87 protein-coding genes (1 of these 87 only partly in view) are annotated in these 92,049 nt (G+C 68.4%); 28 read left to right on the top strand and 59 right to left on the bottom strand.

All coding sequences use genetic code 11. The features are described 5' to 3' along the window. Positions 1-201 precede the first annotated feature (201 nt). From groL to AB0P21_RS36605, 6 genes are all read right to left on the bottom strand, one after another. Complete coding sequence (groL, locus tag AB0P21_RS36630; protein WP_363703184.1) at positions 202-1,851, bottom strand: chaperonin GroEL; 1,650 nt, start codon at positions 1,849-1,851, stop codon at positions 202-204. Between the two features lie 16 nt (positions 1,852-1,867). After that, positions 1,868-2,905 carry an amidohydrolase family protein gene (locus tag AB0P21_RS36625; RefSeq protein ID WP_363703182.1) on the bottom strand — a complete coding sequence of 346 codons (1,038 nt, stop codon included), beginning with the start codon at positions 2,903-2,905 and terminating at the stop codon, positions 1,868-1,870. 56 nt (positions 2,906-2,961) lie between these two features. After that, positions 2,962-3,318 (bottom strand): propane 2-monooxygenase effector subunit MimD, encoded by a 357-nt coding sequence (mimD, locus tag AB0P21_RS36620; protein WP_363703180.1) that lies wholly within the window; start codon positions 3,316-3,318, stop codon positions 2,962-2,964. Continuing rightward, positions 3,315-4,412, bottom strand: a complete 1,098-nt coding sequence (locus AB0P21_RS36615) for an aromatic/alkene monooxygenase hydroxylase subunit beta (protein WP_363703178.1) — start codon at positions 4,410-4,412, stop codon at positions 3,315-3,317. The genes mimD and AB0P21_RS36615 overlap by 4 nt, the downstream gene beginning before the upstream one ends. A gap of 9 nt (positions 4,413-4,421) precedes the next feature. Beyond that, entirely contained in the window at positions 4,422-5,444 is a 1,023-nt protein-coding gene (locus AB0P21_RS36610; RefSeq protein WP_363703177.1) for a 2Fe-2S iron-sulfur cluster-binding protein, read from the bottom strand. 96 nt (positions 5,445-5,540) lie between these two features. Beyond that, entirely contained in the window at positions 5,541-7,193 is a 1,653-nt protein-coding gene (locus AB0P21_RS36605; protein WP_363703175.1) for an aromatic/alkene/methane monooxygenase hydroxylase/oxygenase subunit alpha, read from the bottom strand. Between the two features lie 121 nt (positions 7,194-7,314). Between AB0P21_RS36605 and AB0P21_RS36600 the strand changes: the two genes are divergently transcribed. Together AB0P21_RS36600 and AB0P21_RS36595 are read left to right on the top strand one after the other, a co-directional pair. Continuing rightward, entirely contained in the window at positions 7,315-9,102 is a 1,788-nt protein-coding gene (locus AB0P21_RS36600) for a helix-turn-helix domain-containing protein (protein WP_363703173.1), read from the top strand. A 42-nt stretch (positions 9,103-9,144) separates the two neighbouring features. Continuing rightward, complete coding sequence (locus tag AB0P21_RS36595) at positions 9,145-10,011, top strand: aminoglycoside phosphotransferase family protein (RefSeq protein WP_363703171.1); 867 nt, start codon at positions 9,145-9,147, stop codon at positions 10,009-10,011. On the opposite strand, the gene AB0P21_RS36590 is transcribed toward AB0P21_RS36595, so the two are convergent. Further along, entirely contained in the window at positions 9,998-12,853 is a 2,856-nt protein-coding gene (locus AB0P21_RS36590; protein WP_363703169.1) for an AAA family ATPase, read from the bottom strand. The two genes, AB0P21_RS36595 and AB0P21_RS36590, sit on opposite strands and share 14 nt — an antisense overlap. A gap of 289 nt (positions 12,854-13,142) precedes the next feature. Here AB0P21_RS36590 and AB0P21_RS36585 point away from each other — a divergent pair, with 289 nt between their 5' ends. Then, the gene (locus AB0P21_RS36585; RefSeq protein WP_363703167.1) at positions 13,143-15,992 is read left to right on the top strand and encodes a S8 family serine peptidase; all 2,850 of its coding nucleotides are present in this window, start codon (positions 13,143-13,145) and stop codon (positions 15,990-15,992) included. A 49-nt stretch (positions 15,993-16,041) separates the two neighbouring features. On the opposite strand, the gene AB0P21_RS36580 is transcribed toward AB0P21_RS36585, so the two are convergent. Further along, positions 16,042-17,331: an aspartate aminotransferase family protein gene (locus AB0P21_RS36580; RefSeq protein ID WP_363703166.1), complete on the bottom strand. Its 1,290-nt coding sequence runs from the start codon at positions 17,329-17,331 to the stop codon at positions 16,042-16,044. Positions 17,332-17,407: 76 nt separating this feature from the next. On the opposite strand from AB0P21_RS36580, the gene AB0P21_RS36575 reads away from it, so the two are divergent. Beyond that, on the top strand, positions 17,408-18,496 hold the full coding sequence (locus tag AB0P21_RS36575; protein ID WP_363703313.1) for an LOG family protein: 1,089 nt from the start codon (positions 17,408-17,410) through the stop codon (positions 18,494-18,496). On the opposite strand, the gene pdxY is transcribed toward AB0P21_RS36575, so the two are convergent. From pdxY to AB0P21_RS36545, 6 genes are all read right to left on the bottom strand, one after another. Beyond that, on the bottom strand, positions 18,489-19,340 hold the full coding sequence (gene pdxY, locus AB0P21_RS36570; RefSeq protein WP_363703164.1) for a pyridoxal kinase PdxY: 852 nt from the start codon (positions 19,338-19,340) through the stop codon (positions 18,489-18,491). The two genes, AB0P21_RS36575 and pdxY, sit on opposite strands and share 8 nt — an antisense overlap. After that, positions 19,337-19,951 (bottom strand): TetR/AcrR family transcriptional regulator, encoded by a 615-nt coding sequence (locus AB0P21_RS36565; RefSeq protein ID WP_363703163.1) that lies wholly within the window; start codon positions 19,949-19,951, stop codon positions 19,337-19,339. The genes pdxY and AB0P21_RS36565 overlap by 4 nt, the downstream gene beginning before the upstream one ends. 22 nt (positions 19,952-19,973) lie before the next feature. Further along, on the bottom strand, positions 19,974-21,140 hold the full coding sequence (locus AB0P21_RS36560) for an acyltransferase (protein ID WP_363703162.1): 1,167 nt from the start codon (positions 21,138-21,140) through the stop codon (positions 19,974-19,976). Between the two features lie 76 nt (positions 21,141-21,216). Then, a complete protein-coding gene (locus AB0P21_RS36555) occupies positions 21,217-21,768 on the bottom strand; it encodes a DivIVA domain-containing protein (RefSeq protein ID WP_363703160.1) in 552 nt (183 codons plus the stop codon). Then, positions 21,768-22,889: a 23S rRNA (adenine(2503)-C(2))-methyltransferase RlmN gene (gene rlmN / locus AB0P21_RS36550; protein ID WP_363703158.1), complete on the bottom strand. Its 1,122-nt coding sequence runs from the start codon at positions 22,887-22,889 to the stop codon at positions 21,768-21,770. The genes AB0P21_RS36555 and rlmN overlap by 1 nt, the downstream gene beginning before the upstream one ends. A 114-nt stretch (positions 22,890-23,003) precedes the next feature. Then, the gene (locus tag AB0P21_RS36545; protein WP_363703156.1) at positions 23,004-23,780 is read right to left on the bottom strand and encodes a C39 family peptidase; all 777 of its coding nucleotides are present in this window, start codon (positions 23,778-23,780) and stop codon (positions 23,004-23,006) included. 261 nt (positions 23,781-24,041) lie between these two features. On the opposite strand from AB0P21_RS36545, the gene AB0P21_RS36540 reads away from it, so the two are divergent. Then, the gene (locus AB0P21_RS36540; RefSeq protein WP_363703154.1) at positions 24,042-25,076 is read left to right on the top strand and encodes an LLM class flavin-dependent oxidoreductase; all 1,035 of its coding nucleotides are present in this window, start codon (positions 24,042-24,044) and stop codon (positions 25,074-25,076) included. Here AB0P21_RS36540 and AB0P21_RS36535 read toward each other — a convergent pair. The 6 genes from AB0P21_RS36535 to rpsB all read right to left on the bottom strand — a co-directional run bounded on the left by AB0P21_RS36535 (position 25,066) and on the right by rpsB (position 29,989). After that, positions 25,066-25,674, bottom strand: coding sequence for a GNAT family protein (locus tag AB0P21_RS36535; protein WP_363703152.1), 609 nt, complete (start codon positions 25,672-25,674; stop codon positions 25,066-25,068). The genes AB0P21_RS36540 and AB0P21_RS36535 overlap by 11 nt on opposite strands. A 31-nt stretch (positions 25,675-25,705) precedes the next feature. Then, positions 25,706-26,539: a phosphatidate cytidylyltransferase gene (locus AB0P21_RS36530; RefSeq protein ID WP_363703150.1), complete on the bottom strand. Its 834-nt coding sequence runs from the start codon at positions 26,537-26,539 to the stop codon at positions 25,706-25,708. Then, positions 26,539-27,096 carry a ribosome recycling factor gene (gene frr, locus AB0P21_RS36525; protein WP_363703148.1) on the bottom strand — a complete coding sequence of 186 codons (558 nt, stop codon included), beginning with the start codon at positions 27,094-27,096 and terminating at the stop codon, positions 26,539-26,541. Before frr ends, AB0P21_RS36530 begins: the two co-directional genes overlap by 1 nt. A 132-nt stretch (positions 27,097-27,228) precedes the next feature. Further along, positions 27,229-27,978, bottom strand: a complete 750-nt coding sequence (gene pyrH / locus AB0P21_RS36520) for a UMP kinase (RefSeq protein WP_363703311.1) — start codon at positions 27,976-27,978, stop codon at positions 27,229-27,231. A gap of 64 nt (positions 27,979-28,042) precedes the next feature. Beyond that, positions 28,043-28,861 carry a translation elongation factor Ts gene (gene tsf, locus AB0P21_RS36515; protein ID WP_363703146.1) on the bottom strand — a complete coding sequence of 273 codons (819 nt, stop codon included), beginning with the start codon at positions 28,859-28,861 and terminating at the stop codon, positions 28,043-28,045. Between the two features lie 141 nt (positions 28,862-29,002). After that, on the bottom strand, positions 29,003-29,989 hold the full coding sequence (gene rpsB / locus AB0P21_RS36510) for a 30S ribosomal protein S2 (RefSeq protein ID WP_363703144.1): 987 nt from the start codon (positions 29,987-29,989) through the stop codon (positions 29,003-29,005). A gap of 316 nt (positions 29,990-30,305) precedes the next feature. Here rpsB and AB0P21_RS36505 point away from each other — a divergent pair, with 316 nt between their 5' ends. Beyond that, complete coding sequence (locus AB0P21_RS36505; RefSeq protein ID WP_363703142.1) at positions 30,306-31,040, top strand: M23 family metallopeptidase; 735 nt, start codon at positions 30,306-30,308, stop codon at positions 31,038-31,040. A gap of 116 nt (positions 31,041-31,156) precedes the next feature. Here AB0P21_RS36505 and AB0P21_RS36500 read toward each other — a convergent pair whose 3' ends face one another. Next, complete coding sequence (locus tag AB0P21_RS36500; protein ID WP_363703140.1) at positions 31,157-31,636, bottom strand: Rrf2 family transcriptional regulator; 480 nt, start codon at positions 31,634-31,636, stop codon at positions 31,157-31,159. A gap of 31 nt (positions 31,637-31,667) precedes the next feature. Beyond that, positions 31,668-32,609, bottom strand: coding sequence for a tyrosine recombinase XerC (locus tag AB0P21_RS36495; RefSeq protein ID WP_363703138.1), 942 nt, complete (start codon positions 32,607-32,609; stop codon positions 31,668-31,670). A gap of 136 nt (positions 32,610-32,745) precedes the next feature. Here AB0P21_RS36495 and AB0P21_RS36490 point away from each other — a divergent pair, with 136 nt between their 5' ends. The 4 genes from AB0P21_RS36490 to dprA all read left to right on the top strand — a co-directional run bounded on the left by AB0P21_RS36490 (position 32,746) and on the right by dprA (position 37,646). Continuing rightward, positions 32,746-34,365: an amino acid permease gene (locus tag AB0P21_RS36490; RefSeq protein WP_363703136.1), complete on the top strand. Its 1,620-nt coding sequence runs from the start codon at positions 32,746-32,748 to the stop codon at positions 34,363-34,365. 136 nt (positions 34,366-34,501) lie between these two features. After that, positions 34,502-34,858, top strand: coding sequence for a YraN family protein (locus tag AB0P21_RS36485; RefSeq protein WP_363703134.1), 357 nt, complete (start codon positions 34,502-34,504; stop codon positions 34,856-34,858). Beyond that, a complete protein-coding gene (locus AB0P21_RS36480) occupies positions 34,858-36,441 on the top strand; it encodes a YifB family Mg chelatase-like AAA ATPase (protein WP_363703132.1) in 1,584 nt (527 codons plus the stop codon). Before AB0P21_RS36485 ends, AB0P21_RS36480 begins: the two co-directional genes overlap by 1 nt. Next, complete coding sequence (dprA, locus tag AB0P21_RS36475; protein WP_363703130.1) at positions 36,438-37,646, top strand: DNA-processing protein DprA; 1,209 nt, start codon at positions 36,438-36,440, stop codon at positions 37,644-37,646. Before AB0P21_RS36480 ends, dprA begins: the two co-directional genes overlap by 4 nt. Before the next feature lie 776 nt (positions 37,647-38,422). Here dprA and AB0P21_RS36470 read toward each other — a convergent pair. From AB0P21_RS36470 to AB0P21_RS36415, 12 genes are all read right to left on the bottom strand, one after another. Continuing rightward, a complete protein-coding gene (locus AB0P21_RS36470; protein ID WP_363703128.1) occupies positions 38,423-39,361 on the bottom strand; it encodes a hypothetical protein in 939 nt (312 codons plus the stop codon). 214 nt (positions 39,362-39,575) lie between these two features. Continuing rightward, on the bottom strand, positions 39,576-39,899 hold the full coding sequence (locus AB0P21_RS36465) for a DUF2469 domain-containing protein (RefSeq protein WP_012922325.1): 324 nt from the start codon (positions 39,897-39,899) through the stop codon (positions 39,576-39,578). Then, a complete protein-coding gene (locus AB0P21_RS36460) occupies positions 39,896-40,594 on the bottom strand; it encodes a ribonuclease HII (protein ID WP_363703126.1) in 699 nt (232 codons plus the stop codon). Before AB0P21_RS36460 ends, AB0P21_RS36465 begins: the two co-directional genes overlap by 4 nt. Positions 40,595-40,619: 25 nt before the next feature. After that, positions 40,620-41,384 carry a signal peptidase I gene (gene lepB, locus AB0P21_RS36455; RefSeq protein ID WP_363703124.1) on the bottom strand — a complete coding sequence of 255 codons (765 nt, stop codon included), beginning with the start codon at positions 41,382-41,384 and terminating at the stop codon, positions 40,620-40,622. Beyond that, positions 41,381-42,010, bottom strand: a complete 630-nt coding sequence (gene lepB, locus AB0P21_RS36450) for a signal peptidase I (protein ID WP_363703122.1) — start codon at positions 42,008-42,010, stop codon at positions 41,381-41,383. Before lepB (AB0P21_RS36450) ends, lepB (AB0P21_RS36455) begins: the two co-directional genes overlap by 4 nt. 137 nt (positions 42,011-42,147) lie before the next feature. Beyond that, on the bottom strand, positions 42,148-42,510 hold the full coding sequence (gene rplS / locus AB0P21_RS36445; protein WP_363703120.1) for a 50S ribosomal protein L19: 363 nt from the start codon (positions 42,508-42,510) through the stop codon (positions 42,148-42,150). Positions 42,511-42,730: 220 nt separating this feature from the next. Next, positions 42,731-43,930, bottom strand: a complete 1,200-nt coding sequence (gene trmD / locus AB0P21_RS36440; protein WP_363703118.1) for a tRNA (guanosine(37)-N1)-methyltransferase TrmD — start codon at positions 43,928-43,930, stop codon at positions 42,731-42,733. After that, positions 43,927-44,481, bottom strand: coding sequence for a ribosome maturation factor RimM (rimM, locus tag AB0P21_RS36435; protein WP_363703116.1), 555 nt, complete (start codon positions 44,479-44,481; stop codon positions 43,927-43,929). The genes trmD and rimM overlap by 4 nt, the downstream gene beginning before the upstream one ends. An 84-nt stretch (positions 44,482-44,565) precedes the next feature. Next, complete coding sequence (locus AB0P21_RS36430) at positions 44,566-44,817, bottom strand: RNA-binding protein (RefSeq protein WP_363703309.1); 252 nt, start codon at positions 44,815-44,817, stop codon at positions 44,566-44,568. A gap of 5 nt (positions 44,818-44,822) precedes the next feature. Further along, entirely contained in the window at positions 44,823-45,341 is a 519-nt protein-coding gene (rpsP, locus tag AB0P21_RS36425; RefSeq protein ID WP_363703114.1) for a 30S ribosomal protein S16, read from the bottom strand. Between the two features lie 451 nt (positions 45,342-45,792). Next, the gene (locus AB0P21_RS36420) at positions 45,793-47,136 is read right to left on the bottom strand and encodes a 6-phospho-beta-glucosidase (RefSeq protein WP_363703112.1); all 1,344 of its coding nucleotides are present in this window, start codon (positions 47,134-47,136) and stop codon (positions 45,793-45,795) included. Next, a complete protein-coding gene (locus AB0P21_RS36415; RefSeq protein WP_363703110.1) occupies positions 47,133-47,885 on the bottom strand; it encodes a DeoR/GlpR family DNA-binding transcription regulator in 753 nt (250 codons plus the stop codon). Before AB0P21_RS36415 ends, AB0P21_RS36420 begins: the two co-directional genes overlap by 4 nt. 125 nt (positions 47,886-48,010) lie before the next feature. Between AB0P21_RS36415 and AB0P21_RS36410 the strand changes: the two genes are divergently transcribed. The 4 genes from AB0P21_RS36410 to AB0P21_RS36395 are packed head-to-tail and all read left to right on the top strand — an operon-like array spanning position 48,011 to position 52,053. Then, positions 48,011-48,991, top strand: coding sequence for a PfkB family carbohydrate kinase (locus AB0P21_RS36410; RefSeq protein WP_363703108.1), 981 nt, complete (start codon positions 48,011-48,013; stop codon positions 48,989-48,991). A gap of 4 nt (positions 48,992-48,995) precedes the next feature. Further along, a complete protein-coding gene (locus tag AB0P21_RS36405) occupies positions 48,996-50,282 on the top strand; it encodes an extracellular solute-binding protein (protein ID WP_363703106.1) in 1,287 nt (428 codons plus the stop codon). Then, a complete protein-coding gene (locus tag AB0P21_RS36400) occupies positions 50,279-51,211 on the top strand; it encodes a sugar ABC transporter permease (RefSeq protein WP_363703104.1) in 933 nt (310 codons plus the stop codon). Before AB0P21_RS36405 ends, AB0P21_RS36400 begins: the two co-directional genes overlap by 4 nt. Positions 51,212-51,255: 44 nt before the next feature. Then, on the top strand, positions 51,256-52,053 hold the full coding sequence (locus AB0P21_RS36395) for a carbohydrate ABC transporter permease (protein WP_363703307.1): 798 nt from the start codon (positions 51,256-51,258) through the stop codon (positions 52,051-52,053). Here the strand turns inward: AB0P21_RS36395 and AB0P21_RS36390 are convergent. Together AB0P21_RS36390 and AB0P21_RS36385 are read right to left on the bottom strand one after the other, a co-directional pair. After that, the gene (locus tag AB0P21_RS36390; RefSeq protein WP_363703102.1) at positions 52,040-54,073 is read right to left on the bottom strand and encodes a caspase family protein; all 2,034 of its coding nucleotides are present in this window, start codon (positions 54,071-54,073) and stop codon (positions 52,040-52,042) included. The two genes, AB0P21_RS36395 and AB0P21_RS36390, sit on opposite strands and share 14 nt — an antisense overlap. 1 nt (position 54,074) lies before the next feature. After that, positions 54,075-54,458 carry a hypothetical protein gene (locus AB0P21_RS36385; protein ID WP_363703100.1) on the bottom strand — a complete coding sequence of 128 codons (384 nt, stop codon included), beginning with the start codon at positions 54,456-54,458 and terminating at the stop codon, positions 54,075-54,077. A gap of 128 nt (positions 54,459-54,586) precedes the next feature. Between AB0P21_RS36385 and AB0P21_RS36380 the strand changes: the two genes are divergently transcribed. From AB0P21_RS36380 to AB0P21_RS36370, 3 genes are all read left to right on the top strand, one after another. Next, a complete protein-coding gene (locus AB0P21_RS36380; RefSeq protein ID WP_363703099.1) occupies positions 54,587-54,781 on the top strand; it encodes a hypothetical protein in 195 nt (64 codons plus the stop codon). 24 nt (positions 54,782-54,805) lie between these two features. Then, positions 54,806-56,170, top strand: a complete 1,365-nt coding sequence (locus AB0P21_RS36375) for an SPFH domain-containing protein (RefSeq protein ID WP_363703097.1) — start codon at positions 54,806-54,808, stop codon at positions 56,168-56,170. Between the two features lie 144 nt (positions 56,171-56,314). Continuing rightward, positions 56,315-57,100: a M23 family metallopeptidase gene (locus AB0P21_RS36370; RefSeq protein ID WP_363703095.1), complete on the top strand. Its 786-nt coding sequence runs from the start codon at positions 56,315-56,317 to the stop codon at positions 57,098-57,100. A gap of 54 nt (positions 57,101-57,154) precedes the next feature. Here the strand turns inward: AB0P21_RS36370 and AB0P21_RS36365 are convergent, their stop codons facing one another. From AB0P21_RS36365 to ffh, 8 genes are all read right to left on the bottom strand, one after another. Continuing rightward, on the bottom strand, positions 57,155-58,291 hold the full coding sequence (locus tag AB0P21_RS36365; RefSeq protein WP_363703093.1) for a S1 family peptidase: 1,137 nt from the start codon (positions 58,289-58,291) through the stop codon (positions 57,155-57,157). Between the two features lie 156 nt (positions 58,292-58,447). Then, positions 58,448-59,086: a response regulator transcription factor gene (locus AB0P21_RS36360; protein ID WP_363703091.1), complete on the bottom strand. Its 639-nt coding sequence runs from the start codon at positions 59,084-59,086 to the stop codon at positions 58,448-58,450. Beyond that, entirely contained in the window at positions 59,077-60,309 is a 1,233-nt protein-coding gene (locus AB0P21_RS36355) for a histidine kinase (protein WP_363703089.1), read from the bottom strand. The genes AB0P21_RS36360 and AB0P21_RS36355 overlap by 10 nt, the downstream gene beginning before the upstream one ends. A 128-nt stretch (positions 60,310-60,437) precedes the next feature. Then, positions 60,438-61,826 (bottom strand): N-acetylmuramoyl-L-alanine amidase, encoded by a 1,389-nt coding sequence (locus AB0P21_RS36350; protein WP_363703087.1) that lies wholly within the window; start codon positions 61,824-61,826, stop codon positions 60,438-60,440. A 184-nt stretch (positions 61,827-62,010) separates the two neighbouring features. Continuing rightward, positions 62,011-63,105, bottom strand: a complete 1,095-nt coding sequence (locus tag AB0P21_RS36345; RefSeq protein WP_363703085.1) for an amidohydrolase family protein — start codon at positions 63,103-63,105, stop codon at positions 62,011-62,013. Positions 63,106-63,129: 24 nt separating this feature from the next. Next, complete coding sequence (locus tag AB0P21_RS36340) at positions 63,130-64,290, bottom strand: lytic transglycosylase domain-containing protein (protein WP_363703083.1); 1,161 nt, start codon at positions 64,288-64,290, stop codon at positions 63,130-63,132. A gap of 314 nt (positions 64,291-64,604) precedes the next feature. Beyond that, on the bottom strand, positions 64,605-65,972 hold the full coding sequence (locus AB0P21_RS36335) for a lytic transglycosylase domain-containing protein (protein ID WP_363703081.1): 1,368 nt from the start codon (positions 65,970-65,972) through the stop codon (positions 64,605-64,607). 131 nt (positions 65,973-66,103) lie between these two features. Continuing rightward, positions 66,104-67,663: a signal recognition particle protein gene (gene ffh / locus AB0P21_RS36330; protein WP_363703079.1), complete on the bottom strand. Its 1,560-nt coding sequence runs from the start codon at positions 67,661-67,663 to the stop codon at positions 66,104-66,106. Between the two features lie 168 nt (positions 67,664-67,831). Here ffh and AB0P21_RS36325 point away from each other — a divergent pair, with 168 nt between their 5' ends. From AB0P21_RS36325 to AB0P21_RS36310, 4 genes are read left to right on the top strand one after another with little or no spacing between them, the layout of a single operon-like run. Next, positions 67,832-68,305 (top strand): hypothetical protein, encoded by a 474-nt coding sequence (locus AB0P21_RS36325; protein WP_363703077.1) that lies wholly within the window; start codon positions 67,832-67,834, stop codon positions 68,303-68,305. 31 nt (positions 68,306-68,336) lie between these two features. Beyond that, a complete protein-coding gene (locus AB0P21_RS36320; RefSeq protein WP_363703075.1) occupies positions 68,337-68,774 on the top strand; it encodes a hypothetical protein in 438 nt (145 codons plus the stop codon). Positions 68,775-68,777: 3 nt separating this feature from the next. Continuing rightward, positions 68,778-69,878 (top strand): hypothetical protein, encoded by a 1,101-nt coding sequence (locus tag AB0P21_RS36315; protein WP_363703073.1) that lies wholly within the window; start codon positions 68,778-68,780, stop codon positions 69,876-69,878. 45 nt (positions 69,879-69,923) lie between these two features. Then, the gene (locus tag AB0P21_RS36310) at positions 69,924-70,814 is read left to right on the top strand and encodes an arginase family protein (protein WP_363703071.1); all 891 of its coding nucleotides are present in this window, start codon (positions 69,924-69,926) and stop codon (positions 70,812-70,814) included. A gap of 59 nt (positions 70,815-70,873) precedes the next feature. Here AB0P21_RS36310 and AB0P21_RS36305 read toward each other — a convergent pair whose 3' ends face one another. Together AB0P21_RS36305 and AB0P21_RS36300 are read right to left on the bottom strand one after the other, a co-directional pair. Continuing rightward, on the bottom strand, positions 70,874-71,386 hold the full coding sequence (locus AB0P21_RS36305; RefSeq protein ID WP_363703069.1) for a hypothetical protein: 513 nt from the start codon (positions 71,384-71,386) through the stop codon (positions 70,874-70,876). Between the two features lie 110 nt (positions 71,387-71,496). Next, positions 71,497-72,078 (bottom strand): TetR/AcrR family transcriptional regulator, encoded by a 582-nt coding sequence (locus AB0P21_RS36300; RefSeq protein WP_363703068.1) that lies wholly within the window; start codon positions 72,076-72,078, stop codon positions 71,497-71,499. 104 nt (positions 72,079-72,182) lie between these two features. On the opposite strand from AB0P21_RS36300, the gene AB0P21_RS36295 reads away from it, so the two are divergent. After that, a complete protein-coding gene (locus tag AB0P21_RS36295; RefSeq protein ID WP_363703066.1) occupies positions 72,183-72,755 on the top strand; it encodes a hypothetical protein in 573 nt (190 codons plus the stop codon). On the opposite strand, the gene AB0P21_RS36290 is transcribed toward AB0P21_RS36295, so the two are convergent. The 4 genes from AB0P21_RS36290 to AB0P21_RS36275 are packed head-to-tail and all read right to left on the bottom strand — an operon-like array spanning position 72,670 to position 77,679. Beyond that, a complete protein-coding gene (locus AB0P21_RS36290) occupies positions 72,670-73,710 on the bottom strand; it encodes a DUF2332 domain-containing protein (RefSeq protein WP_363703064.1) in 1,041 nt (346 codons plus the stop codon). The genes AB0P21_RS36295 and AB0P21_RS36290 overlap by 86 nt on opposite strands. A 10-nt stretch (positions 73,711-73,720) precedes the next feature. After that, positions 73,721-75,988 carry a [protein-PII] uridylyltransferase gene (locus tag AB0P21_RS36285; protein WP_363703062.1) on the bottom strand — a complete coding sequence of 756 codons (2,268 nt, stop codon included), beginning with the start codon at positions 75,986-75,988 and terminating at the stop codon, positions 73,721-73,723. Then, positions 75,989-76,327 carry a P-II family nitrogen regulator gene (locus tag AB0P21_RS36280; protein ID WP_270137562.1) on the bottom strand — a complete coding sequence of 113 codons (339 nt, stop codon included), beginning with the start codon at positions 76,325-76,327 and terminating at the stop codon, positions 75,989-75,991. Further along, positions 76,324-77,679, bottom strand: a complete 1,356-nt coding sequence (locus AB0P21_RS36275; protein ID WP_363703059.1) for an ammonium transporter — start codon at positions 77,677-77,679, stop codon at positions 76,324-76,326. The genes AB0P21_RS36280 and AB0P21_RS36275 overlap by 4 nt, the downstream gene beginning before the upstream one ends. A 251-nt stretch (positions 77,680-77,930) precedes the next feature. Between AB0P21_RS36275 and AB0P21_RS36270 the strand changes: the two genes are divergently transcribed. Next, on the top strand, positions 77,931-78,527 hold the full coding sequence (locus AB0P21_RS36270) for a TetR/AcrR family transcriptional regulator (RefSeq protein ID WP_363703058.1): 597 nt from the start codon (positions 77,931-77,933) through the stop codon (positions 78,525-78,527). Between the two features lie 9 nt (positions 78,528-78,536). Here AB0P21_RS36270 and AB0P21_RS36265 read toward each other — a convergent pair whose 3' ends face one another. The 3 genes from AB0P21_RS36265 to AB0P21_RS36255 are packed head-to-tail and all read right to left on the bottom strand — an operon-like array spanning position 78,537 to position 81,446. Further along, positions 78,537-79,784, bottom strand: a complete 1,248-nt coding sequence (locus AB0P21_RS36265; protein ID WP_363703056.1) for a hypothetical protein — start codon at positions 79,782-79,784, stop codon at positions 78,537-78,539. Beyond that, complete coding sequence (locus AB0P21_RS36260; RefSeq protein WP_363703054.1) at positions 79,781-80,239, bottom strand: sigma factor-like helix-turn-helix DNA-binding protein; 459 nt, start codon at positions 80,237-80,239, stop codon at positions 79,781-79,783. Before AB0P21_RS36260 ends, AB0P21_RS36265 begins: the two co-directional genes overlap by 4 nt. A 31-nt stretch (positions 80,240-80,270) precedes the next feature. Next, positions 80,271-81,446 carry an MFS transporter gene (locus tag AB0P21_RS36255; RefSeq protein ID WP_363703052.1) on the bottom strand — a complete coding sequence of 392 codons (1,176 nt, stop codon included), beginning with the start codon at positions 81,444-81,446 and terminating at the stop codon, positions 80,271-80,273. 38 nt (positions 81,447-81,484) lie between these two features. Here AB0P21_RS36255 and AB0P21_RS36250 point away from each other — a divergent pair, with 38 nt between their 5' ends. Next, complete coding sequence (locus AB0P21_RS36250) at positions 81,485-82,054, top strand: CGNR zinc finger domain-containing protein (RefSeq protein WP_363703050.1); 570 nt, start codon at positions 81,485-81,487, stop codon at positions 82,052-82,054. On the opposite strand, the gene AB0P21_RS36245 is transcribed toward AB0P21_RS36250, so the two are convergent. Continuing rightward, the gene (locus tag AB0P21_RS36245) at positions 82,035-83,003 is read right to left on the bottom strand and encodes an NAD(P)/FAD-dependent oxidoreductase (RefSeq protein WP_363703048.1); all 969 of its coding nucleotides are present in this window, start codon (positions 83,001-83,003) and stop codon (positions 82,035-82,037) included. The genes AB0P21_RS36250 and AB0P21_RS36245 overlap by 20 nt on opposite strands. A gap of 85 nt (positions 83,004-83,088) precedes the next feature. Here AB0P21_RS36245 and AB0P21_RS36240 point away from each other — a divergent pair, with 85 nt between their 5' ends. Together AB0P21_RS36240 and AB0P21_RS36235 are read left to right on the top strand one after the other, a co-directional pair. Beyond that, positions 83,089-83,667, top strand: coding sequence for an XRE family transcriptional regulator (locus tag AB0P21_RS36240; RefSeq protein ID WP_363703046.1), 579 nt, complete (start codon positions 83,089-83,091; stop codon positions 83,665-83,667). A gap of 40 nt (positions 83,668-83,707) precedes the next feature. Beyond that, complete coding sequence (locus AB0P21_RS36235; protein ID WP_363703044.1) at positions 83,708-84,676, top strand: asparaginase; 969 nt, start codon at positions 83,708-83,710, stop codon at positions 84,674-84,676. Here the strand turns inward: AB0P21_RS36235 and AB0P21_RS36230 are convergent. Continuing rightward, positions 84,648-85,868, bottom strand: coding sequence for a sigma-70 family RNA polymerase sigma factor (locus AB0P21_RS36230; protein WP_363703043.1), 1,221 nt, complete (start codon positions 85,866-85,868; stop codon positions 84,648-84,650). The two genes, AB0P21_RS36235 and AB0P21_RS36230, sit on opposite strands and share 29 nt — an antisense overlap. Before the next feature lie 24 nt (positions 85,869-85,892). Here AB0P21_RS36230 and AB0P21_RS36225 point away from each other — a divergent pair, with 24 nt between their 5' ends. Continuing rightward, positions 85,893-86,642, top strand: coding sequence for a class I SAM-dependent methyltransferase (locus tag AB0P21_RS36225; RefSeq protein ID WP_363703041.1), 750 nt, complete (start codon positions 85,893-85,895; stop codon positions 86,640-86,642). 10 nt (positions 86,643-86,652) lie between these two features. Here AB0P21_RS36225 and ftsY read toward each other — a convergent pair whose 3' ends face one another. Beyond that, a complete protein-coding gene (gene ftsY / locus AB0P21_RS36220) occupies positions 86,653-87,849 on the bottom strand; it encodes a signal recognition particle-docking protein FtsY (RefSeq protein WP_363703039.1) in 1,197 nt (398 codons plus the stop codon). Between the two features lie 140 nt (positions 87,850-87,989). Between ftsY and AB0P21_RS36215 the strand changes: the two genes are divergently transcribed. Continuing rightward, entirely contained in the window at positions 87,990-88,637 is a 648-nt protein-coding gene (locus AB0P21_RS36215) for a hypothetical protein (protein ID WP_363703037.1), read from the top strand. A gap of 7 nt (positions 88,638-88,644) precedes the next feature. On the opposite strand, the gene cydC is transcribed toward AB0P21_RS36215, so the two are convergent. The 3 genes in view from cydC to cydB are tightly spaced (each overlapping or abutting the next) and all read right to left on the bottom strand, a layout consistent with a single transcriptional unit that may run on beyond the window. Continuing rightward, positions 88,645-90,270, bottom strand: coding sequence for a thiol reductant ABC exporter subunit CydC (cydC, locus tag AB0P21_RS36210; protein WP_363703036.1), 1,626 nt, complete (start codon positions 90,268-90,270; stop codon positions 88,645-88,647). Next, positions 90,267-91,892 (bottom strand): thiol reductant ABC exporter subunit CydD, encoded by a 1,626-nt coding sequence (cydD, locus tag AB0P21_RS36205; RefSeq protein WP_363703034.1) that lies wholly within the window; start codon positions 91,890-91,892, stop codon positions 90,267-90,269. Before cydD ends, cydC begins: the two co-directional genes overlap by 4 nt. After that, positions 91,889-92,049, bottom strand: partial view of a cytochrome d ubiquinol oxidase subunit II gene (gene cydB, locus AB0P21_RS36200; RefSeq protein WP_363703032.1) — the 3' end only. 823 nt of this gene lie beyond the right edge of the window; 161 of the gene's 984 nt are visible here — the last part of the coding sequence; its start codon lies off the right edge, out of view — the gene reads right to left on this strand; its stop codon occupies positions 91,889-91,891. Before cydB ends, cydD begins: the two co-directional genes overlap by 4 nt.

The following is a 92,049-nucleotide window of genomic DNA, read 5'->3' as shown; positions in this document are numbered from 1 at the left end:
ACTGTCTGTTGCTCTTGTCTGTTGCTCTTGTCTGTTGCTCTTGTCTGTTGCTCTTGTCTGTTGCTCTTGTCTGTTGCTCTTGTCTGTTGCTCTTGTCTGTTGCTCTTGTCCTTTCCCCTGGGTGGCAGGCACCACGCCGCGACACGGGTGCCCGCCCCCGGGGAGGGCGGGGGCGGGCGGGCCAGTTGGGTCACCGGCCGGCTAGTAGATGTTGGAAGGACGGACCATGCCTTCAGCCAGGTCGCCGAAGCCGGGGGCCATGATGGCGCCGGGGTTGCCGAGTACCTCCTCGACGATGGCAGTTTCGGTGGTGATCAGCAGCGCGGCGATCGACGCGGCGCTCTCCAGGGCCGAGCGGGTGATCTTGACCGGGTCCATCACGCCGAAGTCGAACATGTCGCCGTACTCGCCGGTCAGGGCGTTGAAGCCCTGGCCCACCGGGAGTTCCGACACCCGCTTGACGACCTCGTCGCCGTCGTAGCCGGCGTTGATGGCGATCCACCGCAGCGGTTCTGCGAGCGACTGGCGGACGATCTCCCGACCGATCAAGGCGTCACCGGTCAGTTCGAGGCGGTCCAACGAGTCGCGGGCTTGGGTGAGGGCTGAGCTGCCACCTGCGATCACGCCCTCTTCCAGCGCAGCACGGGTGGCCGACAAAGAGTCCTCGACCCTGTGCTGCTTCTCCTTGAGCTCGACACCCGTCGCCGCACCCACGTGGATGACGGCAACCCGCCCGGCCAAGCGTGCGATCCGGAGTTTGAGGTTGTCCTCGTCGTGGTCGTTCGTGGCCCGGTCCAGCTCCTTCTCGAGCTGCCGCAACCGCGCCTCGACCGACGTGGCGTCGCCCGCGCCGCCGACCATCGTCGTACCGTTCTCGGTGATCGTGATCCGGTGACACGACCCCAGGTCGGCAGCAGTCAGCGAGTGCAGGTTGACGCCTGAGTCCTCGCTCACCACCCGTCCACCCAGTACTGCGGCCAGGTCCTCCAGCTCGGCGATCCGGCGATGCCCGAACCCAGGAGCCCGTACGACGACCGAGCGGAACGTGTCGTGCACGTTGTTGCTGACCAGCATCTGCAGCGCCGGGCCGTCGACGTTCTCGGCCAGGATCACCAGGGGCCGGCCCGATCGCGTCACCAGTTCCAGGGTCGGCATCAGCTCCTGCAGCTGGCTGATCTTCTTGTTGGTCAGCAGGATGTACGGATCGTCGAAGACGGTCTCCATCCGGTCCTTGTCGGTCACCATGTACGGCGAGATGAAGCCGTGGTCGAACTCGATGCCGTCGACAACATTCAGCGACAGCCCGTACGCCGGTGACTCCTCGACCGTGACCACGCCGGTCTTCCCGACCCGCGCCATCGCCTCCGAGATCACCGAGCCGATCTCCGGGTCGTCGTTGGCCGACAGCGTCGCGACGTACAGCAGATCGGTCTGCCCGCCCACTTCGGCGGTGCGGTCGAGCAGCGTCTGCACGATCACCGCGACGGCTTCCTCGATCCCCCGGCGCAGCTGCATCGGGTTCGCGCCGCCGTCCACCGCACGCAATCCCTCCCGCACCAGCGCCTGGGCGAGCACGGTCGCGGTGGTGGTGCCGTCGCCGGCCACCCCGTTGGTCTTCATCGCGACTTCCTTGACCAGTTGCGCGCCCATGTTGGCGAACGGGTTGCGCAGCTGGATCTCGCGCGCGATCGTGACGCCGTCGTTGGTGATGGTCGGCGGTCCGGTCAGCTTCTCCAGTACCGCGTTGCGCCCCTTCGGCCCGAGCGTCACCTTGACCGCGTCTGCCAGGGCGTTCACACCTTGTTCGAGGAGTTGCCGGGCGTCGTTGCTGAAGCGAAGATCTTTGGCCATTGTCTTTCCCTTCGGATCAGGAGACCTGGACCGGCGCGGCGCCGATCGGCTTGTCGGCAACGTCGTCGTCGGCGATCCGCAGCTCGGCCGGTACGTCGAGGTTGTAGAGCTTGGCCGCGTTCAGGCCAAGGATCTTGCGCTTGATGTCCGGCGTCAGTACGCCGTACTCCGACTGCATGTCCTCGGGGATCTGGAAGTCGGCGAACTTCTCGACCAGCCACTTCGGCTGCCAGATCGCGTAGTCGCTGGCGAACGTGATCCGGTCCTCGCCGATCCAGTACAGCAACTCGCCGATGATCTGGGCGAAGTACTTGGGCCGGCTGTGGATGAACGGCATCGCCACCGCCAGACCGCCGTACACGTTGGGCTCCTGGGTGGCGATCCAGCAGAAGTCCTCCAGCCGCGGCAGGCCGACGTGCTCGACGATGAAGTTCAGCTCCGGGAACATCGAGGCGGCGTAGTCGATGTCCTGGACGTCGAAGGCGTCCCGGTTCAGCGGGTAGATCGTGGGGCCCTTGTGCACGTGGACGTTCTTGATGCCGAGCTCCACGCACTTGCGCAGGTACGGCTCGGCCTCCGGGTCGGACAGCTTCCAGCCGCGCGACTCGCCTTTCCACTCGGCCGTGTAGAGCTTGACGCCCTGCAGGTTCCAGCGGGCATGGAGCGCCTCCAGCTTTTCCAGACCCTCCGCGCCGTCGCGCGGATCCCAGGCGCCGTTGGTGATGAACTTGCCCGGGTTGTTCTCCATCACGGCGCCGTCGCGCTCGGTGGTGTTGAACCCGTCGACGTAGAAGTCGGTCAGGTACGTCGGCTGGAAGATCGCCTTGTCGACGTAGCCGATCTCGAACAGGTCGTGCAGCAGGTCGTCCTCGGAGTACGCGCCGAACTTCTCCGTCGTCCAGACGTACTCCTCCGGCGACAGGTTGCGGTGGTAGTCGTAGAAGCAGTTGGTGAAACCCTCGCCGTACCGGTTCTTGTTGTTCTCCGGCCGGCCGTTCCAGAAGTGCACGTGACTGTCGACGATGAAGTACTTCTCGCCGTTGCTCTCATACATGGTTGCCTCCCTGGCAGGCAGTGCCCGGGGCCGATGGAAGGCCCCGGGCAGCAAAATCAGCTCTGGACCTCGACGAGGTCGAAGTCGATGTACTCCGCGGCTTCCTCCGGGCTGGAGAAGAGCATCGTCTTGTCGTCGAAATGGACCATTCGCCCGTAGTGGGTGGACATGATCTCCTCGAAGTCGGACTGGTCGAAGTCCGCGCCGAGCGCGTCGGAGATCTCGGCGAAGTCGAAGGTGAGCTTGCCGACCCCGTCGACCCGGATCATCGACGGGTACTCGGTGATCTCCACGTTGTCCTTGGCGCCCATGATCTGGGCCACCACGTGGCCGTTCTGGTTGTTCATCAGCGTCACGCCGCACATGTTGGAGAAACTCCGGTCGGCGGCGCCGAACTCCTTGGTCTCGGTCACTGGTCCAGCTCCTTCGGTACGTCGAGGCCGAGGTCGGCCAGCACAGCGCGCAGCCCGTCCTTGGCCGAGGCCAGCGAGTCGGCGAAGGTGACGACCTTCTCGTTCGGCTGCGACCAGATCGGCTGCAGCTCGTGGGCGGCCCGCAGGCTCTGCGGCACCCAGGTGGCCAGCCACTCGCCCAGTACGGCCTTGTTCTCGGCGCCGTGCTGCTCGTCGCGGGTGAGCTGGGTGAACAGCGCCCGGGTGTAGCCGAGGTCGCGGCTGAAGTCGTTCTCGCCGGCCCCGACGATGGTCGGCGTGATGTAGTCGCCGTTGCGGGCCGAGACCTGCATCAGCAGGTCGGACCGGAACAGCACCCCGACCAGGGACTCGAAGACGATGTTCGTCGCGAACAGCGCCTCGGCCCAGTCGCCGATCGCGGTCAGTCGCTCGACGTTCTCCCGGACGCCCTGCCAGACCGGGTCGGACTGCCAGACCTCCTTGTGCACCTGCCCGTCGAAGTCGATCTCCGACTCGGCCAGGTCCAGGTTGAACAACGCCAGGTCCTGGGCGAAGCGCAGCTTGTGGGCCGCGTTGACGCACATCGCGTTGTTGATCATGTTGGTCGGCGCGGACCGCTGGGCGGCGGTGAAGACGTGCATGCCCAGCCCGTTCTCCGCGTGCATCCAGGCGCCGAGGTTGCGGGAGACGAACTTGGTCCAGGCCGGGTTCCAGTGCGAGTAGGCCTTGGCCCGCTTGGCGTTCTCCAGGCTGAGCCCGATCTGCCGGACGATCGCCGCGTTGTTGCGGTAGATCGTCTTCTCCCACTCCTCGTTCGGGTCGCGGAACTGGTGCCAGTCCGACGAGACCAGCCGGGTCCAGTCCTTCGGGTAGCCGCCGGGCGAGTTCGCGAAGCCGTAGATCCAGCCCTGGGACAGGTGCCGGTCCGGATCGGGCTGGACGTCGAAGGTGACGTCCTCGTACGTCGTCGCGCGGGCCTTGGCCGGCTTGTAGTAGTTGTAGCTGCGACTGGTGGAGCTCGGGAACGTGAGCGCGCCGGCCTCGGAGTCGGTGAACTCCGGGTGCGGGAAACTCCGTTCTTTGGTATCTGCCATCTCGATCTCCTACTCCGCCACCGAAGTGGTGAACTTGTCGTAGTGGATGTGCTCGCGCGGTAGACCGACCATCTCCAGCAGGTCGATGGCCGCATCGACCATCGGCGGTGGGCCGCACAGGTAGGCGTCGCTGCCGGCCAGCCCTGGCTCCAGCCGTTGCACCACCTCCGTCACGAACCCGGTGTGCTCCCAGTCGTCCGGCCAGCTCTCCGACAGGACCCCGACGAACTTGAAGTCCGGCAGCGAGGCGCCGAGCTCCTCGATCTGGTCCAGGTAGAACAGGTCGTCGCGGGTCCGGGCGCCGTAGTAGAACCGCACCGGCCGGTCGATGCCGTCAGCAACAAGATGTCTCAGCAGGGAAAGGATCGGAGCCAGTCCGGCTCCGCCGCCGATACACAGGATCGGCCGGTCGGACGACTTCTTCAGCGTGAAGGTGCCGTACGGCCCGTCCAGCTCGAGTTCGTCGCCGACCTTCAGGCCGCCGTCGAGCAGGCCGGAGAAGTGCCCGCCGGGGTACTTCTTGATCAGGAACTCCAGCGGGTCCCCCGGCAGCGTCGCCATCGAGAACGACCGGTGCGCGTCGTGCCCCGGGATCGCGATGTCGGCGTACTGGCCGGGTTTGAAGGCGAACTTGTCCGGCTCGATCAGGTCCAGCCGCAGCGACACGATGTCGCGGGTGACCGGCTCGATCGCGACGATCCTGGTCCGCAGGTGCTGCAGCGGTACGGCGTTGCGCAGCTCCTCCTCGTCGTAGTTGATCAGCTCGACGGTGAGGTCGGAGTACGCGTGCGACTTGCAGAGCAGGATGTAGCCCTCGTCGCTCTCGTACTCGGCCAGCGCGAACGTCGAGTAGCGGTCCATCTGCACGTCGCCGTCGATCAGAAACGACTTGCAGGCGGCGCACTGGCCCTCCTTGCAGCCGTGCATCAAGGAGATGCCCTGCCGGAAGGCGGCGTCCAGAACGGTCTCGTTCTCGTCGACCTCCATCTCGAGGTCGACGGGTTCGAACTTGACGATGTGTTTGTCACCCATCGACTGCTCCTCATCGGGCTCTGCTGAACGGGTCAAGCGATCGGTGGCGGCGAGTGGTGCCAGGGTTCGCCGCCACCGACCGGCTCGGGGGTGGGGTCAGACCTTCGCCGCGGCCGGCCTGCCGGCCGGGCCGCCGGCGGTGTAGGCCGCGAGGTGGGCCTCCCGGTCGGCGTCGGACATCTCGTTCAGCAGGATGTTCGGGCTGGCGAAGTTGATCCCGCGGACGTCGTCCAGCGTCCACAGCTTCTTCTGGTCGTCGAGATCCAGGTGCGGCTGCGGGATCAGCGTCTTGCCGTCGTCGCGGACGTAGCCGAGGTCCTTGATGATGTCGGCCAGGTCCCGGTTGTGGTGCAGCGTCTCCCACTCGCGGTGCCCGGTGAGCCGGCCCATGTTCGGCGTCGGGCGACCCTCGTACTCCGGCCGGAACGCCTTGATGTCGGTCCAGGCGCAGGTCTCGGAGCAGTACGTGCGCCACTGCCCGTCGACCTTCTCGGTCACCATGTCCTCGCGGATCAGGGCCGGAACCATGCAGGTCCAGCAGCGGTGCGGGTACTGGTAGTCGACGTCCTCGAACGCGATCGGCTTGTTCTTGCCGGGGTACCGCAGCCGGTTGTAGTTCTCCCACCACTTGCCGTACTTGTTGTACCAACCCGGGTACTTGAACTCGAACCAGTCGAAGTCCTCGTCGGTCATCGGGTCGATCCGCCAGTAGTTGACCGGCCAGCCGGTGGCGAAGAACTGCGCCACCTCGTGCACGTAGCCCTTGTTGTAGATCCGGTTCCAGGCCTCTTCGACCAGGTCGTGCGGGATCTTCAGGCCGTACTTCTCCAGCGGGATCAGGTAGCTGCGGTAGTAGTCGTCGTAGATCCAGCGCCGCCACATCTCCGCGTACGAGTCGCGGTCCTTGCGGCGGTCCTTGGTGCCGTACTCGATGAAGGTGCCGATCGCGGCGTCGACGACGCAGTGGTTGTTCCACCAGGCGTAGCGCAGATCGCGCTCGAGCAGCAACCGGTTGTCCTCGTCGGCCAGCGCCATCAACAGGATCGAGTACCCGTTGCTGATGTGGCGTGACTCGTCGGACTGGACCGAGTGGAACACCGTCGGCAGCAGGTAGTCGCCGTTGGCGGCCGCCTCGTCCGGCATCGCGACGAACAGCGTGTTGGTGAACGCGGTCTCGGCCACCACCGTGAGGTAGATGTTGGCCGCGGTGATCGCGTCACCGGTGATGAAGCCCTCACCGAACTGCCGGCCGATGGTGCCCGCGTAGTTGTTCGCGAACGCCTTCTCGGTGATGTCGAACCCGGCCGGGTCGATGTAGTGGTTCATGTAGAGCTTCTTGAGGTTCATCTGGATCGTCGAGTGCCGGACCTCGTCGATCATCTGCACCGCCAGCCCGTTGTGGATCTCCGGGTTCGGCACCGCGTCGATCGCCATCGGCATCGCCCGGGCCGCCGAGATCTCGGGGAACGGGATGATGGACAGGAACAGCTTCTGCCACTCCATCCAGCGTTGCTGGACCTGGCGGAACATGTTGCCGCGGATGGCGCCGTCCATCGCGCCGAAGACGCGGTTGTCCTTCTCCTCCTCCATCGGGAAGTAGGACCGCATGATCTGCTTCAGCGGGTCCTTCTTCGGGGCCTTGTCGAAGCTGTAGTCGGTGCCGAAGCGCGTCGCGGGGGTCGCGAAGGTCGGCTCCCAGGACAGTTCGGTGATCTTGGCGTGCGCCTTGCTCAGACTCTGCCTGCTCACGGTTCGCCTCCTCGGGGTTTCAAGTGCACCGAGTTCACCCCGGGTGAGCCCTTGCGCTTGTCTCAATCTGAGACACAGTGGGAGGACGGCGGGACTTAGAGTGATTGCCAGGGAGGCCTCTGTGGAACGAGCTCACTGGATCGACGCACCTCGAACGGGTCTGCTGCTGCAACAGGCCCGGGACACCTTCTTGTCGTCCGGCGATCTCGATCCCGGACTGGTGCGCGAGTCGATCCAGGCGTCGTGGGTGCGCTCGTCGCGGCTGCAGGTCGACACCGACAGCGTCGATCCCAGTTTTCTGGGGCTGGAGGGCCCGACTCCGCTCGCGCTGAGCGCGGCGCCGGTGCTGAGCGCGTTGGCCAGCGAGCTCGCCAACGAATCGGTGAGCATCATCCTGACCGACCAGCACGGACTGGTGCTGCAGCGGACCTGTCCCGATCCTTCGTTGGTCCGGCAGCTCGACAAGGCCTACCTGGCACCCGGGTTCAGTTACGCAGAGGAGCAGGTCGGCACCAACGGCATCGGTACCACCCTGGAGGCCGGAGTGCCGACGATGGTGACCGGGAGTGAGCACTTCACCGGTCCGCTCGGCGGCTTCGCCTGTGCCGGTGCGCCGATCCACCATCCGGTGACGGGGTCCCTGCTCGGTGTCCTCGACCTGACCTCGTCGGTGGCTCATTCGAACGCTTTGCTGATGTACTGCGCCCGCTCGACTGCGCAGAAGATCGAGCAGCAACTGCTGGCCCGGTCGGGCGCCAAGGAGCTCGCGCTCTTCCGCGACTACCTGTCGGCCTGCCAGCACTCCAGTAGCGGCGTGATCGCGCTCAGCGGTGACCTGGTGATGATGAACAGCCAGGCCCAGCAGCGTTTCGACCCTGCCGACCAGGCGGCGCTGCTGGCCCGTTCGGCAGATGCTGTCGGCGCCTCCGAGCAGTTGACCCTGGTGGCCGACCTCCCGAGCGGCCTGGTGGCCCGGATGGATTACCGGCCGGCCTTCGCGGGCACGCAGCTCGCAGGCGGCGTACTGCGTATTCAGGTGCAGTCGGGTCTCGACGCGACGACCGGGCCGGTGCAGAGCGCAGTACAGGTGATGCCTGGGCTGGCCGGAACCAGTGCGACTTGGCAGCGGGTCTGCCAGGCAGTGGACACGAGTCGGCGCAACGGGTCGTGGATGGTGTTGGAGGGCGAGGCAGGCGTCGGCAAGATCGCGCTGCTGCGCTCGGTGAACCAACTGCGGAACGGCAGTGGCCACTTCCGGGTCATGGACGCCTCTGAGTGCAGCCCTGCTTGGCTGGACACGATTGCGGACGAGTTGTCGGCCGGGGCTGGCTCCCTGGTGATCCGGCGCGCTCACCTGCTCGACAGCGACTCCGTGAGTGGCCTGTCGGAGTTACTGCTCGAGCATGCCGACCAGAAGAGCGGGGTGTGGGTCGCCCTGACGATGCGGAGCGAGCCGCGCAACCCAGAGGTGGACGCGCAACTGCTGCCGCACTTCTCGCACACGGTGGAGGTGCCGCCGCTGCGGCATCACCTCGAAGACATGCACAAGCTGGTCCCGCATCTGCTCGGCCGGCTGAACCGGGGGAACAACCTCTCCATCTCCCCCAGCGCTCTGGCCCAGCTGATGCGGCTCCCCTGGCTCGGCAACGTCGAGCAGCTGCGCCGCGTCCTGCTGCAGATCGCCCAGCAACGCCGCTCCGGCACCATCGAGCTGGACGACCTCCCCGGCGAGTGCCGGGCCACCACTCGCCGCCGGCTGACCCAGCTCGAGTCCCTGGAACGCGACGCGGTCGTCAAGGCGCTGGTCATCCACCGCGGCAACAAGGACAAGGCCGCGAGTGATCTGGGGATGTCCCGCGCCACCATCTACCGCAAGATCCGCGACTACGGGATCAACCTGACGATCTAAATCTGCTTGCTTCGGTGCCGAGTGGCCCCGGAGACTTCCGGGATGACTTCGGATGGGCGTGCCGGGATCGATGCCGGGCTGGTCAAGCGGTTGGTGAAGGCGCAGTTCCCGCAGTGGAGCGAGCTGCCGGTCACGCCGGTGAAGATCGACGGCTGGGACAACCGGACCTACCGGCTCGGCGACTCGATGACTGCGCGGCTGCCCACCGCAGCGGGGTACGCGCCTGCTGTGGACAAGGAGAACGAGTGGCTGCCTCGGCTGGCGCCTGGGCTGCCGGTGGCGGTGCCGGAGGTGCTGGGCAAGGGAGTGCCCGGTGAGGGCTACGACTTCAACTGGTCAGTGCGGGGTTGGCTGCCCGGCGAGACCGCGTCGGTGGATCGCATTGACGACCTGCCTGGGTTTGCGGTCTCGGTGGCCGAGTTCATCCGCGCGCTGCAGCGGTGTGACGCGACTGGTGGGCCGATGGCCGGCGCGCACAGCTTCTACCGGGGTGCTCCGCCTGGGCATTACGACGAGGAGACCCGGCGTGCATTGATCGCCTTGGCTGGGCGAGTTGATGTTGCGGCCTGTACCTCGGTGTGGGAGGAAGCCTTGGCTGCTTCGTGGGACGCGCCGCCGATGTGGTTCCACGGGGACATCGCGCACGGCAATCTGCTGGTCGTCGACGGGCAACTCTCGGCGGTGATCGACTTCGGTACTTCGGGCGTGGGTGACCCCGCCTGCGATCTGGTGATCGCGTGGACGATGTTCTCCGGCGAGAGCCGGGAGGCGTTTCGGCGTACGGTCGATCAGGATGCGGGGACCTGGGCCCGCGCCCGCGGCTGGGCGCTGTGGAAGGCGCTGATCGTGCTCGCTGACGGAGACGCCGAGCAGCGCCACGTGATCGAGGAAGTCCTCAGCTCGACTTGAGCAGGTCCGCACGGGAGGTCGCGTTGAGTTTGCGGAGGACTTTGGCGACGTGTTGCTCGACTGTGCGGGGCGAGAGGAAGAGGACGTCCGCGATCTCGCGGTTGGTGTGTCCGCGACCCAGCAGGCGGGCTACTTCCTGCTCCCGGGGCGACAGCTCTGTGCCGTAGCCGCGACGGCCTCTGCGGGAAGGCGCGGCGACACCGTGGTTGCGGAGCTCGTGGCGACAGCGGGCTGCGTCCCTGGAGGCGCCTAGCTGATCGAAGGTCTCTGCCAGGGTCGCGAAGGCTTCTGCCGCGTTCGGCTCGTCGAGTTCGAGCCGGCAGTGCACAGCGCGCTCAGCGGCCAGTGCAGCGAAGTACGGCGCAGGCAGTACTGCGTACTCCTGCTCTGTCTCCTTGTAGAGCGCAGCAGCGGCCTCGTAGTCGCCATCGCTCGCCGCCAGTTGCGCCCGGCCACAGTGCAGCGCCGCTCGTGCCAGTGGTGCGTCCAGGCCGCTGGTGCAGTCGTCCAACTCCCCCAGCAACTTCCGTACTTCGTCGTCGCGCCCATCCGCGAGCAGTACGGCGACGGCAGCCGGTGTCAGCTCCCCTGCCCACGCCCACACCTGCTTGCGGCGCAGGAGGTCAAGGCCGCGATTCACCGTCTTGAGCGCCGCGGCAGTCTCGCCGCGCGTCAGCTGCATCCAGCCGAGAAGCCCGAAGCCGGCCAGGGCGATCTGCGCGATCGCCTCTGCCGGTTGGTCGATCCCCGTCGCAGCCAGGTACTCCTCGGCCTCGGCCCACTCCCCACGGGCCACCGCCAGAGAGGCCCGCACCAGCGACAGTTCGCTGATCAGCGGGAACAGGTCGCGGTACTCGTCGAGGAGCAGCACCGCCCGGTCGTCCAGCCCGGCCCAATCGCCCATGAACCAGTCCACTCGCGCCTGGGTCGAACGCGCAGTGCTGACGACGAAAGGCGCTCCACAATCGGTGGCGAACTGCAGTCCGCTGCGCAGGAGCTCCGTGGCCTTGCGGTAGTGGCCGATCGACATGCAGGCGTCCGCGAGATTGCAGTGGGCTCGGGCGACGTGACGCTGCTCGTCCCCGGTTCCACCACCGAGCGGAAGTCTGGCGATCTCCGGCAGGACGTCGGGGCTGCCGGTATGCAGCCAGGTGCCGAGCAGGTTGGCCCGCAGGCTCGCGACCACCACCGGGTCGGTCGAGGTCCGCAGGAACTCCTCGGCGCGGTCGGCCCAACGCCGGTTCTCGTCCAGCGAGGCGGTCCCGAGCCAGCACTGAGCCAGTACGGAGACTGCCTTGGACTCCAGGTCCGGCCGATCCAGGAGATCGGGTATCGCCCGCTCGATCTCCCTGCGACCGGCGGAGATCCCGCCCGTGGCCCGGACCATCATCAGCCCGGCAGAGAGCCGAACCTCGCCCCGCACGGCAGGCGACAACCTTTGGTCGGTCAGCAGGCGTCGGAGCGTGTCCAGCGGATCCTGCTGATCCAAACCGGTGTAGGCGACGTTGCCGAGCTTGGAAGCGAGTCTGTCCACGGTCCCTGTCGACTGCTCTGGCTCGGCCAGCAGACGCTGGAGCAGCCGGCTCGCGGTCGAGGCATCACCCAACTCGGTGGCCCTGTCGGCTGCGGCCTCGCCGTAGCGTCGCCAGTCCTCCGTGCGCCCGGCCAGCCGGCTGTGCTCGGCCAACTGGAGTAGCGGCAGCGGAGTCGTCTCAGCGAGAGTCTCGGCGATGCGCCGGTGCAGCGCTTGGCGGTGTGGTCCGGGCAGGCTGTCGTAGACCGCCTGGCGTCCCAGCGCGTGGCGGAAGTCGTAGCGGCCGTCACCCGAGTCACGCAGTACTCCGGCAGCCAGTGCAGACGTCAGCGCGGCACCGACCGCCCGCTCCGACAGCTCAGTCACTCTCGCGATCAGCTCACTGGCAGCCGGGATCCCCAACGCAGCCGTCGCGTAGCTGACCTCGCGAGCCTCGTCTTGCAAACTGGAGAGCCGCTCAGCCATCGCATCCCGCAACAGCGCCGGTACTTCGACATGCTCGAGCGCCCGGCGAGCAGTGCTCCCGTCGACTGGATGCGGCAGCGTGCGGACCGCCTCCTCGATCACGGCAGGGATCCCCGCGGTCCGCTCGTACAGCAGCGCCGCCAGCTCGGTCCCGATCGCATCCACACCCAGAATCCCCGCCGACAGCGACCGAACCCCAGCCAGATCCAGCGGCTGCAGTGAGAGCACAGCACTCGGCAACCCCACCGGTGGCCGGTACGCCGCTCCGAGAGGTGGTCCCGCCGGCAGGTCCTCGCGGCGATAGGTCACCAGGATCGCCAGGTTCTCCGGCGGATCCGTCATCAGGAAGCGCAGCAGTTGGCGAGACCCGTCATCGGCCCAGTGCAGGTCCTCCACCACCAGCAGCGCAGGCCCCGCGGCCGCGAGCAGTTCACGGATGGCGCGGAAGACCTGGTATCGCTCAGTAGCGGGGTCGGCCCCCGGCCAGTGCTCGTCGGGAAGCCGATCGGCAAGCTCCGGAAGGAGCGGACGCAGTACCGACGTGAGTGGGCCGAGCGGAGTGTCGGAGTGGCGCGGGTAGCTGCGGAGCGCCTCGATGACCGCGCCGTACGGGAAGGGCTCGCGCAAGGGCTGGCAGTAGCCAACCATCAGGTGCTTGCCGGTCAACTCCGGCTGGTCCAGCAGTTCGCGGACCAAGCGGCTCTTGCCGATCCCGGCTTCACCCTCGACCAGCGCGACGCCCTGCCCGCCGACCGCGGTAGCAAGCAGGCGCAGCTCATCGGCGCGGCCGACCAGCACCGGTGAACTGGTCCGGGCGAGCCGAGCGATCGGTTCTCCAGTCATCTGCGCTCCCGTGGATGTGGGGCGAGCCTACGTGCGGACAAGCGGCGGGGAAACCGTTTCCGTGTGTCTACGCGCCTGGAGAGCCACTGATTAGACACGTACCCCTACCTACCTGTGCCCGGATTGTTCACCGGCCACCCCGCACCGACAGTGATCCAACCGGCCGTCCACCCCCTTCCGCCCCGGACGGCCGGGACCGAATGGAGAGCTGATGAAACTCCTGCGGATACCGGCCCTGGGGGCCGTCGCATGTCTGGCACTCGCAGTACCAGGTCCAGCGGCTGACGCTGTGACTCCACCAGCACCGAAACCGACCATCCGGAGTGCAGGTGCCCCCGGCACCATCCCGGGCAGCTACATCGTCGTGCTGAAGGACGGCGCCCGGGCCACTGCGTCCAACCTCGCCGCCAAGTACGGCGGCCGGGTCAAGCTGACCTACACGACAGCGCTGCGCGGCTTCTCGGCCTCCCTGACCGAGGCAGAGGCGCTGAAGCTCGCTGCCGACCCAGAGGTCAAGTACGTCGAGCAGGACGGCATCGCCAAGGCAACCGACCGGCAGGCGAACCCGACCTGGGGACTCGACCGGATCGACCAGTTGAAGCTGCCCCTCGACCAGGGGTACACCTACGCGACCAAGGCAGCAGGCGTCACGGCGTACGTCGTCGACACGGGCATCTACAAGACGCACTCCGACTTCGGCGGCCGGGCGACCGACGGCTACGACTTCATCGACAACGACGCGGTCGCCAACGACTGCAACGGCCACGGCACCCATGTGGCCGGCACGATCGGCAGTACGACGTACGGCGTGGCCAAGGGCGTCTCGCTGGTCGGCGTACGGGTGCTGAACTGCCAGGGCCAGGGTGAGTGGTCGCAGGTGATCGGCGGCATCGACTGGGTCGCCCAGAACGCCAAGAAGCCGGCTGTCGCCAACATGAGCCTCGGCGGCGAAGCGAACACCTCCGTGGACGACGCGGTGAAGCGCGCGGTCGCGGCGGGCGTCACCTTCTCGCTTGCGGCCGGCAACGACAACGGCGCCAACGCGTGCAACACCACCCCGGCGCGCGTGCCGGAGGCCATCACTGTGGGGTCCACCGACAACCAGGACAACAGGTCGAGCTTCTCCAACATCGGCTCGTGCCTGGACTTGTTCGCCCCCGGGTCCAACGTCACGTCCACCTGGAACAACGGCGGCACGAACAGCATCAGCGGTACGTCGATGGCGACGCCACACGTCACCGGAGCAGCAGCGCTCTACCTGGCGGGCAACCCGACCGCAGCGCCTTCCGCTGTCGCCTCTGCGCTGACCAGCAACGCCAGCACCGGCCAGGTGAAGAACCCTGGCACCGGCTCGCCGAACAAGCTGCTCTACACCGGCTTCATCGGCGGCGGCACCCCCGAACCGCCCACCTGTGCGGGCGGCTCGTCCACCGAGGACGCTGCGATCCCCGATGCGGGCGCAGCGGTCTCCACCTCGACCACCATCACCGGCTGCGACGGCAACGGCACGTCGACCACCAGCGTGAAGGTCGACATCAACCACAGCTACACCGGTGACCTGCAGGTCGACCTGGTCGGCCCGTCCGGCGCGGTCATCAACCTGCGCAAGGCCGGCGGCGTCGGCTCGCCCGACGGTCTGCACCAGAACTTCACCGCCAACACGTCCGGTGAGAAGCGCAACGGCACCTGGAAGCTGCAGGTGAAGGACGTCTACCGCTTCGACACCGGCACGCTCGACGGCTGGTCGCTGAACTTCGCCCCGACCGCGGCCAACTACGAAGGCGACACGGTGCCGCAGAGGTCCGGTGGGCCGGCCGCCAACTTCGTGGGCGGTCAGGACGCCACCGTCAGCGAGTTCCCGTCCATCATCGCCGGAGTACGGGCCGGCGGCACCCGGCCGCAGGGCCAGACCTGCACCGGTACGGCGATCGCTCCGCGCAAGATCCTGATCGCCGCGCACTGCGCCGACGCGGCCGGCACCAAGAGCTTCATCTACGGCCGGGACGACCTCAAGGCCGGCGGCGGCACCACGGTCGGTGTGGTCGACTACAAGAAGCACCCGAAGTACGTGAACTTCGACCAGGGCTACGACGTCGCAGTGGTCACCACCGACGCCGACATCCCGGTCCCCGGCGGCAAGTACGCGACGTACGCGACCTCGACCGACGCCGGGCTCGAGCGGCCTGGCGCGACCGGCCAGGGCTTCGGCTACGGCAAGAAGGACTTCGACGACAACACGCAAGACGTGACACTGGACAAGGCGTCGCTGCCGATCGTCGACGGCTCGCAGGTCTGCAACGGCGTCGGCGCCGGCTTCAAGCCCGCGACGATGATCTGCGCCGGGTACTCCGACGGGCGGGTCTCCATCCTGCCCGGCGACTCCGGCGGTCCGCTGATCGTCCAGGGCAAGGTGATCGGCGTCGCCTCCTGGAGCCGCTCGGACTTCAAGTGGTACAGCGTCTACGGCCGGCTCACCAACGACATGGGTGACTGGGTCAAGCAGCAGGTCGGCGACGCGCCGCCCACCGGTGACTTCGGGATCGCGGTCTCACCGTCGACGGTGAAGGTTGCCCCCGGCAAGTACATCTCGACCACGGTGACCAGTACCAACGGGACCGGCAGCGGCGAGAACCTGACGCTGACCGCGGCCGGACTGCCGACCGGCGCCAAGGCGACCTTCCAGCCCGAGTCGATCGCGGCGGGCTCGGCCGCCAAGCTCACTCTGGAGGCCGGTACCGGTACTCCGGCCGGCAACCACACCGTCACGATCACGGCGGCGAACTCGGCCGGCAAGACGGCGACCGCCACGGTGACCCTGACGGTCGAAGGCGACCAGCCGCCGACGGGCGACGTACAGGTCACTGCTACGCCGTCCAGCGGGTCTGTCACTCAAGGCCAGTTGGCTCAGACGACCATCAAGGCCTCCGGCGGCACCGGGAACCTGACTCTCACCGCCAGCGGAGTTCCCGCCGGCACCCAGGTGTTCTTCAACCCGGCCACCATCGCCCAGAACGGCGCCAGCAACGTCTGGTTCTTCACCAACTTCCAGACGCCCCGCGGCACCCACTCCATCACCGTCACCGCTCGCTCGGCCGACGGCAAGACCGGAAGCACCACCTACTCCCTCACCGTTCGCTAGAGACAGCTGCGGGCCCTGCCGACGTCCGGCAGGGCCCGCAGTACTGGTTTCAGCGCAGGGTGTTGAAGGAGTCGCGGATGATCTCGATCGCCTCGGTGGTCTCCTCTTCGGTCAGCGTCATCGGCGGCGCCATCCGGAGCACGTTGCCGTAGAGGCCGCCCTTGCCGATCAGCAGGCCGCGGTTCTTGGTCTCCTGCTGGAGCTTGACCGTGATCGCGGCGTCCGGCTTGCCGTCCTCGGGGTTGATCAGCTCGGCGGCCAGCATCAGGCCCTTGCCGCGGACGTCGCCGAGCTCGGGGAACTCCTCCGAGATGCCGCGCAGCCCGTCCATCAACTGCGCGCCGCGCTTGGCCGCGTTGGCCTGCAGGTCGTTGTCGAGCAGGTACTCGATGGTGGCCTTGGCCGCGGTGGTCGAGATCGGGTTGCCGCCGAAGGTCGACAGTGAGTTCGCGCTCAGGCTGTCCATCAGTTCGGGGCGAGCCACGACGCCGCCGATCGCGAAGCCATTGCCGAGACCCTTGGCGAACGTCATCGCATCCGGTACGACGTCGTGCGCCTGGATGCCCCAGAAGTGCTCACCCGTGCGTCCCCAGCCGGTCTGCACCTCGTCGGAGATGAGCAGGATCCCGAACTCGTCGAGCACCTCCTTGAACGCGGAGTACAGGCCGTCGGGCGGTGACGAGAAGCCGCCCACACCCTGAATCGGCTCGACGATCAGGCAGGCGACGTCGCCCGCGGTACCGGTCTCGATGACGTTGCGCAGGTCGTCCACGCAGACCTTGATGTACTCGGCGTCCGGGAGATCCTTGAACGGGCTGCGGTACTGGTACGCGCCGTTCACGTACTGCACGTTGACCGGGGACAGGCTGCTCGCCGACCAGCCGCGGTTGCCGGTGATCGCGACCGTGCCGAAACCGCGGCCGTGGTACGAGTTGCGCATCGCCAGCACCTGGTTGGAGCGGCGCTTCTGGGTGGCGAACAGCATCGCCGCCTCGTTCGCCTCGGTGCCGGAGTTGGTGAAGAAGACCTTGGCGTCCGGGATCCCGGACAGCTCGGCGATCTTCTCGGCCAGCTCGATCTGCCGCCGGATCAGGTACACCGTCGAGGTGTGCGCGATCCCGCTGGCCAGCTGCTCGCGGACCGCGTCGGAGATCTCGGCGATGTCATAACCGATCGCGTTGGTCAGGATGCCGGCGAAAAAGTCCAGGTACTCCTTGCCCTCGCCGTCGGTGACCCGGCGGCCGGACCCCTGGACGATCTCGATCGGCTGCTCGTAGTACAACGCGAGCCAGTTCGGCATGACGGCCTGATGACGCTCCCACAGCTCCGCATGAGTCATGTTCTAAGCAATACCTCATCACCGGGCTCCCCCGCTATCGCGACCTAGCGGTCGCTTAGGGTTGCTCCTTGTGACTATGCCGAGCATTCCGCATCTGGACATCGAGTCGCTGGAGCATTTCGACCAGGTGATCGGGGCCGGGGCCACCTCAATGGGTGGCTGGCGGGTGCAGTCGGTGGACCTCACCGGGCGGTCCGCAGTACTGCTGACGCTGAAGCCGACAGGGTCGCTGTTCCTCGGCTGCGCGCTGGAGGAGACCGCGGCGACCTGGATCCGCGACGGCGGCGGGCTGATCTTCCCCACCATCCCGGAACTGCCGTTCGACCCGTACCGCGGTGTCCTGTACGCCGCTGACGAGCTCTACGCGAACCTCTCGTCAGGCTACGAGGCGACTCCCGACGCCCAGATCTACGCCTGGTCGCGGCAGCACGACGAGCGCGGCGACACCAGCCGCACGCTGGCGGCCGCGCTGCACGACCACTCGATCGCCGACGCGCTGCACGAGCTGCCCGACGGCAAGCCGTGGATCGGCGTGATGGGCGGCCATGGGATCGCGCGCACCGATCCGGCGTACCGGTCGGCCGTGCTGCTCGGCCGCACGCTCGCCCGCAACGGCCTGACTGTCGCCACCGGCGGCGGCCCAGGCGCCATGGAAGCCGCGAACCTCGGCTCCACCCTCGCCTCGTACGACGATGGCGCCGTCGACGCAGCCCTCTGCTCGCTCGCCGCGGCCCCGTCCTTCCGCCCGTCGATCGCCGACTGGGCCTCGACCGGCCTCGCCGTCCGCCGCGACTTCCCCGGCGACGGCGGCGTCTCCATCCCTACCTGGTTCTACGGCCACGAGCCGCCGAACGTCTTCGCCACCTCGATCGCGAAGTACTTCTCCAACGCCCTACGCGAAGACGTCCTGCTCAGCCGGGCCCGCGGCGGCATCATCTACCTGCCCGGCGCCGCGGGCACCGTCCAGGAGATCTTCCAAGCCGTCACCCCGAACTACTACGGCGACGCGGCCACCCAGGTCCCGATGATTCTGGTCGGCATCGACTACTGGTCCGTGACGCTGCCGGTCTGGCCACTGCTCGAGAGCCTCTCCGCGCACCGCGCGATGAGTTCGTCAGTTCTGCTCGTCGACACCGTCGAAGAGGCCGCCGAGCTGGTCAGCTGACTCGGGTCGGCTTGAACTGCAGCTGCGGGTTGGCGTAGGCGTCCTGCGACTCGACGAGCTGCAGCTCGCGCTCCCCCGACTCGTGCGTGCGGGTGAGCAGCTCGAAGACGCTCGACGTCGTCCGGGCCAGGGCGTCCGCGAGATCTCCCGTACTGCGGTAGTGCGCCGTGAAGAGCGCTGCCGTCACATCGCCCGAGCCGTTCGCCTTCATCGGGATGTACGGCGTCTGCACCAGCCACGCGCCGCTGTCGTCGACAGCCAGCATCTCGATCGTGCCGTCCTCGCGGTCCGGGCGCTCCACGCTGGTGACGAGCACTGTGCGCGGTCCAGTCGCTCGCACCAACTCCACCGAGGCCAGCGTGGACTCGAGGGTGTCCGGCTCGGTGCCGGTCAGGAAGCCCAGCTCGAACTGGTTGGGCGTGATGATGTCAGCCGCCGGAACGACCCGGTCACGCAGCAACACGGGGATCGCCGGAGCCACGAAGCACCCGGACTTCGCGTTCCCCATCACCGGGTCACACGAGTACACCGCCGACGGGTTGGCGGCCTTCACCTTCGCCACCGTCTCGAGGATCACGTCAGCGATCCCCTCACCGCCCTGATACCCCGACAGGATCACGTCGATCTGCGGCAGCACACCGCGGTCCTCGATGCCCAGCAACACCTCGCGGACGTCGTCCGGGCTGATCAGCGGCCCGCGCCACGCGCCGTACCCGGTGTGGTTCGAGAAGTTCACCGTGTAGACCGGCAACACCTCGACCCCGATGCGCTGGAGAGGGAAAACGGCCGCCGAGTTGCCCACGTGGCCATAGGCGACCGCGGACTGGATCGAGAGGATTTTCACCTCTCGATCATGCCATTAGCGCCTGAGAGACCGTGCAGGAGCAGTTGCTGGTTGGCGGCGCTGCGACCGGCCAGAACCTGTGGCGCGAACGGCGGCTCACCCAGAGTCGACTGCAGCAGCGGCTCCAGCAGCAGCGGGCCAAGGATCAGGAAGAGCACCTGGTACGGCGCCCAGCGCTCGTCGCCGCCGGTGATCGCACCGGCTGATCGCAGCGCGGCCAACTGATCGCGCGCACCGCTCAGCAGCCGGGAGAACACCCCGGAGCTCAGGTCGCTGCCTTCGAGCAGCAGCCGGCGCAGATAGTCGCGGCGAATGCTGTCGGCGCCGAAGAGTTGCGCGCTGGCGGTGCCGAGCACTGCCATCAACTCGTCACCGGACGCCGGCGTCGCCAGGCTGGAAACCGCAGTGTCGAAGGAGTCCAGGAGGTCCTCGTCGACCGCTTGGCGCAGGCCTTCCTTCGAGCCGTAGTGATGCCGGACCAGAGCATGGGACACCCCCGCCTCGGCGGCGATCGCCCTGGTCGTGGTCGGCTCGAAGCCTTGTCTGGCGAAGAGCTCCAACGCGGCCAGCCGGATCCGCGCCCGGGCTGTCAGGTCCGTGCTCTGGGTCATGCTCGTCAACCTACCGCCGTCGCTAGAGCAGTCGCCGCAAGTAGGGCGTACGGCGTACCAGCCAGGCGATCGCGAAGGTCAGGACTGTTGCTGTCGTGGTCACGGCGGCATAGCGGAGCAATGGGCTCTCCGGGAGGGTCTTGGCGGCGTACTGCAGGCCGACGACGACCGGTACGTGCAGCACGTAGATGGTGAAGGTCAGTGGGGCTGCGACTCGCAGCAGCAGGCTGGGCTTGTCCACCCACTCCCGGAACGCCACCAGCAGGCCGAGTGACAGCGAGACGGCCAGTAGGGACTCAACTGTCGACCAGAGGAGGGAGCCGGTGTTCCAGCCGCCCATTGCGTAGAGGTCGCCTGGGTTGGTTCCGAGGAGCAGGTGGGCGGCTGCGAGCGCAGTACCCGCGGCTAGCCAGTAGTAGCCCGCCCTGCTCGACAGTGTTGCCAGCCAGCCTCGCCGATAGGCCATCAGTCCGGCAACGAAGAACGCCCCGTACTGCGCGACGTCGGCGGGCTCGGTCTGGATGAACTCGAGCATCGGCACCCAGTGGTCGACCGGGTACCAGATCCGGAGTACGAAGGTGCCGAGCGAGACGAGTGCGACGAAGCTCAGGATCGCGGGCGTCTTCAGCGTTTGAGGACCTGCCGCCGCGGGCTTACCGGTGAGAAGCCGATAACCCGTGTAGAGAACGGCGTACGCCAGCAGGTGCTGCAGGAACCACAGATGCGCGAACTGGCGATCCGGCCAGCTCGGGCCGGACCAGCCGGCCGGCTGATCACCGAGCCCCAGGTAGACGTCCAGGTAGTAGTCGGCGAAGCCGAGCGGCGGGTACGGGCGGAAGTTGCAGTAGTAGGCGTACATCAGCACCGGGACCAGCACGAAGAAGCCGAGCAGGATCGGCGGCCCGAACCGCTTGAAGCGCTCGCCGAGGAACCGGCTGGGGCCGTGCCTGTCGTAGGACGGCGGGAACAGATAGGCGGAGACGAAGAAGAACAGGCTCATCCGGAACGCGCCGCTGATCGTCGCGACGGTTGCCAGCACCGGCGCTCTGCCCTCCTCCTCCACGTACCACCAGTCGGCCGGACCGTACGGCTGGCTGGCGTGGTGCGCGATGACGAGCACGATCAGCACGAGGCGAAGGTTGTCCAGGTACGTCAGTCGCTGTCCACTTGGATTGCTCACTGTCCACATGGACAGCAGTGTACGAACGCCAGCAGCCCACCGGGAGATCTATGGCTGAACACCCGGGTGGGGCCAGGGCGGTCCCCTACTTTCCGCTGAGCCGGCTTTCAGCCTCTTCGAGGAAGAGGTCGACCTGCATGACGTCGTAGCCCTCGCGGAAGCGCACCGGGGTGAACTGGACCTTCCGGATCTCGGCCGGTGTGACCGGGCGGTCGACCGGCAGGCCGTTCACTGTCGCCATCACCCGGTCCACGAAGTCGTCGACCTGGGCCATGTCGTAGCCCTCGGCGTACTTCACGGTGGTGAAGAGCGGTGCCTGCCACTGCGGCTGGGACGCCGGCGGTTGGTTGACGACCGAGTCGACGACTCGGTCGTTCGGCACGTCGACAGGCTGGGCCGCGGGGTCCGCCCGCATGCTCTGCGCGGCTTGCTCCAGAAAGTCATCGACCTCGTCGACCGAATAGCCCTCGCGAAGGCGGACCGGGGTGAAGCTCACGTTGCGGATGTCGTCCGCGGTCACCGGCGGACCGGAGTACCGGTTCTCGACGGTGGCCGTCAACCGCTCGACGAACGCGTCGACCTCGGCCATGTCGTAGCCCTCGCGCCAGCGAACGCGCGAGAAGAGCGGCTCCGACATCAGTCCTTGTTGGCCGCGGCCAACTGACCGCAGGCCCCGTCGATCTCCTGGCCGCGGGTGTCGCGGACGGTGGTCGGGATGCCGCCTGCCTGCAACCGGCGGACGAACTCGCGCTCGTCGGCCGGGTCGGAGGCGGTCCACTTCGAGCCCGGCGTCGGGTTCAGCGGGATCAGGTTGACGTGCACCCAGCCCCAGTCGCCGCGGGCCGCGAGCTTCTCGGCCAGCAGGTCGGCGCGCCAGGCGTGGTCGTTGATGTCGCGGATCATCGCGTACTCGATCGAGACCCGGCGCTTGGTCTTCTCGGCGTACCCCCAGGCGGCGTCGAGGACCTCGTCGACCTTCCACCGGTTGTTGATCGGGACCAGCTCGTCGCGCAGCTCGTCGTCCGGCGCGTGCAGCGACAGCGCCAGCGTGACCGGGATGCCCTCGGTGGAAAGCTGGTTGATCCGCGGCACCAGGCCGACAGTCGAGACCGTCACGCCACGGGCCGAGATGCCCAGCCCGTCCGGCGACGGTTCGGTGAACCGGCGGACCGCGCCGATCACGGCCTTGTAATTGGCCATCGGCTCGCCCATGCCCATGAAGACGATGTTGTTGACCCGGCCGGGGCCGCCGGCGATCTCGCCGCGGGCCAGCGCCCGAGCGCCGTCGACGACCTGCTCGACGATCTCGGCGGTGCTCATGTTGCGGGTCAGACCGGCCTGACCGGTCGCGCAGAACGGGCAGGCCATCCCGCAGCCGGCCTGCGAGGAGACGCACATCGTGGTGCGGTCCTTGTAGCGCATCAGCACCGACTCGACCAGCGAGCCGTCCAGCAGCTTCCACAGCGACTTGCGGGTGGTGCCGTTGTCGCACTCCAGGTCGCGGACCTTGGTCAGCAACGGCGGCATCAGCTCGGCGACCAGCTTGTCGCGGGTCGCGGAGGGTAGGTCGGTCATGTCCGCCGGGTTGTCGGTCAGCCGGGCGAAGTAGTGGTTCGACAGCTGCTTGGCCCGGAAGGCGGGCTCACCGAGCGCGGTGACCGCGGTACGGCGCTCCTCTCCGCTGAGGTCGGCCAGGTGCCGCGGCGGCTTCTTGGCACGGCGCGGCTCATCGAAAACAAGCGGGAGGGAGGTAGTCATCGTCTCTCAGTGTCCCCCGCCGCCACCCTGATTCACAAATTCACATCAGTGACCCTGGACACCCCGCGCGCCCCGGCCGTTGGTACCGGCCGGGGCGCGCGAGAGGTGGAGCGATCAGGCCGAGTAGCCCTTCGGCGGGATCAGGGTGGCGAGCTGGTTGAAGGTCAGCCAGTAGGTCGCCGGGCCGAAGCCGGCCGAGTCCGCGATCAGCACGGTGCTGTCGTTGGAGTCGTAGCCGATCACGGTGAAGTAGTGGTAGATCGTGTAGTTCGGGTAGCCCGGCGGGTGGTTGCTCGCGGGAGCGACGATGTTGGCGACGATCGGGTAGTTGCGGTCGATGTCGAAGACGATGTCGTACCAGAGCAGGTCACGCTGCGCCTGGGTCGGCGGATCGTTCGGCATCTCCTTGGTCTCGTACCAGCCGCCGCCGAGGTGCGCGTTCAGCTCGCGGGTGACCTGACCGATCCAGTCGGTGCCGTTGGCGGTGGTGCCGAGATCCGCGGCCAGGTGCGCCTGGCTGGGTGGCGTGATTCTGGCCGACAGCGCCATCGCCGTCGCGGCCGGACCACACCAGTAGCCGGTCTCCTGGTACTGATGGGTGACCGCCAGCGTCACGATCCCCTGCGTCTTGGACGCGCCGGCCGGCACCTTCTTGGCCGCTGCCGCCGCATTGGCCGCCTTCGCTGCGGGACTTCCGGCCTGTACGCCGTTGCTGGGCGTGGCCATCCCCGACAGCGCTGCGGCCGGAGCCGGACTCGCCACGGCCGACGAGCCCAATGCCATCGGCATCGAAACTCCGGCAACCAGGGCCAGACCGCATGCCGCGGCCTTCAACTTCGTCGTCGTACGCCTCCCGAGCCTCACGGGCGGCTGGAACAGATCACTGGACATGTGAGCTCCTCGAGCCTCGACGCGGCGACCTCCGTGGCCGTCGCACATGTCAGTGGATGCCTCCTGCCGAACCCTTGTAAACCCACTCTCCGAGCATGTTTGAGCACCCTCCGCGACCGTTCTTGGGGTGTTTCCGCAGGTCACAGCGTTGTCACCAGGTTTCCAAAGCCGCCGCAGAGCGGTGAAATTCTGACCGAGCGTTTCGACTCAGATCGAATCGAACCCGGGAATGACCTCTCGGACGACTCAGTTACACCTGACATGGACTCCCTCCCCCGTACTGCGCTCGCCGGGGTGCCGTTGTCGATCCTGGACCGGTCCCGGACCCGCACAGGCGAGACGGAGGCGGAGACGCTTCGCGCGACTGTCCGGCTGGCGCGAGAGGCGGAGGAGCTCGGCTACCACCGCTTCTGGGTGTCTGAGCATCACAGCGTGCCAGGGGTGGTCGGCTCGGCCCCCACTGTGCTGGCCGCGGCCGTGGCTGCATCGACGTCGCGGATCAGGGTCGGCACTGGCGGGGTGATGCTGCCCAATCACCAGCCGCTGGTTGTCGCAGAGCAGTTCGGCGTACTGGAGTCGCTGTTTCCTGGTCGGATCGACATGGGGCTCGGCCGATCGGTCGGCTTCACCAATGGCATCCGACGAGCGCTCGGGGTCGAGAAGGACGCTGCTGAGGACTTCAGCTCGCAGGTCCGAGAGCTACTCGGCTACTTCACCGGCACCCAGCAGAACCATCCGCAGGTCCACGCGCGGCCGGGCGAAGACCTGACCGTTCCGCCTTTCGTACTCGCGGTCGGCGAGGGCGCGCTGCTGGCTGCATCGCTCGGGCTGCCACTGGTCATCGCGGGCATCAAAGGCGAGCAAGAACTGCTCAGCCTCCTAGATCGCTATCGCACCGACTTCCAGCCATCCGCCTGGGCCACCAGCCCGTACGTCGTACTGGCGGCGACGGTGGCCGTCGCTGCGACGACTGAGGCCGCGCGGAAGCTGCTGTTGCCGGAGGCATGGGCCAGCGCTTACTCCCGAACCCGTGGCGTCTTCCCGCCGTTGCAGTCGATCTCCTCGGTGTTGGAGCTCGACATGAGCGAGAAAGAACGCGGCTTCTTCGAGCAGTCGCTCAGTGGGCAGATCTACGGCACCCCGGCGGAAGTGGACGCCGCACTGGGCGGGCTGGTGCAGCGGACGGGGGCGGACGAAGTACTGGTCACTACCAATACCTATGACCGTGCCGAGCTGGTCGAGTCCTATCGACTGCTGGCCGAGCTTGCCTCGGAGCGGAGCCTGGCTAGCCGTTGATGCGCTGCTGGAGGCCCTTGCGGACGTCCGGCCACTCGTCGGCCAGGATCGAGAAGACGACGGTGTCGCGCCAGGATCCGTCGGCCAGCTTCATGTGCCGCCTGAGCACACCCTCGCGAGTGGCGCCCAGCTTGGCGATCGCGGCCTGCGACCGGGTGTTGGCCAGGCCGGTCTGGATCTTCACCCGGCCGAATCCGCAGTCCTCGAAGGCGTGCTGGAGCAGCAGGAGCTTCGCCGCCGGGTTGACCTTCGTGCCCCAGACAGCCGGCGCGTAGCCGGTGTAGCCGAGGTGGGTCCGCTCGTTGTGCAGGTCGACGTCGGCCAGGCTCGACGTCCCGACCACTGTGCCCTCGGCACCCAACTCGCTATCGGCGGCGAGGCGGACGACGTACGCGAATCGCTTCTCCGCCGCGGGGATCCAGGTCTCCCGCATGTGCTCGGCGCTGGTAGGCATCGCGGCGAGACCGCCGCCGAAGCCACCGGCGTACACCTGCTCGGAGCCGATCGCGGCGTACAGAGAATCGATGTCGGAGGCAACGAGCCGGTCCAGCCGGACAATGTCACCGGCGAGCGGGCGGCCGTCGGGTGCGCTGGTCATACGGCCAGCAAACCCGGCGGCGCCGGCTACGTCAAACCAGTAGGTGCAGCAACAGCCAGACCGCGGGAGCCGTTGCCAGCAAGGAATCCAGTCGGTCCATCACGCCACCGTGCCCCGGCAGCAGGTTGGACATGTCCTTGATGCCGAGGTCGCGCTTGATCATCGACTCGGCCAGGTCGCCGACCGTCGCGGTCAGCACGGCGATCGCACCGACGATCGCGCCGACCCACCAGTGGCCGTCGAGCAGCAGCACCACCGAGGCGATGCCCGCGCCGATACAGGCGAGCGTCGAGCCGGCGAAACCCTCCCACGACTTCTTCGGGCTGATCGTCGGCGCCATCGGGTGCTTGCCGAACAAGACACCTGCCACGTAACCGCCGACGTCGCTGGCCACCACGACCAGGAAGAACGTCACCACCCGCTGCGGGCCGTCGTCGTCGGGCTGGACCAGCAGGATCGCGAAACCGGCCAGCAGCGGCACGTAGCCGAGCAGGAACACGTTGGTGGTGACGTCGCGGACGAACCCGATCGATCCGCCGGGCATCCGCCAGAAGATCGTCGCCAGCGTGGTCAGCGCCAACGCGATCAGCAGCGCCAGCGGGCCGCCGTAGTACGCCGCGACGAGCATCGCCGTGGTACCGACGAAGAGCGGGATCCGGGACAGCTTCGCGCCACTGTTGTGGAACACCCGGACCAGCTCGTCGACGGCCGCCAGGACGGCGACCAGCACGACGACGACGAACAGAGCCTTCTGCCAGAAGAGCGAACCGATGATGACCGCACCGAGACCGACACCGACCGCGATCGCCGCGGGCAGGTTGCGCCCGGCGCGGCTCGGCGCGGGGGTGCTCTGGTCGACGCCCATCACACCTCGAGCAGTTCGGCTTCCTTGTGCTTGAGCAGCTGGTCGATCGAGTCGACGTACTTCTTCGTCATCCCGTCCAGCCGCTTCTCAGCACTCTTGCCTTCGTCCTCGCCCGCCTCGCCGTCCTTGACCGACTTGCCGATCGAGTCCATCGCGTGCCGGCGGATGCTGCGGACCGAGACCTTGGCGTCCTCACCCTTGGTCTTGGCGACCTTGATGTACTCCTTGCGGCGCTCCTCGGTGAGCTGCGGCATGGTGATCCGGATGACGGAGCCGTCGTTGCCCGGGTTCACGCCCATGTCGGAGTCGCGGATCGCCTTCTCGATGGCCGGCATCGCGCCCTTGTCGTACGGCGAGATGAGCACCGTGCGGGGGTCCGGCACCTGGAACCCGGCCAGCTGCTGCAGCGGCGTCGGCGAGCCGTAGTAGTCCACCACGATGCTCGAGAACATGGACGGGTGCGCGCGGCCGGTGCGGATCGCGGCGAAGTCGTCTTTGGCGACCTCCACGGCCTTCGCCATCTTCTGGTCGGCTTCGCGGAGTGCTTCGTCGATCACGACAATCCTCGCTTCCTCGGGGCCGCGTCGGTGCGGCCCCATCATCCCTTTGGACACTGGCAACCCTACGAATGCTGGTGTACCACTCCACGGACCTGAGCCCGTGTGTTGGCCGTGATCTTAGTGGGTCCGCTACTGACCCGGGGAGACGACCGTACCGATCTTGTCACCGCGGACGACCCGGGCGATGTTGCCCTCCTCGAGTCCGAAGATGACGATCGGCAGCGCGTTGTCCCGGGCCAGGCTGATCGCCGTCGCGTCGGCGACCCGCAGCCCGCGGGCCAGGAAGTCGTCGTACGACAGCTGGTCGAACTTGACCGCGTCGGGGTTCTTCTTGGGGTCGGAGTCGTAGACCCCGTCGACACCCTGCTTGCCCATCAGCAACGTCTCGGCGCCGATCTCCAGCGCGCGCTGCGCGGCGACCGTGTCGGTGGAGAAGTACGGCATGCCGGAGCCGGCGCCGAAGATCACCACCCGGCCCTTGGACAGATGCCGGTCGGCCTTGCGCGGGATGTACGGCTCGGCGACCTGGCCCATCGTGATGGCGGTCTGCACCCGGGTCTCGACGCCCAGTTTCTCCAGGAAGTCCTGCAGGGCCAGGCAGTTCATCACGGTGCCGAGCATGCCCATGTAGTCGGCACGGTTGCGCTCCATCCCGCGCTGCTGCAACTCGGCGCCGCGGAAGAAGTTGCCGCCGCCGACCACCACGGCGACCTGCACGCCGGTGCGGACCACCTCGGCGATCTGCTTGGCGATGGAGTTGACCACGTCAGGGTCGACGCCGAGCTTGCCGCCGCCGAACACCTCACCCGACAACTTCAGCAACACCCGGCGATAGGCCGGTTCGAACGGCGAAGAGGCCGGATTCGTCTCGGTACCCAGGGTTTCCGTCACGATTCCGGCCTCCTCGTCGACTACTGCTTTGACTAGCGGTGGTGCTGAGCCGTCAGGCTCCGACCTCGAAGCGAGCGAACCGCTTGACGGTCACACCGGCTGCGTCGAGGACCGCCTTGACGGTCTTCTTGTTGTCCTGGACCGACGACTGCTCGAGCAGCACGACCTCCTTGAAGAAGCCGTTCACCCGGCCTTCGACGATCTTCGTCAGGGCCTGCTCCGGCTTGCCCTCTTCGCGAGCGGTGGCCTCGGCGATCCGCTTCTCGCTCTCGACCGTCTCGGCCGGGACCTCGTCGCGGGTGGTGTACAGCGGGCGCATCGCGGCGGCCTGCATGGCAGCGCCGCGGGCAGCCTCGGCGTTGTCGCCCTCGAACTCGACCAGTACGCCGACCTGGGCCGGGAGGTCGGCGGCACGCTTGTGCATGTACGCCGCGACCTTGCCGTCGAAGACGGCGACCTTGCCGAGCTCGAGCTTCTCACCGATCACCGCGGCCAGGGCCTCGATGTTCTCGGCGACGCTCTTGCCGTCGGCCAGCTTCTCGCCGAGCAGACCCTCGACGTCGCCGACCTTGCTGGCCGAAGCGTGCGCGACGATGTCGGCCGCGAGCTGCTGGAACTGCTCGTTCTTGGCGACGAAGTCGGTCTCGCAGTTGAACTGGACCATCGCGTTCTCCGCGGCGGCGACCAGTCCGTTGGTGGCGGAGCGCTCGGCGCCACGCTTGGCGGCCTTGGCCGCGCCGTGGATGCGCAGCTCCTCGATCGCCTTCTCGAAGTCACCGTCGGTGGTCTCGAGCGCCTTCTTCGCGTCCATCATGCCCGCGCCGGTGGCGTCGCGGAGCCGCTTCACGTCAGCGGCGGTGTAGTTCGCCATGCCTCGATCTCTCAGTCTTGTGTGGTGCGTCAGCTGGGGGATTGACCGCCCGGCCGGAGCCGGCGGCTGGTCGTCGCCGGGCGCCGGGCCGGCCACCGCAGTACGGTGGCCGGCTCCAGCGCCTGGCAATGACTGGACCGATCAGGCCTCGGTCTTCGGCGCCTCGTCGGCGGCCGGAGCCTCGGTCGCGTCGTCGGCGGCCGGGGCCTCGACAGCAGCTTCCTCGGCGGCGGGAGCCTCGACAGCGGCCTCGGCGGCAGGCGCCTCGACAGCGGTCTCCTCGGCGGCGGCCTCAGCGGCCGGTGCCTCGGCGGCGGGGGCCTCAGCGGCCTTCGCCTCCGTGGTGGCGCCGTTCTGGCTCTCCAGCAGCTCGCGCTCCCAGGCAGCCAGCGGCTCCTCGGCGCCCAGCTCCTCGCCGGCCGCGGCGGCGCCCTGGCCACCACGCGACATCAGACCGTCGGCGACGGCGTCGGCGACCACGCGGGTCAGCAGGCCGACCGAACGGATCGCGTCGTCGTTGCCCGGGATCGGGAAGTCGACCTCGTCCGGGTCGCAGTTGGTGTCCAGGATGCCGATGATCGGCAGCTTGAGCTTGCGCGCCTCGTCGACGGCGAGGTGCTCCTTCTTGGTGTCGACGATCCAGACGGCGGCCGGAACGCGGGCCATGTCACGAATACCGCCGAGGGTCTTGAGCAGCTTGTCGTGCTCGCGACGCTTCTGCAGCAGCTCCTTCTTCGTCACACCGGAGGCCGCGACGTCGTCGAAGTCCAGCAGCTCGAGCTCCTTGAGCCGCTGGAGCCGCTTGTTGACGGTCTGGAAGTTGGTGAGCATGCCGCCCAGCCAGCGCTGGTTCACGTAGGGCATGCCGACCCGGGTCGCCTGCTCGGCGATCGCTTCCTGGGCCTGCTTCTTCGTGCCGACGAACAGGATCGCGCCGCCGGAGGCAACGGTGCTCCGGACGAACTCGTAGGCGCGGTCGATGTACGACAGCGACTGCTGCAGGTCGATGATGTAGATGCCGTTGCGCTCGGTGAAGATGAATCGCTTCATCTTCGGGTTCCAGCGACGGGTCTGGTGCCCGAAGTGGACGCCGCTCTCGAGCAGCTGCTTCATGGTCACGACGGCCATGAGGTTCCTCCTGTCGCGCCCCGGCTCAGCCGGCGACGCCTGTCTCGGTTGTCCGCGACGGACCGGGACGGTCCGCCGCGCCTGACACCCGCGCACACCAATCCCGAACCAGCCGGGACCGAGTGGTGCGCCCACCGACCGCCACCGGGAATCCGAAGTCAGCCTTAGGTATGCGGGCGTGCGAAGTCGTCCCACACAGGTGGGACGCCACCAAAAGTCTACGGGAGACCAGGCACCCACACCTAACCGGCCCCACTTGTCCACAGCCCCGCACATTCCCCGCCCGATCCAGCCCCGCCAACGGCACATTCTCTGTATGACGCCCTTCCTCATCACCCCCCTGCTCGCAGCCGCCCTGCTGACCCCACCCCAGCCCGACCCGCATGCCGTCTGGCCCCTCGATCCACGCCCCGAGATCGTCCGAGGCTTCGAACCCCCACCCAAACCCTGGCTCCCCGGCCACCGCGGCCTCGACCTACGAGGCTCCCCCGGCCAACAGGTCCGCTCAGCCACCCACGGCAAAGTCACGTACGCCGCCCCGCTGGCCGGCCGCGGCGTCATCGTCATCACCAACGGCCCACTCCGCACCACCTATGAACCGGTCAACCCCACAGTCCGCGCTGGCGCCCTCGTCACCCCAGGCACCCCACTGGGCACCCTCTCAGCAGCGGCCTCCCACTGCGCTCCGGCTACGTGCCTCCACTGGGGCCTACTCCAGGCGACTAGTTACTTGAACCCGTTGGCCCTACTTCCCCAACGGCCCATCCGACTACTGCCACTCACCCGGCCGCCCAACAGCATCAACGCAGCCCCAACACAGTCCATCCCGGCGCCACCACCACCGCGCAACCCAACCCGGCCGCACACAGCGACAGCCGCCACCGACCGCGCAGCGGACTCCCCCGCCCCTACCGCGTCGCCCCTGGGCACCTCGGCACCCCACCCCCAGGAAGCTGGACCTCCCACCCAAGGCAACGTCACCTCAGGCGTGCTCGTCGGCCTGGCAGCAATCGCCACCCTCACCGGCAGCCTCCTGATCAGGCGCCACTGATGCCACACCCGACCGACGGCGCCGCGACCACCACCGCGCCACGCCGACCCGCGATCATCACCGTGCCTCGCGAACCCGCCGCGCCTAGCGCCAGCGTGCCCCACCGACCCAACGGATCAGCTCCCCGGGACCCGCGCCTGCCAAGCGTCCTCATCCTTGGACCGCCGCTCAACACCACTCGGCAGCTTGCCCTTGGCCAGATCCGTCAGCGTGGTGTGCTCCAGCACATCCCGCAGGCTAGCCCGCGCCGCGATCCACACCCGCTGCAGCACAACAGCCCGCTCGTTGTACGCGACACTCTCCGGCCGCACCCCCGAGATGCTCACGATCGGACCGTCCACCGCGCGCATCACATCGGCCACCGAGATCTCGTTCGGATCAACAGCGAGCTTCCACCCGCCCGACTGACCCCGCTGACTCGTCAGCACCCCGGCCCGGCGCAGATCCGCCAGGATCCCCTGCAGGAAGCCGTGCGGAATCCCCTGCGCACGACTCAGCTCCTCGGCCGATACCACCGAGGGATCGTTCGCCACCCATCGCTGGGTGATCTCGATCAGCGCCCGCAACGCATAGTCAGACTTCGCCGAAACCCGCATAGTCCGCAGTCTGCCGTATCGAGGGCCGAGGTCAGGCGCGTGGATGCGCTTGTTCGTAGGCGCGTCGCAACCGATCGCCCGAGACGTGCGTGTAGATCTGCGTCGTCGCCAACGATGCGTGACCGAGCAACTCCTGCACGCTGCGCAGATCCGCGCCGCCTTCCAGCAGGTGCGTCGCCGCCGTGTGCCGCATCCCGTGCGGCGACAGGTCGGGCGCGTCGACTGCCTCCATCCGGGCGTGCACGACCCGGCGTACGGTCCGCTGGTCGATCCGTCCACCCCGGCTGCCGAGGAAGAGCGCCGGTCCACTCCCCTCCCGGAACAACTTCGGCCGCGCCCCGTCCAGATACCCGTCCAGCGTGGCTCCCGCCGGTACGCCGTACGGGACCGAGCGTTCCTTACGGCCCTTGCCGAAGACGCGGACCACCCGCCGGCCAGGGTCGACGTCGTCCAGATCGAGCGCGCACAGCTCGCCGACCCGGATACCCGTTGCATAGAGCAACTCCATGATCGCGAGGTCGCGGAGTCCCACCGGGCTGCCGTCATCGGCGGCGACCGCGGCGGCGTCCAGCACCGCCCGCGTGTCCGCCTGCCCAAGAACACCTGGCAGCGACTTGTGCGGCTTGGGGCTGGCAAGCAAGGCCCCCGGATCGGTCTCGATCCGCCCGGTCCGCTGCGCCCAGGCGGTGAACACCCGGGCGGCCGTGGCGCGCCGCGCCATCGTGCTGCGCGACTTCCCGAGGCTCTGTTGCTTGGCCAGCCAGGACCGCAGACCGCGGATGTCCAACCCGCTCAGATCATCGTGACCAAGCCGAGTCAAATGATCGATTAAATCCATCACGTCGCCCATGTAGGCTCGGACAGAATGCTTACTGAGGTCTCTTTCCGCCGTCAGATGCCGTTCGTAGTCAGCCAGTAACACAGTGAAACCTTCCGCGGTGGAAGGCGTCCCGCTGACCTCGTCCGGCACCATGCCCTGACCATGCGGGAGCGGCCGCGGCATCGCAAGCCACCGCGCGGTGGATACCCCCAGGAGGTCTGGCCCGAATCCAACCGGTCGACTACTGTTCGGCCCGATTGCCCTAGTAGCAACGGAGGCACCCCTGACCATGGCCCCCTCAGCGAACGGACAGACCGTAGGCCGGCGCCTGCCGGTCGAGTCGGCGTTCACTCGAGTCGAGGATGCGCGGCACCGTCTGCCGCGCTTGTTCGGTCGTCGCGACCTAGTCGTTCTCGGACTGGGAGTGATGATCGGGTCCGGCATTTTCAGTCTCAGCGGTAAGCAGGCGGCCAATGTCGCCGGCCCCGCTGTGATCCTGTCGTTCCTGATCGCCGCGGTGGTCTGCGTCCTGGCTGCGGCCTGCTACGCGGAACTGTCGTCGACGATCCCTGTATCGGGTAGCGCGTACACCTTCACCTACGTCACCTTCGGCGAGTTGTGGGCCTGGCTGGTGGGCTGGGCTCTGGTGCTCGAGCTCGTCACCGCCGCCGCGATCGTGGCACGCGTGTGGTCGGCGTACTTTCTCGCCACCCTCGACGGCTTCGGCTTCACCTTGCCGGCCAACGTCGCGCAGTACTTCGGGCCGGACGCCAAGATCAACCTGGTGGCGCCTGTGCTGCTGCTGGTGCTGACGGCGCTGATCGTCACCGGCACCAAGCTGTCAGCCCGGGTGCTGACCGTCGTCGTGCTGGCGAAGGTCGCTGTGATCGTGCTGGTGGTCGTGATCGGCGCCATGCACATCGACTTCGACAACTACCGCCCGTTCGTCCCGGACGCGCGACCCGCCCCGGCGACAGCCAGTCCGACCCTGCTCAGCTGGATCCTGGACTCGTCGTTCGGCTCGTTCGGCGTGATGGGCATCTTCACCGCGGCCAGCTCGATCGTCTTCGCCTACATCGGCTTCGACCTGATCGCGACCGCGTCTGAGGACGCCCGCAACCCGCGCAAGACGGTCCCGCAGGGCATGCTGCTCGGTGTCGGCGCCGTCACGATCCTGTACGTCGCGATGGCGGTCGTGCTGGTCGGAATGCGCCCGTCGGGTCAACTGGGTGGCGCCGCACCACTGTCGGAGGCAATGTCGGCGGTCGGCGTCGGGTGGGCTGCGAAGGTGGTCAATCTAGGTGCCTTGCTCGCAATGAGCACGGTCATCGTGGTCGTCTTGATCGCGCAGAGCCGAGTGCTGTTCAACATGGGTCGTGACGGACTGCTGCCGAAGAGCCTGGGCCGGGTCAGCCGGGTCTACTCGTCGCCGGCCCGCGCCGCCACGGCAGCTGGTGTGGCCGCGATTGCGCTGACGATGTACCCGAAGGTCCTCGACCTTGAGGAGCTACTCGTCATCGGCGCCCTGTTCTGCTTCGCGTTCTGTGCCGTCGGCGTGTTGACGCTGCGGCGCAAGGAGCCCAACCTGGAGCGCGGTTTCCGGGTCCCGATGGTGCCGCTGATCCCGCTGCTGTCACTGGCCGCGACGCTGTGGCTGATGCTCAACCTGAAGACCAGCACCTGGACCAAGTTCGGCATCTGGATGGCGGTCGGCCTGGCGATCTATGGCCTCTACGGCCGCTGGCACAGCCGCCTGGCCAACGAGGACAGCTGGGACTTCGACATCGGCGACACCGACCCCGGGACGGGCGGCCTGCAGGCGATCCGCAGCGAGGCCGACACCGGTGAGCTGCGCGCGGTCCGGACACCGCCGAAACCGGCCTCCCGCGGCAAGCACATGCGCAACTGACGTACTGCGAAACCTGACCCCTGACCAGCTCCTGGTCAGGGGTCAGTGCGTTGTGGGGCAGCTTTTCCACAGGCTTTGAAGTCATCCGCGAAATCGGTGCGAACCACGGCAGATTCTTAGTCGGAGGTGGTCATCGATGCGAACCACGAACGCGATCGGGCAGTACGGCGAGGATCTCGCCGCCAGGTATCTCGTGGACAACGGCTTCACGATCCTGGATCGCAACTGGCGTTGCGCACAAGGCGAGATCGACATCGTCGCCCGGGAGCTCCAGACCCTCGTCGTCTGCGAGGTGAAGACCCGGCGCGGACTGAACTACGGCAGCCCGCTGGAGTCGATCACCTACCGCAAGCTCAGCAAGCTTCGCCAACTGGTCGGCCTGTGGCTGCGGCAGCACGACCTCCGCCCCGGCGAGATCCGGATCGACATCGTCGCCGTGCTCCTGCCGCACCGCGGAGGGCCGAGTGTCGACCACGTCAGGGGCGTGGCCTGATGCCGCTCGCCCAGGCGTGGTCCGTGGCGCTCGTCGGGCTGGAAGGCCACCTCGTCGAGATCGAGGCCGACATCGCCCAAGGCCTGCCGAAGACGACCCTGATCGGTCTGCCGGACACCTCACTGTCGGAGGCCCGCGACCGCGTCCGCGCCGCAGTCGTCAACAGCGGCGAGAAGTTCCCCGACCGCAAGGTGACCATCGGCCTCTCCCCCGCGACCTTGCCAAAGACCGGGTCGCACTACGACATCGGCATAGCGTGCGCCCTACTCGCCGCCGCGGGGGTAGTGGACAACCAGCGGCTCCGCCAGGTGGCGATCATCGGCGAACTGGGCCTCGACGGCCGGATCCGGGAGGTTCGTGGCGCGCTCGCGATGACCCTGGCCGCATCCCGTTCCGGCTTCGAGCGAATCGTGGTTCCAGAGCTGAACGCCGGCGAGGCGAAGCTCGTGCCGGGGATCGAGGTCTACGGCATGCGATCCCTACGTCAGGTGCTCGCCCTGCTGCGACAAGCCGAGATGCCCGACGAGGATCCGCCGCGGGCCGAGCCCCGGCTCATCTCCGAGTCGCTCACCCGAGTGCCGGAGGTCGACCTTCACGACGTCCTCGGCCAGCGCGAAGGCCGCAAGGCCATCGAGGCGAGCGCCGCCGGTGGCCATCACATCTACCTGCACGGCCCGCCAGGCTCCGGCAAGACCATGCTCGCCGAGCGCCTTGCAGGCTTGATGCCTGACCTCAGCACCGAAGACTCCCTTGAGGTCTCCGCCGTGCACTCCCTAGCCGGGCTGCTCACCAACGACGCCGAGCTGGTCGTCCGCCCACCCTTCATCGCCCCACACCACACCGCTTCCCTGCCCAGCCTGATCGGCGGCGGCTCCGGCATGCCGCGACCCGGCGCGATCAGCTGCGCCCATCGAGGGATCCTGTTCATCGACGAGGCACCCGAGATGCATCCGCTGACCCTCGACACCTTGCGCCAGCCACTCGAGTCCGGCTTCGTCGAGGTGCACCGGGCGGCGGCCGTCGCGAAGTTCCCAGCCCGCTTCCTGCTCGTCCTCGCGGCGAACCCCTGCCCCTGCGGCCTGGCCGGCATCCCGAACAAGATCTGCAACTGCACACCGCAAAACCTGAACCGCTACCGCCAACGCATCAGCGGCCCGATCAAGGACCGGATCGACATCCAGCGCCAGATCCTGCCCGCCGCCCGAGGCGAAGGCGACGGCGATCCCCCGGAGTCCACCGCCGAGGTCGCCGCCCGGGTCAAACTCGCGCGGGAACGCCAGGCCCACCGCTACCGAGACACCGGCTGGTCGCTGAACAGCGACCTCCCCGGCCCGATCCTCCGCCGTGAGTACCCGATCGACCAGGCCGGCCAACAACTCCTCGAAGACCTGTACTCCGAGGGCCGCCTCACCGCCCGAGGCTTCGACCGAGTCTCCCGCCTCGCCTGGACCCTCGCCGACCTGGAGCCCGCGGGCCCCTCCACCCCGACGGTCGGCCATACCCACGAAGCCTTCCAACTCCGCACCGGTGCCCCACTGACTCCACTCACCGACGCCCGCCCCCTCAGAAAGGACGCCTCATGAGCACTCCGGCACCCTCCCCGACCCGCATCGAACACCCCACCATGGCTGCCCTTTCGCTAGTGGATTCACCGGGAGGCATCGAGGAAGAACGGCTCGCCCGAGCCGGGTTGTCCCGAGTCGTCGAACCGGGAGATCCGGCGGCCGTCTCCGCCTTCGAAGGCATGGAGGCCGAGGAGTTGTGGGCAGCCTTGCACGAGAAGCGCCCAATGTTCGAGCGCTGGAGCGCCCGAGTAGCTGAGGCACGTCCAGAGCTCGACTTGGAGCGCGCTGCCGCGGCCGGAGCACGGTTCGTAATCCCCGGCGACGACGAGTGGCCCGAGCAGGTCGAGGTCCTGGCCGATGCAGGCTTGCAGAGCCGCCGCGGCGGCGTACCGTTCGGCCTCTGGGTCCGCGGACCGTCGCACCTGCGCGAGACCCTCACCCAATCCGTCGCCCTGGTCGGCGCCCGCGCGTGCTCGTCGTACGGCGAACACGCAGCCGCCGAACTAGCCGCCGGCCTCGCCGACGAAGGCATCACAGTGGTCTCCGGCGGCGCCTATGGCATCGATGCCGCCGCCCACCGCGGAGCCCTCGCCAGCGGCGGCCCAACCGTGGCCGTCCTCGCCTGCGGAGTCGACGTCAGCTACCCGAAAAGCAACACGGCCCTCTTCGACCGAATAGCCCAAACAGGCTTGCTGGTCAGCGAACTCCCGCCAAGATGCTCCCCCACCAAACTCCGCTTCCTGGCCCGCAACAGACTCATCGCCGCAACCACCCTGGGCACGATCGTCGTCGAAGCAGCAGTCCGCAGCGGCGCCCTCAACAGCGCCGGCTGGGCCGAACAATGCGGCCGCCAAGTCCTGGCCGTCCCCGGCCCGATCACCTCCCGAATGTCCGAAGGCGTCCACCTCCTGATCCGCGAACGCAACGCCACCCTCGCCACCAACGTCGCCGACATCCTGGAAGCAATCTCCCCCATAGGCACCCACACCACCCCCTACCCCCACGCCCCCGCCACCCCCACCGACAACCTGGACCACGACGTCGCCCGCACCCTGGACGCCGTCCCCGTCCTACGCCCCGCCCACGCCCTCCGCATAGCCACCACAGCCGGTCTAGACCTCGAGACCACCCAGGAATGCCTGGAAACCCTCGCCGAATCCCACCTGATCGAATACACAGAATCCGGCTGGCACCTCTCCCCCACCCACCGCCAATCCCTCTAACCCCACCACCGCCATCCCCATCCCCGCGCGTAACCGCTCACTCGCCTGTCCCCATCCAGCGTCCGCAACCGCCGGCTGCCTCGCACAGCCACACACAGCCCATTCCCCAGCCCAGCGGCGCGCCCGGCCCGGCGGCACGCAGTACAAGCAAGCCCGACCACCGACGCTGCCCCGACGTCGCCCCTGGCGCCTGACAGCAGACCCATTGACAGGGACGTTGCCGACCGGATCTCCGCATGCAGGTAGCCGAGTCGGCGACCTTAGGGCGGCACCCAGCGAAGTACACCCGCGGTAGCTCGGCACGCTGGCCGACTGACAGGCACACGCCCGCGCGTCTCAAGACCTTCGACCTGATTCGGGCGAGGTACTCCGAGCTGGTTGGGCCCGTCACCTCCCGACGCTAGTGGAGTTGGCGGCATGGTCAGCGGGCTTACGAGGTACGCCCCCTCCCGCCTCAGCACCAAGCTCAGCTGACAAAGGTGCTCGCGGCCAAGACACCACCTGGTCCTAGCTCCGGCTCCGAGCCGCCAAGCTTCCGTTCCAGCCGCCTGTCCCATCCCTATCCCCGGCCCTCGCCCTGCCCATCCCCGCCCCAGCCCGTCACCGTCCGCCTTGCCTGGAGTGGAGGGCCGGCGGTTGATTTAGGTGCTGGTGTTGACCGCCGGACGAGTGCGACTGACTTCTGCACGTGTTTGGTGGGGCTTGCTGGTGGCGGGTAGGAGGCAGTCGGGCCGCGGGGCGTGAGGTGGTGGATGAGCTTCAGGTGGGCGAATGCATCAGGTGGTGGGGGAAGGCATCAGATGGCGGATGAAGAAGTGGTTTGCGGGGGCTGCCTCGAACTGGGGGATGCCGGTGTGGCCGCCCATGTTCGCGTGGAGGGTTTTCTCCTTGGAGGCGAAGGCGTCGAACAGGTCCAGGGCGAGTTGACGGTCGTTGCCTTGGTCGTCCCATTGGAGAAGGACGTGGAGCGGGATGGTTAGTTGGCGGGCTTCGTCGAACATGCTGCGGGGGACGTAGCTGCCGGCGAAGAGGAGGGCGGCGGAGACTCTTGGGTCGACCAGGGCCAGGCGGAGGGCGATGGCGAGTACTCCTCCTGCGATGCCGGCTGGGGCGGTGAGTTCGGGGAGTTGCAGGAGGGCGTCGAGGGTGGCTTGCCATTCCGGGACCGATTGGTCGACCAAGGGGAGGATGAGGCGGTTGATGATGTCTTCGGTAACTGGGGTGCCGGATTGGAGGGCTTGGCGTAGGTCGGCGCGGGCTTGTTCGACAGCGGGTAGGCGGCGACGGGTGCCGGAGCCGGGGAGTTCGATGGTGGCGGTGGCGAAGCCTGCTGCTGCGGAGTGCTGGGCTCGGGCTGCGAGGCGGGGGTACATCTTGGGCAGGTCGCCGGGGTGGCCGAGCAGGATCAGCGGGGCCGGTGCAGCCGCGTAGGCGGAGGTCGGTGCAGACGCGGGAGCTGCTGCGGGCACGGAGGCAGACGCCGGAACGGAGGCTGATGCCTGGGCGGGGGCAGAGGCCGGCGAAGCGGCGGAGGTGGGCGCAGCGGCAGAGGTCGGCGCAGCGGCGGAGGTCGGCGCAGCGGCGGAGGTCGGCGCAGCTGCAGGGGCCGACGTGGGGGCAGCGGTGGGTGTCCACAGGATGCCGGGGATGTCGCCGATCGTGAAGGTGCGCTCTAGTACGCCGGCTTCGAGGGTTTGCTCGGAGGTGAACTGCATGGCTTGCCTTTCGGGAGGGCTGTAAACGGCGCTCCCGGGCGAGCTATCGCCGGACGGTGATCCTTGAGGGGAGCGCCCCTGTTGATGGTGCGGTCATGGGGTATCACCTCCTCGTTGGCTTGTGCGGGTCTTCGGGGATCAGGTTAGAGCAGCGCGGGGGCATGCGGGCAACCCGCGCGGTGAGGCGCGGGTTGCCGGAGTACTGCGGGGCCGGTCAGCGGCCGAAGTCGGAGTCTTTGGGGACTTCCAGGTCGGACTTGGCCAGTTCTTCGATGTTGACGTCGCGGAAGGTGACGACCTTCGCGTTCTTCACGAAGCGTGCGGAGCGGTAGACGTCCCAGACCCAGGCGTCGGCCATCGTCACTTCGAAGTAGACGTCGCCGCCTTCGGTCCGGACTTTCAGGTCTACCGCGTTGCACAGGTAGAAGCGCCGTTCGGTCTCCACTACGTACTTGAAGATCCCGACGACGTCCTTGTACTCCCGATAGAGCTGTAGCTCCATATCGGTCTCGTACTTCTCGAGGTCGTCTGCACTCATCGGCTCTCCACTCCGGTGGGACTGGTCACATTCTGTCCCATATCGGGCCGCATACTGCGGCGGACATTCTCGAACCGCCGTCGATGTTGTGGGCACGGGCCGTATTGGTCCAGTGCCGCTTGGTGTTCGGAGGTGCAGTAGCCCTTGTGGACCGCGAAATCGTACTGCGGGTACTCCTCGTGCCAGCGCTGCATGATCCGGTCACGGGTCACCTTCGCGATCACCGAGGCAGCCGCGATACACGCCGCCACCCGGTCACCCTTCCAGACGGCCAGCCCCGGTACGCCGAGACCGTCCACCCCGAAGCCGTCCGTCAGCACGTACTGCGGGCGCAGGTCGAGCAGGAAGATCGCCCGGCGGAGCGCCTCCACGTTCGCGACATGCATGCCGAGCCGGTCGCACTCGGCCGCCTCGATCGAGACCACCGACCAGGCCAGCGCCCGGTCGCGGATCTGGTCGTAGCAGCGGTCCCGCGCCTTGGCGGTCAGCAGCTTGGAGTCGGCCAACTCGGGAATCTGCCCGCGCTTGCCGTCCGGTAGGATCACCGCGGCCGCGACCAGCGGGCCGGCACACGGTCCGCGGCCCGCCTCGTCGACGCCCGCGATCGGGTCGAGACCGACTCGCCGCAGGGCGCGTTCGTACCCGTACAGCCCGGCGTCACGCCGGATGGTGCTGCCGCGCGGAAGTGCGCTCATCCATCAACTCACTTGCCGGTGGAGATCACTTGGGTGGTGGGGTGAGGGAGATCGAGGGTTTGTCCGGCGCCGGACCGGGGGCCGGGATCGCCTTGAAGGTCTCCGGCACGTCGAGTTTGTCGAACCTGTTGGCCGGCCAGACCACCAGGATCGCGCGGCCGGTGACCTTGTCCATCGGGACGAAGGCGGCGTCACCCGGCGCGCCGCCGTCGGGGCCGGTGTCGCTCAGGTGCACCCGGGAGTCGCCCGACTCGGACCGGTGGTCGCCCATCACGAAGACGCGGCCGGCCGGCACGGTGACCTGGAACTCCATCGCCGACGGCGCGTCACCGGGGTACAGGTACTGGCTCTCCTCCAGCGGCTGGCCGTTCACCAGCAGCCGGCCCTTGGAGTCGCAGCAGGCGACCTTGTCGCCCGGCATCCCGATCAGGCGCTTGATCAGGTGCCCGTGGCTGGAGTCCGGCAGCAGCCCGACGACCTCGAAGAACCGGCCGACCGAACCACGCTTCTGGCCGCTCTCCTCGGTGCCCAGCCAGCCGCCCGGATCCTCGAACACGACCACGTCGCCGCGCTCGACATCGGTCAGCTTCTCGACCACGACCCGGTCACCGACCAGCAGCGTGTTCTGCATCGACTCGCTCGGGATGATGAACATCTGGCCGACGAAGGCCCGCAGGATCGACGAGACGATCAGCGCACCGACCACGATCAGCACGAACTCGCGGGCAGCTGCCGCGAGGCCCGAGCGGTGGGCGGGTTTCGCTTTCGTCGCAGTCGGTGTCTCAGTCACTTCTTCAGCCCCGGCTTCTTGAAGGTTTCCGGAGGACGCAGCATCGTCATCCGGTCAGACGGCCAGATTACGCAACAGGCACGGCCAACCACGTTGTCCACGGGCACGAATCCGCCGCCGGGTCCGCCCATGTGCGCGCGGGAGTCCGCGGACTCGGCCCGATTGTCACCCATGACCCACAGTGAACCAGGCGGCACAACGACGCTGAACGGTGAGTTGGAGGGCCGGGCGTCCTTGAGCAGGTACTCGCGCTCGTCCAGGGCGATGTTGTTCACCGCGATCTGCCCGGCCTTGTTGCAGCAGATCACCCGGTCGCCGGCCACGCCGATCACCCGTTTGACCAGGTGACCCTCACCGCTGCGCGGCAGAATGCCGACGAACTCGCCGACCTGGCGCAGCGGACCGGGCTCCTTCGGGGCCTCGTTCAGCCAGTTCGCGGGGTCCTTGAAGACGATGATGTCGCCCCGGTCCACGTCCCGGTGCAGATAACTGACCTTCTCGGCCAGGATCCGGTCGTTGGTGGTGAGGGTGTCGTACATTGACTCCGAGGGCACGTAGAACGCCTCGGCGACAAAAAGCCGCAGGACGACCGTGATGACCAACGCGAGCACTGTCACGGTGGTCATCTCGATCAGCAGGCTCAGCAGCGGATTACGCTGCTTGAGCCTGCGGTGACGTCCCTTGGTGCGACGTGCCCTCCTGGCTGGCGGGCGAGCGCGCGTCGCGGTGCTCGGCGCCATACCGGACCGTCGTCAGTCGACGATCAGGAGGCCGGGATGTTGTCCCGCTTCTCCTTGATCTTGGCGGCCTTGCCGCGCAGGTCGCGCAGGTAGTACAGCTTCGCGCGGCGCACGTCGCCACGGGTGACGACCTCGACCTTGTCGACGATCGGGGTGTGCAGCGGGAAAGTGCGCTCGACGCCGACGCCGAAGCTGACCTTGCGGACCGTGAAGGTCTCCTGCAGGCCGCCACCGTGGCGACGGATCACGACACCCTTGAAGACCTGGACACGGGAGCGGTTGCCTTCGACGACCTTGACGTGCACGTTGACCGTGTCACCGGCGCGGAAAGCGGGGATGTCGTCACGCTTGCTCGCGTTGTCGAGTTCGTTCAGCAGGTTGGTCATCAGGTGTCTCTTCCTCGCGACTGCCACAGGTCACCCGCGAATGCTTGGTGATAAAAGTTGGGTTTGCCGTCACGCGGTGGTCACCCCCTGTGGCAGGAGCACCGAATGGCAACAGCGACCAAGTCTGCCACACGGCATAGATCGCCACGAAATCAGCCGCGATTCCCAGCACCGGACCCAGCGCCGGGCCTCAGCGCCGAATCCCCAGCAGTCGGAGCTCTCAGCGCCGCCGGCGCCGCTTGGCCAGCAGCACCAGCTCGATCGTCTCGGTCTGCCACTCCCGCTTGATCTCGCGGTAGCCGGCGTTCCGGTACAGCTGCAGGTTCCGCTCACTCTCCGCACCCGTGAACAGTTCGTACGTCGCAACCTCGGCGGGCGCGGTCTTCTCGGCTACCTGCAGCAGCTTGGCGGCGATCCCCCGCCGCTGCCAGTCCGGAGCCACCATCAGCCGCGCGATGCGGCCCACTGAGCCGTCGATGGCCAGCTGGACGGACCCGACGATCCGGCTGCCCGCTACGGCCTTCCAGACCGGTCCCAGGGCGAAACGGGCGGCACACTCCTCCAGCGACTCCGACAACGGCGGAATCGACAGGTCGCCATAGGCCTGTCCCTCGGTCAGGAAGGACGCCCGCTGCAGCGTGAGCAACTCCCCCGCATCCGCCTCGGTCGCCGGGAGCAGGCGAACCTGTGACGCCGGGTCGTCCTCAGCAGGCATCGAGCTGCCCCAGGCGGCCAACAGGTCAGGCCTGCGCTCCGTAGTACGGCGTACTGACTCGTCGTGGCGCCACTCGGCGATCAGCTTGTGGTTCCCGGACAGGAGGACATCCGGTACGTCGTGCCCGCGCCACGCCGGCGGCTTTGTGTAGACGGGGTACTCCAGCAGCCCGTGGCCCGAGTGGGACTCCTCAGCCAGTGACTCCGGGTTGCCGATCACACCGGGCAGCAGGCGGGCAATGGCCTCGACCATGACCAGTACTGCGACCTCCCCGCCGTTCAGCACGTAGTCGCCGATGGAGACCTCAGTAACCTGCATCCGCTCCGCAGCGTGCGCCGCGACGCGTGCGTCGATCCCCTCGTACCGGCCGCAGGCAAAAGCCAGCCACGGCTCGGCAGCAAGCTCGTAGGCCAGGTCCTGGCTGAAGGGCTGCCCGGCAGGCGTTGGCACGATCAGGCGGGGCTGAGACGGCCCGTCGGTCGGCAGTACTGCGTCGAACGCCTCTCCCCACGGCTGCGGCTTCATCACCATGCCCGCGCCGCCGCCGTACGGGGTGTCGTCGACGGTGCGGTGCCGGTCGTGCGTCCAGTCGCGCAGGTCGTGCACCCGGACGTCGAGCAGGCCGCTCTTGGCCGCCTTGCCGACCAGCGAGACGTCCAGAGCCGCCAGGTACTCCGGGAAGATCGAGAAGACGTCCAGCCTCATCGGGCCGCGTCCCCTGGCTCCGTCGGGACCACCTCGGCACCCTCGGGGTCGAGCAGCCCGGGGCGGTCGGCCACTGTCACGTACTTCGCGTCCAGGTCGATCTCCGGGACGAGCTCCTCGACCAGCGGCACCAGTACTGCGTTGCCGGCCGGCCTGCGGATCTCCAGCAGGTCCTGCGACGGCAGGTGGATCACGTCGATGACCTCGCCGGCCTCGACCCCGTCGGTGGTGCGCACCTTCAGGCCGATCAGTTCGCGGTCGTAGTACTCGTCGGGGTCCTCGGGGCGCTCGTCCTCGCCGATCTCGGCCTGGACCTCGAGGTTGCGCAGGTTCTCCGCAGCGGTGCGGTCCGGGGAGTCCACGAACTTCACCAGCAGCCGGCCGCTGTGCCAGCGACTCGACTCGACCACCAGGGTCCGCGGCGGGGTCGTGGGGGTCACCAGCCGAGCGCCGTCGGCGAACCGGAGATCCGGGTCGTCCGTCCGGACGATCATGCCGACCTCGCCCTTGATCCCGTGCGCCCGGCCGATACGGCCGACGATCACCAGCACTTGCGGTTCCTACTTTCACCAAAGTCGTAAAGAGCAGTAAAGGGCCGCACCCAGTGGGGTACGGCCCTTCAGGACTGTTCGAGCTCAGCGGCGCGGGCGCCGGTTGAACTCGTCGACGAAGTCGATCCGGACCGACTGCTCGGAGCTGAGCGCCCCGACCACGGTACGGATCGCGGTCGCCGTCCGGCCGTTGCGGCCGATCACCTTGCCGATGTCGTCGGGGTGCACGTGCACCTCGAGAGTCTGCCCGCGTCGCAGGTTGCGCGACCGGACACTGACATCGTCAGGATTGTCGACGATGCCCCGGACCAGGTGCTCGAGCGCCTCGGTCTCCATCACCGTCAGGCCTTGGCGTCGTCGGCCGGCGCGTCGGTGGCGGCGGCGTCGGCGGCCGGAGCGGCCTCCTCGACCTTCGCCTCGGCAGCGTCGTCCTTCTTCTCGGCCTTGTCAGCCTTGTCTGCCTTCGGCTCCGCCTTCTTGGCGGCGGCCTTCTTGGTGACGGCCTCGGTCTTCAGCGTGCCGTGCGCCTCGGCGAGGGCCTCGTTGAAGATCTCCTGCTTGTCACGCTTGGGCTCCTTGACCCGCAGCGGCGCCGGAGCCTCGAGACCCTTGAACTTCTGCCAGTCACCGCTGGCCCGGAAGATGGCCGCGACGGCCTCGGTCGGCTGCGCGCCGACGCCCAGCCAGTACTGCGCCCGGTCCGACTCGACGTGAATGAACGACGGCTCGGCCTTCGGGTTGTACTTGCCGATCTCCTCGATGGCGCGGCCGTCACGCTTGGCGCGGGCGTCCATCACGACGATGCGGTAGTGCGGCGCACGCTTCTTGCCGATGCGCTTCAAACGGATCTTGACTGCCACGTTTGTGGGGTCTCCCTCGGGATTTCATGTCTTGGTTGAGCAACGCACCGGCGTCGTGGGGACAACGGGTGGCCACTCGGATGGGCCTTCCGGGACGTGGAGTTAGAGGGCTGCACGTGATCCGGACGGACTCAGCCCGACATTCTGCCAGATTCGCCCAGTTCAAACCAATCCAGCTGTACCCCAGCCACCAGCAACCCCATCGCTGGGGTTCCCGCCGCCGGCTCCTGCTGTTACTGCGAGGAGGATCGCGAAGAAGTCGCACCTTGCACCAGAGGCCCGGCGGGCGGCAGGGCTCGGCGCTCGGCGGCAGCCAGCAGCAGCCCGGTGGGCGGCCGTGCTCGGCGCTCGGCGGCAGCCAGCAGCAGCCTGGCGGGCGGCCGAAGGCCGGGCACCTCAGCGAGTGGCTGGCGGGCGGCCGAGGGCCGGGCACTTCAGCGGATGGCTGTGATCATGCGCGGAAGGGGGCCAGGGCTGGGAGTTCTGCGATGTAGCCGTCCAGGAGCTGATGGGCGGCGGTTACTGAGTCGATCAGAGGGTGCCAGGCGAGGGCTCGGATGGCGGCGGCGCGGGAGCCTGTGGTGGCGGCTTCGATGGTGGAACGCTCGACGGCCTTCACGGCGCAGACCAGGCCCGCTTGGTGGTCGGTGAACTGGGAGATGGCGAGCGGGCGGGCGCCGTTGGCGTCGACCGTGCACGGGATCTCGACCACGGCGTCGTCGTCGAGGTGGTGCAGGGTGCCGCGGTTGCGGACGTTCAGGATCAGCGAGGCGCGTTCGTTGTGGGCGATCGCTCGCATCAGTGACAGCGCGACCTGCTCGTACCCGCCCGCGGACATGTCCCGCTCGTCGCGCTCGCCCGCGTCGGCCACCTCACGGCTCTCCACCATGTACGTCGCTTCGCGCTCAGCCCGCGTCTTCTGCCACAACTCCAGCGCGTCAGCGGGCTGCGAGGCTGTCTCCGCGTAGAACCGCGACTGCTGCTCCAGCAGGAACGTCCCGCGCGTCTGCTCCACCGCCTGTACTGCGGCCAGCGTCTCGCGGGCGAAGTAGTAATAGTGCAGATACTCGTTGGGGATCGACCCCAGCGACCGCAGCCACTCGACCCCGAACAGCCGCCCCTCCTCGAAGTCGCCGAGCGCGACGGGATCCGCCAGCAGCGCCGGCAGATGATCGACCCCACCCGACTGCAGCCCGCGCAGCCAGCCGAGGTGGTTCAGCCCCGCATAGTCGTAGAACACCGAAGACGCATCGAGCCCGAGCGCAAGAGCAGCCCGTCGACCGAGCCCCGACGGTGAGTCGCAGATCCCGATCACCCGGTCGCCCAGAGACGGGATCATCGCCTCGGTCACCATCCCGGCCGGGTTGGTGAAGTTGATGACCCACGCCTCAGGCGCCAGTACTGCGATCCGCTCGGCGATGGCCGTCGCCACCGGCAAGGTTCGCAACGCGTAGGCGATGCCGCCCGCGCCGACCGTCTCCTGACCCAGTACGCCGAGGTCGAGTGCGACCCGTTCGTCGATCGTCCGCCCTTCGAGCCCGCCGACCCGGATCGCCGAGAAGACGAAGTCGGCGCCGCGCAACGCCTCGTCGAGGTCGGTCGTCTCGGTCACCACCGGCGGATCGGAGTACGGCGCGGCCTGCTGGCGTAGGACGGAGCCGATCGACGCCAGCCGCGAGCGGTCGGTGTCGTAGAGCACCACGGAGGTGATCCGGCCGGCGCCGCGGTCACCCAGCAACGCTTGGTAGACAAGGGGAACCCGGAATCCGCCGCCCCCGAGAATGGTCAGTCTCACGCCAGGATCACCTGTACTCCTGCTTCCAGCAGTTGGGCCCGGGTCGCCTCGTCGGCGTCGGGCTCGGTCACCACCATGTGCAGCTCGGCCGGCTCGCAGACCTTGGCGACACCGTGGCCGGGGAACTTGGTCGCGTCGGCCAGCAGCACCACCCGGTCGGCGGCCTTGATCATCGCCCGCTTCACCGGTACCTCGATCATCGTGCTGTCCATCACCCGGCCGTCGGGGCGGACCCCGCTGGTGCCGAGGAACAGCCAGTCGACGTGGATCTGCCGCAGCGACTCCTCGGTCAGGTAACCGACCAGGGAGCGGTAGCTGCGCCGGACGAAGCCGCCCAGGATGATCAGCTCGATCTGCTCGTCGTTCTGCAACTCTTCCAGGACCGCGAGGTTGCTGGTGACCACCGTCAGCGAGCGGCCGTGCAGATGCTGGGCGACCCGCAGGGCCGTCGTACCGATGTCCAGGAGGACCGACTGCCCGTCGCTGACCAGGGAGGCCGCTCGCCGGGCGATCTGATCCTTCTCGGACGCATGCACGGCACTGACCTCGGCGAACGGCTCGTCACCGCCGTCGACGGCGAGCGCGCCGCCGTACACCCGGGTGAGCCGGCCCTGGTCGTGCAACTGCTCCAGGTCGCGCCGGATGGTGGCCTCGCTGACGCCCAGTTGGGCAGCCAGCAGCTTCACACCCCCGGCCCCGTCGACCCGAAGCGCGCGGACGATCTGATCCTGTCGCTGCTTTGGCAACACCCCAAAACCGTATCATGCAAACTCTTTCATTATCGATCACTCAACTGCAGAGGTATTGCGTAGTTTGATCAAAAGTTCCACACTGTCTGCACGAGTTTGAGCGAGCCTGCAGGAGTGTGCTGGCAATGCAGAACCACGCGATGGATGTGGTCGTGTCCGGCCTGGTCTTCCACGACCTCGTGCTCGGCCTGCCCTCCGCGCCGCGTCCGGGGACCGAGGTCTGGGCCGACGACTCCGCCGTGAGCCCGGGCGGGATCGCCAACTTCGCCGTCGCGCTGGCCCGGCTCGGGCTGCGGACCGGCCTGGCCGCGGCCTTCGGCGCCGACGACCTCGGCGACCGGCTGTGGGACCGGCTGGAGCAAGGCGAAGGCATCGACCTGACTCACTCCCGCAAGCTCGCCGGATGGCAGACCCCACTCACAGTGGCTCTTGCCTACGACAACGACCGGGCACTGGTCACCAGGGGCACCCCGCCCCCACTGTCGGCCGACGAGCTCCTGACCACACTGCCCGCCGCCAAGTCCGTCGCTGCTCACATCGGTCCCTGGCCGAACGAGTGGCTCGCCAAGGCCCGGGCGGCCGGCAGCGTGGTGTTCGCCGACGTCGGGTGGGATCCCGCCGAGCAGTGGGATCCCGCAGTACTCGATCAGCTGGCGTACTGCGACGTGTTCCTGCCGAATGCGGGCGAGGCGATGAGCTACACCCGTACGAGTACGCCGGGCAAGGCACTCGAGCGGCTGGCCGAGAAGGTCCCCCTGGTGGTCATCTCCGACGGTGCCAACGGAGCACTCGCGCTCGACGCGGGCACCGGCGAGCGGGTCGCAGTACCGGCTGTTCCAGTCTCGGCGGCGGACACCACCGGGGCGGGTGATGTGTTCGCCGCCGGCTTCATCGCAGCGACCCACTGGAGTCTCCCGCTGACCGAGCGGCTCCAGTTCGCCGCACTGGCCGCGGCGTTGTCCGTCACCAAGCTCGGCGGCGCCGAGGCCGCGCCGCGCTGGGCCGACCTCGCCGAATGGCACCACCTGCATCCAGACCCATCCCTTGCCGCGCTGATCAGCGCGCACTCCGGGAGCGCCGCGCTGCGCGACCAGTCAGGAAGGTAGAACCATGGAGCTCTCACGTCGGACGGCGCTCGCCGGAGGCTTCGCCGCCCTGCTCGGCGGGACGGTCGTCGGCTGCTCGTCCAGCATGGACCCGGGATCGACGAAGAAGAACGCGACCGGCAACATCGCCCTGTGGTGCTGGCCGGGCGGCCTGGGCAAGTCCGTGCTGGACGACACCATCGCGCACTTCCCCGACCAGCACATCAAGTACTCCGAGGTCGGCGGCGACTTCAAGCAGAAGCTGCTCACCACCTTCAACGGCGGCAGCTCGATCCCCGACATCACCGGCGTCAAGGGCGAGGACATCGCCTCGCTGCTACCGCAGGCCAACCGGTTCGTCGATCTCAAGTCGATCGGCGCCGACGCGATCCTCGGCGACTACCTGGACTGGAAGGTCAAGCAGGCCACCACGCTGGACGGCAAGGTGCTCGGCATCCCGATCGACATCGGCCCGACCGCGCTGTTCTACCGGGAGGACATCTTCACCGCCGCCGGGCTGCCTGGCGATCCCGCCAAGGTGGCCGAGCAGCTGAAGACCTGGGACGACTTCCTGGCCGCCGGAGTGGAGCTGCGCAAGGCCAATCCGAAGGCCCCGATCGTTGCCGACGCCACCGATCTGTACGGAACCATCGTCAACCAGGGCACCGCGCGGTACATCGACAAGGACAACAAGTTCATCGGCGACCAGGACCACATCCGCAAGGCCTGGGACACCGCGGTGAAGGCGGTCACGCTGAAGGTCGACGGCAAGACCCTCGGCGGTACGCCGGACTGGAACGCGGGTCTCGACCAGGGCACCGTGCCCACCGTCACCGGCGCGGCCTGGGTCGCGCTGGACATCAAGGCCGCCTGCAAGACCAGCGTCGGCAAGTGGCGGGTAGCGGCAATCCCGAGCGGCCCGGCGAACTTCGGCGGCTCGTTCCTGACCATCACCAAGAGCGCCGCCGACCCGGCTGCCGCGCTCGAGGTGATCAAGTACATGCTGAGCGCCGACAACCAGGCCAAGGCGTTCGCCGACGCGCAGATCTTCCCGTCCGCGCCGGCCGCCTACGACAAGCCGCAGCTCAAGGCGCCCGACCCGTTCTTCGGCGGACAGACGACCATCGACGTCTTCGGACCGGCCGCCAAGAACATCCCGATCGCGTACGAGGCGCCGCTGGACAGCGCCATCGCCGTACCGTTCACCGACGGCATCAAGCTCGTCCAGGCCGGCAAGAAGACGTCGGACGCGGCCTGGGCGGAGGCCGTCGCGAAGGCGAAGCAGATCGGCAAGCGTCAGGGCGTGCAGTGACGCTCACCGCGACGGCGCCCAGCCCGCTGGCCCGTACTGCGAAACCGCGGCGCCGGCGCGGCATCGCGTCGTACTGGCGGTTCTACCTGGCGCTGTCGCCGTTCTACCTGATCTTCCTCGTCTTCGGCTTGTACCCGGTGGGGTCGACGATCCTGCTCGCCTTCCAGAAGTGGGACGGGCTCGGGCCGCGCACGATGGTCGGGTTGCAGAACTTCGGCTTCCTGATCGAGGACAGCACCTTCTGGCTGTCGCTGTGGAACACGGTCGTGCTGTTCGTGATGTCGACCGTGCCGACGCTGGTGATCGCGATGACGCTGGCGGTGATGCTGCACTCGGCCGTCCGGTTCAAGGGCGCCTACCGGATCGCGTACTTCATCCCGAACATCACCTCGCTGGTCGCGGCGGCGATCTTCTTCGCCGCCGTCTTCAGCACCAACTTCGGGCTGATCAACTCCGGACTGCGGGCGCTCGGGCTGCCCACCGAGGACTGGCTGCGGCAGCCGTGGGGGATCAAGATCGCGATCTCCACGATGATCGTGTGGCAGTGGGCCGGCTACAACACGATCATCTACCTGGCCGGTCTGCAGGCGATCCCGACCGAGCAGTACGAGGCGGCCAAGATGGACGGCGCCGGACCGTTCCGGACGTTCTTCTCGATCACACTGCCGCAACTGCGCCCGGTGGTGCTGTTCACCGTGATCATGTCGACGATCGGCGGGCTGCAGACCTTCACCGAGCCGCAGGTGATGGTGGGCAACGCGGGCGGAACCGGGCAGAGCGGCATGACGGTGGTCATGTACTTCTACAACCAGGCGTTCTTCAACAACGACTACGGGTACGCCGGTGCCATTGCCTTGAGCATCTTCCTGCTGGTGCTGCTGTTCACCGCGATCAACTGGAAGCTGCTCGGCGGAAGGGGACGGTCGTGAACGGATCTGTTGCGAAGGCGCGGATCAGGTGGCCCGGCCTTCTGATGCACGTGTTCCTGACGATCGCCGGACTGCTGTGCCTGTTCCCGTTCTACTGGACGCTGGTGATGGCGACCAACACGACATCGGACATCTACCGGTACCCGCCGAAGTTCACCCTCGGGTCGCAGCTCGACGACAACGTCCGCGCGGTCCTGGAGAACGTGGCGTTCTTCCAGTCGATGGGCAACACGCTGATCGTGGCGGTCTGTACGACGGTGCTGGTGCTGTTCTTCGACTCGCTGGCCGCCTTCACCTTCGCGAAGTTCCGCTTCCCGGGGCGGAACGCGCTGTTCGTGATCCTGCTCGCGACGATGCTGCTGCCGGCCCAGCTGGGCGCGGTACCGCAGTTCCAGACGATGGCGGCGTTCGGGTGGGTCGGGTCGCTGAAAGCGCTGGTCATCCCGGCGGCGGCCAACGCGTTCGGGATCTTCTGGTTGCGGCAGTACTTCCAGAACTCGATCCATGACGAACTGGTGGAGGCGGCGACGCTGGACGGGTGCGGCTTCCTCGGGGTCTATCGGCATGTGGCGTTGCCGTCGGCGCGGCCGGCGCTGGCGTTCCTCGGGATCTTCACCTTCGTCGCGTCGTGGAACGACTACTTCTGGCCGCTGATCGTGCTGACCAACCCCGATCACCTGACCCTGCAGGTGGCGCTGTCCTCGCTGAACCGCAGCCACGGCGTCGACTACAGCATGGTGATGACGGGCGCGCTGATGGCGATGATCCCGCTGATCATCGTCTTCGTGATCTTCGCCCGGCAGTTCATCAAGGGCGCCACCGAGGGTGCTATTCGCGGCTGACCTTCGCGGTGAAGGCAGACAGGGCGACCGCGGCGATGAGCAGGGCGCTGCCCAGGACGCAGGTGAGGACCACTGACGGGGAGCCGCCCAGGGTGTAGGCCGGGATGATGGAGATCATGTCGATGACGGCGTAGGACACCACGGCCGCGGCCAGCCACGATCGCGCCCGCGCCTCGGTGGCCGCCAGGGCGAGCCAGGCGATGGCGGCGGCGAAGACCGGCTCGATCAGGCCGAGCTTGGTGACGGTGAGCCAGGAGATGCCGTCCTCGTGCTTGATGCCGGCACTGATGGCCAACAAGATGCCTGCGGCAACTACCAGGAGTGCGGGGAGTGGCGGGACCGGCCACAGTGGGAGGTGGAGCGGGCGGAGTACGGCGAGGACGAGGGCGACCATCGTCGCGGCGAGCAGGGTGGAGGCGACCCAGCGGGTGGTCTCGGTGTAGGTGATGCCGGCGCCGAGCAGCATGATGCCGTCCTGGACGATCGAGGCGGCGCAGCCGAGCACTACTCCGAGCGCGATCAGCGCGCGGATGGCGGAGGTCGCTGCCAGGGTGGCGACGAGGGTAGCGATCGAGGCGAGGGTGGTGGGGTCGATCCAGCTTCGGTAGACGTGCCAGCCGGTGTTCGATTCGTCGTACCAGAGTTTGCGGCTGTCGGTGGGGCCGGGCCAGTTGATGGCGATCAGGGCGAGGGCGGCGAGGATGAGGGCGCCGATCAACCACCATGGGGCAGAAGGCGATCCGGGAGCAGACGCAGGAGCTGCCGGCTTGGGCTTCGCGGCAACTGGCTGCTGTGTCAGGTCGGGTTGGGGCTTAGCAGTCGGCGGCACAGCTGCCGAGACTGGAGCAGACGCAGGAGCAGTAGCCGGCTCGCGCGTCGCGGCAACAGGCTCGGGTTCTGGGTCGGGCTGGGGCTGGGGTTTGGGCTGGGGCTTTGAAAGTGCCGGTGCGGGTTGAGGCAGCAACTCCGGTGGAGTTGTCGGGAACTCGAGGACAGCACCCTGCTCGGTCAGCTCGACCCACGGCGCGCTCGGCGACGCCTCCGTCAACGCCTGCCGCGCAGCTTCGGCGACCTTCCGGCTGTCGTCTTCGGTCATCCGGGTGAGCGCCAGCCAAGCGGCGTACGCGAGACCCACGTCGTCCCCGAGCAGCCGTTCGCGCAGGTAATCCACGACGCCGAAGCGCGCCGCCGGCAGCGGGCTCTCCATCGCCTGCACCAGCTCAGGCGCCAGCTCCGTCGGCACGATCCGGCGCGACCGGGTGCGGGCGATCAGCAACTCACCCTGGGAGCCGAAGGTCCACATCTGTGGATTCTGATTCGGCGTGACGCGGTGGATCTGATCGCTGACATAGCTCACGAGCTCGGTCAGACCGACCCAGCCGTCGCCGTCGCGATCGGCATCGCCTGACGTCAACCCGTCCACCACAGCACTCGTGAAGACGGACGGTTTCGACGTACCGGAGGCCAACTGCCCGCCCTCGAAGGCGTACTCCATCGCGCTCGACGCCGTGACGACCACGCGTCCGCGCCCGCCGCCGACCCGGTCCTGGCCGGCAAACGCGTCCCGCACCTGCGCCTCGCCCGTAGCCCGCACCACCAGCCCGCGCGGGAAAGCGCCGCCGTAGCAACAGTCGAGGAACAGCGCGATCCGCTGCGCGCGGCTGTCCGCCATCTGCCGGTTGACGAAGTCCGCCGCCACGGCCGTCGAGGCGAGTCGTGTCGGCTGCGTGTCTGCCACCGCCAGGAACAACTCCCCCGCGGCGTTCTTCAACCCATGGCACGAGAAATGCAGCAGGAGCAGGTCTTCCGGCGACCGATCGGCGAAGAAGTCCTCGACGGCGTACCGGATCTCGTGCGCCGACGCGTTCTCCAGCACCTGTACGTCGAACCCGCCGACCGCCGGATCACCCAGTACTCCGGCCAGCGCCGCCGCATCCCGGGCCGGCGCCATCAACCGGCTCAGCCCCGGATCGGCGTACTCCTCGTTGGCGATCACCAGCGCGACGCGAGCCCCGTCCATCTCACGCGTCCGTCCCGGAGTGCTTGCGCACCCACGCGTCCACCAAACGCTGCTGGACCTCGTCACTCGCGCCGGTCAGCTCGAGCGTGTCGCCGTCGATCGAGATCTTCACCGTGTGCGCGCCACCCGACCTGCGCAGCCAGTCCCGGACGACGGCAACCATCGCCCCGACGACCTGCAACCCAGGCGTCAGCGACACACTCAGCAGACCGGCGATCGCGGCCAGCCCACCACGCGTCCCCGGCGGCGCCTCGCCCTCGCGGACCGGCTCGACCGCGCGGACGTCCAAGGCCAACAACTCCTGGCGCAGCAACAACGCCAGCTCTTCCAGCCTGGCCTGGTCGGCCCCCTGCTCGACCACCCCGACTCGTACCTCAGCCCCCATCGCCCCTCCCCATCCCCCAGGCCGACACTCCAACCATGCGCCCGGCCAGCGTCGACTACAAGACGTGACGCGCCCGGACACTAAGCTTCGGGAACCCAGTGGGGCAGTGCGAACGTCGGAGGGACGTCATGGTTGGCAAGCGAGGTCGCGTGATCGGCCGGATCGGACCGGGAATCGTCGGCGAGGTGATGCTTCCGGTCCGCGGTGCCACCGAAGCCTTCTACGCTTATCCCGCGGCCGACGAAGTGATCGAGGCCGGTACCCCGGTGGTGGTGGTCGAGTTCGACCCACCCCGGACGGTCTACGTCGCCCGCGCCATCTGAAACATCTGGTTCCCTGGAGGGGAAATGCTCTGGACGTACCTGGTCACCGGCGCCATCGCGCTGGTGGTCCTGCTGATTCTGTTCCGGATGGTCTGGCGGGTGGCCGAGCCGAACGAGGCGCTGATCATCTCCGGCCTCGGCGCGCACTCGAGCCAGGAGCAGATCAACGAGACGCTCGGCTTCAAGATCGTGGTCGGCCGCGGTACCGCGGTGCTGCCCGGTTTCCAGACCGTCCGCCGGTTGCCGCTCGACATCCGGGCCACCCCGCTGACCGTCACCTGCGTGTCCAGCCAGGGCATTCCGCTGCACATCAAGGGCGTCACGGCGTACAAGGTCGGTGACGACTACGGCTCGATCGCGAACGCCGCCCGCCGGTTCCTGGAGCAGAGCGACGAGCAGGTGATGAGCACGATCCACGAACTGTTCGCGGGTCACCTGCGGGCGATCGTCGGCTCCACCACGGTCGAGGAGATGCTGCACGACCGGGAGACGCTGACCACGAACATCCGCGGCTCGCTGGCCGGCGACATGGAGAAGCTCGGCCTGGTGGTCGACTCGCTGCAGATCCAGGAGATCGACGACGAGTCGGGCTACATCAAGAACCTCGGTCGCCCGCAGGCCGCGGCCGTCGAGGCCGCTGCCCGAATCGCCTGGGCCGAGCGCGACCGGGAAGCCACCGAGCGCGAGCAGGTGGCCGGCGCCGCGAAGGCGGCCGCAGTACGGCAGAGCTCGATCGCCCAGGCCGGCTACCAGGCCGAGGTCGACCAGGCGAACTCGAAGGCCTCGCAGTCCGGTCCGCTCGCCGAGGCGCTGGCCCGCCAGCAGGTCGTGGTGGCCGAGACCGAGACGGCGAAGCTGAACGCGGCGCTGGCCGAGAAGCAGCTCGAGTCGAGCGTGCTCAAGCCGGCCGACGCCGAGGCGTACAAGCAGCGCACGCTGGCCAACGCGGCCCGCGACGCGCAGATCGCCTCGGCCGAGGCGAACGCCCGCGAGGTCACCCTGCGCGGTGAGGCGCAGGCGAAGGCGACCGAGCTGAACGGTAAGGCCGAGGCGCTCGCCGTCCAGGCCAAGGCGATGGCCGAGGCAGCCGGTATCAAGGCGCGCGCCGAGGCGCTGGCCACGAACACCGACGCCGTCGTCGCCCAGCAGCTGGCCGAGGCCTACCCGGAGATCGTCCGGGCCGCCGCCAGCTCGTTCGAGAAGGTCGGCAACATGGTCGTCCTGAACGGTGCCCAGGGCATCGAGGACACCTTGGTGAAGACCATCACGATGGGTGGTTCGGGCTTCGCGCTGGCCAAGCAGCTGATCGACTCGATCTCCGGTACCGGCCAGCCGCCGACGCTCGAAGCGGTGCCGGACGAGACAGCGCGTCCGGAGTCGGCAAGCTAGCCTTTCGACCACAGGTTAATCACTAACGGTTCACCATATCGATCAGTTCCTAAGTCACGAATCCTGCGCTAGCTTGTGAGCAAATCACTCCAAGCGTCGCGGGTTTCACCATCCGTGACCGGTCGCCCCGAAGGACTGATCACCATGCCCCTCAGACGATTGCTAGCCGTGCTGGCCGCTCTCCTGGTCGGTGCCGCCACCCTGGTGGCGGTACCGACCGAGGCGATGGCCGCCCCGAACTTCAAGGCCCCGTTCCCGTGTGGCCAGCGCTGGACCTACAGCCACCACTCGGCCGAGGTCCGCCGCGCCCTCGACTTCGTCCGCGCCGACGGCGGCACCACCAACGGCACCCCGGTACTGGCCAGCGCCGGCGGTACGGCGTACCGGTTCTCCCAGCCCAGTGGCGCCGGCAACTACATCGCCATCGAGCACGGCGGCGGCTGGAAGACCTACTACTTCCACCTCTCCGCGTACTCCGTGGCCAACGGCCAGGCCGTCAGCCAGGGCCAGCAGATCGGCGTCACCGGCACCACCGGCTCCTCCACCGGTCCGCACATCCACTACGAACAACTGCTGAACGGTGTCGGCCAGAACATCGTCATCAACGGCGGCGCGCTCGCCTACCCGGGCTCGTACAACCAGTACTACCTGACCAGCGACAACGGCTGCGGCAGTCAGCCCGGAAAGCCCTTCATGACCTGGGGTTCCGGCATCCGGGTCCGCGCCGATGCCCGGCTGAACGCGGCTGTGGTGGCGACTCTCGGCGGTCCGACCTCGGTCCGGGTGCTCTGCCAGAAGCAGGGCGACACGGTGACCGCGGAGGGCTACACCAACAACTGGTGGGCCAAGCTCGCCAGCCCGGCCGGCTTCATGAGCAACATCTACATCGACGATCCGAACCAGGTGCTACCAGGCGTTCCAGTCTGTTGACCTGAGCCGGACAAGGCCGGGCCCACCCCCTCGGGGTGGGCCCGGCTTCTCATGTCAGGCAGTGTGCAGGCTCAACCCGTAGGCGCCGAGGATCTCGTTGATCGGCTGGAACCAGGTCTGGCCGCCGCTGCTGCAGTTGCCCCAGCCACCCGACGTCACGCCCTGGGCCTGGTCGCCGGTGATGAAGGAACCACCCGAGTCGCCGCCCTCGGCGCACACGCTGGTCTTGGTCGCTCCGTAGAACAGCTGGCCGTTGCCGTAGTTCACGGTCTCGTTCTTGCCCTGGATCGCGCCGCAGCGCCAGTGGGTCGTCGACCCGCTCCGGCAGACCGACGAACCGATCGGGGCCTCCCAGGAGCCGCGGACCAGCTGGTCGCTGACCTGACCCCAGCCGAGCACTACCGGCACGGTCCACCAGCCGCTGTCGACCTGGACCCAGGCGTAGTCGTTACCGGGGAAGGACGAGCCGCGGAAGACTCCTTGGTTCGAGCCGTCCCAGCCACGCGTCCTGGCGCCGGCGCCGGAGCAGTGCCCGGCCGTGACGTACCCGCCGTGCACGGAGAAGCCGATCGAGCAGCGGACGTTGCCGGTGTAGTACGGGTCTCCCCCGACGGTGCCGGCGGCGAAGGTCTGCGGCGCCTGCGCAGCGACCTCCTGGACAGTCACCGCTCCAGCCTTGGCCACCTTCGCCACGAAGGCGTCGACGGCCGCAGAACGCTTACCTGCTTGGACACTCACGACAACGCTGCCGGTCTTCGGGTCAGCCGTCCAGCCACTCACTGCAGCCGGAACCGCCTTCCCCGCCAGCTTGTTGACCGCAGCCTGCCGCTGGTCGAGCTGCTTCGCAGTAGCCGGTACTACGGACGCCTCAGCACCAGTAGCCCGTACTGCGACCGCTGCGGCCGAGGTGGTCACACCGACCACCAGCTTCTGCCGCGCAGCGTCGTACCAGGTGCCGCCGAAGGCAGCTCCCGCAGCGCGCTGTGCAGCCGGGACAAGCTTGGTGGCGGCGAGCTCGGACTTGAGACGTTCCTTGGCCTGCTGCTCGGTCAGACCGAAGTCGGCCTGCATGGCAGCCAACTGACCCGGTACTGCGTGCCGCTGGTCAGCCTGGTCGGGGGTGGCCGCGATGGCCTGGGTCGGGACGGCAACCGCGCTCGCGACGAGCACGGCGACAGCTAGAACCTTCATGGGGTCTTCCTCACCTTGGGGCGGAAAAGGCGGTGAGAGCGCTCTCGAAACTGAGAGTGGCTTGATGGACACGTGGCGTCAAGAGCTGATGCCGACGTTGTCAACCTTTCGTCGAACCGGCAACCGCTATCCCCGCTGCGAGCTGTCCGGAAGCGGTCAGATCCCGAGGTGGGCCAGCACGGCCAGCACCCGGCGATGCCCCGATTCGGTCGGCGGCAGGTCGAGCTTGAGGAAGACGTTGCCGACGTGCTTATGGACGGCGCCTTCGCTGATGACGAGCTTCTCCCCGATCGCGGTGTTACCGAGGCCCTCGGCCATCAACGCGAGCACCTCGCGTTCCCTGGGCGTCAGGCGCTCCAGCGGGTCGCTGCGCTTCACCATCAGCTGGCTGACGACCTCGGGGTCGAGAACCGTCCCGCCGGCCGCGACCCGGCGTACGGCCTCCATGAACTCATCGACCCGGGAGACCCGGTCCTTGAGCAGGTAGCCGACCCCCTCGGTCCCGGCGGCCAGCAGTTCGGCGGCGTACACCTCCTCGACGTACTGCGAGAAGACGAGCACCGGGAAGCCCGGTCGGAGCCTGCGGGCCTCGATCGCCGCCCGAAGTCCCTCGTCGGTGAAGGTCGGTGGCAGCCGCACGTCGACCACCGCGATGTCCGGCTGATGCTCAGCCACAGCCTTGGCGAACTCGTCGGCGTTACCGGCGACAGCTGCCACCTCGAAGCCCGAGTTGCCCAGCAGCAGGCCGAGGCCCTCGGCAAGGATCGGGTTGTCCTCCAGGATCACTACGCGCACGGCAGGATCACCTCAACCGTCGTCGGGCCGCCAATGGGGCTCTGCAGCTCTATCTGACCGTCGATCGCTTCCACCCGGTGCACCATGCCATGCAGCCCGCTCCCCCGGCCCAGCAGGTCCGCCTGCTCGTTGACCCGGGCACCGCCGATACCGTCGTCGGTGATGGCCAGGTAGAGCTTCGGGCCGCGCCGCTCGAGCAGTAGGTCGACATGGCCGGCGGCGGAGTGCTTGGTGATGTTGGTCAGGGATTCCGCGACCACGAAGTACGCAGCGGCTTCTACTGCGGCCGGTACTGCGCCGAGCTCACCTACCCGGAGCTCCACCGGAATCGGGCTGCGGGCGGACAGGGCCGACACCGCACCAGCCAGGCCGCGGTCAGCCAGGATCGGCGGGTACATGGTTCGCAGTACGCCGCGGAGCTCGGTCATCGCCTGCTCTGCGCCGTCCCTGGCGTCGTCGAGGATCTTGGCGGCCTTCTCGGGATCTGCCGCCATCGTCTGCTTGGCAAGGCCGATCCGCATCGCCAGCGAGACCAGCTGGGCCTGCGTGCCGTCGTGCAGGTCCCGCTCGATCCGGCGCAGCTCGGCACCGTGCGAGTCGACCGCACCGGCCCTGGTCCGGGTCAGCTCCGCCACTCGCTCGTTGAGGAGGGCCGTCTCCAGTTGCGCGGCACTGGGCGCGAGTACGCCGAGGGTCAGCCGGGCGTGCCAGCGTGCGGTAGCCGGCGCCACCCAGCCGAGCAGGCCGAGGCCCACCAGGATCTGCGCTGGACCGAAGACGAGTGCCTTCCACCAACTGTCGACCGGTACGCCGAACAGCGTGAAGCCTCCCGGGTCCAGCGGCCACAACACCATGGCAAGCACCGCAGACGGCGCAGCGAACACGGCGCAGACCGCGATGACCAGCTCGGCTATCACCAGCGGGGGCAGCAGCAGGAGACTCGTACTGCGCCAGAACGACTTGTCCTTGAACAGGGTGACCACATCACCGGACTGGCGGGCCAAGGCATCGGGTAGTGGCGTGGCCGCCGGCTGCTGCAGGTAGCGCGCCGCGCGGTCGCGCTCGCTGTTGGCGAGCTTGACCAGCCCCGCCGTCGCGTCGGGGATCAGCCAGCCCAGCAGCAGCCCGAGCGGAGTCGCCGCGAGCAGCACGATCCCCCTGAGGTACCGGATGAACAGGTAGCCGCAGGCCGGGACACCCCGGGCCAGGATCTTCGTGAGCATCGCAGGAGCCTTTCCGTCGTCGTCATTATCGATCCTGACGGAACGGGCGGGCTACGTCGGTACAGCAGGCTCTACTGTTGCCGGTGGCCCGGGACCCACCGCGACGGGATCCCGGACCGCCGACGCGCTCAGCAGACCGGTACGCCGGGGAGCTTCGGGTTCGGGTCGGCGATGTAGATGTTGGACATGTAGCCGCCCTGGTCGCGCAGCTTGGCCCACCAGTTGTTGCTGGTGCCCTCGGCGTTCACCGTGTCGCCCTGCTTCTGGCAGGTGACGAACACCTGGGTCGGGCCGGCCAGGGTGGCGACGATCGAGGCGGTCAGCTGCGGGGCGCTCCGCACCCGGACGCCGCTGCCGTAGGTAGTGAAGTTGTAGGTCGGCGGGTTCGGGTTACCGCCGTTCACCAACTGCATGTAGTAGGTCCAGTTCCAGTTCGGACCGGGGTCCGTGTGGGTCTGGTTCGGCAGCTCGGAGTGACCTCTGATGTGCGCGCGGTCCTTCGGGATGCCGCGCCGGTCGGCGATGTTCCTGACCACTGCCGCCGATGAGCGGTACATCGCGTCGGTGAACCAGGACGGCTGGTCCACGAAGCCCTCGTGCTCGAGGCCGATCGTGTACGGGTTCTGCGACCCGACGTGCCAGGCGGTGTCCTTCTCGGCCACCATCTGGGTGACCTGACCGTCGCTGGACCGGAGTACGTAGTGCGCGCTCACCTGGGCCGAGGCGTTCTTGAACCAGCTGATGGTGCCGGCGTACGAGCCCTGGGTGACGTGGATGACGATGGTGGAGATGGCCTGCGTCCGGCCGACCCGGTAGTTGGACGTGCTGGCCGCGCTCCAGATCGCACCCGGGAAGTCGACCGCCTGGGTCGAGGTCGGGCTCTTGACGCCGAGCGGAGCGACCTTGGCGTAGGCACCGCGGTTCGGGGTGACCGCCTTGGGCGCCAGACCCACCGCGCCGACACCGGCGCCGATGATCCGGTAGACCTCGTCGGTGTAGAGCCGGCCGGTCGGGGCGTCGGCGGAGTGCGAGTACTGCGCGATGACGCTGTACCACTGGGCGACGTCCTTGCGGGACTCCCCCGTCAGGCCCGCCTGGTCGGCGTACGAGTCGAGGACGGCGGCGGCGCCGGTGATGTTGGCGGCCGAGTCCTTGGCGAGCTTCTCGACCGGCAGGCCGGTCAGCTTGGCCGCCTCGGACATCGTCGGGTTCTGCGGGTTGCTGACCAGGTGCATCAGGCCGTAGCCGTTGTCCTGGCTGGGCTGGCCGTCGTGACCGTCCAGGTGGGACTCGGCGTAGCCGATCCCGACCAGCACCTCCCGCGGTACGTCGTACGTAGTGCTGGCGGTCTTGAAGGCCTGCGCCAGATCGCCTGGCACGGCAGAGCCGGTCTGCGGGGCGGCCTGCTCGGGAGCTGGGGCGGCAGTGCTGGGGAGCGCGCCGCTCAGCGCGATGGCGCCGGCGGCGGCTGTGGCGAGCAGCGCGGTCAGTCTGGGCACTCGGGCGGTCTTACCCATGGGGGTTCGTTCCTTCCCTTGCGACGTCCGCCGCGCCTCCCGCGGCGTCCGTCCCACCGAGGGGCGTCGGCAGGTGCGATCACCGTAGGGCACTTTCTTCCGCATCGACCAGTAGTTACGTGAATTTTTCCCGGTCACCGGGTGAAATTGTCCGGTTACTGCCATCATCCTGGCAGTTTCGGAGTCAGGGACGGTAGACGCGACCGCGCAGAACGATGAACTCGGGGTGAGCCAGGACCGTGGGATCGGCCCGCGGGTCCTCGGCGTAGACGACGAGGTCGGCCGGGTTGCCTGGTGACAGGTCGGCGGGAGCGCCCAGCCAGCTGCGGGCGGCCCAGGAGCCGGCGGCGAGGGCCTGCTCGCCGGACATGCCGATGGTGGTGAGCGCCTGGATCTCCTCGGCGATCAGGCCGTGCCCGAGGACACCACCCGCATCCGTCCCCGCATAGACCGGTACTCCGGCGTCGACGGCGGAGCGCAGGGTGTCGAGGCGACGGGCGTAGAGGTCACGCATGTGGTCGGCGTACCGGGGGAACTTGCCGGCGGCCTGGTCGGCGTACTGCGGGAAGTTCTCGAGCTGGATGATCGTCGGGACGAGGGCGACTCCGCGGGTTGCCATCTGATCGAGCAGGTCGGGCTGCAGGCCGGTGCCGTGCTCGATGCAGTCGATCCCCGCTGCCAGCAGGTCGGGCAGAGCGTGCTCGCCGAACACGTGGGCCGTCACGCGGGCGCCCAGCTCATGGGCTCTGGCGATGGCCGCAGTGAGCGCGTCGAGCGGCCAGCACGGGGTCAGGTCGCCGGCGTCGCGGTCGATCCAGTCCCCCACCAGCTTGACCCAGCCGTCGCCGCGGCGAGCCTCCTGCTCGACGTACGCGACCAGCTCGGCCGGCTCGATCTCCCAGCCGTAGTTGCGGATATAGCGCTTGGAGCGGGCGATGTGGCGGCCGGCCCGGATGATCTTCGGCAGGTCCTCCCGCTCGTCGATCCAGCGGGTGTCGGCGGCCGAGCCCGCGTCGCGGACCAGCAGCGCGCCGGCATCACGGTCGACGACCGCCTGCTGCTCCTGGACGTCCCGCTCGACCGCGCCGTGCTGATCGAGGCCGATGTGGCAGTGGGCGTCGACCAGGCCGGGCACGATCCAGCCGCCCGTGCTGACGGTGGTGACGTCAGTAGTGGCGGGCCGGTCGACGACCAGCCCGCCACTGAGGTGAAGCTCCTGCTGCTCACCGGCCGGCAGAACCGTGCCGGCGAGCCGTAGTACCCCGGCGTTGGTCGTCATACGGCGACCGTAACCGGGAGTGGACTATCCGTGCGAGCCGCTGCCCTGGGTGCAGGGAGTGGGGTTCGTCTCGGCGGCGCAGGGCGAGCCGGACGGGGTCTCGGTCGGGGTGGGCGTATCGGTCGGAGTCGGGGTGGGGGTCGGCGTCGGCGTCGGAGTGGGCGTCGGCGTCGGGGTGGGCGTCGGAGTCGGCGTCGGCCGGTCGGTCGGCGGGTTCGTCGGCCGGGTGGTCGGGCGCTCGGTCGGCGTCGCGATCGGGTCCGGGATCGACGGCCTGCCGGTGGTGACCGGGATCGGCACGCTCGGCTTCGCGGTCGGCGTCACGGTGGTGGTGTCGTCCGGAACCTCCGGCACCTCGCGCGGATCCACGTTCGACTCGACGTTGCCGGTCGGCTTGGGCGTGGCCAGTTTGCCGGTGAGGTTCGGCACCAGGACCGCGCTCTTGCTGTAGACCCGCATCCACCGCAGTACGGTGGCGACGAAGTCCTTGGAGTGCTGGTAACGCAGCAGCGCGGCGACCAGATCGCGCGGGCGCTTCAGGTCGTCACCCTCGGAGCACAGGTAGATCGCCACCGTGGTGACCGAGTCGTAGACGTTGTTCGGGTTGCGGAAGACGTCACCGTTCCCGTCGGCGCCGAACTCGGTCCAGACGCCCGGGATGATCTGCATCGGGCCGACCGCGCGGTCCCAGACGATGTCGGCGTCGTACCGGCCCTTGTCGGTGTCGGCGACCCGGCCGTTCCCGCGGCGGCCGTTCAGCACTGGTCCGAAGAGCTTGCCGCGGGTGGTGCCGGCCACGTCGACGCGACCGCCGGAGGCGTGGTCGGACTCGACTTTGCCGATCCCGGCCAGCAACGGCCAGGTGAGCCCACAGTTGGGGCGGATCACCGCGAGATTCGCGGTGGCCCGGCGATAGGCGGGGAAGACCCCGCGGGGGATGCCGTTCACGGCACCGGGTCGTCCCGGGCGGACCACGGAACGGCCGTCGGTGGCACCCTGCACAGGCACATCGGCCCGGGCAGGTTTGTCCGATCCGATCCGGCCGTCCACTCCTGGACGCTGGGGGACGATCATGGTCAGTTCGTCGAATTCACCGCTGTTCAGACCGGCTCCAGGCGAAGGAGCGACCGGACTGTCCGCCGCGAGCTCGCCGGAGGCACCGGCTCCGCCCGAAGCCACTGTCACGATCGCCCCTACCAGCAGGGGGGCCGTGCACAGTGAAGCGATGATTATTTTGACCCGACGGTTTCCACTACGGGTTAGGCGCATAGTTCCCCCAACGACCCATGCGCCAGAAAGTTACCGAGGGACGACGGAAAGTTACCTGAGCCATGAGCCCAACGGTCCCGGTTCTGCGCCGAACGGGCCTGCGCCACGCTCACCAGGCGGCGGTTCGCCCCGGCTCATCACGAGGGTCGATGGGAAATCTTAACGTTCCCGACCTGTTTTCCGGCCGCTGACGGGCCTCAGAAGGCCCCAGCGGGCCCTCTGGGCGACGCTCAGGCCGGAGTCGTCTCCGAGGCTACCGGAGTGCTCTGCGACGTCGGAGTGGGCGTCGGGGTAGGCGTCGGCGTCTCCTGCGGAGTGGTCGACGGAGGCACGGTGCAGCTCGGGTTCGGCGCCGGGGGCTCGGTCGGCGGCGGGGTCGGCGGCGGCGTCTCGTTCGGACCGCAGGGCGTCGGCGGCGCGGTGGGCGGCGTCGTCGGCGGGGTGGTCGGAGGAGTGGTCGGCGGCGTCGTGGGAGGGGTGGTGGGCGGCGTCGTCGGCGGGGTGGTCGGCGGCGTCGTCGGCATCGTCGGCCGGGTGGGGATGGTGGTCGGCGGGGTGTTCTGCGGCGTCTTCGGCGGCGTCGTGGACGGCTTCGGCGTGGTCGGCTTCGGCGTCGTCGGGTGCGGCGTCGTCGGGACCGGAGTGGTCGCCGGGGTGGTCGGCGGCGTCGTCACCGGAGTGGTGGTGGTCGGCGGCGTCGTCGGGTCGTTCTGGACGTTGCCGTTGTCATCGGCCGGCGGGGTGATCGGGTCGTTCGAGTCCGGGATGTTCACCGTGGTCTGGCTGTAGGTCTGCATCCAGCGCAGCACCTTGGACACGTAGTCCATCGAGTGGTTGTAGCGCAGTACCGCCTGGACCAAGCCCTGCGGATCCTTCAGGTTCGCGCCGCCGGAGCACAGGTAGTCGCCGGCCGCACGGGCCGCGTCGTAGATGTTGTGCGGGTCCTTGACGCCGTCACCGTTGCCGTCGGCACCGAAAGCCTTCCAGGTGCCCGGGATGAACTGCATCGGGCCGACCGCCCGGTCCCACTTGCTGTCGCCGTCGTACGCGCCCTGGTCGGTGTCGCTGATGGCCGCCATTCCGGGGCCGCCGTCGAGCACCGGGCCGAGGATCTTGCCGCGGGTCAGGCCGGCCGTGTCGACCCGGCCGCCGCTCGCGTGGGCGGACTCGATCTTGCCGATACCGGCCAGCAGCGGCCAGGTGATCCCGCAGTTCGGTTGCGCCGCGGCGAGGTCGTTCGCAGCCTTCTGGTACGCCGCCAGCACGGTCCCCGGGATGCCGGAGACATCGCCCGGCGCGCCGGGGGTCGGCTGCTGGACGCTGTCCACCGCTCCGGTGACCGGTACCTCGATCTGGGACTTCTGCTCGGTCGCGATGCTGCCGTCGACGCCGGGAGCGTTCGGGACCTTCTGCGCGAGCTCGTCGAAGACGGAGTCCTGGCGCGGCTGGCTCAGCGCATGGGCGTCGACAATGAACGTGTTCGACGTCACACCACCGGCCACGAACGCGGCGACCAGGACCGTCGGCGGCGCAAGACAGACCCCGACAGCGGTCAACTTGCCCCGCCACGTGTCAAGGTTGCTGAACTGCTGCCTCATCCGAACCGTCCTCACGACTTAGTTCGCAGTACCTGTACCTCGGGCGTAGCAACGATCTTAACGGTCCAGCGGTTCTGGACAAGCGGTAACGGGAAGTCCGATCACCCGGTGAAGGACTTCCTGACCGAGAGTCACTTGTCGCCGAGCAGCTTCTTCAGGTCGTCCGGCAGCTCGAAGTTGCCGCCCGCGGCGCCGCCGCCGAAGGCCGCCGGGAGCTGGCCGGCAGCCGGGGCGGCCGGCTCGCTCTGGGCCGGGTTGCCGCGCTTGGCCGGGTTGCCGGAGCCACGCTTCGGCTTGGTCTTCTTGGCCTGCTGCTTGCCCTTCTTGCCGCCGCTCATACCCGGCATCCCGGGCATTCCCGGCATCCCTGGCATGCCCTTGCCGGACGCCATCGCGGACATCATCTTGCGGGCCTCGAAGAACCGCTCGACCAGGCCGCTGACGGTGGCCACCTCGGTACCGGAGCCGTTCGCGATCCGGAGCCGGCGGGAGCCGTTGATGATGTTCGGGTCGGTCCGCTCGGCCGGGGTCATCGAGTGGATGACGGCCTCGATCCGGTCGATCTCGCGCTCGTCGAAGTTCTCCAGCTGGTCCTTGAACTGGGCCGCGCCGGGCAGCATGCCGAAGATCTTGGTCAGCGGGCCCATCTTGCGCACCGACTGCATCTGGGCGAGGAAGTCGTCCAGGGTGAAGTCCTTGCCGCCCTTCTTCTGCAGCTTGGCGGCGGTCTTGGCCGCCTCCTCGGCGTCGAAGGACTGCTCGGCCTTCTCGATCAGGCTCATCACGTCGCCCATGCCGAGGATGCGGGACGCCATCCGGTCGGGGTGGAAGACGTCGAAGTCCTCGAGCTTCTCGCCGTTCGAGGCGAACATCACCTGCCGGCCGGTCACCTTCGCGATCGACAGCGCGGCGCCACCGCGGGCGTCACCGTCGAGCTTGGACAGCACCACGCCGTCGAAGCCGACGCCGTCCAGGAAGGCCTGCGCGGTGACGACCGCGTCCTGGCCGATCATCGCGTCGACGACGAACAGGATCTCGTCCGGGGTGACCGCGTCGCGGATGTCCGCGGCCTGCTTCATCAGCTCCTCGTCGACACCCAGCCGGCCGGCGGTGTCGACGATGACCACGCTGTACTGCTTGGTCTTCGCCTCCGCCATCGCCTGCCGGGCGACCTCGACCGGGTCACCGACGCCGTTGCCCGGCTCCGGCGCATAAACCGGTACGCCGGCCCGCTCGCCGACCACCTGCAGCTGGGTGACCGCGTTCGGCCGCTGCAGGTCCGCGGCGACCAGCATCGGGGTCTGGTGCTTGGTCTCCTTCAGCCACTTCGCCAGCTTGCCTGCCAGGGTGGTCTTACCAGCGCCCTGCAGACCCGCGAGCATGATCACCGTCGGCGGCCGCTTGGCCATCCGCAGCTCACGCGTCTCGCCACCGAGGATCGTGACGAGCTCCTCGTTCACGATCTTGATCACCTGCTGCGCCGGGTTCAGCCCACCGCGCACCTCGGCGCCCGCGGCCCGCTCCTTGACCGCCGCGATGAAGTCCTTCACCACCGGCAGCGCGACATCCGCCTCCAGCAGCGCGATCCGGATCTCCCGCGCGGTCGCGTCGATGTCGGCATCGGTCAGCTTGCCCTTACCGCGCAGATTCTTGAAGGCGGCGGACAGGCGATCAGAAAGCGTGTCGAACACGAGAAACAGTCCGTTTCTTTCGAGAGAGCAGAAGGACCCCGAGCGGGATACCCCCGGGAACCCGGCAACTCATCAAGTCTACCGGCCACCCCCGCCGCTCCCACGCCCACCGGACCGCCCCTCGCTAGTCTGCTGGCGCGATGACAGGACCGACGGAGGTGACCGACCATGCTCGGCGATGAGTTCGGGACGCAGTACATGAAGGCGTTCGACACACTCCAACTCACGGTGATGGAGCACCTGCTCGTCACCCAGCGAGAGTTGCAGACGCTGGCGAGCACGGTGACCGACGACGCGGAACGCGAGCGGGCCTTCGAGAAGGTGCACCGGCTGCCGGAGTACTTCGGCCTGAAGCCGGCCAGCCTGGAACGGCTGGAGGCCGAGATCGTTCTGCAGTCCGCCGACCTGCAGTCGGGGACCCGGGAAGAACGGCTGGCGGCGATCTCGGCGGTCGGCCGGAAGATCCAGGAGATTGCCGACCGCGCCGGCGACGACGCTCACCAGATCCGGTACATGACTCGACGCCTCGACGCGATGGAACGCGACATCGAGTTCAGCAACTACCTTCCCTGGAGCGACGACTACGACCAGGGACCGCCTGCGGGACCTGCTGATCGATATCGTGAGGCCGGACCCGCCTGATCGGTAGGGGTAGGCGACTCGAGAGGCTTCGATGGACTTCAACGGGTTCAATATCGAGTACCAGGCGGTCCGCGCGCGGCTTCGCTCCGAGACGTCCCCTGACGTCGAGAGCGCTCAGCAGTACTTGCGGGAGCTTGCTGCCGGACTGCCCGCCGGCAACGACCAGCAGGTCGCTTCCCGATTGATCGACGGCCTTCCCGTTGCGATTCTTCCGCCGCCACCGCCGAGCCGCGACATGCTAGAGGCGCGCGAGTTGCTCAACGAGGCCGACTTCAGCCGCGGTACGACCCAGGAGCGGGTCGCCGAGATCGATCGGGTCCGGAAGAAGATCTGGGCCATCGCAGATCGCGGGGCCACCGACAGCGCCGCGATTCGCGGTCTCACCCGCTCTCTCGACAGAACGGAAGAAGATCTTGTCGAGGGCTTTCCCTGGGACGACCCGACGCCTGACCAGCCGGCCGGAACCTGAGTCGTGGCGAGCAACGAGGGCATGCTGCGAATCGAGCCTTCGTCCCCGGCGTACCAGGAGGTCGCGCGGCTGTACCGAATCGCCCAGGATCTGCATCCGGGCGGGTTGGACCGCTGGAACGGCGAGCTGTACGCACGCTTCGACGACAAGTGGGGCGGCCTCAGCCGAGACGGCACCCTGAGACTCAACCAGGACCTCGTACTCCGGCAGCTCACCGGCGGCCGACTCAGCGACAGACCGGATCTGCAGGCGCAGGCGCTGGCCACGGTGCTGCACGAGTCCCGGCATGCCCGGGCGGAGTTCGACGCGCCCAACGAGCCGAACGCCTTGCGGCAACCGCGATCCGTCGACCTTGACGAGGGCCTCGTCGAGCTCAGCACGATGGAGGACTTCGCGACGTTCGCGCAGCAGGCCGGATACGACGCCGTCCCGCAGCCGACGCCGGAGTACCCCGGTGCGGTGCACGCCGCCGACGCGCTGCTGGACCGGGCGTCCGGCCCGGCCGGACGGACGCAGACGCTGACCGAGCTCATCGACCAGCCGGTCATGATGCGCTGGGACGCCGTCGCCGACAGATTGGTGCAGAACGAACTCGCCGACGTCGTACCGCCGGATCCCGCTCACCAGCAGGCAGCCCGAGCCCATCTCGTCAACAAGATGGCGGTCGAGAGTTGGGAAGGCCTACGCGACCGCCCGGACGGCGGTTCCACGGTTGCCGCACTGACCAACGCCGGCCTGGATGAAGGCGTCCAGGACCTTCGTGAGCACTACCGGAGCTCACCCGAGACTCCGCACCCCGCGAGAAGCCCCAATCCCCACGCTCAGGCCGCGGTGAAAACCGAGCACTCGCCCGAGCAGGCCCGCGTCGGCGCGCGGGGGCAAGAACAGACGGTTGATCTCAGTAAGTTGCCGCCGCCGGATGCTGCTACTCGGGTTGATTCGCCTGGGCAGCAGACCGGGGACATGCGGTTCCTGAGTGGGCAAGCGCCGGCGGCGCAGGCGACTCGGCATGCGCCGGTGTTGGGTGACGGGGCCCGCGGGGCGGGGGCGCCGCAGGTGGCTGGGGTTGGGCGGCGGGTGCCTGGGGAGCGTGGGCGGGACTAGGATCTCCTAACCGAAGATCAGATGATTATTGGTTAGGTGGGGATCGTGGCCGGTAGCAGAGTGGTGTTGGACGGACCGTCGAATCTTGGCCTCAGGCCGCCGGTGGCGGGAGCGGTGCCTGGGTGTTACAAGTTGGCGGGGGCGCTGCGGGATCAGGGGTTCCTGGCGAGGATTCGCGCCGAGGACGGTGGGTGCGTGACGCCGCCGCGGTACGACCGGGGTGACTGGAAGCCTGGGGACGGAGTCTTCAACGCGGCCGCGATGGCGCAGTACACGGTGAAGCTCGCCGACCGGATCGGGAAGCTGGTCGATGACGGCAAGTTCGTCGTACTGCTGGGCGGGGAGTGCAGCAATCTGCTGGGGCCGGCCGTTGCCTTGAAGCGGCGAGGACGATACGGGGTTGTCTATCTGGACGGGCACTCCGACCTGCGGACCGTGGACAACGACCAGTACGTCGGGGCCGCGGGCGGCGAGGCGCTCGCCTTGGTGACCGGGCGCGGGCAGGACGATCTCACCGATCTGGACGGACTCAAGCCCTACGTGCGAGACGCCGATGCGGTGATGCTCGGCTATCGCGAGGACGAGGCGTATCTGGAGACGATGCGCGAGGCGGGCATCCGGGACTGGTCGGCGCTGGCGGTGATCGAGGATCCGGCGGGGGCGGCGGCCGGAGTACTGGAGCACCTCAGAAGCGACGAGCTGGACGGCTTCTGGGTGCACCTGGATGTGGACATCCTCGACGCCGAGGTGATGCCGGCGGTCGACAGTCCCGATCCGGGCGGGCTGCAGCACGAGCACCTTCGCGAGCTGCTCAAGCCGCTGCTGGCTTCGCCGAAGTGCGTCGGGTTCGACATCGGCATCTTCGATCCGGATCTCGATCCGGACGGCCGGTACGCCGCCGAGCTCACCGACACCTTGGTCGATGCGCTGAGCTGACGAGAAAGGGCACTGCCGGCCGGAGTGGCCGTCCGGCCGGCAGTGGGTCCAGTGGCCCGTCAGCTGAACGAGACGGGGATGTAGACGTCGCCAGTACGGTCGCTCGCCGCGAAGTGGTCGCGGCGGCTGACGATCGCGCAGGTGATGTCCGGGTCGCTGCAGTCCAGGCCGGAGTTCACCTTCTTGATCCGGAGCTGCGCGGTGAAGGTGCCGTTGGCCGCGATCGGGTACGCCGCGCTGCCGCCGAGCGGGTTGTTGGTCACCCAGGCCGACGGGCCGACCGTCGTACCGCCCTGACCGTCGCCACCTGCGCACGGACTGGGCTTGGTGCCGTAGCTGTAGTCGGACGGTACGGCGCACAGCGCCACGTAGTACCCCTGGGCGGGGTTGTAGCCAGTGCCGGTCACGGTGATTGTTTCGCCGGCGGCGGCCAGGCCGGTCGCGTTCGAGGCGGTCAGGGTCTTGCCGAGGTTGCTCGCACTGCCGGGTGCGGCAGAGGCTGGGGTGACCAGGCCGACAGCCAGCACGGTAGCGGTGGCGACGGTCAGGATGATCCGGCGGAGCTTGGTCATCTGGGCGGAGATCCTCTCTCACGACTTAGGTTAGGTTTACCTAAGTTCTCCTGCTCAGACTAAGGGTTACCTAAGTACTACGGGAAGTGGGATGCCTCACTCCCCCGAGGTCAGCGCGGCGTGAGCCCGGCGAAGGCGAGCTCCAGGATCAGGTCGAGCTGCTCCACCGACACCGGCCGGGTGTGCAGCAGGAATCGGTAATACAGGGGCGCGTAGAGCAGCTCGACGATGTCCGCCGCGGCGACGTCGTCCCGGACCTGACCCGCCTGCTGGGCCACCTTCAACCGGTTGGCGCAGTGCTCGACGCGGGGCTGGACGATGAAGTCGACGATCGCCTTGGCGATGTCCGGATCGCTCTGGGCCGCCGCGATCAGCCCGCTGTTGTACCCGGCGGAGACCGGATCGTTGAACACCTCGACGACCTGCGTCATCTGATCGCGCAGGTCAGCGACGATGTCGCCGGTGTCGGGGAAGTCGTCGCTGGCCCGGGCCCGGTCCCGCAGCGCCTCGAGCAGGATCGCCGCCTTCGACGGCCACCAGCGGTAGATCGTCTGCTTGCCCACGCCGGCCCGTTTGGCGATGCCCTCCATCGTCACCTTGGCGAAGTTCTGCTCCTGGCACAGCTCCAGCGCCGCGGTCAGGATCGCCTGGCGGGATCGCTCGTTCCGCCGGTCCGGATTCGGTTCAGCCATGCCTCGATCTTACACAAGACGAGACGGCCCGTCTTGACAGCGCATCCACCGCCTCTTAACTTTGGAACGAGACGAGACGTCTCGTCAACCAAAAGGAGGCCGTCGTGTCCGCAACACCGACTCGCACCGCCGCCACCGGCTTCGCGGTCTTCGGCAGCCTGCTGATCGCGATCCAGGTCCAGCACCACGTCTGGTCCTCCCCACTGGACGCAGACCTCCTCATCCGGGCCCTGATCGGCCTGGTGATCGGCGTCTTCTATCTCGTGTACTGCGCTGACCGGGCCCCAGGCTGGATCGCCGGCGTTCTCCAGTTCTCCGGCCTGCTCTGGGTGGCGACGCTGTTCGCCCCGCGCTCCCTATCCCCGCAGCAGCTCCCAGACGTCCTCATCCCCCGTCTGCTCATCGCGTTGCTCCTGATCGCACTCGGCTTCGCCGTCAACCAGCGAAGGCAACTGCCGCGCCGGGCCGGACACGCCGCCTTCGCGCTCGCCGTGCTCAACCTCGCGCTGGTCCCCTCGCCAGGCGACCGGCGCCCCGTCGCGACGATCAGCCTGGCCCTGCTCTGGACCCTCTGGGCCGTCACCGTGCGGCTTACTCCCAGTACGCCGGCGTCCCATGCGGCTCGGCGGTACCGAGGATCCGCGGCACTCCCCCAGGCCAGACCTGCAACACGATGAGGAACTCCGACTTGTCCTCCGGCGTACGGCGCATCGGCTCCAGGCACAGGTGCGCCAGCGGAGCCGTCTCGGTCGCCTTGGCGCCCAGTGCCGCGATCAGGGCGTCCCCGGCCGTCTGCTCCTCCGGTGAGAGGTACTGCCACATCACCGAGTGCCAGATGACCGTGACATGGCCCTCCGACAGCTCCAGGTTCCGCAGGAACGACAGCGCATCCTCACGCCTTACGTCGGCCGGCACCTTCCGCGCGACCTCCAGTGCGCCCCGCAACCGATCCAGACGGGCAGTCATGTCCGGCCACACGTACGACGTCAGCGTGAGTGCCCCGTCCTCACTGAGCGGGTTCACCGGAGCAATGTCGCTGCCGACCCGCTCGGCGATCCGCAGAGTCCCGGGGACGACAGGACGCCCGGACCACGCTTCCTCCAGCACCACTGGGCTGTCCGCCACCCCGACAAAGGACCCGTCCGCCAGGTTGTAGCGGAAGTGGTCGGCCCGCAGGTTGAGCCCGCCACTCGCACCGATCTCGAACAACCGCACGGGAAGCGGCACCACCTCCGCCAGCCGCAGCAGTCCGCCGTACAGGGCAGTACTGCGACCAACCTCGTTCGTCTGGGGCGCCTGGGTCAGCAGGTTGCGCAGCTCGGGTCCACGCGAGACCAGTACCTGCTCGAACGCCTCCCACCCCAGTACTGCGTCCCACTCGCCACCCACGCTCGGGTAGAACGCAGCCAGCTCAGGCGCCGCCCCCGACAGCACCAGCCGATGTACTGCGCCCAGCAACCGCAACGCGATCGCCGCATCCGCGGGTGCTGACTCAAAGCCCGCCAGCACCCGGGTGGACGACCCACCCAACTCGTAGTCGTCCACCAGCCGCCGCAACACGTCGGCGTACATCGGTGAGCCCAGTTCCTCGCAAGCCGCGGCCTGCCACTGCAGTGCTGCTACAAGATCCACCCGACCGACACTAGAAGGTCAGACGATCCAATATCGACTTGGCCGTCGTGCGGGCGTCCTCGTCCTCCAGCGGCGAGCCGTTGCTGTCAGTCAGGTAGAACACGTCCACGCACTCCGCGCCAAGAGTGCTGACGTGCGCCGACCTCACGTCCGCTCCAGTTGCGGCTATCGCGGCAGTGACGTCGTAAAGCAGTCCCGGCCGGTCATGTGCCCGCACCTGCAGCACAGTGGCCGTTTCTGATGCCTCTAGCAACAAGTCGACTCTGCTGGCAGCACTCTTCCCGCGGACGGCCGACTGGTCGCGCGCGGCCAACCGGCGGGCCAGATCGCTGTCGTCGCGCAGAGCCACAGCAAGCCGGTCCCGCAACCGCACCGGGTCCGGCGCCGAGCCGGCCACCGACCACTGCGAGATCCCCAGCCCGTCGACCGACGTAACAACAGCAGCCCGTACTGCGAGCCGCTCCACCGCCAGTACTCCGGCAACAGTCGACAGCGTCCCCACCTGGTCGGGCACAGCCACGTTGACCCGCACATCACCCCGGTGGTCCGACACAGTCACACCAAGGCGTCCCACGCCAACCACCTGGTGCAGCTCAGGCACGGGGATCGGCGGCGCATCGGTCCACAGACCTGCCCCTCCCCCAGCCAGCTCACCACGCACGCGTCGAGCCAGCTCACCCACCAACCGCAGCCGCCACGGCGATGCGGCCGCAGGACCGGCAGCGCGCGCATCGGCGTACGTGAGAGCTTCGAGCAGGTCCAGCGTCTCGGTGTCACCCACGATGCCCGCGACGAGATCCACGGTCATCGGGTCATCCAGGTCGCGCCTGGTCGCCACCTGAGCCAGTACCAGGTGCTGCCGGACCAGCAGCGTGATCGTGTCCACGTCAGCTTCCGGGAAGCCGAGCCTGCGAGCCAGGGAGGTCGCGATGACAGCCCCCGTAACGCTGTGATCGCCTTCGACCCCCTTGCCCAGGTCGTGGATCAACGCGGCGATCAGCAGCAGGTCGGGACGCCGTACGTCGCGGACCATCTTCGAGGCTTCGACACAGGTCTCCAGCAGGTGCCGGTCGACCGTGTAGCGATGCACCGCCGACTGCGGCGGGCGGAACCGGACCAGGTCCCACTCCGGCATGATCCGCGTGATGTACCCGGCCTGGTCCAGCGCTTCCCAGACCTCAAGCAGCCCTGTCCCCGCTCCAAGGAGCGCGCATAGCAGTCGCCGAGCCTCGGCGGGCCAGGGCTCCGGCAGTAGCGCGGCAGAGCTCGCCAATCGCCCACAGACCGCAGGCGACAGCACTAGCTCTCTGTCAGCCGCGACAGCCGCAGCACGGAGTCCCAGAGCCGCATCACGCTCCGGGCGGGCATCAGGCATCAGGACGACCTCGCCCTCGTGCTGCCCAACTCCCTCGTCCAGTGCCAGCAGCAACGGCCCACCAGTGCGGTTACGGCGTCGCGAGCGAGGCGGACGGGCCATCAGGCTCTCGATCCGCCGCCACGACACGTCACACACGTGCGCCAACGTCCTGCCGGTCGAATAGATGTGTCGCAGCAGGGCGTCGCGATCCGGCAGTCCGAGCCCGGCAGCAACCTCGCCGGCCACGTCTGCGACCACCCGGTCGGTTGCCCGGCCAGCAACGGAGTGCAGCTCGTCCCTGATGTTCAGCAGGTCCAGCCGGGCCCGCTCCACCACCGGGTGCGGTACGTCGATCAGCCAGGAGGCAACCAGGGCACGCAGTACGACGGCGTCACGCAGTCCGCCGTACGCCTCCTTGAGGTCAGGCTCGGCAAGGTGCGCCATCTCCCCCACGGTGTTCGCGCGGTCGCGGCACGCCTCGGCCAGGGCGGGCAGCCGTGTCTTCGCAGTACGGCGCCAGTCGGCCATCAGCACCGACCGCAGCTGCAGTGTGAGGTGCGAGTCGCCCGCCACGTGCCGTGCGTCCAGCAGCCCCAGCGCGACCCGTACGTCGTCCGCGGCGGCGCTCTGGGCTTCCGAGACCGTCCGGACGCTGTGGTCCAGCTTGGTCCGCGAATCCCACAGCGGGTACCAGATCTGGGCAGCCAATTCGTCGAGCTTCGGATACCCCTCCGTGTGCAGCAGCATCACGTCGAGATCGCTGTACGGCGAGAGCTCCTCCCGGCCGTAGCCGCCGACGGCGACCAGGGCGACGCCCTCGGTGGGAACACCGAGGGCGTCGCATGCCTTGGAGAGGAGCAGGAACAGCAGCGCGTCGGCCTCTTCGGCACGCGCGCGCCGCTGTGCTGCTCGGTCCACCATCTAGAGGGCGTCTCCGTCGGTCTCGCCCGTCCGGACCCGCACGATCGACTCGACCGGAACGACCCAGACCTTGCCGTCGCCGATCTTGCCGGTCTGCGCGGCCTTGACGATCACGTCCACCACGTCGGCGCCGTCACCGTCCTCGACCACGACCTCGAGCCGGACCTTCGGCACCAGGTCCACCTCGTACTCCGCGCCCCGGTAGACCTCGGTGTGGCCCTTCTGCCGGCCGTAGCCGCTCGCCTCGGTGACCGTCATCCCGGTCACCCCGAACGTCTCCAGCGCGGCCCGGACGTCTTCCAGCTTGTGCGGCTTGACCACCGCGGTGATCAGCTTCATACCTTCGCACCTTCCTTCTCGGCCGGGTCGGTCTCGACCTCGGCGTCATCCTTGACCACAGGGGTGCGGATCACGGCAGCGCCCCGCAGGCCGGAGCCCGCGGCCAGGAAGTCGTACGCCGTCTCGGCGTGCTCCGCCTGGTCGATTCCGGCGACCTCGTCGTCCTCCTTGAGCCGGAAGCCGATCGTCAGGTCGATCAGCTTGGCCAGGATGAAGGCGACCACGAAGGAGTAGACGCCGACGATCAGGTTGGCCAGCGCCTGCCGGCCGAGCTGGTCGACACCGCCGCCGTAGAACAGGCCGTCCACCGCCGACGGCGCCGCCGCCGAGCCGAGGAAGCCGATCCCGAGCGAGCCGACCAGACCGCCGACCAGGTGCACGCCGACCACGTCGAGCGAGTCGTCGAAGCCCAGCTTGTACTTCAGCGAGACCGCGAAGGCGCAGATGCCACCGGCAACGAGGCCGAGGATCAGCGAACCGATCGGGGTGAGCGCGCCACAGGCCGGGGTGATCGCGACCAGACCGGCGATCGCGCCGGAGGCCATTCCCAGCGTGGTGGCCTTGCCGTGCCGGATCCGCTCGATGATCAGCCAGCCGACCACCGCGGCGGCGGTGGCCGCCTGGGTGTTCACGAAGGTGACGGCGGCCGTCGTACCGGCGCTCAGCGCGGAGCCCGCGTTGAAGCCGAACCAGCCGAACCACAGCAGTCCGGCGCCGAGCACCACCAGCGGCAGGCTGTGCGGCCGCATCGGGTCCTTGCGCCAGCCGACCCGGCGGCCCAGCACGATCGCCAGGGCGAGCGCTGCCGCACCGGCGTTCACGTGCACCGCGGTGCCACCGGCGAAGTCGATCGCCTTGATCCCGGTCCCGATGAACCCACCGGGGTTGTCACCGTCGAGGAACCAGACCGAGTGCGCGACCGGGAAGTAGACCAGCGAGGTCCACAGCGCCACGAACACGATCCAGCCGCGGAACGTCGCCCGGTCGGCGATGGCGCCCGAGATCAGGGCCGGCGTGATGATCGCGAACATCAGCTGGAAGACCACATAGGCCAAGGTCGGGATCGTGCCGGTCACCGCCTCGGGGGCGATCAGGCCCTTGAGCCCGACGAGTGAGAAGTTGCCGATCACTCCGCCGTTGTCACCGCCGAAGGTGAGCGAGTAACCGACCACGATCCACAACACAGTGACGACGGCGATGGTGATGGCGCTCATCATCATCATGTTCAGCACGCTCTTGACGCGCACCATTCCGCCGTAGAAGAAAGCCAGGCCCGGTGTCATCAAGAACACCAGGGCGGCACTGACCAGAACCCAGGCGGTATCGCCGGCGTTGATCTCCATCAACGTCATCCCTTCCATCGATCTGGGGGTGGCCGGCCTCCTCAGTCGGGGAGCTCCACAGCACCGGGGAACCCGCGCACGGCCACACCGCAAACGGTGTCGGCGCGCCGTTTCAACCGATCGGTCCTGATGTTTCCGGGATGTGACAAAGCACTTCCTTAAGTGACATCGACGTGACATCGCCCACTTTGTGGCACTCTGGCCTGACCACACGGCTCACAGCCGCGCCACTGTGACCGTCCGAAGCTGGGGAAGTACGAATGGGGACCGAACACGGGGACAGGCCACGTCGAGGCAGGCCGCGGGATCCGGACGCAGAGCCGAGGATCCGCCGGTACGCCGTCCAGCTGCTGCTGGAGCGTGGGTTCGACGGAATGACGGTGGACGACGTGGCCGAGGCGGCCGGCGTCGGCAAGGCAACGATCTACCGGCGGTGGGCGAGCAAGGAGCTCCTCGCCAACGACGCGATGGCCGATCTGTTCGACATCGAGATCCCGGACGCCGACACCGGCTCGATCGAGGGCGACCTGCGCCAGGTCTACCGCGACGCGCTGGTGTTCGTGAACAGCAAGGAAGGGGTCGCGCTGATCCGGCTCGCGATCACCGAGCTGAACCGCGACGAGCAGTTCACCGCGTTCTACCGGAACTTCCTGCAGCGCCGGATCGCCCTGACGGCGGCCGCGCTGGAGCGGGCCCGGCAGCGCGGTGAGCCGATCCGGGCCGGGGCGGATCCGGTCCTGATGGTGCAGTGGCTGGCCGGGGTGCTGATCCTGCGGACGATGACCGGTGAGGCGATGCCTGCCGTCGAGGACGCCGACCACCTGGTCGCGATGACGATGAGGACGCTGGTGGAGTAGCGCCGCCGGCTAGCGCAGACCGGGCCCGAGGGCGACGCCGTCGACCTCGAGCTCGGTGACGCGCCGGACCTGGCCCGACTTCACGTTCCAGGCCAGCAGCCAGTCGGTGACCTGGACCAGGGCGGTCTGGCTGTCGTACCAGCCGAGCAGGGCACAACAGCCCGGTTCGCGGATCCGGTCCGGTGTCATCCGGCCGGGGTTCGGGACCGCCGCCGGGGTCTCGCCGAACACCAGCAGCCGGTCGTCGAGCGGCTGCAGCGGCGAGATCGCCGCGAGCACCTGGGGCCGCGACTCGGCGGTCGGCACCTGCGGCAACTTGCTCGCGACGAACATCCGCCCGACCGCCGCGCCGCCATCAAATGTTTGTCCCACCCAGGCGTCGACCGGCAGCCGCGGATTGCTCACCTCCGCCCAGCCGTTGTTCCCGGCGTACTGCCGCAGCGCCACCTGCCCCGCCACCCCGTCCAGCCGGTACGGCGTGGTGGCGTCGTCAGCGTTGTTGCTCGCGGCAACACCGTCGATCTCCGGCGGCTGACTGCTCTCCAGGTCGACATCCAGCCGGTACGCCGCACCGGGGCCGCTGACCAGCAGCCGGGTGCTGTTGGCCAGCCACGAGACGCTGCGGATGTCCTTGGCGGGCAGGGCGATCAGCCGGCCGTTCGACGTACTGGCGTCGATCACGTAGACGGCGCCCGGCTGCGGGAAGGCGACCAGCTTCCCGTTCGGCGCGATGGATCCGGCACTGAGCGGCTGGCCGGTCGCGATCGGCTGCAACGCCCGGGAGGCCCGGGCCCAGCGGGAATCGGAGCTCAGGAAGAGCGGCTGGAAGGAGCCCTCGGCAACTGCCAGGATGACGGCGGCGACGTTGTCGATCGGTCTGGCCCGCAGGTCGTCGGCCTTCTCCGGAACGCGCAGCAGATCGCCTAGCGGGGTGGAGACCCGGTCGAGGAAACGTTCGCTGCCGCCGGCCGGGGCGTTCCAGAAGTCGATCCCGGAGATCTGGCCGGCAGGCGGAATGGAGCCGGGCAGGCTCGGCCGCTCGTCAGGTGGCGTGAAGGCGCTCTTGCCGCCACCGAGCGTCATCACCAGCACGCCGATCAACACGACCAGCAGGAAGGCCAGCAGCCCGGCGATGATGCTGCGCCGCTGCCGACGGCGGTGGGCGACACCGCCCGCCCAGGCCACGTCGGCGAGCTCCGGCTCGGGCAGCCCGTACGACGCCCGCTCGAGCAGGATCGGGACCTCGTCGCGTTTCACCGGGAGTCCCGCCCGGTGACGTCGCGCCAGTCCGCGGTCCCCAGCTCCAGCCGGAACCGGCTGACGGCGGTCATCCCGTTCGCATGGACGGCGGAGTGCGACATGCCGAGGATGTCAGCGGTCTCGAACTCGGTGAGCTCCTCGAAGTACAGCAGCACCAGTACTGCGCGCTGCTGCGGGCTGAGCGCCGCCAGGGCGAGCTTGACCGGATCCTCCTCCCCCTCGAAGACCTTGGCCCGCGACCACCGCGACAACGCCGCCCGGTACAGCTCGCCGAGCACGAAGGCATCCGGGTCGTCGGCTTTCCCCCACCGCAAGGACAACCGGGTGAAGGCGTGCAGCAGTTGCTCCTCGGCCCGCTCTGCGTCGCCGTACACCAGGTACGCCGAACGAAGCCATCTCCCTTGCCGCGCATCGACGTACGCGGCGAACTCCGGGTCGACTGTGTCGCGCATCCACCCTCCCGAGAACCATTCAACCTCTCAACTACCCAAAACGGGACGGTTGTGACCGCACCAGTCGCGCCAACTTGGGTTGAAAGGCCGCCAGCAGAACAGCCAGTACCCCACCGCTGACCCAGAGTCCCGCCGGTCCGATTGCGGCATAGACCTGAGTGCCGGCCAGCGGCGCGACCGCGGTGGCCACTCCCCAGCTGAGACCGTACGTCGCCAGGTAGCGGCCGCGCGCGTGCTCCGGAGCGATCTCGGCAACCACTGAGAGGGCCCTGCCGATCAGCAGCAGGTCCCCGATGCTCCAGACCACTGCAGCGGCCAGGAAGGCCGGCAGGGTGTGAGAGAAGCCGTTGCCGATCAGGCCGGCTCCCAGCAAGACGTAGCCCAAGGCCATGGCCCGGAAGTTGTCCAGCGATCGCAGGCGACGCAGTACTGGTTGGGCGGCGATCTGGGCGATCGCAGACACCGCCAGCACCAGGCCGATGCCGGAGGGTGAGAGGTGGCGATCGAGCAAGGTGAGAGGAAGCGCGAACACGATCACCATCGCGAGTACTGCGAAAACGGTGCCCGAGGCGAGCACCCACAGCAGCCGCCGATCGCGCCAGACCCCTGCAGCCGCTGGGGCCGCCTGCACCCCACCCGGGAGCGCTATCGCAACCAGTACCGCACAGGCCAGACAGCTGACGGCATCGGCAACAAATAGCCACCGCAGGTCCCACTGCCCGAGCCATGCCGCCAGCAGCCCGGCAACCACACCCGCTACCGCCATCACCGCCCCCAACAGTCCGTACGCCGCCGGCCGCTCCGCGGGCTCTGTCACGTCCGCGATGATCGCCTGGCTGGGCGGCTCGTAGATCTCGAACGCCAACCCCAGCACCACCACCGCCGGCACGGCCGACCACAGACTCCCCGACGCCGCGATCCACAACTGCCCGACAGCGCACCCGACCAGGCCGAGCACGATCGTCGCCCGCCGCCCCAGCCGATCAGCCAGCAACCCGCCAACAATCCGCGACGGTAGGGTCGCCAGCCCGAACGCCGTCAGCACCAGCCCCGCCTCCGCGACGCCGGCCCCCAGCTCGACCGTCAGCACCACCGCGAGGAACGGCAGCGTGAAAGCCCCCAGCCGGTTCACCCCACGCGCGACCACCAGCACCCAGACAGCCGCAGGTAACCGGCGATGACTGGCAAACTCGGTATGGTTGGTCACGATGACCGACCCTACGAAACAGCGGAGTGACCAGTCAAGTGAACTTCGATAGTCACATCCTCAATGTGCTGACCGCCGCCACGGCTCTGGTGAACCGGCTGACCGCCGGCCACTCCGGCGGCGCGCGGTACGCCGTACCGGCCGATCTCGCCGGGGCCACCGCCGACGCGCTCGGCGACGACGGCAGGCCGAGGCCCGAGGTGAGCACCGCGCAGGCCAAGCAGTTGGCGGCAGTGGCGGCCAGGATGCGGGTGGTCTTCGAAGCCGCACACGGCGGCGACACGGACCGCGCAGCCGAGGAAGTCAACGCACTCCTGCTCGACACCAATGCCAGGCCTCAACTGGACCGCACCGGCTCCCCCGGCTGGAACCTGCACTTCCACGGCGCCGACGACACCCTGGCGAACGGGTGGGCCGCAGGCTGCGCGGCAGGTCTCGCCATGGCCCTCGGCAGCGACCTCGTAGGCAGGCTCGGAGTCTGCTCCGCGCCGGCCTGCGACCGGGTGTTCGTCGACGCCTCCCGCAACAGTGCGCGGAGGTTCTGCTCACCTCAGTGCCAGAGCCGGGTCAAGGCCGCCGCCCACCGCGCTAGACGACAGACGTCGTAGCGACAGCGCGGTACGCCTCGACTGCCAGGCGGGTCTCCTCGCCGATCAGGTCGGCGTTGATCACCGTGGCGGCCGTGAGGCCCGCGGCGGCCGAGTTCATCACCTGGGTCATCGGGTCGGTGACATTGCCGGCCACCCAGACGCCCGGGACAGCAGTCGCTCCGATGGGGTCAGAGTCGACCGCCTGACCGAAGACAGCTCCCATTGCTTCCCGTTCGGTCGGCTTGATGCCCAGATCCGCCAGGAAGTCGGCCCGCGCCTCCAGCTTCGTCTGCACGACCAGGGCCTGGCGCGGAATCACTCGCCCGCCCTCCAGCCGCACCCCGCTGAGCTTGTCAGCGGTGACCTCCACCGCCTCGACCTTGCCTTGCACCACAGAGATCCCCCGAGCAGCGAACTCCTCCCACTGCTCCTCCGTCGGCTCCAGTACGTCGTTGAGGAACAGCGTCACGTCCGCGCTCCACTGCCGGAACAGCAGCGTCTGATGCCCCGCCATCGGCCCGGTAGCCAGTACGCCGATCGCCTGGTCGCGCACCTCCCACCCGTGGCAGTACGGGCAGTGCAGCACATCCCTGCCGAACCGCTCGGCCAGCCCGTCGACCTCAGGCAGCTGGTCGACCACACCAGTAGTCACCAGGAGCCTCCGAGCCTCCACCGCCTCACGCCCGGCCAGCTCCACCACGAACAGACCATCCGGCCGCCGCACCCGGGTCACGGTGTCGATGACCACCTCACCGCCGTACCCGGTGACCTCGTCGCGCCCCAGCGCGTAGAGCTCGGCAGGCGGCACCCCATCGCGGGTCAGGTAGTTGTGCACGTGCCCGGCCGCCGCGTTGCGCGGCGTGCCGTTGTCGACCACCAGCACCGACCTGCGCGCCCGGACCAGCGCCAACGCGCCACTCAGTCCCGCGGCGCCGCCGCCGATCACCACCACGTCGTACCGCTTCATCTTCTGCTCCTTCGTCGTCGCCCGATCTCCTCCGACCTTCCGCCGAGTTCTCGATTTTGACAAACTTCTTTGCCAGAATGGCAAGATGGAACCCGATCTCGACGACGTCCTCGAAGCCGTCGGCCCCCGGCTGCGCGCGCTCCGGGTCGAACGCGACACCACCCTGACCCAGCTCTCGGAGACGACCGGCATCTCGGTCAGCACCCTGTCCCGGCTGGAGTCCGGCCAGCGCAAGCCGACCCTCGAGCTGTTGCTGCCCCTCGCCCGCGCCCACCAGGTGCAGCTGGACGAGCTGGTCGACGCTCCGCCGACCGGCGACCCGCGGGTGCACGCCAAACCGTTCAAGCGCCACGGCGCGACGATGGTGCCGCTCAGCCGGCGGCCGGGCGGCCTGCAGGCGTTCAAGCAGATCGTCCCCGAGGGCTGGGGCGGCGACGACGTGGAGCAGCGCGTGCACGAGGGCTACGACTGGATGTACGTCCTGTCCGGCCGGATCCGGCTGGTCCTCGGCGACCAGGACTTCGTGCTGCGCGAGGGCGAGGTGGCCGAGTTCGACACCCGCGTCCCGCACTGGTTCGGCAACCCGGGCCCGGGCCCGGCCGAGATGCTCTGCCTGTACGGACCGCAGGGCGAGCGGATGCACGTCCGGGCCCGGTCGAAGTAGTAGTAATCTCCGGCGGTCACCCTAGGAGAGGACCCTGTCCGTGAGCGTTGCGTTGTTCACCCTCGGCGGCACCATCTCGATGGCCGGGCAGAGCCGGCTGACCGGCGCCGACCTGACCGCCGCGGTACCGGAGCTGGGCAGCCTGCCGGTGCCGCTGGAGATCCAGGACGTCGAGGCGATGCCGAGCGCCAACCTCACCCTGGCCAAGATGCTCGACGTGGTCGACGCCGCCTCGAAGGCGATCAGCGACGGCGCGACCGGCGTCGTCGTGACGCAGGGCTCGGACACCCTGGAGGAGACCGCATTCCTGGTCGACCAGGTCTGGCCGCACTCGCAGCCGTTCGTGCTCACCGGCGCGATGCGCAACCCGACCCTGGCCGGCTCCGACGGCCCGGCGAATTTGCTGGCCGCGGCCCGGGTCGCCTGCTCGCCGGCCGCCCGCGACCTGGGCGCGCTGGTCGTCTTCAACGACGAGGTGCACGCGGCCCGTTGGGTCCGCAAGACCCACAGCACCAGTACTGCGACCTTCGCGTCGCCCAACGCGGGACCGATCGGCCAGGTCGTCGAGGGCCAGGTCCGGATTCTCACCCGCCCCAGCCGGCAGGACGGCGTACCGGGTCGGGCGGAGCCTGCGGACCTCGATGCCGCGCAGGTGGCGCTCTACACCGTCACCCTGGACGACGACGGCGTACTGCTGAAGGGGCTGGCCGACACCCATCAGGGCCTGGTCGTAGCCGGGTACGGCGTTGGCCATGTGCCGTCGGCGCTGGCACCGGTACTGGGCGAGCTGGCCGAGCGCATCCCGGTCGTGCTGACGTCGCGGACCGGCGGCGGATCCGTCCTGCGCAACACCTACAGCTCGGTCGGCTCCGAGTCCGACCTGCTCGACCGCGGCCTGATCGACGGCGGTTTCCTCGACCCCTACAAGGCGCGGGTGCTACTGAGGTTGCTATTGGCAACGGGTGAGGGTCAGGACGAGATCATCGGCGCTTTCGGCCAGCATCACTGACCTCGGCCGCCTTGGTGGTCAGGTAGTTGCGTTCCGGCAGGCTGGTGGTCCGGCGGGCCGCCGCGGTGAAGTGCGCCGCGGCGGTCTCGTACTCGCCGAGCATCTCGAACAGATGCCCGCGGACCGCGTCCAGCCGGTAGTGCCCGGCCAGCTTCTCGTCGAGCGGCGGCAACAGGTCCAGTCCTGCCTGCGGACCTGACACCATCGCCTGCGCGATCGCCCGGTTGAGCGTCACCATCGGGTTGCCGGACAGCTTCTCGAGCAGCCCGTAGAGGCCGAGGATCTGCGGCCAGTCGGTGTCCTCCGGCCGGGCCACTTCGTCGTGCAGCGCGGCGATCGCGGCCTGCAGTTGGTACTCCCCCAGCGGCGGCTGGTTGAACGCCTCGACCGCCAGCGCGACTCCTTCGTCGATGAACTTCTTGTTCCACAACGACCGGTCCTGCTCGGTCAGCGGAATCAACTCACCCGCCGAACCGGTTCGGGCCGGCCGCCGCGCGTCGTTCAGCAGCATCAGCGCCAGCAACCCGGTGACCTGGGCGTTCTCCGGCAGCAACTCGTGCACCGTCCGGGTCAGCCGGATCGCCTCACCGGACAGGTCGGTGCGGTGCAACTCGTCGCCACTGCTGCTGGTGTAGCCCTCGTTGAAGACCAGGTAGAGCACGTGCAGCACCTGCGCCAGCCGCTCCTCGTCCTGCGACAACTCGAACGGCAGCCCCTTGAGCTTCTGCTTGGCCCGGCTGATCCGCTGCGCCATCGTTGCCTCAGGCACCAAGTACGCCGTCGCGATCTCGGCCGTCGTCAGCCCGCCGACCGCGCGCAGCGTCAGCGCGATCGCCGAGGACGCAGTCAGCGCCGGATGGCAGCACAGGAACAACAGCCGGAGCGTGTCGTCGTGCTCCTCAACCTCCTCGGCCGGCACCTCCCGCTGCGCCGCCAACTCCTCGCGCTTGCGCCGGGCCTGTTCCTGCCGGATCTCGTCGATGAACCGCCGCGACGCCGCCTGGATCAACCAGCCTCGAGGATTGTCCGGTACGCCGTCAGCGGGCCAGGTGCGAGCAGCCGCGATCAGCGCCTCCTGCACGGCGTCCTCGGCCGCGGTGAAGTCGCCAGTACGCCGTACCACCGCGCCGAGCACCTGCGGCGTCAACTCCCGCAGCAGATCCTCGAGCTTCGTCCCCGTCACACCTGTCACGGTAGCGGCAACTAAGCTCCGGGCATGGCTGGGGACAAAGTACGTGCGTTGACGTTCGGCGAGGTTGCGGAAGAGTACGACCGGGTACGGCCGACCTATCCGCCCGAGCTGATCAAGGACCTGCTCGCCTACTCAGCACCGGCCACGGCGCTGGAGATCGGCGCTGGTACCGGCAAGGCGACCGTCGCCATCGCGTCCACCGGCGTACAGGTGCTGGCGCTTGAGCCCGACCCCGCCATGGCCCTCGTACTACGCCAGCGCGTGGCCGGGCTCGAGGTGAACATCGCCATGGGGACTCTGGAGTCCTACGAGCCGGAGGAGCAGTTCGACCTCGCCTACAGCGCCCAGGCGTTCCACTGGACCGCCCCGGAGACCCGCTGGACCCGTACTGCGGCTCTGCTGCGTCCCGGCGGCTCACTCGCGCTCTTCTGGAACCGGGAACGCCTGGCAGATCCTGCCGTGCGCGCAGCGGCCAGCGAAGCTCTCGGCGAGCATGACCTGGTCCACAAGACCGACTGGCCCGACTCGGAGTCGCTGCAACCGGACCCCGAGATGGCAGCGCGGCCGGAGTTCACCGACTTCAAGCAACAGGCTTACGCGTGGGAGCGCACGCTGCCGCGGGAAGACTATGTGGCCAACCTCGGCACCCAGTCGGCGTACCTGATGCTCGAGGACGAGGAGCGCGACGAGATCCTCGACGGGCTGCGCAGTGTGCTGCCCGACCCCGTCACGCTCGAGATGGCGACCCTGCTTTACCTCGCCAAAAAGGTCTAGTCGAGCAGATCTAGTCGAGCAGGGCGTCGACGAACTGCTCCGCGTCGAACGGGGCCAGGTCGTCGGCCCCTTCGCCGAGGCCGACTAGCTTGACCGGCACGCCCAGCTCCCGCTGGACGGCGATCACGATGCCGCCCTTCGCCGTACCGTCGAGCTTGGTCAGCACCAGGCCGGTCACGTTGATCACCTCGGCGAAGACCCGGGCCTGGGTCAGACCGTTCTGCCCGGTGGTGGCGTCGATGACGAGCAGCACCTCGTCCACCTCGGCGGTCTTCTCGATCACCCGCTTCACCTTGCCGAGCTCGTCCATCAGGCCGGTCTTGGTGTGCAGCCGGCCGGCCGTGTCGATCAGCACGACATCGGCGTTCTCGTCGATGCCCTGCTTGACCGTGTCGAACGCGATGCTGGCCGGGTCGCCGCCCTCAGGTCCCCGCACGGTCCGCGCGCCGACCCGCTCGCCCCAGGTCTGCAACTGGTCGGCAGCGGCGGCGCGGAAGGTGTCGGCCGCGCCGAGTACGACGTGCTTGTCCTCGGCGATCAGCACTCGGGCGAGCCGGCCGACCGTGGTGGTCTTGCCGGTGCCGTTCACGCCGACCATCAGGACGACGGCAGGCTTCCCGTCCTTGCGCTCGACGTTGAGCGAGCGATCGAGGGTCGGGTCGACCAGCGCGATCAGCTCCTCGCGCAGGATCGTCCGGGCCTGGTCGGCGGTGACGCCCTCGACCCGAACCCGGGTGCGCAGCTTCTCGACCAGCTCCTGGGTCGGCGCCACACCCACGTCAGCGGTGATCAGCGTGGTCTCGATGTCCTCCCACGCCTCATCGTCCAGCTTGTCGCGGGACAGCAGCGCGAGCAGACCCTTGCCCAGCGAGCCCTGCGAGCGCGCCAGTCGGGCCCGGAGCCGGACCAGCCGGCCCTGAGCGGATTCGGGCTTCTCCAGCGTCGCGGTGGCCGGGCCGGCCGCGGGAGGCTCCGGCAGTTCGGTGTCCTCGAGCGTCCGCTTCGGCGTGTCCCGCGGCTCCTCGGCGTCGTCGCCGACCTGGGGCTCGGTGATCTCTCGCGTCGGCTGGGCGGCAGGCAGCTCCGCCTTCCGGCGCCTGGAGACGACCAGACCGGCCGTACCGGCGACCAGGACGGCGGCGATCACGGCGATGATCGCGATCAGGGCCTGGTCGGTGAGCAGGGTGACTAGCTGAGGGGTCGACACGCCCCCATCCTTACAGACCTCCCGATCACCGCGGGGCTCCTCCCCCGGCTGCCCGGCTGGCTTTAAGGAACTCTGAAGCACCCTGACCAGGATGAGCGCCAGAGCCGGTGGACCTGCCGGCCACGTTCGAGGGGGAGCTCATGATGCAGATCAGGAACAGGGCGACGGCGATCGCCGTCACCGCAGTCGTACTGACCGCCGGCGGCGCTGTCGCGTATGCGGCGATTCCGGACTCCAGCGGCCAGGTGAACGGCTGCTACACGACCAACAGCTCGATCCTGGGTCCGCCGAAGGGCTCCCTGCGGGTGATCGACTCCGCCGAGCGATGCCGCGCGGGTGAGACCCCGATCACCTGGAGCCAGCGGGGCCCCGCCGGTCCCGCCGGCCCGGTAGGTCAAACCGGGGCGACGGGGGCGACCGGCGCCACCGGCGCGACTGGACCGACCGGTGCGACGGGGGCCACCGGCGCGACCGGGCCGGCGGGTCCTGCCGGCGCCGACGGGTCACCGCTCTGGGCCGTGATCGACGACGGTTTCGACGGTCAGGGCCCCACGGTCCGGGTGGCGAGCGGCAGCCACGCCATCGGCGCGGAGTTCACCTCGAACGGCACCAGCCTGGTCGCGTTCGACCGGAACATCAGCCAGTGCGCCATCCAGGTGACGGCAAAGGTCAACCATCCCGCGATCAGCGCGCGGCCGTCCGACACCGACGGCACCAAGGTGCAGGTGGGGCTGTTCGAGAACGACCTCCTCGTGAACCGCCCTTACTCGATCACCGTCTCGTGCTGACCTGAGCTCAGTCACGGGACAACACAAGGGTCTGGGACGCGGGCGGCGCCTGGGCGGGGCGGTGGGTCAGCAGAACGACGGTACGGTCGCCAGCGGCGGCGTACAGGTCGTGGAGCAGTTGGCTGCCGGTCTCCTCGTCCAGGTGCTCGGTCGGCTCGTCCAGGACCAGTACGTCGTGGTTCGCGAGCAGCAGCCGGGCGAACGCGAGCCGCTGCCGCTCTCCGCCGGACAACCGGGCCCCGTGCTCGCCCACCATCGTGTCGAGCCCGTCAGGCAGTCCGTAGACGAACTCACCGAGCCGGGCCCGGTACAGCGCCGCCCACAGCCGCAGGTCGCTGGCACCGGGCTTCGCGAGCAGCAGGTTCTCCCGGATGCTCGTGTCGAACACATGGCTCTTCTGCGTCAGCAAGCCAATCGCCGACCGCACGTCATCCCCTGCAAGCTCGTTGAGCCGGACGCCGCCCAGTGCGACCTGACCGCTGGTCGGCTCCAGGAAGCGCAGCAGTACGGCGGCCAGGGTGCTCTTGCCGGAGCCGCTCGGGCCGGTCACCACCACTCGGCTACCAGCCGGAACGGTCAGGCAGACATCCCGGAGTACGTCGTGGCCGTTGTAGCCGGCATTGAGGTGGCTCACCACCAAGTCGCGACCAACTGGAAGCTCATGGGGGACAGCCGGCTCCGCTACCGGCGTAGGAGTGGTCAGCAGATCCTGCACCCTGGTCAGCGATGCTTTGACGCGAGTGGCGATCTGCGCCGTGGCAGGGATCCCGCCGAGAGCGTCGGCAAGCGCCAGCGGAGTCAGCACCAGTACTGCGAACACTGGGCCCGAGATCTCAGCGCTACTACCAAGCACCAGCCCGGCCACGCTGGCACCGCCGACACACAGCACCAGCAATGCGTTGCCCAGGCCCGCACTCCACGCCGACCGCCGCTCAGCAGCCGCCAGCCGAGCATCAGCAGCCGCAAAGGAAGCCAGTACTGCGTCCGTCGCGTTGAAGGCGATCAGGTCAGCAGCAGTCAGCAGCGTCTCGGTCGCACTCGCCGCAACCTCTCCCCTGTCGCCAGCGATCGCCCTCTCGGCCCGCCGGGCGCTATAGGCCGTCAGCCACGGCACCACGAGGCAGGCAAGCCCCACGGCAACCGCCACCGCAGCCCCTGCGGTCGGCAGCAACACCGCGATCAAACCGACCGTCGCAAGAGCCGTGACGCTTGCCACCAGCAACGGCAGCACCACGCGCAACCACAGGTCCAGCACCGCGTCCACGTCGAGCAGCAACCGCGCGAGTAGATCCCCACTCCGCACGGAGCCCAACCCGGCCGGTGCCAGCTCCTCCAACCGACCAGTGATCCGCGCCCGCGTCGCGCCCAGCACGCGGTAGGCGGCATCGTGAGCAGCCAGCCGTTCCACGTACCGGAAGACGCCGCGTCCGACTCCGAACGCCCGCACCGCCACGATCGCCACCAGCAAGGTCAGAACCGGCGGCTGCGCGGCAGCCGTCGTGATCAGCCAGGCCGATGTGGCCAGCAAGCCGATTGCCGACCCTGCTGCGAGAACCCCAGCCAGCACGGCCAGTGCCAATCGCGGCCGGACACTCGGCTCCGGCTTCACCAACTGCAACAGCCCAATGCTCATGCCAGCACCAGCTTCTCTGCTCGAACGTTGACGACCCGATCAGCTGCGGCGAGCAGGGCCGGTCGGTGAGCGACCAGGAGGACCGTGCGGCCGGAGGCTCGCAGGCGGCTGACTACTGCCGCTTCGGCCTCCGGGTCGAGTCCAGCGGTCGGCTCGTCCAGCAGCAGCACCGGGGCGTTGGTCACAAGCGCTCGGGCCAGCGCGACCCGTCGCCGCTGACCGCCTGACAGCAGCCGGCCGCCTTCCCCGACTTGCTGAGTGAGGTCGAGCTCTGACGCGCCGGCCTCAGCCAGCGCACGCAGTACGTGGTGGTCTGTGGCGTCTGGACGACCCAGCCGCACGTTGTCGGCGATGGTGCCCGTGCGGAGCCCCGGGCGTTGCGGCACCCAGGCGAACTGCTCCCGCCAGCGCTCCGGCGTGAACTCATCGGCGGCGCTGGCTCCCGCCACCACCACCCCAGACTCCGGTACGACGAAGCCCAGCAACGCCGCCAGCACAGTGGACTTCCCTGCACCACTCGGCCCAGCCAGGGCAACCACCTCCCCCGGCCAGAGCTCCAAGTCAAACCCCGCCAACGCGGGCTCATCCCGGCCCGGGTACCGCACTGTCACGTCGTGCAGCCGCAACGGCGTCACCCGCAGATCCGGTACGTCGACCCGCTCGCCCCGCTCCGGCAGCGGCGTCTCCAGCACCCGGAAGACCTCCTCGCTCGCTGCCACCCCATCCGCACTCGCGTGGAACTGCGCACCGACCTGCCGCAGTGGCAGGTAGGCCTCCGGCGCCAGGATCAGCACCAGCAGCGCCGTCTCCAGTCCGAGCTTGCCGTCGATCAGCCGCAGCCCGACGCCGACCGCGACGAGCGCCACCGAGATGCTCGCCAGCAGTTCCAGCACGAACGACGACAGGAACGCCAGCCGCAGACTCTTCATCGACGCCACCCGATGCTGGTCGGTCACCCGCCGAACCGCGCCCACCTGTCCCTTGGCCCGCCCGAACAGCTTCAGCGTCGGCAACCCGGCCACCACGTCCGAGAAGTGATGCGCCAGTACTGCGAGCGCATGCTGCCGCCGCCGGCTGTGTGCCTGAGTAGCCCAGCCGACCAGCGCCATGAAGATCGGGATGAGCGGCAGCGTCACCACGACCGTCCCGGCGGCGATCAGGTCCCCGGTCGCCATCCAGCCCACTACCCCGGCCGGTACGGTCGCGGCGAGCATTAACTGCGGGAGGTAGCGGGCGAAGTACGGGTCGAGGTCGTCTAGTCCCTTGGTGAGCAAGGTGGTCAGCGCGCTGCTCCGCTCGCCACTGAGCCAGGCAGGACCCAACTTGAGCGAGTGCTCCAGCACCTGTCGCCGCAGGATCGACTTGACCGCTGCGGCCGACCGCTGCGCCACGACCTCCTGCACCCACACCAGCGCAGCCCGCGCCACCAGCACTCCTACCAGCAGCCAGGCGACCTGCCCGACGCCCTCACCCCGCAGTACTACGTCGGTGATCCCACGTGCCAGCAAGACCGCCTGCACCACGATCAGCAGGCCGGTCGCCACCCCGATCATGACTGAGGCGACCAGGAACACCCGAGCACCCTTGGCTCGCCTCAGCAACCGCGGATCGAGCGGCTTCACGACACTGCCACCCGCTGGCGGAACACCCAGTAGGTCCAGCCCTGGTAGAGCATCACCAGCGGGGTGAAGATGGCGGCGATGACCGTCAGCACCTTCAACGTGTACGCCGAGGAGCTCGCGTTGGTGACCGTCAGGCTCCACGCCGGGTCGAGCGTCG

The sequence above is a fragment of the Kribbella sp. NPDC056861 genome (genome assembly GCF_040687575.1).
Lineage (GTDB): Bacteria > Actinomycetota > Actinomycetes > Propionibacteriales > Kribbellaceae > Kribbella.
This window is presented reverse-complemented; position numbering and strand designations above follow the sequence as displayed.

Bases quoted from the DNA above. Each gene is read 5' to 3' on its own strand.
- AB0P21_RS36345 (WP_363703085.1), bottom strand. From the start codon at position 63,105: ATGACGACCAACGCCGGGGTACTACGGCTCGCCGGCACGGTTCTGCCG.
- AB0P21_RS36545 (WP_363703156.1), bottom strand. From the start codon at position 23,780: ATGTCCAGTGATCTGTTCCAGCCGCCCGTGAGGCTCGGGAGGCGTACG.
- AB0P21_RS36535 (WP_363703152.1), bottom strand. From the start codon at position 25,674: ATGACCAGCGCACCCGACGGCCGCCCGCTCGCCGGTGACATTGTCCGG.
- AB0P21_RS36395 (WP_363703307.1), top strand. From the start codon at position 51,256: ATGCACGTGTTCCTGACGATCGCCGGACTGCTGTGCCTGTTCCCGTTC.
- AB0P21_RS36495 (WP_363703138.1), bottom strand. From the start codon at position 32,609: ATGGTGCCGGACGAGGTCAGCGGGACGCCTTCCACCGCGGAAGGTTTC.
- AB0P21_RS36375 (WP_363703097.1), top strand. From the start codon at position 54,806: ATGCTCTGGACGTACCTGGTCACCGGCGCCATCGCGCTGGTGGTCCTG.
- AB0P21_RS36490 (WP_363703136.1), top strand. From the start codon at position 32,746: ATGGCCCCCTCAGCGAACGGACAGACCGTAGGCCGGCGCCTGCCGGTC.
- dprA (WP_363703130.1), top strand. From the start codon at position 36,438: ATGAGCACTCCGGCACCCTCCCCGACCCGCATCGAACACCCCACCATG.
- rlmN (WP_363703158.1), bottom strand. From the start codon at position 22,889: ATGACTACCTCCCTCCCGCTTGTTTTCGATGAGCCGCGCCGTGCCAAG.
- AB0P21_RS36595 (WP_363703171.1), top strand. From the start codon at position 9,145: ATGACTTCGGATGGGCGTGCCGGGATCGATGCCGGGCTGGTCAAGCGG.
- AB0P21_RS36260 (WP_363703054.1), bottom strand. From the start codon at position 80,239: ATGCGCGACACAGTCGACCCGGAGTTCGCCGCGTACGTCGATGCGCGG.
- AB0P21_RS36215 (WP_363703037.1), top strand. From the start codon at position 87,990: ATGATGCAGATCAGGAACAGGGCGACGGCGATCGCCGTCACCGCAGTC.
- lepB (WP_363703122.1), bottom strand. From the start codon at position 42,010: ATGACCACCGTGACAGTGCTCGCGTTGGTCATCACGGTCGTCCTGCGG.
- AB0P21_RS36325 (WP_363703077.1), top strand. From the start codon at position 67,832: ATGCTCGGCGATGAGTTCGGGACGCAGTACATGAAGGCGTTCGACACA.
- AB0P21_RS36580 (WP_363703166.1), bottom strand. From the start codon at position 17,331: ATGACTCATGCGGAGCTGTGGGAGCGTCATCAGGCCGTCATGCCGAAC.
- AB0P21_RS36565 (WP_363703163.1), bottom strand. From the start codon at position 19,951: ATGACCCAGAGCACGGACCTGACAGCCCGGGCGCGGATCCGGCTGGCC.
- AB0P21_RS36390 (WP_363703102.1), bottom strand. From the start codon at position 54,073: ATGGACGGGGCTCGCGTCGCGCTGGTGATCGCCAACGAGGAGTACGCC.
- AB0P21_RS36530 (WP_363703150.1), bottom strand. From the start codon at position 26,539: ATGGGCGTCGACCAGAGCACCCCCGCGCCGAGCCGCGCCGGGCGCAAC.
- trmD (WP_363703118.1), bottom strand. From the start codon at position 43,930: ATGAGGCTGGACGTCTTCTCGATCTTCCCGGAGTACCTGGCGGCTCTG.
- cydC (WP_363703036.1), bottom strand. From the start codon at position 90,270: ATGAGCATTGGGCTGTTGCAGTTGGTGAAGCCGGAGCCGAGTGTCCGG.
- rpsB (WP_363703144.1), bottom strand. From the start codon at position 29,989: ATGGCCGTCGTGACCATGAAGCAGCTGCTCGAGAGCGGCGTCCACTTC.
- AB0P21_RS36480 (WP_363703132.1), top strand. From the start codon at position 34,858: ATGCCGCTCGCCCAGGCGTGGTCCGTGGCGCTCGTCGGGCTGGAAGGC.
- AB0P21_RS36625 (WP_363703182.1), bottom strand. From the start codon at position 2,905: ATGTATGAGAGCAACGGCGAGAAGTACTTCATCGTCGACAGTCACGTG.
- tsf (WP_363703146.1), bottom strand. From the start codon at position 28,861: ATGGCGAACTACACCGCCGCTGACGTGAAGCGGCTCCGCGACGCCACC.
- AB0P21_RS36370 (WP_363703095.1), top strand. From the start codon at position 56,315: ATGCCCCTCAGACGATTGCTAGCCGTGCTGGCCGCTCTCCTGGTCGGT.
- AB0P21_RS36590 (WP_363703169.1), bottom strand. From the start codon at position 12,853: ATGACTGGAGAACCGATCGCTCGGCTCGCCCGGACCAGTTCACCGGTG.
- AB0P21_RS36365 (WP_363703093.1), bottom strand. From the start codon at position 58,291: ATGAAGGTTCTAGCTGTCGCCGTGCTCGTCGCGAGCGCGGTTGCCGTC.
- AB0P21_RS36385 (WP_363703100.1), bottom strand. From the start codon at position 54,458: ATGGGGGCTGAGGTACGAGTCGGGGTGGTCGAGCAGGGGGCCGACCAG.
- AB0P21_RS36500 (WP_363703140.1), bottom strand. From the start codon at position 31,636: ATGCGGGTTTCGGCGAAGTCTGACTATGCGTTGCGGGCGCTGATCGAG.
- rplS (WP_363703120.1), bottom strand. From the start codon at position 42,510: ATGACCAACCTGCTGAACGAACTCGACAACGCGAGCAAGCGTGACGAC.
- AB0P21_RS36270 (WP_363703058.1), top strand. From the start codon at position 77,931: ATGGGGACCGAACACGGGGACAGGCCACGTCGAGGCAGGCCGCGGGAT.
- AB0P21_RS36320 (WP_363703075.1), top strand. From the start codon at position 68,337: ATGGACTTCAACGGGTTCAATATCGAGTACCAGGCGGTCCGCGCGCGG.
- AB0P21_RS36245 (WP_363703048.1), bottom strand. From the start codon at position 83,003: ATGAAGCGGTACGACGTGGTGGTGATCGGCGGCGGCGCCGCGGGACTG.
- AB0P21_RS36555 (WP_363703160.1), bottom strand. From the start codon at position 21,768: ATGTCGGAGCCGCTCTTCTCGCGCGTTCGCTGGCGCGAGGGCTACGAC.
- AB0P21_RS36610 (WP_363703177.1), bottom strand. From the start codon at position 5,444: ATGGGTGACAAACACATCGTCAAGTTCGAACCCGTCGACCTCGAGATG.
- AB0P21_RS36380 (WP_363703099.1), top strand. From the start codon at position 54,587: ATGGTTGGCAAGCGAGGTCGCGTGATCGGCCGGATCGGACCGGGAATC.
- AB0P21_RS36465 (WP_012922325.1), bottom strand. From the start codon at position 39,899: ATGAGTGCAGACGACCTCGAGAAGTACGAGACCGATATGGAGCTACAG.
- AB0P21_RS36285 (WP_363703062.1), bottom strand. From the start codon at position 75,988: ATGGTGGACCGAGCAGCACAGCGGCGCGCGCGTGCCGAAGAGGCCGAC.
- AB0P21_RS36560 (WP_363703162.1), bottom strand. From the start codon at position 21,140: ATGTGGACAGTGAGCAATCCAAGTGGACAGCGACTGACGTACCTGGAC.
- AB0P21_RS36615 (WP_363703178.1), bottom strand. From the start codon at position 4,412: ATGGCAGATACCAAAGAACGGAGTTTCCCGCACCCGGAGTTCACCGAC.
- AB0P21_RS36355 (WP_363703089.1), bottom strand. From the start codon at position 60,309: ATGCTCACGAAGATCCTGGCCCGGGGTGTCCCGGCCTGCGGCTACCTG.
- AB0P21_RS36485 (WP_363703134.1), top strand. From the start codon at position 34,502: ATGCGAACCACGAACGCGATCGGGCAGTACGGCGAGGATCTCGCCGCC.
- AB0P21_RS36470 (WP_363703128.1), bottom strand. From the start codon at position 39,361: ATGCAGTTCACCTCCGAGCAAACCCTCGAAGCCGGCGTACTAGAGCGC.
- AB0P21_RS36275 (WP_363703059.1), bottom strand. From the start codon at position 77,679: ATGACGTTGATGGAGATCAACGCCGGCGATACCGCCTGGGTTCTGGTC.
- AB0P21_RS36305 (WP_363703069.1), bottom strand. From the start codon at position 71,386: ATGACCAAGCTCCGCCGGATCATCCTGACCGTCGCCACCGCTACCGTG.
- AB0P21_RS36280 (WP_270137562.1), bottom strand. From the start codon at position 76,327: ATGAAGCTGATCACCGCGGTGGTCAAGCCGCACAAGCTGGAAGACGTC.
- groL (WP_363703184.1), bottom strand. From the start codon at position 1,851: ATGGCCAAAGATCTTCGCTTCAGCAACGACGCCCGGCAACTCCTCGAA.
- AB0P21_RS36575 (WP_363703313.1), top strand. From the start codon at position 17,408: ATGCCGAGCATTCCGCATCTGGACATCGAGTCGCTGGAGCATTTCGAC.
- AB0P21_RS36540 (WP_363703154.1), top strand. From the start codon at position 24,042: ATGGACTCCCTCCCCCGTACTGCGCTCGCCGGGGTGCCGTTGTCGATC.
- AB0P21_RS36240 (WP_363703046.1), top strand. From the start codon at position 83,089: ATGGAACCCGATCTCGACGACGTCCTCGAAGCCGTCGGCCCCCGGCTG.
- AB0P21_RS36505 (WP_363703142.1), top strand. From the start codon at position 30,306: ATGACGCCCTTCCTCATCACCCCCCTGCTCGCAGCCGCCCTGCTGACC.
- AB0P21_RS36300 (WP_363703068.1), bottom strand. From the start codon at position 72,078: ATGGCTGAACCGAATCCGGACCGGCGGAACGAGCGATCCCGCCAGGCG.
- AB0P21_RS36410 (WP_363703108.1), top strand. From the start codon at position 48,011: ATGCAGAACCACGCGATGGATGTGGTCGTGTCCGGCCTGGTCTTCCAC.
- AB0P21_RS36405 (WP_363703106.1), top strand. From the start codon at position 48,996: ATGGAGCTCTCACGTCGGACGGCGCTCGCCGGAGGCTTCGCCGCCCTG.
- AB0P21_RS36335 (WP_363703081.1), bottom strand. From the start codon at position 65,972: ATGAGGCAGCAGTTCAGCAACCTTGACACGTGGCGGGGCAAGTTGACC.
- AB0P21_RS36460 (WP_363703126.1), bottom strand. From the start codon at position 40,594: ATGAGCGCACTTCCGCGCGGCAGCACCATCCGGCGTGACGCCGGGCTG.
- AB0P21_RS36430 (WP_363703309.1), bottom strand. From the start codon at position 44,817: ATGGAGACCGAGGCGCTCGAGCACCTGGTCCGGGGCATCGTCGACAAT.
- AB0P21_RS36225 (WP_363703041.1), top strand. From the start codon at position 85,893: ATGGCTGGGGACAAAGTACGTGCGTTGACGTTCGGCGAGGTTGCGGAA.
- AB0P21_RS36350 (WP_363703087.1), bottom strand. From the start codon at position 61,826: ATGGGTAAGACCGCCCGAGTGCCCAGACTGACCGCGCTGCTCGCCACA.